104 protein-coding genes, 1 rRNA gene and 1 riboswitch (1 of these 106 cut by a window edge) are annotated in these 102,027 nt (G+C 36.5%); of the genes, 32 read left to right on the forward strand and 73 right to left on the reverse strand.

Features of this window, described 5'->3' with window-relative positions:
- Positions 1 to 230 carry the 3' portion of a hypothetical protein gene (locus F7888_RS01650; RefSeq protein ID WP_191776586.1) on the forward strand. It extends 79 nt beyond the left edge of the window, so the window shows 230 of its 309 coding nt (coding positions 80-309); its start codon lies off the left edge, out of view; the stop codon is at positions 228 to 230.
- 41 nt (positions 231 to 271) lie between these two features.
- Here the strand turns inward: F7888_RS01650 and F7888_RS01655 are convergent, their stop codons facing one another.
- Positions 272 to 1,075 carry an RDD family protein gene (locus tag F7888_RS01655; RefSeq protein ID WP_191776588.1) on the reverse strand — a complete coding sequence of 268 codons (804 nt, stop codon included), beginning with the start codon at positions 1,073 to 1,075 and terminating at the stop codon, positions 272 to 274.
- A gap of 121 nt (positions 1,076 to 1,196) precedes the next feature.
- Here F7888_RS01655 and F7888_RS01660 point away from each other — a divergent pair, with 121 nt between their 5' ends.
- Positions 1,197 to 2,174 carry a stage II sporulation protein M gene (locus F7888_RS01660; RefSeq protein WP_191776590.1) on the forward strand — a complete coding sequence of 326 codons (978 nt, stop codon included), beginning with the start codon at positions 1,197 to 1,199 and terminating at the stop codon, positions 2,172 to 2,174.
- Here the strand turns inward: F7888_RS01660 and F7888_RS01665 are convergent.
- The 6 genes from F7888_RS01665 to F7888_RS01690 all read right to left on the reverse strand — a co-directional run bounded on the left by F7888_RS01665 (position 2,152) and on the right by F7888_RS01690 (position 7,865).
- On the reverse strand, positions 2,152 to 3,510 hold the full coding sequence (locus F7888_RS01665; protein WP_225228534.1) for a DUF58 domain-containing protein: 1,359 nt from the start codon (positions 3,508 to 3,510) through the stop codon (positions 2,152 to 2,154). The two genes, F7888_RS01660 and F7888_RS01665, sit on opposite strands and share 23 nt — an antisense overlap.
- Positions 3,461 to 4,390, reverse strand: a complete 930-nt coding sequence (locus tag F7888_RS01670; RefSeq protein WP_191776592.1) for an AAA family ATPase — start codon at positions 4,388 to 4,390, stop codon at positions 3,461 to 3,463. Before F7888_RS01670 ends, F7888_RS01665 begins: the two co-directional genes overlap by 50 nt.
- Positions 4,353 to 5,531, reverse strand: a complete 1,179-nt coding sequence (locus tag F7888_RS01675) for a DUF4350 domain-containing protein (RefSeq protein WP_191776594.1) — start codon at positions 5,529 to 5,531, stop codon at positions 4,353 to 4,355. Before F7888_RS01675 ends, F7888_RS01670 begins: the two co-directional genes overlap by 38 nt.
- An 8-nt stretch (positions 5,532 to 5,539) precedes the next feature.
- Complete coding sequence (locus F7888_RS01680) at positions 5,540 to 6,202, reverse strand: DUF4129 domain-containing protein (RefSeq protein ID WP_191776596.1); 663 nt, start codon at positions 6,200 to 6,202, stop codon at positions 5,540 to 5,542.
- 15 nt (positions 6,203 to 6,217) lie between these two features.
- Positions 6,218 to 7,135 carry a glycerophosphoryl diester phosphodiesterase membrane domain-containing protein gene (locus F7888_RS01685; RefSeq protein WP_191776598.1) on the reverse strand — a complete coding sequence of 306 codons (918 nt, stop codon included), beginning with the start codon at positions 7,133 to 7,135 and terminating at the stop codon, positions 6,218 to 6,220.
- Positions 7,136 to 7,343: 208 nt separating this feature from the next.
- Positions 7,344 to 7,865 carry a type 1 glutamine amidotransferase domain-containing protein gene (locus tag F7888_RS01690; RefSeq protein ID WP_191776600.1) on the reverse strand — a complete coding sequence of 174 codons (522 nt, stop codon included), beginning with the start codon at positions 7,863 to 7,865 and terminating at the stop codon, positions 7,344 to 7,346.
- 310 nt (positions 7,866 to 8,175) lie between these two features.
- Between F7888_RS01690 and F7888_RS01695 the strand changes: the two genes are divergently transcribed.
- Entirely contained in the window at positions 8,176 to 9,159 is a 984-nt protein-coding gene (locus tag F7888_RS01695; RefSeq protein ID WP_191776602.1) for a hypothetical protein, read from the forward strand.
- A 56-nt stretch (positions 9,160 to 9,215) separates the two neighbouring features.
- On the opposite strand, the gene F7888_RS01700 is transcribed toward F7888_RS01695, so the two are convergent.
- Positions 9,216 to 10,187 (reverse strand): ring-cleaving dioxygenase, encoded by a 972-nt coding sequence (locus F7888_RS01700; RefSeq protein ID WP_191776604.1) that lies wholly within the window; start codon positions 10,185 to 10,187, stop codon positions 9,216 to 9,218.
- Between the two features lie 221 nt (positions 10,188 to 10,408).
- Between F7888_RS01700 and rluF the strand changes: the two genes are divergently transcribed.
- On the forward strand, positions 10,409 to 11,119 hold the full coding sequence (gene rluF / locus F7888_RS01705) for a 23S rRNA pseudouridine(2604) synthase RluF (protein ID WP_191776606.1): 711 nt from the start codon (positions 10,409 to 10,411) through the stop codon (positions 11,117 to 11,119).
- Between the two features lie 41 nt (positions 11,120 to 11,160).
- Here the strand turns inward: rluF and wrbA are convergent, their stop codons facing one another.
- Both wrbA and F7888_RS01715 read right to left on the reverse strand, forming a co-directional pair.
- Positions 11,161 to 11,772 carry an NAD(P)H:quinone oxidoreductase gene (wrbA, locus tag F7888_RS01710; protein WP_191776608.1) on the reverse strand — a complete coding sequence of 204 codons (612 nt, stop codon included), beginning with the start codon at positions 11,770 to 11,772 and terminating at the stop codon, positions 11,161 to 11,163.
- 47 nt (positions 11,773 to 11,819) lie between these two features.
- Positions 11,820 to 13,082, reverse strand: coding sequence for a SpoIID/LytB domain-containing protein (locus F7888_RS01715; protein WP_225228536.1), 1,263 nt, complete (start codon positions 13,080 to 13,082; stop codon positions 11,820 to 11,822).
- 177 nt (positions 13,083 to 13,259) lie between these two features.
- Between F7888_RS01715 and F7888_RS01720 the strand changes: the two genes are divergently transcribed.
- A complete protein-coding gene (locus F7888_RS01720) occupies positions 13,260 to 15,341 on the forward strand; it encodes a PBP1A family penicillin-binding protein (RefSeq protein WP_191776612.1) in 2,082 nt (693 codons plus the stop codon).
- Between the two features lie 50 nt (positions 15,342 to 15,391).
- Here F7888_RS01720 and thiM read toward each other — a convergent pair whose 3' ends face one another.
- Positions 15,392 to 16,198 (reverse strand): hydroxyethylthiazole kinase, encoded by an 807-nt coding sequence (gene thiM / locus F7888_RS01725; RefSeq protein WP_191776614.1) that lies wholly within the window; start codon positions 16,196 to 16,198, stop codon positions 15,392 to 15,394.
- 474 nt (positions 16,199 to 16,672) lie between these two features.
- Between thiM and F7888_RS01730 the strand changes: the two genes are divergently transcribed.
- A complete protein-coding gene (locus F7888_RS01730) occupies positions 16,673 to 16,858 on the forward strand; it encodes a hypothetical protein (protein WP_191776616.1) in 186 nt (61 codons plus the stop codon).
- Positions 16,859 to 17,118: 260 nt separating this feature from the next.
- Here the strand turns inward: F7888_RS01730 and F7888_RS01735 are convergent, their stop codons facing one another.
- From F7888_RS01735 to F7888_RS01745, 3 genes are all read right to left on the reverse strand, one after another.
- Positions 17,119 to 17,910: a divergent polysaccharide deacetylase family protein gene (locus F7888_RS01735; RefSeq protein ID WP_191776618.1), complete on the reverse strand. Its 792-nt coding sequence runs from the start codon at positions 17,908 to 17,910 to the stop codon at positions 17,119 to 17,121.
- A gap of 105 nt (positions 17,911 to 18,015) precedes the next feature.
- On the reverse strand, positions 18,016 to 19,887 hold the full coding sequence (locus F7888_RS01740; RefSeq protein WP_191776620.1) for a PTS fructose transporter subunit IIABC: 1,872 nt from the start codon (positions 19,885 to 19,887) through the stop codon (positions 18,016 to 18,018).
- A 55-nt stretch (positions 19,888 to 19,942) separates the two neighbouring features.
- Positions 19,943 to 20,689, reverse strand: a complete 747-nt coding sequence (locus tag F7888_RS01745; RefSeq protein ID WP_191776621.1) for a DeoR/GlpR family DNA-binding transcription regulator — start codon at positions 20,687 to 20,689, stop codon at positions 19,943 to 19,945.
- 354 nt (positions 20,690 to 21,043) lie between these two features.
- On the opposite strand from F7888_RS01745, the gene F7888_RS01750 reads away from it, so the two are divergent.
- Positions 21,044 to 21,682, forward strand: coding sequence for an HD domain-containing protein (locus tag F7888_RS01750; protein ID WP_191776623.1), 639 nt, complete (start codon positions 21,044 to 21,046; stop codon positions 21,680 to 21,682).
- A 200-nt stretch (positions 21,683 to 21,882) separates the two neighbouring features.
- Here the strand turns inward: F7888_RS01750 and F7888_RS01755 are convergent, their stop codons facing one another.
- A complete protein-coding gene (locus F7888_RS01755; protein ID WP_191776791.1) occupies positions 21,883 to 22,209 on the reverse strand; it encodes a MerR family transcriptional regulator in 327 nt (108 codons plus the stop codon).
- Between the two features lie 246 nt (positions 22,210 to 22,455).
- On the opposite strand from F7888_RS01755, the gene F7888_RS01760 reads away from it, so the two are divergent.
- Positions 22,456 to 22,593 (forward strand): hypothetical protein, encoded by a 138-nt coding sequence (locus F7888_RS01760; RefSeq protein ID WP_191776625.1) that lies wholly within the window; start codon positions 22,456 to 22,458, stop codon positions 22,591 to 22,593.
- Between the two features lie 111 nt (positions 22,594 to 22,704).
- Positions 22,705 to 22,869 (forward strand): Fur-regulated basic protein FbpA, encoded by a 165-nt coding sequence (locus tag F7888_RS01765; RefSeq protein WP_191776627.1) that lies wholly within the window; start codon positions 22,705 to 22,707, stop codon positions 22,867 to 22,869.
- Positions 22,870 to 23,315: 446 nt separating this feature from the next.
- Here the strand turns inward: F7888_RS01765 and F7888_RS01770 are convergent, their stop codons facing one another.
- Positions 23,316 to 24,728: a S1C family serine protease gene (locus tag F7888_RS01770; RefSeq protein ID WP_225228537.1), complete on the reverse strand. Its 1,413-nt coding sequence runs from the start codon at positions 24,726 to 24,728 to the stop codon at positions 23,316 to 23,318.
- 266 nt (positions 24,729 to 24,994) lie between these two features.
- Here F7888_RS01770 and F7888_RS01775 point away from each other — a divergent pair, with 266 nt between their 5' ends.
- On the forward strand, positions 24,995 to 26,446 hold the full coding sequence (locus F7888_RS01775; RefSeq protein ID WP_191776629.1) for an ABC transporter permease: 1,452 nt from the start codon (positions 24,995 to 24,997) through the stop codon (positions 26,444 to 26,446).
- A gap of 12 nt (positions 26,447 to 26,458) precedes the next feature.
- Positions 26,459 to 27,130, forward strand: coding sequence for an ABC transporter ATP-binding protein (locus F7888_RS01780; RefSeq protein WP_191776631.1), 672 nt, complete (start codon positions 26,459 to 26,461; stop codon positions 27,128 to 27,130).
- 27 nt (positions 27,131 to 27,157) lie between these two features.
- On the opposite strand, the gene F7888_RS01785 is transcribed toward F7888_RS01780, so the two are convergent.
- The 5 genes from F7888_RS01785 to F7888_RS01805 all read right to left on the reverse strand — a co-directional run bounded on the left by F7888_RS01785 (position 27,158) and on the right by F7888_RS01805 (position 31,967).
- A complete protein-coding gene (locus tag F7888_RS01785; RefSeq protein ID WP_191776633.1) occupies positions 27,158 to 28,567 on the reverse strand; it encodes a sensor histidine kinase in 1,410 nt (469 codons plus the stop codon).
- The gene (locus tag F7888_RS01790) at positions 28,557 to 29,258 is read right to left on the reverse strand and encodes a response regulator transcription factor (RefSeq protein WP_191776635.1); all 702 of its coding nucleotides are present in this window, start codon (positions 29,256 to 29,258) and stop codon (positions 28,557 to 28,559) included. Before F7888_RS01790 ends, F7888_RS01785 begins: the two co-directional genes overlap by 11 nt.
- 201 nt (positions 29,259 to 29,459) lie before the next feature.
- Positions 29,460 to 30,611 (reverse strand): acyl-CoA dehydrogenase family protein, encoded by a 1,152-nt coding sequence (locus F7888_RS01795; RefSeq protein WP_191776637.1) that lies wholly within the window; start codon positions 30,609 to 30,611, stop codon positions 29,460 to 29,462.
- A gap of 118 nt (positions 30,612 to 30,729) precedes the next feature.
- A complete protein-coding gene (locus F7888_RS01800; RefSeq protein WP_191776639.1) occupies positions 30,730 to 31,665 on the reverse strand; it encodes an ATP-grasp domain-containing protein in 936 nt (311 codons plus the stop codon).
- 158 nt (positions 31,666 to 31,823) lie between these two features.
- Positions 31,824 to 31,967, reverse strand: coding sequence for a hypothetical protein (locus F7888_RS01805; protein WP_191776640.1), 144 nt, complete (start codon positions 31,965 to 31,967; stop codon positions 31,824 to 31,826).
- A gap of 194 nt (positions 31,968 to 32,161) precedes the next feature.
- On the opposite strand from F7888_RS01805, the gene F7888_RS01810 reads away from it, so the two are divergent.
- On the forward strand, positions 32,162 to 32,371 hold the full coding sequence (locus F7888_RS01810; protein ID WP_191776641.1) for a YppG family protein: 210 nt from the start codon (positions 32,162 to 32,164) through the stop codon (positions 32,369 to 32,371).
- A gap of 87 nt (positions 32,372 to 32,458) precedes the next feature.
- On the opposite strand, the gene F7888_RS01815 is transcribed toward F7888_RS01810, so the two are convergent.
- A complete protein-coding gene (locus tag F7888_RS01815; protein WP_191776642.1) occupies positions 32,459 to 32,620 on the reverse strand; it encodes a YjcZ family sporulation protein in 162 nt (53 codons plus the stop codon).
- 55 nt (positions 32,621 to 32,675) lie between these two features.
- Positions 32,676 to 32,777, reverse strand: coding sequence for a YjcZ family sporulation protein (locus F7888_RS01820; RefSeq protein WP_090854540.1), 102 nt, complete (start codon positions 32,775 to 32,777; stop codon positions 32,676 to 32,678).
- Between the two features lie 240 nt (positions 32,778 to 33,017).
- On the opposite strand from F7888_RS01820, the gene F7888_RS01825 reads away from it, so the two are divergent.
- Positions 33,018 to 35,147 carry a GDYXXLXY domain-containing protein gene (locus F7888_RS01825; RefSeq protein WP_191776643.1) on the forward strand — a complete coding sequence of 710 codons (2,130 nt, stop codon included), beginning with the start codon at positions 33,018 to 33,020 and terminating at the stop codon, positions 35,145 to 35,147.
- A 52-nt stretch (positions 35,148 to 35,199) separates the two neighbouring features.
- Here the strand turns inward: F7888_RS01825 and F7888_RS22890 are convergent, their stop codons facing one another.
- On the reverse strand, positions 35,200 to 35,865 hold the full coding sequence (locus F7888_RS22890; RefSeq protein WP_191776644.1) for a phosphatase PAP2 family protein: 666 nt from the start codon (positions 35,863 to 35,865) through the stop codon (positions 35,200 to 35,202).
- 285 nt (positions 35,866 to 36,150) lie between these two features.
- Between F7888_RS22890 and F7888_RS01835 the strand changes: the two genes are divergently transcribed.
- Positions 36,151 to 37,356, forward strand: a complete 1,206-nt coding sequence (locus F7888_RS01835; RefSeq protein ID WP_191776645.1) for a M20 family metallopeptidase — start codon at positions 36,151 to 36,153, stop codon at positions 37,354 to 37,356.
- A gap of 42 nt (positions 37,357 to 37,398) precedes the next feature.
- Here F7888_RS01835 and F7888_RS01840 read toward each other — a convergent pair whose 3' ends face one another.
- The 3 genes from F7888_RS01840 to F7888_RS01850 are packed head-to-tail and all read right to left on the reverse strand — an operon-like array spanning position 37,399 to position 40,141.
- Complete coding sequence (locus F7888_RS01840) at positions 37,399 to 38,133, reverse strand: EcsC family protein (RefSeq protein ID WP_191776793.1); 735 nt, start codon at positions 38,131 to 38,133, stop codon at positions 37,399 to 37,401.
- Between the two features lie 57 nt (positions 38,134 to 38,190).
- Positions 38,191 to 39,408 carry an ABC transporter permease gene (locus tag F7888_RS01845; RefSeq protein ID WP_191776646.1) on the reverse strand — a complete coding sequence of 406 codons (1,218 nt, stop codon included), beginning with the start codon at positions 39,406 to 39,408 and terminating at the stop codon, positions 38,191 to 38,193.
- On the reverse strand, positions 39,401 to 40,141 hold the full coding sequence (locus tag F7888_RS01850) for an ABC transporter ATP-binding protein (protein WP_191776648.1): 741 nt from the start codon (positions 40,139 to 40,141) through the stop codon (positions 39,401 to 39,403). Before F7888_RS01850 ends, F7888_RS01845 begins: the two co-directional genes overlap by 8 nt.
- Positions 40,142 to 41,012: 871 nt before the next feature.
- On the opposite strand from F7888_RS01850, the gene F7888_RS01855 reads away from it, so the two are divergent.
- The 3 genes from F7888_RS01855 to F7888_RS01865 all read left to right on the forward strand — a co-directional run bounded on the left by F7888_RS01855 (position 41,013) and on the right by F7888_RS01865 (position 43,371).
- Positions 41,013 to 41,435, forward strand: a complete 423-nt coding sequence (locus F7888_RS01855; protein WP_191776650.1) for an HIT family protein — start codon at positions 41,013 to 41,015, stop codon at positions 41,433 to 41,435.
- 208 nt (positions 41,436 to 41,643) lie between these two features.
- Positions 41,644 to 42,726, forward strand: coding sequence for a 3-phosphoserine/phosphohydroxythreonine transaminase (gene serC, locus F7888_RS01860; RefSeq protein ID WP_191776652.1), 1,083 nt, complete (start codon positions 41,644 to 41,646; stop codon positions 42,724 to 42,726).
- Between the two features lie 120 nt (positions 42,727 to 42,846).
- Positions 42,847 to 43,371 carry a tryptophan transporter gene (locus F7888_RS01865; protein ID WP_191776654.1) on the forward strand — a complete coding sequence of 175 codons (525 nt, stop codon included), beginning with the start codon at positions 42,847 to 42,849 and terminating at the stop codon, positions 43,369 to 43,371.
- A 60-nt stretch (positions 43,372 to 43,431) separates the two neighbouring features.
- On the opposite strand, the gene F7888_RS01870 is transcribed toward F7888_RS01865, so the two are convergent.
- A complete protein-coding gene (locus F7888_RS01870) occupies positions 43,432 to 43,626 on the reverse strand; it encodes a hypothetical protein (protein ID WP_191776656.1) in 195 nt (64 codons plus the stop codon).
- 223 nt (positions 43,627 to 43,849) lie between these two features.
- Here F7888_RS01870 and F7888_RS01875 point away from each other — a divergent pair, with 223 nt between their 5' ends.
- The gene (locus F7888_RS01875; RefSeq protein WP_191776658.1) at positions 43,850 to 44,446 is read left to right on the forward strand and encodes an HTH-type transcriptional regulator Hpr; all 597 of its coding nucleotides are present in this window, start codon (positions 43,850 to 43,852) and stop codon (positions 44,444 to 44,446) included.
- Here F7888_RS01875 and F7888_RS01880 read toward each other — a convergent pair whose 3' ends face one another.
- Positions 44,447 to 44,788 carry a DUF1878 family protein gene (locus F7888_RS01880; protein ID WP_191776659.1) on the reverse strand — a complete coding sequence of 114 codons (342 nt, stop codon included), beginning with the start codon at positions 44,786 to 44,788 and terminating at the stop codon, positions 44,447 to 44,449.
- A 217-nt stretch (positions 44,789 to 45,005) separates the two neighbouring features.
- Between F7888_RS01880 and F7888_RS01885 the strand changes: the two genes are divergently transcribed.
- Both F7888_RS01885 and F7888_RS01890 read left to right on the forward strand, forming a co-directional pair.
- Positions 45,006 to 45,545: a DUF3267 domain-containing protein gene (locus tag F7888_RS01885; protein ID WP_191776661.1), complete on the forward strand. Its 540-nt coding sequence runs from the start codon at positions 45,006 to 45,008 to the stop codon at positions 45,543 to 45,545.
- A 98-nt stretch (positions 45,546 to 45,643) separates the two neighbouring features.
- Complete coding sequence (locus F7888_RS01890; protein ID WP_191776663.1) at positions 45,644 to 45,823, forward strand: hypothetical protein; 180 nt, start codon at positions 45,644 to 45,646, stop codon at positions 45,821 to 45,823.
- A gap of 58 nt (positions 45,824 to 45,881) precedes the next feature.
- On the opposite strand, the gene F7888_RS01895 is transcribed toward F7888_RS01890, so the two are convergent.
- Positions 45,882 to 45,971 carry a YjcZ family sporulation protein gene (locus F7888_RS01895; RefSeq protein ID WP_191776665.1) on the reverse strand — a complete coding sequence of 30 codons (90 nt, stop codon included), beginning with the start codon at positions 45,969 to 45,971 and terminating at the stop codon, positions 45,882 to 45,884.
- 38 nt (positions 45,972 to 46,009) lie between these two features.
- The gene (locus tag F7888_RS01900; protein ID WP_191776794.1) at positions 46,010 to 46,096 is read right to left on the reverse strand and encodes a YjcZ family sporulation protein; all 87 of its coding nucleotides are present in this window, start codon (positions 46,094 to 46,096) and stop codon (positions 46,010 to 46,012) included.
- A gap of 235 nt (positions 46,097 to 46,331) precedes the next feature.
- On the opposite strand from F7888_RS01900, the gene F7888_RS01905 reads away from it, so the two are divergent.
- Complete coding sequence (locus F7888_RS01905) at positions 46,332 to 47,132, forward strand: peptidylprolyl isomerase (protein WP_191776667.1); 801 nt, start codon at positions 46,332 to 46,334, stop codon at positions 47,130 to 47,132.
- 61 nt (positions 47,133 to 47,193) lie between these two features.
- Here the strand turns inward: F7888_RS01905 and F7888_RS01910 are convergent, their stop codons facing one another.
- From F7888_RS01910 to F7888_RS01955, 10 genes are all read right to left on the reverse strand, one after another.
- The gene (locus F7888_RS01910; RefSeq protein WP_191776669.1) at positions 47,194 to 47,394 is read right to left on the reverse strand and encodes a sporulation YhaL family protein; all 201 of its coding nucleotides are present in this window, start codon (positions 47,392 to 47,394) and stop codon (positions 47,194 to 47,196) included.
- Positions 47,395 to 47,654: 260 nt separating this feature from the next.
- On the reverse strand, positions 47,655 to 50,645 hold the full coding sequence (locus tag F7888_RS01915) for an ATP-binding protein (protein ID WP_191776671.1): 2,991 nt from the start codon (positions 50,643 to 50,645) through the stop codon (positions 47,655 to 47,657).
- A complete protein-coding gene (locus F7888_RS01920; protein ID WP_191776673.1) occupies positions 50,642 to 51,886 on the reverse strand; it encodes a metallophosphoesterase family protein in 1,245 nt (414 codons plus the stop codon). Before F7888_RS01920 ends, F7888_RS01915 begins: the two co-directional genes overlap by 4 nt.
- A 135-nt stretch (positions 51,887 to 52,021) precedes the next feature.
- Complete coding sequence (locus F7888_RS01925; RefSeq protein WP_191776675.1) at positions 52,022 to 53,275, reverse strand: ABC transporter permease; 1,254 nt, start codon at positions 53,273 to 53,275, stop codon at positions 52,022 to 52,024.
- Positions 53,268 to 54,167: an ABC transporter ATP-binding protein gene (locus F7888_RS01930; RefSeq protein ID WP_191776682.1), complete on the reverse strand. Its 900-nt coding sequence runs from the start codon at positions 54,165 to 54,167 to the stop codon at positions 53,268 to 53,270. Before F7888_RS01930 ends, F7888_RS01925 begins: the two co-directional genes overlap by 8 nt.
- 150 nt (positions 54,168 to 54,317) lie before the next feature.
- On the reverse strand, positions 54,318 to 55,361 hold the full coding sequence (locus F7888_RS01935; RefSeq protein WP_191776684.1) for an aldose epimerase family protein: 1,044 nt from the start codon (positions 55,359 to 55,361) through the stop codon (positions 54,318 to 54,320).
- Between the two features lie 193 nt (positions 55,362 to 55,554).
- Complete coding sequence (locus F7888_RS01940) at positions 55,555 to 57,066, reverse strand: coproporphyrinogen III oxidase (RefSeq protein ID WP_191776686.1); 1,512 nt, start codon at positions 57,064 to 57,066, stop codon at positions 55,555 to 55,557.
- A 139-nt stretch (positions 57,067 to 57,205) separates the two neighbouring features.
- Positions 57,206 to 58,072, reverse strand: a complete 867-nt coding sequence (locus F7888_RS01945) for a Cof-type HAD-IIB family hydrolase (RefSeq protein ID WP_191776688.1) — start codon at positions 58,070 to 58,072, stop codon at positions 57,206 to 57,208.
- Between the two features lie 122 nt (positions 58,073 to 58,194).
- Positions 58,195 to 58,548, reverse strand: a complete 354-nt coding sequence (locus tag F7888_RS01950; RefSeq protein WP_191776690.1) for a YlbF/YmcA family competence regulator — start codon at positions 58,546 to 58,548, stop codon at positions 58,195 to 58,197.
- Between the two features lie 142 nt (positions 58,549 to 58,690).
- Entirely contained in the window at positions 58,691 to 59,824 is a 1,134-nt protein-coding gene (locus F7888_RS01955) for a DUF445 domain-containing protein (RefSeq protein WP_225228540.1), read from the reverse strand.
- Between the two features lie 127 nt (positions 59,825 to 59,951).
- Here F7888_RS01955 and F7888_RS01960 point away from each other — a divergent pair, with 127 nt between their 5' ends.
- From F7888_RS01960 to F7888_RS01990, 7 genes are all read left to right on the forward strand, one after another.
- Positions 59,952 to 61,307 (forward strand): YheC/YheD family endospore coat-associated protein, encoded by a 1,356-nt coding sequence (locus F7888_RS01960; RefSeq protein ID WP_191776692.1) that lies wholly within the window; start codon positions 59,952 to 59,954, stop codon positions 61,305 to 61,307.
- A 12-nt stretch (positions 61,308 to 61,319) separates the two neighbouring features.
- Positions 61,320 to 62,402, forward strand: a complete 1,083-nt coding sequence (locus F7888_RS01965) for a YheC/YheD family endospore coat-associated protein (RefSeq protein ID WP_191776694.1) — start codon at positions 61,320 to 61,322, stop codon at positions 62,400 to 62,402.
- A gap of 6 nt (positions 62,403 to 62,408) precedes the next feature.
- Positions 62,409 to 63,773 (forward strand): YheC/YheD family endospore coat-associated protein, encoded by a 1,365-nt coding sequence (locus F7888_RS01970; RefSeq protein ID WP_191776696.1) that lies wholly within the window; start codon positions 62,409 to 62,411, stop codon positions 63,771 to 63,773.
- Positions 63,770 to 64,966, forward strand: coding sequence for a YheC/YheD family endospore coat-associated protein (locus tag F7888_RS01975; RefSeq protein WP_191776698.1), 1,197 nt, complete (start codon positions 63,770 to 63,772; stop codon positions 64,964 to 64,966). Before F7888_RS01970 ends, F7888_RS01975 begins: the two co-directional genes overlap by 4 nt.
- A 47-nt stretch (positions 64,967 to 65,013) precedes the next feature.
- Positions 65,014 to 65,199 carry a hypothetical protein gene (locus F7888_RS01980; protein WP_191776700.1) on the forward strand — a complete coding sequence of 62 codons (186 nt, stop codon included), beginning with the start codon at positions 65,014 to 65,016 and terminating at the stop codon, positions 65,197 to 65,199.
- A 95-nt stretch (positions 65,200 to 65,294) separates the two neighbouring features.
- Positions 65,295 to 66,206: a PucR family transcriptional regulator gene (locus tag F7888_RS01985; RefSeq protein WP_191776702.1), complete on the forward strand. Its 912-nt coding sequence runs from the start codon at positions 65,295 to 65,297 to the stop codon at positions 66,204 to 66,206.
- A 122-nt stretch (positions 66,207 to 66,328) separates the two neighbouring features.
- Positions 66,329 to 67,426, forward strand: a complete 1,098-nt coding sequence (locus F7888_RS01990; RefSeq protein ID WP_191776703.1) for an ABC transporter ATP-binding protein — start codon at positions 66,329 to 66,331, stop codon at positions 67,424 to 67,426.
- 40 nt (positions 67,427 to 67,466) lie between these two features.
- Here the strand turns inward: F7888_RS01990 and F7888_RS01995 are convergent, their stop codons facing one another.
- A complete protein-coding gene (locus tag F7888_RS01995; protein WP_191776704.1) occupies positions 67,467 to 67,709 on the reverse strand; it encodes a hypothetical protein in 243 nt (80 codons plus the stop codon).
- Between the two features lie 329 nt (positions 67,710 to 68,038).
- Here F7888_RS01995 and F7888_RS02000 point away from each other — a divergent pair, with 329 nt between their 5' ends.
- Both F7888_RS02000 and F7888_RS02005 read left to right on the forward strand, forming a co-directional pair.
- Entirely contained in the window at positions 68,039 to 68,251 is a 213-nt protein-coding gene (locus F7888_RS02000) for an alpha/beta-type small acid-soluble spore protein (protein WP_078549022.1), read from the forward strand.
- A gap of 348 nt (positions 68,252 to 68,599) precedes the next feature.
- Positions 68,600 to 68,980 carry a hypothetical protein gene (locus tag F7888_RS02005; RefSeq protein ID WP_191776705.1) on the forward strand — a complete coding sequence of 127 codons (381 nt, stop codon included), beginning with the start codon at positions 68,600 to 68,602 and terminating at the stop codon, positions 68,978 to 68,980.
- Positions 68,981 to 69,026: 46 nt separating this feature from the next.
- Here the strand turns inward: F7888_RS02005 and F7888_RS02010 are convergent, their stop codons facing one another.
- The 17 genes from F7888_RS02010 to F7888_RS02090 form a co-directional block, all read right to left on the reverse strand.
- Positions 69,027 to 70,289, reverse strand: a complete 1,263-nt coding sequence (locus tag F7888_RS02010) for a hemolysin family protein (protein ID WP_191776706.1) — start codon at positions 70,287 to 70,289, stop codon at positions 69,027 to 69,029.
- Positions 70,290 to 70,702: 413 nt separating this feature from the next.
- Positions 70,703 to 72,718 carry an ABC transporter ATP-binding protein gene (locus F7888_RS02015; RefSeq protein WP_191776707.1) on the reverse strand — a complete coding sequence of 672 codons (2,016 nt, stop codon included), beginning with the start codon at positions 72,716 to 72,718 and terminating at the stop codon, positions 70,703 to 70,705.
- The gene (locus tag F7888_RS02020) at positions 72,715 to 74,472 is read right to left on the reverse strand and encodes an ABC transporter ATP-binding protein (protein WP_191776708.1); all 1,758 of its coding nucleotides are present in this window, start codon (positions 74,470 to 74,472) and stop codon (positions 72,715 to 72,717) included. Before F7888_RS02020 ends, F7888_RS02015 begins: the two co-directional genes overlap by 4 nt.
- Positions 74,473 to 74,977: 505 nt before the next feature.
- A complete protein-coding gene (gene thiE, locus F7888_RS02025) occupies positions 74,978 to 75,619 on the reverse strand; it encodes a thiamine phosphate synthase (protein WP_191776709.1) in 642 nt (213 codons plus the stop codon).
- On the reverse strand, positions 75,619 to 76,422 hold the full coding sequence (thiD, locus tag F7888_RS02030) for a bifunctional hydroxymethylpyrimidine kinase/phosphomethylpyrimidine kinase (RefSeq protein ID WP_191776710.1): 804 nt from the start codon (positions 76,420 to 76,422) through the stop codon (positions 75,619 to 75,621). Before thiD ends, thiE begins: the two co-directional genes overlap by 1 nt.
- Before the next feature lie 46 nt (positions 76,423 to 76,468).
- Positions 76,469 to 77,488 (reverse strand): thiazole biosynthesis adenylyltransferase ThiF, encoded by a 1,020-nt coding sequence (locus F7888_RS02035; RefSeq protein ID WP_191776711.1) that lies wholly within the window; start codon positions 77,486 to 77,488, stop codon positions 76,469 to 76,471.
- A complete protein-coding gene (locus F7888_RS02040; RefSeq protein WP_191776713.1) occupies positions 77,485 to 78,252 on the reverse strand; it encodes a thiazole synthase in 768 nt (255 codons plus the stop codon). Before F7888_RS02040 ends, F7888_RS02035 begins: the two co-directional genes overlap by 4 nt.
- 1 nt (position 78,253) lies before the next feature.
- The gene (gene thiS / locus F7888_RS02045) at positions 78,254 to 78,457 is read right to left on the reverse strand and encodes a sulfur carrier protein ThiS (RefSeq protein ID WP_191776714.1); all 204 of its coding nucleotides are present in this window, start codon (positions 78,455 to 78,457) and stop codon (positions 78,254 to 78,256) included.
- Positions 78,448 to 79,596: a glycine oxidase ThiO gene (gene thiO / locus F7888_RS02050; RefSeq protein ID WP_191776716.1), complete on the reverse strand. Its 1,149-nt coding sequence runs from the start codon at positions 79,594 to 79,596 to the stop codon at positions 78,448 to 78,450. The genes thiS and thiO overlap by 10 nt, the downstream gene beginning before the upstream one ends.
- Positions 79,596 to 80,213 (reverse strand): thiazole tautomerase TenI, encoded by a 618-nt coding sequence (tenI, locus tag F7888_RS02055; protein ID WP_191776718.1) that lies wholly within the window; start codon positions 80,211 to 80,213, stop codon positions 79,596 to 79,598. The genes thiO and tenI overlap by 1 nt, the downstream gene beginning before the upstream one ends.
- 19 nt (positions 80,214 to 80,232) lie before the next feature.
- On the reverse strand, positions 80,233 to 81,030 hold the full coding sequence (locus F7888_RS02060) for an energy-coupling factor transporter transmembrane component T family protein (RefSeq protein WP_191776720.1): 798 nt from the start codon (positions 81,028 to 81,030) through the stop codon (positions 80,233 to 80,235).
- Between the two features lie 14 nt (positions 81,031 to 81,044).
- The gene (locus F7888_RS02065) at positions 81,045 to 82,508 is read right to left on the reverse strand and encodes an ABC transporter ATP-binding protein (protein ID WP_191776722.1); all 1,464 of its coding nucleotides are present in this window, start codon (positions 82,506 to 82,508) and stop codon (positions 81,045 to 81,047) included.
- Between the two features lie 11 nt (positions 82,509 to 82,519).
- On the reverse strand, positions 82,520 to 83,101 hold the full coding sequence (locus F7888_RS02070) for an ECF transporter S component (RefSeq protein ID WP_191776724.1): 582 nt from the start codon (positions 83,099 to 83,101) through the stop codon (positions 82,520 to 82,522).
- Between the two features lie 18 nt (positions 83,102 to 83,119).
- Positions 83,120 to 83,803 (reverse strand): thiaminase II, encoded by a 684-nt coding sequence (gene tenA / locus F7888_RS02075; RefSeq protein ID WP_191776726.1) that lies wholly within the window; start codon positions 83,801 to 83,803, stop codon positions 83,120 to 83,122.
- 104 nt (positions 83,804 to 83,907) lie between these two features.
- A riboswitch (TPP riboswitch) is annotated at positions 83,908 to 84,016 on the reverse strand.
- An 82-nt stretch (positions 84,017 to 84,098) separates the two neighbouring features.
- Positions 84,099 to 84,413, reverse strand: coding sequence for a YbjQ family protein (locus F7888_RS02080; protein ID WP_191776728.1), 315 nt, complete (start codon positions 84,411 to 84,413; stop codon positions 84,099 to 84,101).
- Positions 84,394 to 84,600 (reverse strand): hypothetical protein, encoded by a 207-nt coding sequence (locus tag F7888_RS02085; protein ID WP_191776730.1) that lies wholly within the window; start codon positions 84,598 to 84,600, stop codon positions 84,394 to 84,396. The genes F7888_RS02080 and F7888_RS02085 overlap by 20 nt, the downstream gene beginning before the upstream one ends.
- A 121-nt stretch (positions 84,601 to 84,721) precedes the next feature.
- Positions 84,722 to 85,720: a DoxX family membrane protein gene (locus F7888_RS02090; protein ID WP_191776732.1), complete on the reverse strand. Its 999-nt coding sequence runs from the start codon at positions 85,718 to 85,720 to the stop codon at positions 84,722 to 84,724.
- 207 nt (positions 85,721 to 85,927) lie between these two features.
- On the opposite strand from F7888_RS02090, the gene F7888_RS02095 reads away from it, so the two are divergent.
- Entirely contained in the window at positions 85,928 to 87,028 is a 1,101-nt protein-coding gene (locus F7888_RS02095; RefSeq protein ID WP_225228541.1) for a radical SAM/SPASM domain-containing protein, read from the forward strand.
- Between the two features lie 54 nt (positions 87,029 to 87,082).
- Here the strand turns inward: F7888_RS02095 and F7888_RS02100 are convergent, their stop codons facing one another.
- The 8 genes from F7888_RS02100 to F7888_RS02135 all read right to left on the reverse strand — a co-directional run bounded on the left by F7888_RS02100 (position 87,083) and on the right by F7888_RS02135 (position 96,726).
- The gene (locus tag F7888_RS02100) at positions 87,083 to 88,615 is read right to left on the reverse strand and encodes a flotillin family protein (protein ID WP_191776735.1); all 1,533 of its coding nucleotides are present in this window, start codon (positions 88,613 to 88,615) and stop codon (positions 87,083 to 87,085) included.
- Positions 88,616 to 88,627: 12 nt separating this feature from the next.
- Positions 88,628 to 89,167 carry an NfeD family protein gene (locus tag F7888_RS02105; protein ID WP_191776737.1) on the reverse strand — a complete coding sequence of 180 codons (540 nt, stop codon included), beginning with the start codon at positions 89,165 to 89,167 and terminating at the stop codon, positions 88,628 to 88,630.
- A 215-nt stretch (positions 89,168 to 89,382) separates the two neighbouring features.
- On the reverse strand, positions 89,383 to 91,416 hold the full coding sequence (locus tag F7888_RS02110) for a transglycosylase domain-containing protein (RefSeq protein ID WP_191776738.1): 2,034 nt from the start codon (positions 91,414 to 91,416) through the stop codon (positions 89,383 to 89,385).
- A gap of 208 nt (positions 91,417 to 91,624) precedes the next feature.
- A complete protein-coding gene (locus F7888_RS02115; RefSeq protein WP_191776740.1) occupies positions 91,625 to 92,140 on the reverse strand; it encodes a hypothetical protein in 516 nt (171 codons plus the stop codon).
- Positions 92,141 to 92,810: 670 nt separating this feature from the next.
- Positions 92,811 to 94,253 (reverse strand): 4-hydroxyphenylacetate 3-monooxygenase, oxygenase component, encoded by a 1,443-nt coding sequence (hpaB, locus tag F7888_RS02120; protein ID WP_191776742.1) that lies wholly within the window; start codon positions 94,251 to 94,253, stop codon positions 92,811 to 92,813.
- 214 nt (positions 94,254 to 94,467) lie between these two features.
- Positions 94,468 to 95,190: an amino acid ABC transporter ATP-binding protein gene (locus F7888_RS02125; protein WP_191776744.1), complete on the reverse strand. Its 723-nt coding sequence runs from the start codon at positions 95,188 to 95,190 to the stop codon at positions 94,468 to 94,470.
- Positions 95,187 to 95,843, reverse strand: coding sequence for an amino acid ABC transporter permease (locus F7888_RS02130; protein ID WP_191776746.1), 657 nt, complete (start codon positions 95,841 to 95,843; stop codon positions 95,187 to 95,189). Before F7888_RS02130 ends, F7888_RS02125 begins: the two co-directional genes overlap by 4 nt.
- 88 nt (positions 95,844 to 95,931) lie before the next feature.
- On the reverse strand, positions 95,932 to 96,726 hold the full coding sequence (locus tag F7888_RS02135) for a basic amino acid ABC transporter substrate-binding protein (RefSeq protein WP_191776748.1): 795 nt from the start codon (positions 96,724 to 96,726) through the stop codon (positions 95,932 to 95,934).
- A 327-nt stretch (positions 96,727 to 97,053) separates the two neighbouring features.
- On the opposite strand from F7888_RS02135, the gene F7888_RS02140 reads away from it, so the two are divergent.
- Complete coding sequence (locus F7888_RS02140) at positions 97,054 to 97,938, forward strand: YitT family protein (protein WP_225228542.1); 885 nt, start codon at positions 97,054 to 97,056, stop codon at positions 97,936 to 97,938.
- 62 nt (positions 97,939 to 98,000) lie between these two features.
- Here the strand turns inward: F7888_RS02140 and F7888_RS02145 are convergent, their stop codons facing one another.
- The 6 genes from F7888_RS02145 to rrf form a co-directional block, all read right to left on the reverse strand.
- Positions 98,001 to 98,606 carry an alpha/beta hydrolase gene (locus F7888_RS02145; protein ID WP_191776750.1) on the reverse strand — a complete coding sequence of 202 codons (606 nt, stop codon included), beginning with the start codon at positions 98,604 to 98,606 and terminating at the stop codon, positions 98,001 to 98,003.
- Positions 98,607 to 98,654: 48 nt separating this feature from the next.
- On the reverse strand, positions 98,655 to 99,113 hold the full coding sequence (locus F7888_RS02150) for a MarR family winged helix-turn-helix transcriptional regulator (RefSeq protein WP_191776752.1): 459 nt from the start codon (positions 99,111 to 99,113) through the stop codon (positions 98,655 to 98,657).
- A 121-nt stretch (positions 99,114 to 99,234) separates the two neighbouring features.
- Positions 99,235 to 99,570, reverse strand: coding sequence for a YckD family protein (locus F7888_RS02155; RefSeq protein ID WP_191776754.1), 336 nt, complete (start codon positions 99,568 to 99,570; stop codon positions 99,235 to 99,237).
- A 123-nt stretch (positions 99,571 to 99,693) separates the two neighbouring features.
- Positions 99,694 to 100,224 (reverse strand): YceI family protein, encoded by a 531-nt coding sequence (locus F7888_RS02160; RefSeq protein ID WP_191776756.1) that lies wholly within the window; start codon positions 100,222 to 100,224, stop codon positions 99,694 to 99,696.
- Between the two features lie 163 nt (positions 100,225 to 100,387).
- Positions 100,388 to 100,891, reverse strand: a complete 504-nt coding sequence (locus tag F7888_RS02165; RefSeq protein ID WP_191776757.1) for a DoxX family protein — start codon at positions 100,889 to 100,891, stop codon at positions 100,388 to 100,390.
- A 1,050-nt stretch (positions 100,892 to 101,941) separates the two neighbouring features.
- Positions 101,942 to 102,027 (reverse strand): 5S ribosomal RNA (gene rrf, locus F7888_RS02170); the annotation flags it as partial.

Below are 102,027 nucleotides of genomic sequence, written 5' to 3' on the forward strand. Positions count from 1 at the left end.
AAGGGTATAGACCCATCTATCGAATGACACTAAAAGGTGAATCTCATGAAGATTGTTTACAATCAGTCTTCAGTACATTCAATGTCCCAGATCGCATGCCCTCAGATTTTAATGGCAGATTTATTACTACTGGAGATATTGTCTATATTGACGAGGGGTTAAGAGGGCAGAACTATTATCAATTATTACCTGGTGGTTGGAAATTAATAAACCGAATTCATATTAGGTAAGACTCATCAAAGAAAGAGGCAAATATGCTTGCCTCTTTTTCTTATAGTTCAAACTCCCACTCTTCCTTCAGATACAAATAGAGTGCCAGCAGGATATTTTCAAGTTCAACATCCTTCCTTCCGTCTATCTCTAATCCAATTTTCGGAAACATGATGTCTGCAACCTGTTTTGTTAATTGTTTTCTGTCAAAAGGAGCCAATTGCAGCATCCGATGACAATATGTATTAACTAGATTCCATTCTTTTGCACTTAAGCTTTTTATCACCCAGTCCTCTAAGAGCAAACTATCTTTAGACAATCCTCTTAATTCGATTTCTTTTTCAAGTGGTGTTCTCTTTCTTTTCTGTTTTTCCTTACGCTCATGAACAACAATAGTACCAGCTACCAGATCTCCAATTCGTTTATGCTTTGAGTGAAAGAAAATCATCAGCATACCAAGTAAATGTCCAGTTGGTAGAGAATCTACTATTCTCAAAAAATTGCGGATAAAGCTTGAGAGCAAAGTAATACTATGACCATTTTCTTGAATCACCCGGATTCCAATCATCTTCTTACCAGGTGTTCTTCCCCCATAGAAATACTCAAATGCAAAGTAATATCCCCAATTAAGAAGAAACACAAGAATGATGGCAATAGCAATTGAGCCAGAAGAAATATCTCCCAGAAAAAAAAGACTTTCTTGGCTTAAAAAAACAAAAAACAGGAGGACAACGATTAATAGATTCACAATGAATAAGATAAGCTGGTCAATTATAAATGCTGACGCTCTACTCCCTAACCCAGCTGATTGGAATTGAATCGATACATATTCTGGTGTTTTAATATCTATTTTTTCTTGATCCATAAAAAAATTACCTCATTTCACATTGATTGTTCTAGAGTTGTTTCTATTTTCATCTAAAATAATTATAATCATAGTAGAGGATACTTTTTCCAGTAAATAATTATGAGACGAAGGTGATTACATGAATATCAAACAATTTGTTAAACAACACCGAGAAGAATGGAAACAACTAGAACAACTAATCACGTCATTACATAAAAACCGCAGACATTTAAAGGAAGCAGATATTGATAACTTCCACAGGTATTACCAAAAAGCTGCACAGCATCTTTCTTACAGTCAAACATATTACCCCAATGATGATGTCACTTCATACTTAAATGGACTAGTTTCTAAGTCTCATAATCTATTATATAAAGACCAAATGTCTAGCCTTAAACAAATTCGTCACTTTTTTAGTACGACCTTTATCCGTTTGTTTCTGGAACAATGGAAATTTATTTTGGTTGCCATGCTTCTTTTTGCAATTGGTGGCATCGGTAGTTTTATAGCAGTAAAAGCAGACCCTCTTCATTTATATTCGATATTGCCAAGTAATATTGCTCAAGGTGTTGATCCCGAACAGCTTGGTTCTAGTGATGGGGCAGTTAACTCTCCCCTTATGTCTGCGAGTATTATGACAAATAATATTCAAGTGGCGATTTTAGCCTTTGCTGGCGGTGTCACATTTGGATTATTAACTGTCTACATATTAATCTACAACGGAATCATTATTGGTGCTCTTGCAGCCTTATTCTGGCATTACGGAAAAACGTATGAGTTTTGGGCATATATCGTCCCACATGGAATGATTGAGCTGACTGCCATCTTCATCGCGGGTGGGGCAGGGTTACTTATGGGTTATAAATTATTTGTTCCAGGACTATATTCAAGAGGATATCAGTTAAAATATCAAGCAAAAAGATCAGTGCAGCTATTATTAGGGACCATTCCATTATTCATTATTGCAGGAGTGATTGAAGGCTTTATCACTCCTGCTGCCATCTCACTTGAAGCTAAATATATTATCGCTTTATTAACTGTGATTGGCTTAATTTTATACATTATGATTGGCAAGCTTGTTTTTATGAGAAAGACTATAATATACCACGGTTCATAATTTGGATATAGGAAGAGACAGCTGTAACTGCAAGATTCTCTTCCTCTGCCTCCACCATTTGGAGACCTTGTTGTTCCCATTTGCGTTTTTCTCGTTTTTTGTAAATCATTTGCTTTTGTGCCATGCTTTTGATCATCGCTGAATGTATTGATGCTGGCTCCTCCTGTATTCTTCTAACCAAAGCCTCGTCCTCAACACCAATCATTAGAAATAAATGCCTTTGTCTTAACCGCTTTAGATACAAGAGTGCACTTTCTTCATGAAGAAATGTCCGAACATCACTAAATAACAAGATCAAGCTACGCTTCTTTTGGACCGTTTGTAAATATTGAAGGACTTCCCCATAGTTTGATTCTGCAGCGTCCACTTCTAGATTGTAAATTGCATACAAAATCCTCTGTAGATGAGCCATACCTTTTGCTGGAGGAACATATATTTTTACATTTTTTGAAAATGCCAATACCGCCACATAATCTCCTTTTTGAAGAGCAGCAGCCGTGACCGTAATAGCAGCCTCCAACGCTTTTTCTAATCGGTTTCCTGCTGATAGCTCAGCCCCCATCATTCTTCCACAATCTATTAGAATCGTAATATACTTCCCATGCTCTGGCTCAAATTCATTCGTCATGACTTCATGTAATTTAGCGGTTTGGCGCCAGTTAATTTTTCGTGGATCATCGCCTACTACATAGTTTCTTATTTTTGAGAATTCACCAGTACCTTGCTGAAACTTTCGAATCTTTACTCCTTCGTACATTAAAAAACGTTGAGCATTCTCTAAATATCGCTTCGTTTCACTCAAATTCGGTATAACCTTTATTTTATTCTCTAGTTGTTCAGTCGCTTGCTTTTCCCATAAGCCAAAAATGCTCTGATAACGAACATATACTTTTTTAACTTGATATTCCCCTCTTATCGGCGCAGTCGTTTCATATAAGAGAATAGCCTTTGATTCCTTCCCAATCATACCCTTTAATGGAAAAGGACGAAGAAACGATTGAGGAATTCCATCAATCAAGCGATAGGTGATTGGATATTTAGATTTATTTGTGATTTCAAGCTTCACTTGATACTGGATTCCTCTCTCCATTTCATCTGGAATTACTCGTTTCAATGACAGTTGATTTTTCCTAGGTAAGAATAGAAAGTCAATTAACGTGATTGTAAGAAATCCTATGTTTGCAAGGATGACAACGACCCACGATATTCCCGCACTCATGAATATCGCTAAACCAATTGAAAAGATACAAAAGGATAGACATAATTTTGTCGTTGGCAGAAATCCTCTATCTAGGAACAGGAATCGATCCAACAAGCTCTTCAATGATCTGGTCAACCGTCACTCCCTCCAATTCTACATGTGGCGATAACTGAATTCGGTGCCTTAATGCTGGACGAGCAACTACTTTCACGTCATCTGGGGTAACATAGTCTCTTCCAGCTAAATAAGCCCAAGACCTACCTGCTTTTCCTATTGAAATGGCCGCTCTTGTACTCGCTCCATATCGGATGGATTCAGTCTCTCTCGTTTTTCTTACGATTTTCATAATATAATCTAGAACACTATCACTTATTGTAACATCCTCTATTTCTCGTCTCATTGAAAGGAAGCTTGTTAAATTGAGAGCTGGTGCTTCAGGTTGATGATTAACTTGTTGTTCCATTACATGCTTCAGTACCTTTGTTTCATCCTCCACCGAAGGAAAATCAATCATTAACTTAAACATGAAACGATCCTGCTGAGCCTCAGGTAGTGGATAAGTTCCCTCAAACTCAATTGGATTTTGTGTTGCAACGACGAAGAAAACATCAGAAAGAGGATATGTTTCCCCTTGTATGGTCACCTGTTGTTCAGCCATTGCTTCAAGTAGAGCAGCCTGTGTTTTGGCAGGAGTCCGATTAATTTCATCTGCTAACAAGATGTTCGTGAATATTGGTCCTTTTAATGTTTGGAAGGTGCTATCCTTCATATTGTAAATAGTACTTCCTGTAATATCACTTGGGAGTAAATCAGGTGTGAACTGGATTCGACTGAACTCTCCTTGAAGAAGATTTGCTAGCGTACGTACCATTTGCGTCTTTCCTGTACCTGGAACACCCTCAAGTAAAACATGTCCACCCGATAGAATAGCTGTCATTAACAGCTTTACATTTGTTTGCTGACCGATACTTTCATGTTCATATGTCTCTAGTAATCTTGCTATATCTTTGTTCATTGTCAACCTCCAGCTCTTTCCTTAATTGATCGATTTTCTTTGTCCACAAAAGATATTCTTGTTTTCTAAGTTTCGCTTTTTGTAATATCTCGGTCATCCCCTTTAAAAGCGAACTCACTTCTTGTGGGGATATATGCTTTACTCTTCTAGCAATTGTTTCTTCACAATCAATCCAATCCTTATTATATGGAACGCCCCACTTCTCTTGTAAAAGAAGCTTACAGTAATCGGCTTGAATGGTTAAAGCTTCCTTATACATTCGTCCTCTTGAATACCAGACAGCTAACGCCTTCAATCCTTCATCACTAAAGCGTACAGATTCCTCTCTTACGACATGGATATATCCGAAACGCTTGCCCAAAGCCCAAAGCCACAGAACTATTAATAGTATTGCTTGTAACATTAATACAAGAAACCATGAGGGATAAATGGTGAATACGGTTGAACGATTATGCTTCTCATGAACGTATTCATCAAACAATAAAGTTTGCTCGATTCCTGCTTCATATAAGATTGAAAAGACGATATCTAGATGATCAAGCTCGGTAACGGATTCATTGGTTAATAACTCTGGAGTCACAACACTAATCAAATTCCCCTTACCTATTTCTTGCTTCAATGCAATCGGCCCAACTTCATCTGACAGGAGCACGTCTTCACCATTTTCTGGTATCAACCTAACAAAACTGTTGAAAATTGCTCGATATTGATTTTCCTCAGCGTCAAAAACGGATATATATTCTCCTTGATCAACCGGTTCAACCTGAAATGTACTGAGATCAAACATTCCATGTGGATTTGTTTTGAACAGAATCAATGTATTGCCTCGTTCAATGAACGAGAGATAAGCTTCCATTTCCTCTGTGTCTGGAACAAATAGTGGCTCAACCATCATCAGAACTTTCAGATCATCATCACGACTTAGTAGTTCAGGAGAATGTGACCATCTATCTACTCTATCCACCTCTGACTCTAGATATGTATACAAAGCTTTCACACCCGATGGAGCAGGAGATTGAGACACGTAATCCAGATAATTCTTTGGTTTTTGTAAAAGAAGTACATAACTAATACTGATAAAAATAACTAGTAGAGCCACTAGCCAAATCCATGTACTTCTCCTAGAAGTTGAGATCTTCACTGACGTGTTCATTCCTCCTTTTCCCTCAATCCTACTGTCTTAAGTTCTTCCTCATTTTTCTCAATTAAAGTTACCACTTCGTCATGGTAAGTCATAAATTCCTGCTGTGAAATGTCTCTTTCACCATAAGCTACCTCATCAAATAATAGAGCAAGTTGATCGAATTTAGTTGCCTTAAACTGGTCAATCCTTCTTAATTCCTCATAATAATCCCAATTGGTTTTCCAAATTTTCGCAACCAACCACTCTTTTTCATGGAAATATAAGAGAAGGGCTAAGAACATGTGACGAGTCGCTAAATTGTATTCTTCTGCGTTCTCTTGATTCTTTGCCTCATTCATATGCTGTACATATGACCAATTCATCTCATTCATAGATTGAATTGGATTCATCGGTGTACCTTCTCTGCGATATCTACTACGAATAGCGCTAACAGCAAAAATCAGTAATCCGACTAGAATGATAAAAATGATAATTGTGAGAATCACAGTAGCTAGTTTACTAGTTGGTTCAATAGATGGAAACATATTGGATAATAGCTCAGCAAACCAATCTCTAACTTTATCCCATAAGGTTTCGAAGAGACCCTTTGGTGGATTCTGATACATCTGATATTCCTTCGTATCTAATATCTGTTCGATTTCTGATTTTGCTTTTTCTGAATTTAGCATCTATCTTCACCTAACTTATTTAACATCATTGTATTCTTCGATTAGATCTTTTAGGTCATCTCCATCATGTCTGGTTTTTAAATCAAGATACATTACTGTATACCCTACTGCGAAAATTACTGACGTAAATAATGATACAAGGTTAACAATAATCGTAAATAAAACACTGTTTCCTAGTGCCATTCCCAAAGTTAATTCCACTGCGACGCCAATACTGCTAATAATTAGGTAAATAATAATATATACAGCCATCAGCTTCCATGTTCTTCCTGTCGTTAATTTCCAACTACGGGAAAGTCCAGGTGATTCACGATCTAGAACAACAGAACCAAAATAAAAGCTCCAACGTGTTACTAGAAAACCAATACCCACTGCTCCACCGATGAAGAGAAGAATCCCAATCAACACCGCCAAAATGGGATTAATGGCTGATATGATAAAGCTACCAATTCCAATTGCAATTAGTGGTACAATGACTAATCCAAAAACAATGAGTCCAAACAGAATACTACTACCAAGAATTGGCCAAAAGCGAGAAAATGCGTGCTTCAATACTTGACCAATTGTGTATTGCTCGTTTTTTCTAATATGATTGATGGCAATCATAATCCCTGCTTGTGCAACTGGTAAAAAAATTATAGTAAGTAAGCCTATCAGGATTAATCCAAGATCTGCCCCGAGGTTAGTCGGAGTTTCAATATAGGTAGATTCATCAAAGCTCGAGATAATTTGTTCATACCAAGCATCTCCTCCTCCTACTTGCCTAAAGAAACTTGTTCCTGTCGCTAATTGTACAATAGCCTGAATAATATAAAGTGGACCACCAAATATCAACATTATAAGAAATAAATGTTTGAAATGATTTTTACTTAACCGAAAGGTTTGATCCAAAATTTCCCCAATTGCTTTTGAAGTCGTAACCTCTGTGTTCATCTAATTCCCCCTAAAATACTTAAGATTTAACTATGTATATGGCTTATTTTAACATTATTTCGATGTATTAAAAGAAAAATATGTCAATTATTCCACTCATGTACCAATCCTTCCTATTCACTACATATGTAAAGAAAAAAAAGTGCTTGTCACCTCCTGAATTTTGGTGACAAACACTTATGAAAAATACAACTAAGATAAATCTTCCTTATCTTGCAAATACTTTTATAAATTCTCTCATATAGTCTGGTAGGTCCGGTGGACGGCGACTTGATACAAGATGTCCATCGACCACAACTGGCTCATCTAACCAGGTTGCACCAGCATTTGTCATATCATCTTTAATCCCTGGGGTACTTGTTACTTTTTTCCCTTCAAGGATCTTTGCTGAGATTAATACCCAACCCGCATGACAGATTTGACCTATTGGTTTTTGTTGTTCATCCATTACCTTAACCATATTTAATACTTCTTCATATCTTCTTAATTTATCAGGTGACCAACCACCCGGAACCAAAATTGCATCATACTCATTAGGGTTCACTTCTTGAAAGGATAAATCAGAAACAATCGGTACCCCATACTTTCCTATGTATTGCTGACCTGCTTTTTCACCAACAATGTGAACAGTTGCGCCTTCTTCTCTTAATCGTAAAACTGGGTACCAAAGCTCAAGATCTTCAAATTCATCACTAACTAATTGAATAATTTTTTTATTTTGTAATTGCATAGTTCTCCTCCTTCTTTTCTTTCTTATATTTTGTATGAAGTGATAGCTAATTGCAAATATCTCAAATAACTTATTTTCCCACTTGTGATTCTATAATAGAAATGGTATATTAGTTGAGCGATGAGCTGAATTGTGTAAGTCGTTTGACACGCCAACTGGCAATGCACTATGTGGAGTGCAGTCTAACGCCTCAATACGCAAGAACCAGAGAGATTTTCTCTCTGGTTCTTTTTTTTGCCCACAATGGAAATAGGATACTAGATATCTTTCATTATACTCATGCTAGAATGTTGATAAGGATGTGAGTATGATGAGAAAGACTTTGAAGATTGCGATACTTATCGTATTTCTACCTATTCTATTAAGTTTAGATACTATGACTTATGATTCTACCTATTTTGCAAAATATACATCACCTGAAAACATCCATTTTCTAAGTTATACAGAAAACTGGGACGAGCAAAAACTACAAGAACTTTATCAAGAACTGATTTTAAATACACATGGTGAAGAAATAAACCTTTTACAAGAAGTTCGAGTTAGAGGAGACGCAAAACCATCAGATTCGAACACACGAGGACAATATCATTCGTTAACAAATACGATTACACTCTTTCATGGAGATATGTATTTAGAGCCCACTGACTTTCGTGAGACCTTGTCCCATGAATATGGACATCATTTTTCATATCATTATTTTCCAGAGCAGCATTTTCCAACTTCAAACTGGGCGAACTTAAGAGGACTTGGCGACATGCCCGTTCGTTGGGATGCGTTTTGGAATTATTCAACGACTTCACATAAATGGTATCCTCAAGAAATCATGGCTGATGATTATGTACTATTATATGGTGCAACGAAGTCTGTTGAAATAAAAGATGTATACAGCAATGAAGCATTTTATCGAAAGACTGTTCATGATAATGATTATATTTCAAATGTATTAGAAAATACATCCCTGCATCACTTATTTGAAGATGTAACGGGTTTTGCAATTGACTCCAATCGTTATCTAGAAACACCCACATTTGAGAACTTTCATGAAGGAATCGCTTCATTTAAGATCATGAAGAAAGCAAATATCGCTTACCGATTAAATGTCAATTACATCAAAGAAGATCAAGAAAAATACGAAGAATTACTCTTCATAACCGAAGATGATATTCTAGATGAAATTAGCTTTTTATTAAATAAAATTGATCATTCAACCAGAATAATAGAACTATCATTAGACGTTCTCGATTTATCAACCTCTCTAGGACTTCAAACAAAAAAAATCACCATACAATTATAATATCAGCCTGAATACGTAGAGTGTATTCAGGCTGATACTTTAAAAGACTCTTTTATTTAGAACTCAAAATCTAAAGGACGAAGCCTTGCTTCAATCTCTTCACGTTTGGTTTCCAAAAACGGCGGCAGAGCAAGCGATTCTCCTAATGTTTCAAGTGGTTCATCCGCAGCAAAGCCTGGCGTATCAGTTGATAATTCAAATAAGATATGATTTGGCTCTCTAAAATATAAAGCTTTGAAATAGTAACGCTCAACCTCCCCAGAATTGATTAAACCACTTTCTTTAATTCGCTTTACCCAATATTTAAACTCCTCTTCATTAGGTATTCGAAATGCGACGTGGTGGATGCTTCCTCTTCCTGGTCGTTCTCTTGGAAGGTCAGGTCTTGACTCAATATGAACCTCAGCACCAGCTCCTCCTTCACCTGTTGCAAGCACTTCAACATCGGGAAACTCTCCTGCCAGAGATGGATAAGAGCCAACATGTCTAAATCCCATAATCTCCGTAAGTACTTGGATTGTTGGTGCTGCAGAAGTGACGGTTAACATGACTGGCCCCAATCCAATAATGGCATGTTCAACTGGGATATCAGTTTTATCCCAAGGAACTCCCGCTGCTACACCTTCCTCACCATTATCTGCAACTAAGATCACATTTGTGCCATCATAATCTTGGAAAGCTAATGTATCACGATTCGCTCGTTTGACCATTCCTTCATGATTTATATTGAAATCATCTAATCGATCCATCCAATAACGAAGTGAATCTGTATTCTTCACTCTTAATGAGGTAGAAGAAATACTTCGTACACCTGGATAAGTTCTTCCAAGACTAGGAATATCAAAAAACGTTATTTCAGTACCCGGATTTCCTTTCGCATCCCCATAAAACAAGTGATAAGATTGTGTATTATCCTGATTGACCGTTTTCTTTACCAATCTCATTCCTAATACCTTTGTATAAAATTGAAAGTTCTTCTCAGCATTTCCAGTTAATATCGAAACATGATGTAAGCCTAATAAATGCATCTTCATCATCCTTTTTTTCTTAGTATTTACATGCATTTCTATCTTCACTCAAGAAAATATCTCGAATTCAAGATAATTTTACGAGATAAGATTCACCTTGTCAACAGCAACGCATTTTTCCGAGCAAAACATGGAGATATTTTCTTTTCATTTTAAAATAAGGTATACTTTTCAAGTACTTTCATCGGTCTAGAAGATTAACTACTTAGGTGGTGTTTTTATTGAGAATAAATAAATTTATCAGTGAAACGGGGATTTGTTCCCGAAGAGAAGCAGATAAATGGGTTGCAGCAAATCGAGTGACCATTAATGGAAAGCTAGCAGAGCCCGGTAGTCAAGCAGAACCCGGTGATGATGTTCGTGTAGATGGAAAGCCAATCAAATCAAAACCAAAATTAGTCTATATTGCCCTCAACAAGCCAAGAGGGATTACTTCGACCACTGAACGTCATGTTAAAGGGAATATTATTGATTATGTAAACCATCCTGTTCGGATTTTTCCAATTGGAAGATTAGATAAAGATTCAGATGGTTTAATTTTATTAACGAATGACGGAGATATAGTAAACCCAGTACTGAGGTCAGAGGGAAAGCATGAAAAAGAATATATTGTGACTGTGGACAAGCCAATCACCCCTTCATTCTTACAAAAAATGTCCGAGGGTGTAGAGATCCTTGACACTGTAACACTTCCTTGTAAAATCACAAAAGAATCCAAATATGTATTCAGAATCATATTGACACAGGGCTTAAACCGCCAAATTCGGCGAATGTGTGCTGCTCTAGGCTATAATGTACGCAAGCTACAGAGAATCCGAATTATGAACATACACTTAAAATCACTTGAAATCGGTAAATGGCGTGACCTAACTGAAACAGAACTACAGCAACTATTCAAAAGCTTAAACTACGAACCAAATCGACACAGTTAATTGGTCCATAAAAAAGAACCATCACTGGTTCTTTTTTATGTTTATTGATTCCCTTTTTTGATATACTCAGCAAATGTAACAGTACGTTTTGCCTGGTGCTTAACAGCTGCTTCCACATCTTCAACAATTTTCCCATCTTGTCCTACAGTAACACTTGTTCCATAAGGGTTACCACCAGCGGCAAATGTAACTGGATCTGTATAACCAGGTGGGACAATAATAGAACCCCAATGATACATCGTATTATATAAAGCTAAAATGGTTGCTTCTTGGCCACCGTGAGGGTTTTGCGCTGAACTCATAGCACTCACTGCTTTATTCGCAAGCTTACCATTGAACCATAGACCACCAGTTGTATCTAAGAATTGCTTCATTTGTCCTGGCATGTTACCAAATCGAGTTGGGACACTAAAGATAATTGCGTCAGCCCATTCAAGGTCATCAAGTGACACCACCGGCACATCCTTTGTCGCTTCAACATGAGCCTTCCATCCTGGGTTTGAGTCAATTGCAGCTTGTGGTGCAAGCTCTGGAACCTTCAATACCTTCACTTCGGCTCCAGCTTCTTTTCCACCTTCTTCAGCCCATTTTGAAAGCTGATAGTTTGTGCCTGTTGAACTGTAATAAATAATCGCTAAATTAACGTTCGACATTCTTTACTCCTCCTTTTTTTCACATAAAATTACTCTTAAATACTCAACTATTCTTTCCCATTCACCATTGCATTAATCTGACTTATTGAAGTCCTTGGAAAATAATATTGAATAATTTCTTTGTAATTCTTCCCATTATCTCCCATAACACTTGCTCCCCATTGACTCATTCCTACACCATGACCATAGCCTCTTCCGCTCATCGTATAATGACCATCTTCAAAAGTTAGGGAATCAATTAAATAACTTCTAAAAATATCCCCACCAATTAGTGGTCGAATTTTATTTATATTTCCATTTCTTATCTCTAGCTGTTCCAGCATAATTGTTCCATCAAATAAACGATGAAGGAAGGACACCTCGATTGACCCTGTCATCGTTCTCCCTGATGGATTTTTGTCTTTTGCGATTTCAAAGGTTGGGACCGAGATAATTTTTATATCACCTAAATAACCCACTCTTTTCAAATAGCTCTTCATCGTTGCAGCAATCTTACTATCAACTTCAATCAAATCGTCCCAGGCTGAAGAGTCGTACCAATCAATTTCTTCTAAATTTAATTGGTCTTTGTGCAAAGTGAATTTCCATGGTTCAATCGGATCGTATTCATCTTTTTTTATCGGATAGATTGGTATTTGCTGTCCTCCCCAAACATGCTTATTATTTTCGGTGACTCCACCATTACTTGCTGAATAAAATGCCGTAATTGGCTTCCCTTGATAAGTAATAATCTCCCCTTTTGTTTCTTCAACTGCTTGTGTTGTCTTCGGGTCCCACGTAAACCCTCCGTACACTTGATATTGAATCGTATCATTCATTTCTTTACTTCTTTGAGTAATCGCATAAGTTCTTGCTGCTAGCGCCTGTGCTTTTAACGTTTCAAGACTCCAAGTTGAAAATACCTCGAACGGAACGACTCCTTTTAGATAGTCTTCAAGTGGTAGCTGATTAACAGGACGAATGTATTTCCCTTTTTCTTCAGTAAATTCAATTGCACCTAGATATGGCTTCCCATTAATTTCTATGTAATGGTTCGTATCATACTCATGAGGAACTAACATAAATGATCCATTAATTTGAAGTTTCTCCTTCTTACTCATTAACGAAAAGAGACCACGCTTCTTTTTCTTTAATGTATACTCCACTCCTTCTCTTAATTGTAAGCTAGGATCAAGTGTTAAATACGTTCCATGAAACCTAAATGTAAGTTCATTCGTATGTCCAATATCCTTTACTAATTTAACGTTCACCATCTCTTCTGCTTTCGTTTCAGTTGGTAGTAACAAAACCATGATTATACTAAAGAACATCATTAAATATCTCATATCGCTATTTTGCTCAAGTAAGCTGTAATCTATGTCAATTATCAAGGACTTATGTATGTGTAATATATGAATTAGATAGCAGTTTTTATCGTTTCATGGTAAAAATGAAGTATTAGTTTTAAAAAAATATATTGGTATAGTTCATTATAGATAGGAGTCACTATGGAATATTTGAAGTTAATTAGAAGTACTGTTGTTCGATTTTGGAAGGAAAAGCATATGACCAAGATTATGCTTCTATTATTTTTCACTGTAGTCTTAGGCTTTTTATTATTTTTTGCATATATGGCGAGTACTGCAAATGTACAATCTTTAAAAGATGGGATAAATCAAGCAACTGTCATTTATGACAAAGATGGGGATGTTGCAACAACTTTATCGACAAACCGAACTGAAGGTGTCCAGGTTGATAAACTTCCTTCTCATGTTCCAGATGCCGTTGTTGCCATTGAGGATCACCGATTCTATGACCACAACGGTTTCGATGTCATTGGGATTACCCGAGTATTCTTCAAAAACCTTTTCTCAGGAAGAATTACAGGGGGAGGGAGCACAATCACACAACAATTAACAAAAAATGCTCTTCTGTCACCAGAGAAAACCTACAAGCGAAAAATTGAAGAATTATTTCTAGCTGTTGAAATTGAAAAAAATTATTCTAAAGATGATATTTTAGAAATGTACTTAAATCAAGTTTACTTTGGTAAAGGGGCATGGGGAATTAATCACGCAGCAAAAAAGTATTTTGACAAAGATATTTCAACTGTTTCAATTAGTGAGGCAGCCCTTCTCGCAGGATTGCTTCAAGCTCCATCAGCTCTTGATCCTTTTAATCATTACGAACGAGCGATGAACAGACGTGATCTTGTGTTAGCGAAAATGCATGAGACAGGTAAAATCACTGAAGAAGAGTACAAACTAGCTCTATCTGAGGAGATTATTCTAAAAGAAGGTGGAGGGAGCTTCATTGAAAGAAGTTTCCCATATTACGTCGATGCTGCACTGGATGAAGCGATAAATGAATACGGATTGACACAGGAAGAAATCTTCACTCGTGGCTACCGAATATATACAGAAATGGATCAAAATCTTCAATTCACATTAGAAAAAATCTATAAACAGGATTCACGATTCCCAAGTGGTAGAGGAAATACATTAGTTCAAAGTGGTGCAGTATTACTTGACCCTCATTCTGGTGGAGTAAGAGGGCTTGTTGGTGGTCGTGGTGACTATGTATTCCGCGGCTTTAATCGCGCAACACATATGAAAGCACAGCCTGGTTCAACCTTAAAGCCAATTACAGTCTATACACCTGCTTTGGAGTCAGGGTTTAACAGTAGTTCTATCTTAATAGACGAACCAAAAACATTTAATGACTATACACCTAAGAACTCAACCAATACGTATCGTGGTGAAGTACCTATGTATGAGGCTGTTCAAGATTCATTAAACCTTCCTGCGGTAAGATTGTTAGATGAAATAGGGTTAGAAAAAGGACTTAAGTCTTTGAAACGTTTTGGCATTTCATATACTCCTGAGGATGAACACCTAGCCATTGCACTTGGTGGAATGAACAGAGGAATCTCTCCTCTACAATTAGCAGAGAGCTATGCAGCATTCCCAAATGGCGGAACAAGACACGAAAGCCATTTGATCACAAAAATCGTTGGTCCAACAGGAAATGTCATCGCAGAACATGAGTCTAAGTCGGTTAGAGTGACATCAAAGAAAGTCGCAAACGAGATGACTTCTATGCTTTTAAATGTAGTGGAATCTGGAACAGGCAAAGGAACAAGCATACAAGGAATTCCGATTGCTGGTAAAACTGGATCGACTCAAGTACCTTTTGAAGACATTAATGGTACGAAAGACCAATGGTTTGTTGGATACACTCCAAACTTAGTTGGAGCTGTTTGGTTAGGTTATGACAAAACCGATCGCGAGCATTATTTAAGGGGGACTAGTTCTGATAGTGTTGTACCACTTTTTAGAGCGATTTTCGAAGAAGCCTTTCAGTACACTGCACCAGGAGAATTCGAGGTTGTATCAATAAATAAACAACTCGCTGGCACAGAGAACAAACCACCAACGATTGATCGAGAAAAAATGAAGGAAAAAGCAGAACAAATTGAACAGAAGCTAAAAGAAGAAAGTTCGAAATGGAAGCAAGTATTAGATGAAGCCAAAAAGGATATCAACACAGTTGGAGATAAAATCTCTAATTTTATAGATAAGTTTAAGTAAACAAGGCTGTTCCCATCAGTGCCAAGCACAAGTGGGGCAGCCTTTCTACGTTATTGTTTAGTAACCTTTGCAAAAGAACGAATGGATTCCTCTGAAAGCTGATACAATTGATTTAGTAATTCAATCTGGAAGCTTCCTGGCCCCTCTTGTCCTTTATTCTCTGCAGCTAGTTCAGCTGCAATACCGTAGCAAGCTAAAGCTGCTGCTGCTGCTTTCACACTATTTTTTTCAACAGCTGAGAATGCACCAATCACTGAAGTTAGTAAACAACCAGTTCCAGTCACCTTCGTTAATAATGGATGACCATTAGCAATAACTAATGTTTCTTCAACACTCGCAACCACATCCTCTTTACCTGTGATTACGACAGTTGTATGTAGATTCCGGGCTGCTTTTTGAGCCAGGCTTACAACATCACCTGCCCCCTCACCCACATCAACACCTTTGATTGCCCATTCTTCTCCAACGATATTAGCAACCTCTGCTGCATTCCCTCTAACAATAGATACTTGTACTTCAGATAGGATTTTTCTAGCCGTATCAGTTCGATATGGAGTTGCTCCAGCTCCAACTGGATCAAAGATAACTGGCGTCCCTAGCTTGTTCGCAGCTTTACCAGCAACAATCATTGATTCAACTGTATCTGCAGTCAGTGTACCTATATTTAGAACTAGTGCACCTGCAATTTTCACCATATCTGCAACCTCTTCAATGGCATTTGCCATGACAGGTGAAGCCCCTATCGCCAATAAACCATTTGCTGTAAAGTTAGTAACAACAACATTCGTTATATTATGTACAAGCGGTGTTTCTTTCCTAAGCTTTGTAAAAGATTCACTTATAAAATCAAGATTCATCTAATTTCCTCCGTCATTTGATGGGTTTTATACCATTGTACTTTATCAAATCACCTTTCATTATACAACCTATCATACCGATCTTGTTTTGTTTATCTTGAATTAATTATGTATATTAATAGTTTGAGTGAATATTCGATTAAGGGCTATTGGTTGATTAATATCATCTAATTGAAGTATAATCATCACAAGTTACAATCTTAAAAAAATTTAGGCTGTTTTCTCAAAGTTTGTTGTTTTTTGAGATAAATAGTTGAAAATAGATTTCTAGCAGCCTGAATATACTCAAGACTCCCGTGGGATGCGTTGGCTCCCACAGGACGCGGAGTGTATTCAGGCTGGTATTCAAAGCAACTATATACGAAAACAGCTGAAAATAATTAACAAAAATATACAAATTATATTTACAAATTCAGAATATTTAGATAAAATAATATAAAATATTTTTATCGAAGGGAGAAAAGGAAACCATTTATGGACCCCAGTGATAAAGAAACCTCAAAGATATACCGTAAGTTGATTACTTCTGATGATTTTAAAGCTTACATTCTGTATGAAAAATTAAATGACCAAATGCGTATGAAGATCATCTCAAAATTAAATCAAAACGGTTCTACAAGAGCAAATCTTTTACTTAAGAAACTAGAAAAATTCCAATAATAACTTTAGGCTAATTCAAAATCTGAATTAGCCTTTTTATTGTTAATGAAGGCTGTTTTCCCAAAGTTTGTTGTTTAGCTGTACATTATTTAAAAGAGATAATTCTAGCAGACTGAATACGCTCAAAACTCCCGTGGGATGCGTGAGCCAAAGTGAGACCCCACAGGAGCCAGCGACGAGGAGGCTCACCGCTCACCCCACAGGACGCGGAGTGTATTCAGGCTACGACTTTAAAAGCAACAATTTATACGAAAACAGCCTTAATGAATAAACTCAAAGTACTTTTCTTGTATTTCTTCATTTAACAATTCAGATACTGGAACAATTTCAATATTTCTTTTTTTGAACTCTGGCATCGATTCAAAGATACCAGTTGAACACACTTTTCCCGTAACCCCTACATGCCCAATCGCAATCCCTTTCTTATGCTTCTCAGTAATTTTAGCTAATCTCTTCATTTGTTTTTTCACATAATGAACTGACGAAACATCATCAAGAAAGACATCTCTCATCACAATTGGTACACCAAGCTCTTTTGCTACCTTAGGAAATTTTGTTTTTCCACTTGTTCCACTATCAACAATGTACATTTGATGTTTCTTAGCAACCTCCACAATGGCCCTTACAATTCGTTCATCTTCAACGACAAGTGAACCCATATGATTATTAAGCCCTTTCGCATAAGGAACACTTTCAATCGCCTTCTCTACTCGTTCCTTCACTTCTTCAGTTGAGAGGGTTTTGGTGATTGGATTGGGACCTAACCATGATATCTTCCCTTTTTTCGGCTGCATTGGTAAATGAACCATAACTTCAAACCCTCTATTATGGGCTTTGATTGCATGATCTTTCGAATGCTCTGAAAATGGCATTACTGCAGCGGTAATCGGAACAGCTCCATTCAAGAAGTCACCCACTCCACCTATTCCACCACCAAAATCATCAATGATAATGGCTGCTTGTAAGTCCTCTTCTTTGTTTTTCGCTTGTACATGATAAGTCGATGCTGCAATAAAAAGGATTATGATAATGAAAATAGAAGAATATTTCATTTTATCCTCCTTCACGAATAGTATCCTTAATTTTCCCTATTCATATCTTTTCATACAAAAAAAGCTGTCCATATAAGAACAGCTTTATGTTTTACAATATGAAACTTATTCAACTGGTTTTTTCAAGAAGCCAAGCATTAAAGCTGTTACAATAGCTCCAATAACAATTGCTACTAGATATAGTAATGGATTACCTTCAACTAATAGGATAACAAATGCACCACCGTGTGGAGCTGGTAATCCAATTCCAAACATCATCGTTAACGCACCGGCAACCGCTGATCCTACTACGGATGCAGGAATCACTCGACCTGGGTCTGCAGCTGCGAAGGGAATCGCACCTTCAGTGATGAATGATGCACCCATAATATAATTTGTTTTCCCAGCTTCTTTTTCAGCTTTCGTAAATTTATTCTTAAACAGCGTTGTTGCAAGAGCAATGCCAAGTGGAGGAACCATACCACCAGCCATAATCGCCGCATGTGGTGCTAAGTTTCCTGCATCAATCATGGCAATACCAAATGTGAAAGCGGCTTTGTTGATTGGGCCACCCATATCGATTGCCATCATTCCACCTAATAGTAATCCAAGGAAGACTAGGTTTCCTGTACCTAAACCTGCTAACCAATTCGTTAATCCTGTATTTAATGCACTTACAGGCTCAATGACCAGGAACATCATAATTAGTCCAGAAATGAGAATTCCAAATACAGGATAAAGTAATACCGGCTTAATTCCTTCTAGAGATTGTGGTAATCCGTTGAATAGCTTTTTAAGGCCAACAACAATGTAACCTGCTAAGAAACCTGCAATTAATCCACCAAGGAAACCTGCTCCACCTGTTGCTGCCATTAATCCAGCAACTGCACCTGGTGCGAAACCTGGACGATCTGCTATACTCATTGCAATAAATCCAGCCAAAATAGGAATCATTAATCCAAATGCATTTCCACCACCAATTGTCATTAATGCACCAGCAATTGGATGATATGTTGGATCATTTGGGTCATTGGCATTAATACCAAAAATAAATGAAAGGGCAATTAATATCCCTCCACCAACAACAAATGGAAGCATGTTTGAAACACCATTCATTAAATGCTTATAGAAACCGGATTTTTTACCTACTTCAGTGTCATTCGTGTCTTGCGTTTTACTTCCACCTTGATATGTTGGTCCTTGTTGCTTGAGTGCCTTGTCAATTAATTCCTGTGGCTTACGAATAGCAGCAGCAACTGGAACTTCAATAACAACTTTCCCTTTAAATCGATCCATTTCTATTTTCGTATCTGCAGCAACAATAATCGCTGTAGCTTCTTCAATTTCTTTCGATGTTAATTTATTTTTGACACCGCCTGAACCATTTGTTTCAACTTTAATATCTACACCAAGCTCATTTGCTTTATTCTTTAAGGCATCAGCAGCCATATACGTGTGTGCAATTCCTGTCGGGCAACCAGTAACTGCTAAGATACTCCCTTTTGCCGCTTCCTTTGTTACTTTGTTTTGATCAGTTTCTTCTGCTGCCTCTTTTTCGTCAATTGCAGTTAGTACCTCGTCCACCGATGACGCAGTTGATAACTTGTCACGAAAACCAGTATCCATTAAGAACGATGATAAGCGTGAAAGAGTTTCAAGATGTGTATTATTCGCCCCTTCACTTGCCGCAATCATAAAGAACAAATGACTTGGCTGACCATCTAACGAATTGTAATCAATTCCGTTGATTGATCTACCGAAACAAATGGCAGGTGTTTTAACCGCATTTGTTTTCGCATGAGGAATCGCAATTCCTTCACCAATTCCAGTTGTACTTTGTGCCTCTCGAGCTAAAATCGCTTCTTTAAATTTATCCTTATCAGCTAACCTTCCTGCTTGGTTCAGCTGATCTACTAATTCGTCAATAACCGATTCTTTTGAAGTTGCTTGTAAATCTAACAGAATCGTATCCCTTTTAAGAAGGTCTGTAATCTTCATTGCTTATAACCTCATTTCTTCTTAGTAAACTCGTAAGTATAGACTTCCAGCTACTTTATACTGTAATAATATCTGTCTTATTGTTAAAATCTATCAATAATTCATCATCAGTTTTATTAGTGATAATCACTGCCTGATGAACATCTGCAATTTTTGCGAATGTGACTTCATGAAACTTTGTATGATCTGCGAGGACATATTTGCTTTGTGAAAGCTGTAGGGCTAAGCTTTTAACTGCTGCTTCCTCTGGATCAGGCGTTGTGAATCCATAATCAGGATGTATGCCGTTAATCCCAAGAAAACATTTATCAAAACGATATCTTCTTAATCCTTCTAAAGCACCACTACCAATTAACGCTTTCGTTTTATGTTTGATTAACCCACCAATTAAATATGTTTCTATTTGATGATCAATTAACGTTTCAAGCAACATAATATCATTTGTAACCACCGTGACATCACGGGCAACAATCGAACGAACTAATTTATTCGTTGTCGTCCCAGCATCTAAATAGATGCAATCCCCGTCACGAATTAACCCAGCTGCATATTTAGCAATGGCCTCTTTCTCCTCGTGATTTTTAGTGGATTTTTCAGTATAACTTAGCTCATTTCTTTTCTGAATTAGTAGTGAGGCACCACCATGCACACGCTTTAATTTCCCTTCTTCCTCTAGTTGACTTAAGTCTCTCCTGATGGTTGATTCAGATGAAGAAGTTGCATCAACAAAATCTTGTATTTTTGCTACTTCATGCTGTGATAATACTTCTAATATAATGCGATGGCGCTCAGGTGTTAGCATACTAAGGAACCTCCTACCTCGAAATTTGTCGTCTACAAAATAAATAATATCGAAAGCCTTTTCACAAGTCAATCATAATCTTTTAAAAATTATCAATAACAGTCAAATAAATGGATGTATTGTTCAAAAACAACCAAAAACTATTATTATCATAAATTTAACTTATAACACTTGCTCATTTTTATAATATTCAGAATTAACAATTGATAAGACAAGCCTGATTCATGTATAATTATTCGAAATACCTCAAAATTGGAAAATAACAGTTAACTTCTATCTCAATAAAATTTTTCATACCTATTATTAAATAGCTTGTCGTATCCAATTCTTACTATTTGAAAAGGAGGAAAACCCATGGGGATACACATATATTTCAAGAGTCTTTCAAATTTAGAAGGAATCATTCGTTGTCCTGGTAAATTTAAATATCAAGAACATTCCGTTGCAAGTCATTCTTTTAAAGTAACGAAAATTGCTCAATTTCTAGCAACAGTCGAAGAAATGCATGGAACACCGATCAATTGGAAATTAGTCTATGAAAAAGCGATTAATCATGACTACTCTGAATTATTTACTGGTGATATTATGACCCCTGTTAAATATGCGCTTCCAAAATTAAAGGAGCTTTTTACTCAAGTTGAGGAATCAATGATTCGTGATTTCATCGGTCGTGAATTTCCAGAAGAATTCCAGAAAATATATGAGGAGAGGTTTTGCGAAGGAAAGGATGATTCAATTGAAGGAAGAATCCTTGCAATTGCTGATAAAATCGATCTCTTATATGAATCATTTGGTGAAATCATTAAAGGGAATCCGGAGCCACTTTTTATTCAAATCTATCAAGAAGCCCTCGAGACGATTCTGCAATACAAAGATATGAGTTGTGTTCAATATTTCATCGATAATATTCTTCAGGAGATTATTGATGAAGAAACTGCGCTATGCTCCACAGTTCAAAAAGTAACGAAAGAAACATTACAAAATGCCACCTAATCCCTCTTTATCTAATTGACCACCTTCAGATATCTTCCTTGTTCATAACTAAGTGTAGCTATATACTGTTATTCCCTTTTGGATAATCTCGGAAATACACCTCATATTTCCGGTATTATCCTAGTCTGATTGCTTAATTTCACGTTAAAAGAGACAACTCTTTTTCAGAGCTGCCTCCTTATACTTATAATGAAATGTTGTTATTCTCTTCGTTTAAAATAGGCATTTAACTGACCACGAATCATTTGTTCATTCACTTCTGATTTTTTCTCCCCTAAACGCTTATTAGATATTTCTTTTTTTAAATCAGATGTTTGCAAGCCATCTTCCATTTTATTTGCAATATCCATCAGAGTTTCAACATCTGAGAAGGAATATTTACGATTTCCTTTATTGGATCTTTTAGGGAATATTAATTCTCTTTCTTCGTAATACCTAATTTGGCGTTCACTTAACCCAGTCAATTCACAAACCGTACCGATTGAAATTACTTTCTTATAAATATAAGAATTATCACTAGAAGACAACACGCTCTCTCCCCCTTGTGTATAAATACCTCTATATTAAATATACACAAAATGATCAGACTTGTGGGAAAGATTGTTAGATTTCCTTACATTATTTTTAAAAAACTAACAATATTATGTCAGTTTTCCTTACAACATTGTAGAAATGCAGAAGAAATGTGATTATAATTATTTTTAATCATTCATTGTAAAACTAATAAACTTTAGCAAAGTTTAAATCATACATTCTTTAAGGAGGTAAGTTTCGTGAACAAAGAAAAGGCAATTTCCATAGCTAATGAGATCATCCAATTAGATTTGCTACGAGACGAACTATATGAAGAATTAGTAGCTTTAATCGGAAATAAAGCTGCTGAAGTATTAAGAATCATTCAAAATTCATAATATTTCCTCACTTTATTTCTATTATAACATATTTTAACTTATATTTATGTAAACACACTTCTCTTAGTTACACCTATGGAAAAATGACACAAAAGAGGCAGGGGGAATAGCATGACAAAACATCTCCGGAATGCAGTGGAGAAGATGAGACACCATTATATTCAGAAATTAATCGAATCAGGGGCTTATTCAAATAATGAAGAACAGCTCTATGACTATACTTTAAGCGAGTTGATTGAAGAATATAACAAAACGTTAGTGAAGACAAAAAGTTAATGCAAATCATTCCACGGGCCAAAAAGTTATAACTACTTTGAAACCACCTTAAGGCTCTCATTATTTTTACTATTCAATAAAAGGATTTTGGGACCACAGTCGCATAGCTTTGAATGTTTTAATTGGCGAATTGTTTTTTGACATATAGGACATCGGTTCTCTTTCAATATGTACACCCCTTTTAATTAAGTTGTTTTCTCAAAATTAGTTGTATTAGACATTCATAGATTTAAAATTATTTCTAGCAGCATGAATATACGAAGACTCCCGCAGGACTCGGAGTATATTCATGCTGCGTCTTTAAAAGCAAACTAATACAATAATACTCTTTAATTGTTTATTTATTTCTATTATACTCACCAACAAATTAAAATCAATACTAAATTATAATAATTATAATTAAAATAAAAAAAGAGTAGTCATTCTAGACTACCCCGTAACTTCATTTATTGATTATTACTCTTATTACTAGTCAAGGTTAAAGAAACCTTCATTAACTCCTCACCACGATAAATCTCAAATTCAACCTCATCACCTATTTTGAAATCAGTATAAAGATATTTTCTCAGTTCGCTTGAATTTTTGACTTCCTTCCCATTAATCGCTACAATCACATCCTGTAGCTTTAATCCAGCAGCTGCAGCAGCAGAGTTAGGATCTACATTGGAAATCATCACTCCACCATTTAAATCTTCCGGTAATGCCTGTAAATAAAAATGAGGAATCTCCTCTAAGCTTGTTAAACCTACTCCAATATATGGACGTTCTATATACCCCTGTTTAATGATTTCATTCACTATTGGTAGGACATCGTTACTTGGGATTGCGAACCCTAATCCTTCCACACCACTATTTGATATTTTCAAGCTATTAATTCCTATCACCTGTCCTGATGTATTAATTAGCGCTCCACCACTATTCCCTGGATTTATTGCAGCATCTGTTTGAATGACATCAAGATTCCAAGCACCAGCAGATGTTGTTACATCAATTGTACGTTCGGTTGCACTAACGATCCCTTGAGTAACAGTTCTCGATAAATCAAGCCCTAGTGGATTACCAATGGCAAGCACCTGTTCACCTGGTCTTAATTGAGAAGAGTCACCAAAATCAATTGTTGCCTCTACATGCTCTGATGAAATCTTCAAAACAGCTAGATCAGTTAAAGCATCTGCTCCAATCAACTCTGCTTGTACTTTTTCCCCATTATATAGAGATACCTCTATTTCGTTTGCCCCCTCAACAACGTGATTATTTGTAACGATATAAGCTGTTTTATCATTTTTTTCAAAAATAACCCCTGAACCTGTACCAGATTCTACAGTTTCGGATAGATTGGAGAATCGATTGTTTTGCTGTTTCATGTTAACAATCCCGACAATCGCTGGTGATGCCTTCTCCACAATATCCGCAATTGATCCTGTTGTTGCTTGTGCTGAAGTTGGCGTTGCTTTGACTAGTGAGTCTGAACTATTTTGTGTGGAATTTGTAGTAGTCTCTGAATTGATACTCACATCACGATCCTTTACATTAACAACATACTCCCCATAAAAATCTGTAAAAGGGACTAATATTAACGTTAAAAGTGATCCTACAACTCCTGCACTTACTGTTGTGACTATGTTTTTAAGCTTTCCTTTTTTATGGTAGTCCTCTCTTCTCTCCTGCTTGGCTTCACTCTTGGGTTCATCCATTATTTCATACAGAACCTCTTCTTCAGCAAGTGGCTCCGTATCCTTATCCCGCATTTCATTCATTTCTTCATTTATATAGGATTCAATTGGAAGAGTTTCGTTCAATCTTGCTTCATTTACTGTTTCATCTTCTTGATAAGATTTGAATTCATTTTCTTTTGTCATGTTAATAACCTCCATAATTATAATTTCTTCTATTTAAAGCAGTTCTTGAATTTTCTTTCATGACAACATCTTATCCAGAAAATATGACAAAAGTATGAACAAATCCGTAAGAGTGTAAGAAGAAACTGATACAAATTAAGTCGATGTATTTCCTATATTTATTACACAATAAGTCCAAATTTGGTCATATTTTATTCATATTCTTTGGATAAGCTTGCTTTAACCAATTAATACAATTGTGTAATAAAATGAAAAGGGGAACTGAAATGAACTTTATTAAAAGAGCATTATTAAGTGTAAGTGCACGGAAAGGTAAGACCATATTACAAATTTTTATTTTTACCGTCATTTGTGTATTAGTGTTATCTGGTATTACCATTCATTCTGCTGCTGAAACATCAAGCGAATTAGCACGGCTAAAATTAGGTGGAGAAGTTACTTTACAAATCAATATGGAAAAGGTGAGAGAACAGCAACAGGCACAAGGAGCTAGAACAAGATTTCAATCTGTTCCGATTGAAAAAGAAATGGCCGAGGAGCTACTTTCATACTCTCAGGTGAAAGCTTATAACTTCTTTTCCTCAACAAATGCATTAGCCACTGATTTTGATCCGATTGAAAATGAAACAAGTGAAGCGTCAACTGAAGAGGCATCGAATGAAACAAACGGACCTGGAGGAAATCGAATGCCAGGAGGGTTTAATGCAGATGTAAGCATTCAGGGCGTAGCATTTACTGATTCTGTTGATGATTTCTTAAATGAGACTTCGCTCCTTATTGAAGGTAGACATCTTACTGAGGATGACGCAAATCAAAATGTCACTTTAATTGAGCGGTCACTTGCTACAGAAAATGAATTAGCCATCGGTGACATCATTACAGTTACATCTCCAAATGATGAGGCAATATCAACAGAACTTGAAATTGTTGGGATTTACGAAACCACTTCAACAGGCTTAGATATAGGAGTGAACCTTTCATTTATGAATCCATATAACCTGCTTTATGTACCATATACAACCTCAGCTTTACTTAAAGGTGAAGATTACAACGGGATGATTGATAGTGCAATCTACTATATGAATGATCCAGCTGAAATTGAGCAATTTGTCACCCAAGCAGAGACTGAAAGCTCAATAGACTTTAATACATTTATGTTAGATACAAATGATGCCCTATATCAACAAATGGTCGGACCTATCAAAAATGTTGCTTCTTTTTCAAAAAATGTTGTCTACCTAGTCAGTATTGCAGGTGCAATTATTTTAGGATTAATCGTCATGATGTCAATTAGAGAACGAAAATATGAAATGGGTGTTTTACTTGCGATTGGTGAAAATCGTTGGAAGCTAATGGGGCAGTTTATTACTGAAATCATTTTCGTCGCGGTTATAGCACTAGGTATTTCGTCTATAAGTGGGAACCTTGTTGCATCAAAAATTAGTGATCAACTTTTAAATCAAGAATTAACCCAACTACAAGAGAATGTAAATGAACCAGCTTCATTTGGTGGTCGCGGGATGGGCTTTGGTATAGGACGAGGAATCATGCCATTGGAGCAGGTCGATACAATTGACGAACTACAAATTGCTGTTACTCCAAATGATTTAGGTATCCTTGCAGGCATCGGCTTATTAATCGCCATTCTATCAGCATTAATCCCATCTTTAACAGTGATTCGATTACAACCTAAAACCATTTTAACTAAACAAGATTAAGGAGTGATAGAAATGAGTGCATTATTAGAATTCAACTCAATCAATTATTGGTATAAACATGAGAGTAATAAGAACAATATTTTAACTGATGTGAATATTAGCTTTGACAAAGGCAAGTTTTATACCATTGTAGGTCCTTCTGGTTCAGGCAAAACAACCTTTCTTGCGCTAGCAAGTGGCTTAGATCTTCCCAAAAGTGGTTCAATTTTATATGAGGGAAAAGAGATCAATGATATTGGATTAGCAAGATTTAGAAATAAATATGTTTCTATCATATTTCAATCATATAATCTACTTCCATATATGTCCGCCTTACAAAATGTAATTACAGCTATGGAGATTACAAAATCTCCTCAACAGAACAAAAAACAACATGCCTTAGAAACCCTACAAAAAGTTGGAATAACTGAAAAACAAGCACGACAAAAAGTCTTAACTTTAAGTGGCGGGCAGCAACAACGTGTTTCAATTGCACGAGCATTAAGCTGTGAGTCAGACTTAATTATCGCTGATGAACCCACAGGTAATTTGGATGAAGATACTGCTAAAGATGTGATTCATCTTTTTCAAGAACTAGCCCATACAGAAAACAAATGTGTTATTGTCGTCACTCATGATCAAAGTATAGCAACCATTTCAGATGTGAATGTAAAACTGTCAAAAGGAAAAATGAAAACATTATGAAAGAAAACCAGAGGGAATCCCTCTGGTTCATTGTTTTTCAGGTATTCGAATTACAAATTTCGTTCCTTTGTTCTTCTCACTTGTTACTTTAATTTCTCCATCATGGAGTTCCACTAATTTCTTTACGATTGAAAGACCAAGTCCTGACTGACCGTATGGATTATTCGTTCTTGATATATCTGCTTTGTAGAATCGATGCCAAATCGATTCTATTTCGTTGGCATCAATCCCAATCCCGGTATCCTCAATTTCAATAATCGTTTCTCTATAGCCAGCTTTGCCTCGCAGCCATATTTTTCCTTCAGATGTAAATTGAATACTATTCTTCGTGATATTAATCAAGATCTGTATTAAACGATCATAGTCCGCGTAAATCGATAGCTGCTCTGGCACTTCAACAATTAGCTCGTTGTTCTTTTCTTCTGCTTGAATACTTAATTGTTCTTGGATAATTTCTAGTGCTTCACTTAATTCAATGACTTCCTTTTGTAAAAACACTTGATTTGATCTTATTTTTTCATAATCCAAATTCTCATTAACCAGCCGTATTAGTCTTTTAGTTTCTTGATTGATTAAGTGTACCGCTCGTTGCTTCTCATTCTCAGGAATCATATCATCCCTAATCCCTTCGACCATTCCACTAATCGTTGTTAGAGGTGTTCTAAGCTCATGAGAAACATCAGCAAAGAATTGTCTTCTCCGATTCTCAAGACTCTCAATTTCTAGTTGGGATTTACTCAACTTATCAACCATTGAATTAAAATCATTTGCAAGCTCACCGATTTCATCAAAGCTTGATGATGGAACATATACCTGGTAATTTCCAGCAGAAATCAATGAGGTTGCATCACGTATTTTTTGAATTCTCTTCACATGTATTCTTGAAAGGATCAAACTAAGCAACACAGCAATAGATAGCGCAATAAGAACGGTAATAAATAAATATTTATTTATTTGGCTAATCATTTCCCGCGAACCACCAATAGGAGACGTTAATAGCACTCCTCCTAAAAATTGATCATTATGAATATATGGAACAGCTACAAAGGAAACTGCTTGGGAAAATCGTTCAAAATCGCGCCTAACAACAATCGTTTGACCTTGAGTTAATTTAGTTAACTCTTCTGTTTCAAATCTTGGCATAAGCATCCTTGCCTGCAAGGGATAGTTGATATTGAAATTTTCATCAAAAACGAGATATTGAATCTTCCTACCAATAAGCACCTGACTGTATTGGTCTGCTATTACACCTTGCCTATTTGGATTTTTTTGCAAATCCGATAATATACTATTCCCATATGCAGACAGCTCTTCAGCTTTATTTTGGTAGACCAAATTCTCTACATAATGAGCAAAGAGAATGCTCAAAATGGAAAAAGCGACAAGTAATATACTAAGATGACTAGCTAATAGCTGATAAATATATTTAATGCGCATTTACATCCACCGATTCATCAAACTTATACCCCACTCCCCAAACCGTGTGGAAAAATGGTTGTGAATCTGACCCTACTTTTTTTCTTAACCTCTTAATATGAACATCAACGGTTCTCTCATCACCATAGAATTGATACCCCCACACTCGTTCAAGTAACTGTTCTCTTGAAAACACCTGACGAGGATGCTGTGCAAAATAATAAAGTAAATCAAATTCCTTTGGAGTTAAATTAGTAATAGGAACATTATTAAGAAATACCTCTCGTGTTTCCTTGCTAATTTTAAAAAACTGAGTTTCAAGATATTTGGTCTCCACTTCTCCATTTATCTTCCCATATCTTCTTGTAACAGCTTTTATTCTAGCCATTAATGCTAGTGGACTAAAGGGCTTTGTCACATAATCATCTGCCCCCATCTCAAGCCCCAATACTTGATCTGACTCACTGTCCTTTGCAGTTAACATAATGATAGGTACTGTACTTTGATCAGCTCTTATCTTTCTACAAATAGTCACTCCATCCATTCCTGGTAGCATCCAATCTACTATCACTACATCAAATGTACCGTTTTTGTAGGTTTGATAGCCTTCAAGTCCATCATGAACAAATTGACCGTTAATTCCTTCCTTCACAAAAAACATCTCAAGCATTGAACAAACACTTTCATTGTCTTCAATGACGAGAATATTCATATAATCATTCCTCCTGCACCATAGGGTACCGTCTATCTATTTATCTTTTTCTTCTTCAAAAATAAGTTGAAATCACAATAATAGCAATTGTTTTCTGCTTTGTATTACAAATGTTAATAATTGAGAAATAGTTTGTTCATAGTTTGTTCATACTCACATAAGAAAAAACCCTCTACCATCGCATAGGGTCTTCTTACCTGCTTAATTTAGAGATTTAAAAGCAGAAAGAGCTAATGTTGAAATCGTCATATCATCCATTGGTGGATTATGTAAGCCCGCTCGCACGTCTCTGTAATATCGTTGTAGTGGATTAGAGCGCTGAAGGCTTCGTGCACCGACAATTCTCATCGCTTTATCTACAACTGAAAGAGCTGTATTGGTTGCCACATATTTAACCACACCAAGTTCAGGGCCAAAATTCGCTTTGTCCGTCGCTTCATCCCATTTCTGAGCAACTGAATACATAAAATGTCGTGCTTGAATTAATTCTGCTTCCATTTCCCCAACTAAACGTTGAACATTCGGCAAATCCTTAATTGTACCTTGAATACTATTTGGAGAGTATTCAGTCGCAAATTGAACAGCAACATTTCTTGCTGCCATTGCGATTCCTAAATAACAAGCAGGAATATGTAATAACCATCCATTTGGTGCAAAGCTTCTCTTATCCATGACATGAACTAGATTTTCCGGGGTTACTGAAACATTCTCCAATATGAGATCATGACTTGCCGTTCCTCTCATTGAAATCATATCCCATGTTTCTTGGACTGTTACGCCTGGTGAATCCTTATGAATCGCAAATTCACCAACCTGTACTGTTCCCTCAATGGATGCAATAACTAGAAAATAATCAAGCGCAGGTGACATTGTTGTAAATGTTTTGCGTCCATTCACTACCCATTGTCCATCCCCTCTTTTAGCACTCGTTTGGGGCTTTCCCCCTCTTGTTGGACTACCAGTTTGTGGCTCTGTTGCTGCCCGATTGATTAGCGCACCTTTTAATACCTCAGATGCCAATGATGCGATTCGCTCATCCTTCCAATCCTTCTTCTCCTCAATGTCCATCATGATTCCAAGATGCCAGCCAATAGCTAAAGCAGTTGATCCATCCCCTTGTGCCAATCGTTCTTGAAATAAAAGCATCTCATATAGTGAAATTCCTTCACCACCAAATCGTTTTGGAACTGTTAATGCCGTGTAACCTATCTTCTTTAAATCTTCTATATTTTCAAAAGGAAAAAGTCCCTCTTCATCATTTTTTTCAGATCGTTTACTAAAGGTATCTGCCAGGCTAGCTATTTGTGCATAAATCTCCTGCTGTCTAGTTGTTTTGATGAACGATAACGTCATTTGTGACTCCTCCTTCGATTCAATAAATTCCATGTTGATTTTCTCACATATATCCAATTTAATCCATTCATTTGCAAAAAGGGAGCTATCATAGTGACAGCCCCTTGTGATTTATAATTTAGATTTTCTTTAATTCTTCACCTAGAAACTTAGCTAATTCAAGCATGCCATATTTCCCAGCTTTCGCTTCAGCGTCCGAATTATAATTTGTATTTGTGTTGATATCATATGTGAAGATTTCGCCTGCTTCATTGCGAATAAATTCGATTCCAGCTACTTGTATATCATTTGCTGCTAATACTTGGGCATAGTTCTCTAAGATTGGGTCATAGAAGTCTGGGATAATTTCGAACTTAGGCTTCTCCTCAACCTCTTCGCCAACTGGACAGAACAAATCTCCGATTGAACATGCATCAGCTGGACATAGTTCAAACCCTTCTGACGTATCTACTTTCACTGCATAGACAAATTTCCCACCAACAAACTCACAGCGAGTAATAAAGGATTCTGGAGAATAGATATACTCTTGGATCAGAGTAATTCCATCGACTGGCTCCTCGAACGCTTCACTTTGGACATATGCCTTCAATGTTTCAATTGATTGAAACAGTTGAACCCCTAATCCTTTTCCAGCTCGATTATGCTTTGTGATAAATGATTGTCCTTCAAACACTTTAGCAGCTTCAATAATTTGGTCACTGCCAGCTGCCGCAATTGTTTTTGGTGTTTTCACGCCAACCTTGGTTAATTCTAAATATTGAAGGACTTTGCTTACTTCCAATTGAAGTGCTTTTGAGCCATTGATAACTGTTCTTCCATGAAACTCCAACCACGCTAATACTTGTGCTGTAAGTTCAGCAGCAAATCGATGGTCACGTGTATGAGAAGAAGCACTCATTCGGCTATAAAATACGCCTTCTGGGGGCTCTTCCAATAAATTTATCATTCCTTTATCTAAATGCCATTCTTCATATGGCAAACCAAGCTCTTCTAAGCGTCTTGTTAAATGGACAGTCCACTCACTATTCTCATGAATTACATATATTTTTTTCATATAATCTAACCCCTTACCCCTTATGCAATTTTTAGCTTATCATTCTATTTCATCACCAAAGAATATAATTTATCTTAACACAAAAAAACTCTCTAATCTAAAAGAGAGCTTCAAAAAACTGGTTTTTCAACTAATTCGGGCTGTGGCGTTACAACAACCTACCCTTTAATTCCTTCTAGCCATTCAGAATAGCATTCTTTGCACAGGATTTCTTCCTGATGTTCGTTGTCTTTATGAAAAGAGACATGATAAACACTTGCTTCTTCTACATCATAGTCACAATAAAAACATTTTGAAGACATATTGTACTCCTCCTTATATCAATAGTCTTTCAAGATATTTTTTATTGTTTCTATGTAATTTTATCCTGTTCATTTGCATAGACAAAATGTCATTTTTTAGGTACTTGTCTTAAACATTTTTCCATTTGACTACGTACTTTATAGTAAAGGAGAAATAAATACTCCTTTGAAATAAATCTTAAGGAGGGAAAATCATGTTTCCACCAAATCGCTTCGGCCCACCAAGACCACCATTTCCACCTAACAATCAAGGGCCTCAACAAAAACCATCAAATTATTTCAAGACACCTGACGGCCACTGGGATTTCGATAAAATCAACGGCTCGATCAATCAAATGAATAAATTGGTTGGTCAAGTTAGTCCCATCATTAAACAATTAAATGGATTCATGAAGAAATTCTAGAGATGAAAATGCTACAGTTTCTGTTTTCTCCAAAGGAAAAAGGGTTGCTGAGTCGCAACCCTTTTTTCCTTGATATCTTCATTTATATTAGCACCATGCTGCTCCTACAATAATTAGGAGAATGAATAAAACTACGATTAACGCGAATCCTCGACCAGCACCGTATCCAGCACCAGCAACAACAGGAGCGCCGTAACCATATCCATAAGCACCTGCAACTTGATCACCACAACCATATCCAAATCCCATACTTTTCCCCTCCTTCTAAAAAAGAAATCAAATTTCGTTTTTAGTTAACTCATTTTTAGTATCCGTAACCAACGTAAGAAGCACCAATAATAATAAGGAGAATAAACAACACAACAACTAAAGCAAATCCTCCGCCATAACCTGCAGTTGCACCCATAATTTAACACCTCCATATGTGTTTGTTATACTGTATGTAGCTACCACCAATTTCGATATAGGTAAACCCCCAACTTCATATTTTTGGGCGCTTAATCATGTATGATTATAATCAACATTCAGTCCAAACAGTCTTTCAACGTTGCCATTTTTACGCTTTCTTTTTTTGCATAAAAAAGGAGTTTCTCAACTCTTTCTAGAAATTTCTTCATATACATATAAATAGAATGGAGGGGATCGATTGAAGAAGCTATTACCGTTAGGTTATCTCGGTTCAATCATCTTATTTTTATCAAGTATTATTTATTTCTTCGCAGGAAATTGGGCCACCTTTACAAGATTTGAGAAATTAGCATTGTCCATAAGTGCGATGCTATTCTTCTATCTCTTGTCTGTCTTGGCTACAAGATTCATTACACATCATGAGTTTTTAGGAAAGTGGCTCGTTGTTGCAGGGGCAATTACATTTGGAGTAAGCGTGGCATTAGTCGGGCAAATTTATAACTCTCACGCAGATAGCTTCATGCTGTTTTTGGTTTGGCTCATACCCACTTTATTATTGGCTCTAATTACTCATTATTTACCATTTTGGATGTTAAGTTATATCTTATTTCATTTAACCTATTGGTTTTATTTGAATCCTTCCTCCTATCATATCGTAAGGTCTGACTTCCAAGAATGGTTATCGTATTTTATCTTGGCATTAATAAATATGATTATTTTTGGATTAACCTTTACACGTACATTTAGTGATAAATACATTCGCTATTTGAGCTACATTGCGACACATGCCTTTTTAATTGGTGTAAGCTTCGTTCAATTGTTTGAGCCCTTTAGTGGCTGGACCAATTTGATTTACATTGGATTTGTGGTATTCTCTTACCACTATTTCTCTGCTAATAAAACAGACAGAGGATTAACCATCATTCTTTTTGTGATGGGAAGTATATATGTATATGTAAAGCTAATTGAACTTCCATTTCTGTTTGAGTTAGAGTTTCTAGCCATTCAATTAAGTGGCATCATTATCTCAATTAGTCTTATTGTTGGCGGAATCTTTCTTGCTAAGAAAATCACTGATAAAAACAAATCTAACCCGGTGAATCAGGTTTTAAAAAGGATTCTCATTGTTATTGTCACATTGTTTGGTTCTAGTATGTTTGTAGTAAGCTTTGGTGGCATATTATTCATGATTACCGAGAATGAATACGCTACAGTCTTTGTTAGCTTATTATTTATTACAAGCGGTCTTACACTTACTAAGCTAGACCCAGCTGCTCGTCATACATTATTATTCATTGGATTTTTCTCGGGGTTATTGGAGGCTATCTTCCTTTCCATACCTATTACGATTCTTTTTATCATCATTAGTGTAATCGTTACTTTTCTTATCAAGGATGGGGTTGTCCGATTTATCAGTTATACCACTGCACTAGGCTGCAGTCTTTCACTCGTCTTACAGGAAATGAACGTTGGTGACAATTATGACCTTGTATTTCTTTTCTTTTTAGCAGTTAATATCATTCTTTGGTATCTTTGTAGATCAGTTACAAATCTACGTAAAATAAGTTATTTCTACTCATTATTATTTTTATTTGCATTAACCTTCTTAAACAAAGGGCTCGTTCTAGAAGTAATCTATAGCCTATTATTCTTTGTCACTACAACCTTGTTAATTATCTTTTTTACAAGAAACGAAGATAAATACGCAAACAGACTAACATCCATCTTCTGGTTTGCATTTCTTGTATTCACCTATTATGATTTCGTTTGGTCTCTTGTCCATAAATCTATTTCATTATTGATCATCGGGATCATTATCCTTATGATTACTCGCATTGTAGATCGACACTCTACTCAGTCGGTCGAAGAATCACGTTTGATGCCGTTTGGTAAACGGTGGATTTCAATAGGGATAATTGTCATTCTACAATTAGGAATTCTTGGCTACCAAGTGAGTTCCAATGAAATCCTACTACGCGATGGAACGGAAATCACACTCCAATTGGCACCCATTGATCCACGGTCTATGCTACAAGGAGATTATGTACGACTTGCTTATGAGATTGGTGAAGCAGAGAATCTAGATGTACAATCAGGGAACCGCGTATATGTCATTCTTGAAAAAAATGAGCAAGGAATATACGAGAGAAAGCAGCTGGTTACCGAGCAAATCGATCCGTCTGATTATCCATTGAATGAAAATGAAGTCTTAATCACTGGAAAATACAACGGCTATAATGCGATAATCTTCGGTATTGAAAGCTATTTTGTTGAAGAAGGAACTGGACTTGCGGTAGAGCGAAATGCAACACTTGCAAAAGTTGCTGTTTCCAAGAAAGGAGACGCGCTTCTCCTTTCCGTCCAATAACTACAAAAGGATGACCATTTGGTGAATATACACCATATAGTCATCCTTTTTGTTATTTTTTGAGAGCTTTTGCAATACCTTCATAGGCGAATAGTAAAATAATTAGTAGAATAAGCCCTATCCCAAAACCACCAAAAACATCTGTTGGATAATGAGCATTTAAGACGATTCGACTAATCCCTATTAAGAAAATAATGATCGCCATCATCCAACCTATTAAATGCTTCTGCTGCTTAGTTTGTAGTTTTGTTATGAGATAATAGGCAATAAATCCATAAAACATGATTCCAACCATTGCATGTCCACTTGGAAAGCTATATCCTTCTGCATAAATTGTAGGGTCTAATAAAGGTCTTTCTCTAGCAATTAACCCTTTTAAGAATTTATTTAGCTGATCTCCCCCTGCAGCAACGACAACAATCGTAACCATTGCTAAATAATCACGATATTTCCACCACATGAATACAAGCATCCCAATTAGAACAGCGATTACTCCCCATTTTGAACCGAGATCTGTTAATAATGTGAATATTGTTATAACAAATTCGATTGAAATCCCCGATAATAGATTTCTAACCACCTCATCAACAGAAATAACATCTCCATTTTTTAATTGAACTAGAAAAAACCAAGTATATATACCGACTATTGCTGTTAGCAGCAATAGAAAGATAAGATACTTATTTACTTGCTTTTTCCGATCTTTTTTAACCTCCACCGACCATTCTCCTTTTTAGAAATTTTTTAGGCTGTTTTCTCAAAGTTTGTTTTTCTAAACATAAAAATATTGAAAATGATTTCTAGCCGCTGAATACACGGAGACTCCAGTGGGATGCGTGAGTCCCCACAGGACACGGAGTGTGTTCAGGCGGCTTTATAATACTTCTACAATATAGCCTTAATTTATAAATCTATTTTACAATAAATGTCCAACTTTTTTAACTACATCGTGCTATAATTGAAAATTATAGAAATAATTTGAAAATTACAAGGAGGAAAGCATATGCAAATCGAGTTGTTTGAATCACTAGAAAACTATTATGACGAAATGGTGAGTATCAGAAGGTATTTGCATCAGCATCCTGAGCTATCGTTTCAAGAATATGAAACAGCTGCCTATATCGCTAATTACTATGAGAAGCTAGGTATTGAAGTGCGAAAAAATGTAGGTGGAAATGGGGTTGTTGCTAAGATTATTGGTGGAAAGCCCGGCCCAACTGTTGCATTACGTGCTGATTTTGATGCATTACCAATACAAGATGAAAAAGACGTGGAATACAAATCAAAAGTGCCTGGAGTAATGCATGCATGTGGACATGATGGACATACCGCTGCATTACTAGTGCTAGGAAAAGTATTAAATGAACTGAAAGCAGACATTGAAGGAAGTATTGTTCTCATTCATCAGCATGCTGAAGAATATGGTCCAGGTGGTGCAATTGCCATGATCGAGGATGGATGCTTAGAAGGTGTTGATGCGATTTTCGGCACTCATTTATGGGCTACTGTACCAACTGGAACGGTCCAATATCGAGTTGGACCCATCATGGCAGCTGCTGATCGCTTTGACATCCACATTCAAGGTTCAGGTGGACATGGTGCACAGCCACATAAAACAAAGGATTCTATTGTTACTGCTTCACAGCTTGTCGTTAATTTACAGCAAATTGTTAGCCGAAAGGTCGATCCTACAAAATCTGCTGTTGTCACTGTTGCTTCTTTCTCTGCAGAGAATGCGTTCAATGTAATCGCTGATACAGCTGAATTAGGAGGAACTGTACGTACTTTTGATGAAGATGTTCGGAGCCAAGTTGAAGCTGAGTTAGAAAGAGTGATCAAAGGAACTTGTATCACATCAGATTCTGACTATACATATAACTACAAGAGAGGTTATCCTGCAGTGATCAATCATAAAGAAGAAACAGAGCTATTAAAACAAGTAGCTGAAAATGTACCTGGTGTAACAATTGTTGAAGAAACAGACCCACAAATGGGTGGAGAGGATTTTGCATATTATCTTCAGCATGTTAAGGGGAGCTTCTTCTTTACTGGGGCAGCACCTGAGGGAGTAGAACATCCAATTCCTCATCATCACCCAAAATTCGATTTCAATGAAAAGGCATTACTTATCTCGTCTAAAACTCTTGGTTCTGCCGCTTTATCTTTTTTAAAAAATCATAAAGTCAATTGCGAAACCATCAAGCAATAACGACGACAGCTTACTCCAATAAAAAGGACTTCCTCTTGCATTCTATTGGAGGAAGTCCTTTTTATGATTTTGGCTATTAAGTGTTCGGAGCCTGTAGCAATTCATCGCTGTAGACCCTAAATGATCAAGCAAATTATAATTGGCATATGCCCCGACAATTGCACCTAATCCTGGAACCAATTGAAGCATTTTTATAAGATCGATATAATCTCGATATTCTTGCTGAAATACTTGCCAATCGATTTCGACTAACTCTTCCTTCCTTTGCTCCCACTCCTCGATCACCTTTAATGTCTCGATCCGATGCTTATCCCCTGAGAAAGCCAATTGGAATATATAGAGAATAAATATTCGTTCCTCATATTTCTTAGTGTCATATCCATAGATAGACGCTACTTCAAATAGAAACTTCATTTTAATAGAAAGTAACAACGGAAAGTCAGCGATTCCTAAAAGAATACCTCCTGCCCCAGTACCTGCTCCTTCCACAGCCGCAGTACGTTTATACGTATTAATTGTCTGTTCAACAAGTTGATCTTTCTTTTCTAATGAATCTTGAACCTCTTTTACTTTTGTTGTATATTCGGAGCCTATCAACGTTGCTTGAACCATTTTTTTAATACTTTCTGTGATGATGTCGTGAATTTTCGCCGGAATCTTTTCATTTACTTTCGTTTGTACTTGCTTTGACAATCGATTTACCATTGATGGCTTTGCAGTCAGCTTTCTTCTCCAATGGTATAAGTCTTCATGTACCTTTTCCTCATAATTCACGATGTACTTCCTTCCTCCCTTTTCAGAAATGTTCGTCAGGATTTCCATAATATATGATGACTAGCTTAGTTTTATTAATCGCAATTTGACATAATGATACACAAACAAATAGACAAAAGCTGCTCCAGCACCTAAAAAGAACAGTGCAAATGTTAGTTGACCGGTAAAAATGATAAACAAGCAGAACAGTAACATTTGTACGAATAGGATTGACATCATTAAATGTAAGAATGATCTAGTTCGTTTTGCCAACGAAATTGGATATAAATCCAACCATATCTTAAGATGATGATGTCGCCAAAGTGTAATCAACTGATACCCTGTTAAATAAAGGAATAGAATGCCAATCGCAATCTTTCCATACCCCATTGGTAAAAAGGTTAACGCCACCCCTCCAATAAGTGTCAACCGAATAAACATTCCTAAATAATCACTTGACCGAAGAAATGTCCGTAAATATAAATACGTAAATGTTCGATCCTGCTCATATTTAGTAAATGAAGTAAGCCAGTTTAACCAAGAACGTCTTTTAATTTGTTCTTTTAGTTTTGGTACATCAGTAAACAGGTTCGCTAACCGATAAAATGTCATCATTCGTTTTGATTCAAGCTCTATTAGCATATCCCATTTAAGCCCTTTTTCTGTTCTCGCCTTATAAAAATACATAAGCAAACAGAGCATAATCACTATTACCGCAATAGTGAAATAGATAGGAGCATGACTAAATAAGAAATAACATAACGCGAGATTAAGAAAGAAACGAATGAGCAAATCAACAAATTTAGAAATTGTATCTTGTAAAAAATGAAGATTCCAACTCATCGTTAGATTCCATACTTTATTTAGTACAACAATCAAAAAGATCACTGCTAAATGAGCAAAGCTCTGGTTTGTTGCACTTAAATAAAGTGGAGTAATGATCGCAAATATGAGAAGTAAGATATACCCTTGAAAAATAGCACTCCATATAAACGCTTTTTGAAAATATTGGCCTAACTTCTTTTCAATTGGCAATAAAAACACTAAATCTGGGTCTTTTAGTAATGTTTGAACTGATCCTGACGTCAAAAACAATGCCAAGATCAATGAAATAATAAATAAATATGGGATATTAGGTGGAAGATCAGCTAACCATTGATTATAGTAATAAGCTGCACCACCAGTAAAAAAGATTAGCGCAATGAGCAGATGATCATTCAGCATATAACGTAAATATCTTTTTACTTCAGTCGTAAACTGAGTAAATCTTTTTTTCCATAAGTCCTGTGTGTTAACCATGATTCTCTTCCTTTGTTAACTCAAGATATAAATCATCTAAGGTCGCATTTGCCATCCCAAAATCTGCTCTTAAATCCTCTAATGTTCCTTTTGCCTTTACTTGACCATTATGTAAGATAATAAATGAATCACAATATCGTTCAGCAGTTGCCAATATATGAGTAGACATTAAGATGCCTGCCCCATTTTGTTTCATTTTGTTCATTAAATCAAGAAGTGACTGTATTCCCAGTGGATCTAATCCAACAAAAGGTTCGTCAATGATATAAAGGGAAGGTTCAACTAAAAATGCACACATGATCATCACCTTTTGCTTCATCCCTTTTGAGAAATGGGCAGGGAAGAATTTCAACTTTTTCTCCATCCGAAATTCCTTTAGCAATGGTTCTAAACGTTGTTCAAAATCTTTCTTAGGGATTCCATAGGCCATTGCTGTTAATTCTAAATGCTCATATAATGTTAGCTCATCATATAGAATCGGCGTTTCTGGAATGAAGCTATACTGTGAGCGATAAAGCTCCAAATCCTCTTTTATGCTTTTACCATTAATTTTGATTGTTCCTTTTCTTGGTTCCATAAGTCCAATAATATGTTTAATGGTTGTACTTTTTCCAGCTCCATTCAAGCCAATTAAACCAACAAGTTCATTCTTATTTACACTGAAGGAAACATCCTTTAAGACAGGATTTCGAGTATACCCTCCGGTAATAGCTTCGATTTCTAAAAGTCTCATGTCAATTTTTCCTCTCTATTTAACATTGTCTATTTTATATAATGAATTGAAAAGTAGATCTAGCCGCCTGAATAAATGGAGACTCCCGTGGGACTCGTGGCCAAAGTGAGACGTGAGCAGGAGTTTGCGACGCGGAGGCTCACCAGACACCCCACAGGACGCGGAGTGTATTCAGGCTGCGGTTTTATAAACTACAATTTATGTGTAAACAGCCTTAACATTAGTGACGGGATTTATTCCCAGTAACTCTCTTTATGATAACAAATATTATAATAATTACATAGTCAAAGATTTGTCTTTAAAATCATGAATACGAACCAGCAATTTGGGTATTCTAAACTTTGAAGAGGGAAAGGATTAAGCAATACCTTCTTTACAAACGTTGAAATGAGGTGTCTGTCAAAGACAATTTCCTTATTACAATCACTTAAAGAATGGTATAGGGGATGATTCGATTGAATAATTTAGCTGTGAGTGACTATTAACAGAAATAATCAAGCATTACACTTATTAACGAAATGAGGTGTCTACGGGCCATTATTTAGTGGAACCCGCATAGATTTCATTTAACGTCATTTTGTGAATGAGGTGTTTGTTAAAGACTATTTTCTGTAGTAATTAAGTTGTGAAACTTATGATTCCTTTTCGTAGGAGATGGTCATATTGGACAATTGTTCAAACTCACGTTGTAAAAACATTCATTTTTAATTAAACCTAAAAATGAGGTGTTTGCAAAAGATTATTCTATGATTTAATCCAACCTTTACCCATCTTCATTGAACAGGGTGCAACAATCGTTTGCACCTTGTTCTTTTTTATTGTTTTTATGCTAAAATAAGGTAAATATCGTATAAGTTAGGAGAGAAAAGTAATGAGTGATTGCATTTTTTGTAAAATAATCAATGGAGACATCCCAGCAGCAAAAGTGTATGAAGACGATCATGTATTAGCCTTTCTAGATATCAGTCAAGTAACAAAAGGTCATACACTTGTCATTCCAAAGGTACACAAGAAGGATATTTTCGAGTTAACACCTGAAATATCTAGTCATGTATTTTCTGTTGTCCCAAAAATTGCAGAAGCGATCAAGAGTGAATTTGATCCAATTGGATTGAACCTTTTGAACAATAATGGTGAGGATGCTGGCCAATCTGTGTTTCATTATCACGTCCACATCATCCCACGGTATGGGAAAGGTGATGGCTTCGGTGCTGTTTGGAAATCCCATGCCGAGGAGTATACTTCAGAACAATTAAAATCCATTTCTAGCTCAATTGCAGCAGCATTAAATTAATACAATAAATACATAACTGACGATAAGGATGTTTCATCACAAATGGACATCCTGTTTTTATATTTCAAAAAATAATTAGAAACTTTCCTAAATTCACTCTTTCATCTAACACTATTCATGTTAAAATAAATCAAACTTCATTAAATGAAAGTCATTTATTTTTTTATGTGTGTCTTTACTCATTTAACGTATCACAGGAGGTAATGAAATGAAGCGAGTTTATAATTTTAATGCAGGTCCCGCTGCGCTTCCATTTGCTGTATTACAAAGAGCTCAAGAAGAATTCTTAAATTTCAAAGACTCTGGAATGGCATTAATGGAATTAAGTCATCGTAGCAAGGAATATGATCAAGTTCATGAAAAAGCCATTTCTGATTTAAAAGAGCTATACCACATTCCAGATGATTACGAGGTGCTCTTTCTACAAGGCGGTGCAAGCTTACAATTTGCAATGATTCCCATGAATTTTCTCCCAGAAAATAAAATTGCTAACTACAGTCTAACCGGAACCTGGTCTGAAAAAGCACTAGCAGAAGCTGAGAAATTTGGGAAAACAGCCATTATCTCATCAAGTAAAGAGTCAAAATATAACCATATCCCAGATTCAAGTGAACTTATTCCAACAGATGATGCTGCCTATGTCCACATTACTTCGAATAACACCATCTATGGAACACAATGGTCTGATTATCCAGACCTAGGAAATATACCGTTAATTGCAGATATGTCTAGTGATATTCTAAGTAAAGAAATTGATATTCGTAAGTTTGATATGATTTATGCTGGTGCACAAAAGAATTTAGGTCCTTCAGGTGTGACTGTTGTCATACTAAAAAAAGACCTGCTAAAAAATATACCAAGTGAGATCCCAACTCTATTAAACTATCAAACACATGTAAAAAATAATTCACTCTATAATACTCCACCAACATTTTCTATTTATATTCTTTCACTTGTACTAGATTGGGTCAGAGAACAAGGTGGCGTGTCAGCAATTGAAAGAATAAATAATGAAAAGGCAGAACTGCTTTATAACTGCATTGATCAATCAAATGGATTTTACAAAGCACATGCCCAAGTAGGAAGCCGTTCAAAGATGAATGTTACCTTCACATTACCAACCGAACAATTAACAAAGGATTTTCTTGCACAATCTAAAGAATTAGGCTTTGTAGGACTTGGTGGACATCGTTCCATAGGTGGTTGTCGCGCATCAATTTATAACGCTGTTCCCTTAGAGTCATGCGTTGCACTTGTCAACTTCATGAAAGATTTCAGATATAGGAATTAACAGAAAATTTCGCTATATTTTCTGTTCACAATTTGTTATACTTATATTGTAATTTTCTTGCTGTAGGTCACAGGGCACTATAGGAGAAAAAAAGCATAGACAGATGAGGAGAGATGAGAAATGAATACAAAGGTACTAGTTTTACTATCATTATTAATTGGGATGGGGGCAGTATTACATTCAGTTATTCCAGGAATTTTCGGCGGAATGAAGCCAGATTTAATGCTAACAATGATGTTTTTAGGGATTCTCTTATTCCCTGAGAAGAAGAATGTTCTTTTACTTTCTATTGTTGCAGGGTTAATAGCTGCTTTAACGACACAATTCCCAGGTGGCCAACTCCCTAATATAATTGATAAACTAGTTTCAGCTTTTGTTTTTTATGGATTAATTTTAGTAGTTGGAAAGTTAGCGAAGTCAACTGTCGGAGCAACTGTACTTGCAGCCATTGGAACGATGATCTCAGGGGTTATTTTTCTATTAGCTGTACTTCTAACTGCTAATTTACCAACAGGAACAACTCTAGGGTTCTTGTTTGTCACAGTTGTGTTACCTACAACAGCTCTTAGTGCAGCTGTCATGTTAATTATTTACCCAGTTGCACAGCAATTAATTAGAAGAGCAAACATATCAATTCAAGCCTAACCTTTTACCTTAGGGGACTATCCCAGCGGTGCACAGCACGTGAGTTGGGATAGTCCCCTTTCAGTTGGAAAATAGACTAAGCAGAATCGCTATAACTAATATTCCTGTCCCAACAATTGCAAATCCCATTGCCTTTTGCATAAGGGTACGTTTCGGAGGATAAGCTCCTCCCCTTTGTGATAATAAAAAATAATTAAATGCTCCCAGAAATAATAATAAGCTAATGACAAAAAAACCGAAAATCACACCAACCAAGTCGCTCACCCCTTTCTTATCTTTATGCGTCTTCTCGTACTACTATGAAAAGACGAACAAATATGTGATAAATAAACAATAAACTCCTAAGAAAAATACGATTTTAATGTAAAAATAGTGTAATTTATTTTTTTATTTAAAAATTTAGTAAATTTAATCTTTATTAATTTTTATTTTATTGGCATAATAGTAATAATAGAATGATATAAAAGAAGGTGTAATGATGAAGCAGGATGAAAAATACTACTCTATTAAAGAGGCCATGCTTTTCAGTCAACGAATGGCACAATTAAGTAAAGCACTTTGGAAGTCCATTGAAAAAGATTGGCAGCAATGGATAAAGCCCTTTGACTTGAATATTAATGAACATCATATTTTGTGGATCGCTTATCATTTACAAGGGGCTTCCATCTCTGAGATTGCTAAATTCGGAGTCATGCATGTATCAACAGCATTTAATTTTTCGAAAAAATTAGAAGAAAGAGAACTTTTGCAATTTTCAAAGAAGGAAAATGATAAGAGAAACACGTATATTGAACTGACTCCAAAAGGCGAGGCTATCCTCTTAGAACTCATGGAAAACTACGACCCTAGCAAAAACGCAATCTTTAATGGCGCACTTCCTCTTCACAATTTATATGGAAAATTCCCTGATATTATGGAGATGATGTGCATCATTCGTAATATTTATGGTGAAGACTTCATGGATATATTTGAGAGGTCATTTAATAATATTGAAGAAGAATTTATTGAAATTGACGGAAGATTATATAAACGCGTGGATGACAACGACCCAGTGAAAGAAGTTGCAAACAAATAATCACTTGCTCTTCTTTAATAGTGAATCAAACTCTGTCATAAGTGGTATATACAAACCTTGTTTCAGTAAAGCTTCCACTGTTTTTTCAACCTTCAAGTTAGGATGAAGTAAATTGATGAATTGTGTAAGAAGCGGAGTGAAGATAACCAGACCTTCCGCTTTTTGCTTTTTATATTCCTTGCTCAACAATTCACAAGTTTTAAATAAGTCGTCTACTTCCCATTCCTGTAAATTAGATTCAACGATCAATTTATAGAAACGAATTTTGTCTTCATCTAATAATTGAAATAATAATCGTTGATAATATTCCAATCGACTTATTCTTGTTTCAAATGATTCCATTTCTTTTTTCCCCTTCTAAATTCAATTTCTCTGCATATAAAATATTCTAACGTACCTTTTTTACACCTGCAACAATATATGGGAATCCTTCTTCTACTCTTTTTGGAAGCGATAACCTAATTATTTACCTTATTATCTATTGATTTTTAACTGGAATAATCGTAAAGTAGGTAAATGAGTTTTATTATACCATTAACTTTTCTCGGAAGGTGATTATATGACTTGCTGGAAAACCATTAACCTCTCAAGAGAATATGGATTCCATCGAATTGTTATCGTCTCTTTATTAGCGACATTAATGACATTTATTTTACTTTACTTACCCTTAAACTTATTATACTCCAATACATCATTGAATGAGGACGGTCTTTTACTATTTATTCTATCTTTGTTCATTATCTTTCCAATTCATAAGCTTTTACATTCAGTTCCATTGCTTCTGTTTAGAAAGAAAGTAAAGTTTTCTATAGAACGGTCTGTTTTCTCACTACCACTTTTGTCAGTACGTCCTAATTGTTCGCTATCAAAACCATTGATGATCACAGTATTATTAACTCCCTTTGTATGTGTGACTGGCTTGATGCTTTATAGCTGTGCACTATTTCCAGAATACATTCATTACTTTTCAATTATTACTGCTGTCCATCTTGGAGTTTGTGTGACGGATTTTATCCTGTTAAAGCAGTTTATTAAAGCACCGCGTTCGTGTATTGTTGAAGAAATTGAAAATGGATATGATATTTTAATAAATAACTAGAAAAATAGGTCCTTTGACCTTATTGGATTTTGCATACACCTTTCATAAAATCTTAGTTAATGTTAATATAATAAGTATAGCTTAGGAGGGATCTCATAATGATGGTTTTGTATATTCCATTTGCTGTTTTTATTCTATTTAAAATTAATGATATGACTAATAAACTCTGCATTCAAAAAGAGATTCCTGAAGAACGTCAACATAAAGTCTTTCGCACTATTAATATCTTAATTACAATACTGCTCATTTCTTCATATGTAGAGATTTTATTTGCTTAGACACAGGAAAAAAGTGGCAATTTCAATTGCCACTTTTTTTATTTCATGGACATCTAAATTAATATGCCCAAGATGCACCGATGATAATTAATAAAATAAACAACACAACCACTAACGCAAATCCGCTTCCATGTGTAAATGTTGACATGAACATTTCCCCCTTTATTTATACTTCACCTTATTTGTTTATGCCCAAGAAGCACCAACAATAATTAATAAAATAAACAACACAACGATTAACGCGAACCCACCAGTAAATCCAGTGTGACTCATAGTAACACCTCCTCTTCGAGTTGTTACTTTATCCTATGCAGAGAAAACCAAAGGGCATGGGCACTTGTCATTACCTCCTGAAAATTAGGCTTGACTTTGACATCATTTATTCCATTGCTACAGAAGAAATACACCTTTTACACTTTAGATTAGCTTTCATTATATTTGGAAAAATGATATAGTATTTCATGTGGCTTTTTTCCAATAAACTTACATAGTAGGAGAGGTATCTATCATGAAAAAATTCGTAATTGCGCTTACAACGACAGCCAGTCTAATTGCACTTAGTGCATGTAGTGCTGATAATTCTGATGTTATTGCTGAAACAAGTGCTGGTAATATCAGTAAGGATGAATTCTACACTTCCATGAAGACTCAGGTAGGAAGTGAAATATTAAGAGATATGATCTATGTGAAAGCATTAGATGAAAAGTACGAAGTATCAAAAGAAGAGTTAGATAAGCAATATGAAACAATTAAAAGTAGCTATGGTGAATCATTTAATGCAATTGTTGAGCAGCGAGGAGAAGAAACCATTCGTGAATTAATTCGTTCAGACATTCTCAAACAAAAAGCTGTGAAAGACTCAATTGAAGATATAATTAAAGCACGTCATATTTTAGTTGCTGATGAAGATACTGCTAAGGAAGTAGTAGCAAAGCTTGAAGATGGTGAAGCATTTGAAGACCTTGCTGGGGAATATTCAACGGATGGTTCTGCTGCAAACGGTGGAGACTTAGGATGGTTCCCAAAAGGACAAATGGTACCTGAATTTGAAGAAGCTGCATTTGCTTTAGGAAAAGACGAAGTAAGTGAGCCTGTTCAATCACAATTTGGATTCCATATCATCAAGGTAACAGAAACGAAAGAAGACTTTGATAAGCTAAGTGAAGAAGAAAAGGATGCTGCAATTGCACCACTTCTACAACAAAATCCAACACTATTACAAAATGCATTAGATAAAGCAGTCTCTGATGTAGACATTGATATTAAAGATAAAGACCTTCAAAATATCTTTAGTACGGATACTGAATAATAATAAAAAGAGGCGTCTCTCTCCAAATGCTTTTGCGCTTGGAGAGAAGACCCTCTTTTTTTCACATTGGTTCAGCTTTATTGATTTTTCCCTTTCTTAATTCCTTTTCACTATTTATACGGTCAATATAGACTTGTCCTTCTTGCTCGATATAAGAATCCTCTACCTGCTTTTCCTCTTTTGATGTTCTTACAATCATATAAGCACTAAATACGATTCCTACAAGAGCTAAGTAAATCCACCATGGAGTTGCAAATAACATCTGGCAACTACCTCCTTGTCCCACTTGTTTTTACTACTATATGAGAGAGTATTGATGGTTAGCACTATTTTTTAGGCTGTTTTCGTATATATTGTTGATATTAATACCGCAGCCTGAATACACTCCGCGTTCTGTGGGAACCCACGGTCCCACGGGAGTCCCCCGTGTATTCAGGCTGCTAGAAATCTCATTCTCAATTATTCATCTCAAAACAACAACAAACTTTGAGAAAACAACCATTTTTTATGACCCTCTACTATTTAGCTGAGTATGAGACATGCTTCTTGATGAAATTGAGACAGCACATGTTCATGGCATGTGAAGAATAGGACTTGATGTTCTTTAGCGATTTCATTTATAAGCATGACGACATTTTGCAATCGTTCTGCGTCAAAATTGACAAAGCTATCATCAATGATAAAAGGATAGTTATGCTCTCGTTGCATGTTTTTTGCTAAAGCAAAACGGACAGCTACATAGATTTGTTCAGCTGTTGCTTGACTTAATTCACTTGGGCTAAATCGTAATCCATCTTTTCTCTCGACCGTGAATCCAGCTTTCCCTTCTTCAGCGTATAATCTTACATACATGCCATTTGTTAAGATTTCTAAATAACGCTCAGCGGTCTTCAACAATTGTGGAAGGCGTACATCACGATATTGTTGTATCGTTCTTGCAAGCAAATCCTTCGCAACCGCATAGATAGCCCATCCTTTTGCCTGTTCTTGAAAATTAGACTTTGCTAGCTGATACTCATGAAAGACTTCTGAATATAAGCCACCTTCTTCAATTTCTTCCATTCTAATGTTGATATCTGATAAACGCCGCTGTAATTCTTTAAGCTTTTGTTGTTCCTGTTTGGCCTGCTGCTCAAGCTCTAGTTTCTTTAACTCATAATCATCAAATTCATCAAAGAGTTCTGTATTGAATAGATCACTTGGAATTTGTGCTTCGACTAAAAGCAACCGTTCTTTCATACGATTAGCACTTTCTTCAGCTCTACCCTTTTTCCTAAATTCCTCTTCTGTTTCAACATTCGCTTCGTTCATTAGCGCTTCAATCTCTTTTGTTAATACATTTACTTCAATTTGAAGCTGCAAATAATCTTCTCCTATTTCTTTAAGCTTATCAGTGGTACTATTTAATATCTCCTGATTGATCTCTTCCTGCTCCCACAGGCGATTGATCTTTTCTAAAGTAATTATGGGCTCTGACAGATTAATTTCAACCTGAGTGGCTTCACCTACTACTTGAAGAACCTTATGAAACTCCTCAACTTGATTTTTTATGATGTTCATTTCTTTACTGATTGCTTTCTTATCTCGAAAGCATCTTTTTAGTCTTACAATACAATCGAATAATTCCATAAGATGATCACTATTTGATTGAACTAAGTATTTTTCACAAAGCTGCTTCATTGTATCGTTTACCTGATAATACTCTTTTTCCCAGCCTTCAAATTGAGTGATGACTCGATTATAAGAGCGTTCCAGCTGACGCTGCTTTGCTAGCTCAACCTCTAGTAACTGGCGGATCCCAGCGTCTTTTGATCGCTTCATTTCAGCTCTCTCATAGTCAGATATAGATAAACTGGTGGAATCATGTACTTGGTGAATCTCATTAAGCTGCTTTATGCGGCTATTCTTGTCCTCGATTAGATGAGAGAGTATGCCATTTGTTGAGCTTTTAGAGATGTTCTGATATAAGATAGGGATCAAAATGGTGGATCCAATCGTAATAATTGCCAAACCCCATTCTTGGGTATTAATGAAATAAATAGCTACAACAAGTAATACAAGTACAAGGGGAATATAAAACCCTAATGCTTTTTTTGATTGTTTTTTCTGCTTTAGTTTTTGTTTTGTTAACTTTTGATCAATTTGTTCAATCTCTTTAACTAAGCGTTCCTTATCACTTGCTATATGATGACGACTTTTATAGGATTGTAATTGTTCTTCAAGAGTCCTTCTTTCCTCCTCAGAGAGTAGCTCTTGTTTGTAACTTTTTATTGTTAAGTCACATTCTTCCAAAGCCTCTTTCACTTCATTGAAGCTTTGATCTAATAGTTTTTTCTGGTGACGTAAAGCTTCTATATTTGTTGTTGCTTGTTTGATCGATTCCTTTGCGGCTAGACCTGTATCAAAGGACATCAATTGAACTTCATCTACATAGATTTGTCCCAATTCTCGCTCTCGCTCAATTTCCTCTAGTAGCTTTTGATAACTATTTGTCAGTTGGATAAGCTTTTGCTGATTTTCTTCATAGCTTTTTCTTAAACGATTAAGCGTAAGAATCTCTCTTTCGCATGATAATACATGCTCGTCTAATTGAATGTCTTTGAGTCGTTGCTCCCATTCTAGCTTTCTCTCTGTAAGACTGGACAATTGTACTTTATATGGCTGAAGCTGAGATAAAAGTGTATCTAACCTTTTTAACCCATCAACTGGGAATGGCTTATGAGTGGGTAGTGCCTCTAAACCCTCTATTAATTTATATTTTTCAAGTTGCAATGGTTTGATTGACTGCATCATTTCTAACGTATTTAGATTTTTTTGATACTGAAATATACGTTGCTCGATGGTTTGTAGCTCTTTTTGCAAAAACTCTTTTTGTTCGACAAAGGTATAATATGTATCATTTTTATCCTGCAGCTTTTTTACTTTTTGTTGCAGCTCCTTTAAATGGAGCAGCTCTGCATTTAATAGAGGTCTCCGACCATTTGGTTTAAATAAACCTTCGAGTTCCTTCTCTAATTTGTATTGTATTGAAACAAGTGCATCTGTTCCAATCGCACCAGATGATATGAGATACCTTCCTAAATCATCTGCTCCAACCTGTTGAATTTCTTGCAGTCCATGGACATTGAACGAATAGATACTTTGATAATCATTTCGATCCATATTCGATAACAATTCCTGTAGCATCTCCTCGCCATGAATAGAACCATCTTTCAACAGCACTGTCACATCCCCAGCAGCTTTCCCTGGAAGCCTTTCTATCATGATTTCACCATATATATCTGTATCGATAATCACCTTCCCACCATAGCTTTGAGACGTCTTTGGCTCATATCTTTGTTCACTTTGCTGCTTCGTTGGAAAGCCAAATAAGATACTTAGAATATAAGACATCAATGTAGATTTCCCAGCTTCATTTTTGCCGAAGAATACTTGAATGGATGGTGATAGATTCTTGAACTCTTTATTTTCAAATTTGCCATAACCATAAATTTGCAAACCGATTACTTTCATGTATTCCCTCCGTTCGATGGTTGCTTGAACAATGAATACAATAAGTATTCCTCTGCCTGCTGAATGATCTCTTGCTCTTCATCCACTGTAAGCTCCTCCAAAAATCTACGGGCTGTAGGATGAGCGTACAAGCTATTTAGTGCTTCCTTTGTTTGATCATAGGTGTCAATTAAATGCAAGAGATCACCGACAAATGAAGCTTCATTCTTCATATCCTCCCTATCTCGTTTCAGCTGACTGCTCACCTTAAGCGAGATCACATAGACAAAAGCATTATTTTCCTCTTCTCCTTCAAGCAGGGTACTAAGGATATCCTCTATGACACTTGAATCCATTAATATTGAATGTAAAGGGCCATGCCCAGTTAATTCTAATGAAAGAAGAACTCCTTCTTGATCTTTGCGTGCACTATTTATCACCTGGAATAGCTTATCAATTAATTCGGAAAGAGTCGTTAACTCATTAATTGGTACACTTTCAGTCTCCCAGATAATATCTGCAGTCGGATGAAATGTTGTAAGAGTCTCGCGTTCAGTTAAACGAATCACGAATCCCCCTTTTTCACCACTTTCTTTTCGATGCCTTCCTTGAACATTCCCAGGGTACATGATTTTCGGTTGTTCATTCAGAATTTGACTCTTATGTATATGTCCTAGAGCCCAATAATCAAAATCCTTTTCTAGCAACTGCTCCACTCTGAAAGGTGCATACTGATTGTGTCCCTCATTTCCTTCTACACTTCCATGTAGAATACCAATATGATAGTCTGCTGTACCTTCTTTTTGATAGTACTTAGTCATATTCTCTGTTACTGCCCGCTTAGGATAACTAAATCCATATAATTGTACGAGACTTGTTCCCTTCTTAAATGTCTTAACTTCCACGGTCTGACTTGAGAAGGTATGGACATTTTCTGGCCAACTCATATCATGCCAAACTGCTCCGATATGATCATGATTCCCATGGACAATATATACGTGAATATGATGATTATTCAATCGCTCAAGCTCTTTACGAAAAAGGGTTTGTGCCCGAATGCTTCGATTTGCTTGGTCAAATATATCTCCTGCAATAATTACAAAATCAACCTTTTCCTTTATCGCAATGGCCATAAGCCTTTTGAATGACTGAAAAGTACTCTCCCTCACTCTTCTATAAATACTTTCTGGAAGCTTTTTTAATCCAGCAAACGGACTATCTAAATGCACATCTGCTATATGTAAAAACGTAATTGAGTTCATGATTGCTCTCCCTTTGACTCGTATATCATTCAATCTAGTATCGTTCCCCTTATTCTACCACCTCAAAAACACGAATGCACGTTCTGTGAGAATAAAATAAAAAAACATACCTCGGGTGAGATATGTTTTTTTGGTTTAGTTTGATTTCGATAGTTGAATCGCTTTGATGATATCTTTGAAGGATGTGCTTTTTCCATACATTAATACCCCACCGCGATAAACACTTGCACCAAAGATTGCTAATAGAGTAATAGTTAGAATCAATAAACCAAAACTTAAGCCAATCTCCCATATTGGAATGTTAAGCATCCCCACTCTAAGAAACATGATCATTGGTGAGAAGAATGGAATAAATGACGTAATCGTTACAAATGTAGATTCAGGATTTGTTAGTCCATACATAGAAATCATGAATGCAGCGACTATTAATAAGGTCATCGGTGTAATCATTTGCTGCACATCTTCAATTCTACTAACAAGTGAACCAAGGAATGCTGCTAGTGTAGCAAATAATAAATAGCCTAATAGGAAGAAGATGATTGCATAGATAAATGTTGCAGCCGGTATTTGCCCGAATCCAAAGAACTCAAACATTCCGCCTCCTAAGCTGTCCATACTTTGTCTCAGTGATGTATACCCAATTAAAAGAATAACACCAAATTGAGTTAAACTTAACAAACCAATCCCTAGAATCTTCCCAAACATTTGCTTAACTGGTGACACGCTTGAAATTAAAATTTCCATCACGCGTGAAGATTTTTCTGTTGCAACCTCCATCGCAATCATGCTTGCATACATGATCACAGCCATATAAATGACAAATAAAAGAATGTAGACAAGACCACGTGCTTGATTCAGTTCTTCTGCCGTTTTGGCATTTTGCTCTAAAGCTTCTTGTTCCATCGTTACTGGGGAAAATAAGACCTCTAATTGCTCAGAACTCATTCCTAATTTCTCTGTAGCAATTGCTACTTTTAGTGACTGTAATCCCTGTTGAAGCTGAGAATACACAGTGGAATCCGTAATAGTCATTGCTTTATATAATCCTTGTGGAAGCTGTTCTTGATCATAAGTTATTGTAAGGAGGCCTGTATACTCACCATCAATTACTTTTCCCTCTAAATCCTGTTCGCTTCCATCCACCTGCTCGATGTTCAGCTCATTGTTGATCATCGATAACTGCTGCTCAAATGCAGGGTATAATTCACCTGTGTCATCGATCACTGCAATGGATTCTTTTTTATCATTTTTATTTATCATTTCGATAATTGATTCGATATTTGTGACACCTACAACAAGCAATGCAGTGATAATTGTCGTAATAATAAATGACTTGCTTCTTAACTTCGTCCAATATGTGTGCCATAATATGATCCAGAACTTATTCATAGGATGCACCAACCTTTTCAATGAAAATATCATTTAAGGATGGTTCTTCAAGGACAAATTTACGAACAAAACCTTTATTTGAAATCGCCTCAAACAAATCCTTAGCGATTTCTTCTCTTTCGATTTGAAGAATCATTCCTTCTGCTGTCTGTTTCGACTTAGTCACCCCTCGGATTGATTTAAGATCAGACAAATCAAAATCAGCATGAATACTTACATTTTTTCTTCCAAATGAACGTTTGATTTCTTTAAGCGAACCATGAACAATCGGACTACCATGATGCATAATGCAAAGATGGTCACATAATTCTTCAACATGCTCCATTCGATGACTAGAGAACACAATTGAGGTACCTTCGTTTTTCAATTTAAGAACGGCATCCTTCAGTAATTCAACATTTACTGGATCTAGTCCACTAAACGGCTCGTCTAGAATCAATAGCTTTGGCTTGTGAATAACCGAAGCGATAAATTGAATTTTTTGTTGATTTCCTTTTGATAGCTCTTCTACCTTCTTATTCGCATATTCAGGTACATTGAATCGGTCGAGCCATTCATTCATTTCCTTAAGAATTGAAGACTTATCCATTCCTCTTAATCTAGCTAAATAGACAAGCTGATCTGCCACCTTCAGCTTCGGATAGAGTCCTCGTTCTTCCGGAAGATATCCGACAAGGTGGCTTGTCTGATAATTAATAGGATTTCCCTGCCATGTGATTTCACCCTGTGAAGGATTAAGTAAACCCAGTATCATTCGAAAGGTTGTCGTCTTCCCTGCTCCATTAGCACCTAGGAAGCCAAACATCTCTTTTTCCGGTATTTCAATCGATAATTGATTAACCGCTGTGAAATGACCGAACTTTTTAGTTACTTCTTTGATCTGCAACGTCAAAACTCTTCTCCCCCTTTTTATTCCTCTAATAAATACGTATTTCCCACTGAAAAGATTCATTATTTATCAACTTCCTCACCCTAGCAGCAAAGTGGGGCTTTTACATTATAATTAAAAAGAACTACCGTAGTTTGGTAGTCCTTCTATTAGTTATACTGAGAACGTAAATTTTGTTTGTGTACGGTATTCCTTGCCTTTTTCTAGGACACATGAAGCAAATTCAGGTTGATGAATTGAATCTGGTGGTCCTTGAGTTTCTAGACAGAGTCCATAGTGGTTTGTTGATGAAACTCCAGTGAGTTTATAATTATCTTCTAAGAAATTCCCTGTATATAATACCACACAAGGCTCATCTGTTTCTACGGTAAGTCTTCTTCCACTTTTTTCATCCTCTAATACGATCTCTTTGTCATGATTGCTTGATAGTAATAAAGGATGATCATACCCATGGCCAACTAGAACATTTTGCGGATGAGTTGAGTCGATGCCATCCTTAATCTTCCTGCCCTGACGGAAATCAAACGGTGTATCTCCTACATCAATCAACTGACCTGTCGGAATTAAATCATCCCTTAACTCAATCAACTGATCACTTTTCATTGTTAGCACATGATCAGCTATACTTCGTTTACTATTCCCACTCAAATTGAAATAGGTATGATTTGTTAAGTTCACTAGTGTTGTTTCGTCAGACTGGCCATGGTACGAAATAAGTAGTTCATTCTTATTCGTTAACGTATAGACTACCTTTAAGGTTAAGTTACCTGGATATCCTTCTTCCTTGTCAGGGCTTGTATAGAAGAATTCCACCCCCACTTCTTCAGCGCTTTCAAACACAGCCGATTCCCATAGAACATGGCTATAGCCTTGCTCTCCACCATGCAAATGATTTTCTCCATTATTTTTGGCTAATGTATATTTCTTTCCCTCTAATTCAAATTCAGCACCATTTATCCGACCCGCAACACGCCCACAAACAGCACCGAAATATGGTAAATTCTTCTTATACTCTTCGAATGTATTATATGACAGTACCACATTCTCAATAACACCATCTTTATCAGGTGTTCTGATACTCGTAATAACACAGCCGAAGTTAATACAGGTTATCTCCATCCCGTTATTATTCTTTAATGAGTATTCAAACACTGTTTGACCATTGAATTCACCATATACCTTGCTAGATACTTCCATTTCATACCAACCTTTCTACTCTAATTATTAGAAATCAATCTATCGGTAAGCGTTTACCATTCTATTACTCATACTCACCCGCTAAAGAGATTAATTGTCTTTCCTTTGACTCTATTCTACCTACTTTCTTTTGTAAAGGAAACCTAAAAAAAAGAGTAATAGACATATTTTGTCTACTACCCGTTTTTTGAAATTAGTTATTTACTGTGTTTGAATTGAAAAGATGATTCAAAATCTTTATTTTCTCATTCGTATAATGAACATAATTATCATTATATGCTTTTGGTTCCTTTGGATTAGCAAATTGAGTAATCTTTCCTGTCACAGGATCAACAAATTTACTTGCTGCACCACAGCCTAGCCCAATAATTGATTGCTGCTCTTCCATAATCATAATATTATAGATGCTTTCTTGTCCTGGTAATGAGTAACCGACATTTTCTAGATTGCCCAAAATATTCTTCATACGATATAAATAGTATGGGACATAGCCATGATCTTCTGTCCATTTCGTCGCGTTGTTCATCATTTCTGTAATTTCATCACGATCAGCAACTTTGTACTTCTGCTTATTTCTCGTCATTTCTGATGCACGTTTGAATGATAATGTATGCACGGTTAATGATTCTGGCATGAGCTTCTCGGTCTCAGAAAGGGTGTAATTGAATTCTTTCACTCCTTCACCAGGTAAGCCTATAATTAAATCCATATTAATATTATTCATCCCCATACTTCTAGCAAGATGAAATTTCTCAATCGTCTCCTCTACTGTATGATGACGACCAATTGCTTTTAAGGTTTCTTGAATATAGGATTGGGGATTTATACTAATCCGATCAATCTTCCATTTGTTTAGCACGTCTAGCTTTTCAGGTGTAATAGTATCAGGGCGACCGGCTTCCACCGTGATTTCTCGAATGGACTCTACGTCAGGGAATGAGTGTACCATCTCTTCATACAGCATGTCCATCTCACTAGCTGTAATGCTTGTTGGCGTACCTCCACCATAATATACTGTTGTTATCTTAATCCCCTTCTCCTTCAACCATTGTCCAATTTCTCTCATCTCATAATGAAGACCACCTAAGAATGAATCAACTGAGCCTTGTTTTCCATTAATCGCATAGGCAGGAAAGGTGCAATACGCACATTTTGTTGGACAGAAAGGAATCCCAATATAGATACTTACCTCATTCTTCAACTCATATAAATCCGGAATCATTGTTAACTGTCGATCGACTATATGCTGCATCAGTTCAATCTTATCAGGGCTAATTAAATATTGATCTCGAAGCTTCTGATGAGCGACTTCTTTTGAATCACCGTCACGAAGCATTTTATGAAGAAGCTTTGTTGGCCTAATCCCTGTTAAGAATCCCCATTGTTGGATAATCCCTGTTTGTTTTTGTAGGATCGACACATAGACATGGGATACCGCTCTTTTTTCTTGGGTAAATAGTTCTTTATCAGTCGCGTAGGTTAGTAGCTCTCGTTCAATTTGTTCCTCGATTACTTGTTCATCATGTATTATTCTTGCAAATGCCTTTATTGATCGATCCCCAACTGTATAATCAATCTTGATCGTCAAATCACCTTCACTAGATGAATCAAACGTTGTTTCACTTTCTTCATAGAATAAATTGGTTATTGCACTTAGTGGTCTTAGAAAACGTTCATCCTGCAGACCCTTTACAATGATTTTCACATAATCACCTTTTCTTCAAATTTGCTCTTTATAGTGTACTGAATTTAATAATGATTATCAATGGAAAGAAAAACATCAAAGGAGACAACCCCATTCTGACCTACGCTTAGTCATGGGACTGTCTCCTTTTTGGTTCTCACTATTTTTCAATTTTAATTTTTCGTAGAAATTCTAGTCTTTGTTGTTTTCTGAAATGCTCTTTAATCATATATGACACGCCATGCTGATTATTCGATCTTGTTACCCAATCAGCTGACCTTTTCAACTCATTTGGTGCATTCCACATCGCAACACCAAGTCCGACAGATTCGATCATTTCCATATCATCAAGTGAGTCACCAATCGCAACCGTCTTATCAAGTGAAATTCCAACATGATTGCATAGCTTCTTCAATCCATTCCCCTTCGAAACACCCTTTGGTACAATTTCAAGCTTGCGTTTGTCAATTTTCACTAAACTCAATTCTTCGAAATTTGTTTCTAATAGTTGACTTACTTCCTCTTGCTCTCCCTCTGATCCAAAATACACTTCAATTTTCTGTGGTGCTAACGGATTATCAGTTAAGTAATCACCCAATGAAGTAACAAATTGGATTGGGTAAAATAATGAATCACCTGACCCAAATACTGCCCTAGAAATTAAATTTCTTGGCATTCTTAGACGGTTCCCTACAGAGAAACGTTCATGAACTAGACGAATATTGCATTCATAATTCTCTAGGATTTGAACCAAATTAAAGGTTTTTTCCTCCGATAATCGTTTATCAACAATAGGATGATCTAATGTTGAACTAATAAAAGCCCCGCTATGTGTAATCAATAATGAATCAATCTTCAATGCTTTTGCAACCTTCTTTGCAGATAGAAAGTTTCGATTGGTCACAAGGGTAACATATACCCCTTTTCGCTGAACAAACTCAATCGCTTCCTTCGTTCCGGTCTGAATACGCCCATTTGGACGTAATAAGGTTCCATCAATATTAATTGCAAGTAATTGATAACTCATCCGAAGTCCCCCTTATCTGTGATGTAGCTTGCCCTTAACTATGGATATGAGCAAATATACATCATTAGAACAATGGACGTAAAAAAACCCCACAACATTTGTAGGGTTAGTAGTTCCGAAGGCTATTGTTGCATACTTCCGTATAATTCTTCTAATGGCTTCATAATGATTTTGTTTAATTCACCAATGAGCATGCTCATACGTTGTTCTGCTTCCATTAACTTTGAAATGGATGGGTGCTGTTGAACTTGTCCAACTAGCTGCTGTGCACTCTCAACTTCTTCCTGTGAGATTTCTTCCCCCATCATTTGCTTCTGTTGAAGCTGCATTTGCACATCACGGAAGCTTTCAAATAGTGTTTTTGCAGCTGGATCTGCATTTACTTCATTATAACTTTGTTGAAGAGTCTTATACTCATCACTTTCACGAATTGCTTTCTCAAGGTCATAGGCTACATCATATAAATTAACTGACATTGTATCTTCCTCCTTACATTTCTTTCCATCCTTAAACAGATACTCCCCAACTATAACAGACTCTCCAAAATAATTCAGCTAATGTCCTTTATTTATAGCCTATTTTTTATTAATGATTGCTCAGGCAGCTATAGAACAAAACTTATTTTATGATAAGAACCATAATTCCTTGAATGATACCAATGAATCCACCAAGGAAGGCGCCTAGAAAGGTGATCATCTTAAATTCACGTCTGGAAATGGAAAGGACCATTTCCTCTAGACGTTCTACTGAAAAGGATTCAACCTGTTGCTTTACGATTTCTTCCACGTGCAGTACTTTCATCATGTCATTTATTCGTCCAGCTACAGCTTTTAATGACCAATCAATTAATTTAGGCACACTCCCAATCATTGACTCCTTAAATGGCGCAAGTAATTCATTAATAGGCTTATTTGTATACTCCTTTATTGGGATTACCTTCGTTATAGAAGACTTGATGGTGTTAACAATAAGCTCTCTTCCAATCTTCTCCTCTAATTCTCCGACTGACCAGTCTTTGATTTTGTCCCATTCCTTAGTAAGAAGTGCCGTTAATAGTTCTGTTGTCCCAGGACTATTGATAAACTTCAAGATTTCAGGTTGAAGCTTGTCTACTAAACTTTGTTGCCCTAGAAACATTTGAACCATATTTCCGAGCATACGCCGACTTGCAAAGAAATCATCGATCATGATGCCAAGTCTTTGCTTGCCTTCAGGACTATCGAAATAAGCCTCTCCCTTTTTCGTGATATAAGCTGCAAAAGCAGGTATATTTGAAGAAATTCTCTCCTGAAGTTCTACTGGTAGGATACTACCTAACTTGTGATGCTCAAGCTCCTCCAACCACTTCGCATACTTTGCCTCAACATATTGTATAAGCTTGTCCTCTGTTTTTTCATCTATATGTTGCAGTCCGAATTTACTCACCCATTGATTAATTGAATCATTCGTCTCAAGAAACTTTTCTAATTCGTCATTTGCCCATTGTTCAAGGGCTTTCTTAAAGCTTGGATCTAATAACTTATTTTTAATACTTTCAGGTGTTAATAAATGTTCTACCACCATTTTACCAAGCTGATTTGCTAGTTCATCACGTCTTTTGGGAATCAACCCTGGAGTAAAAGGAAGCTTCTTTCCAAAAAGATAAATCGCCTTATAGGGTCTAAATAACATTTTGATTGCTAATGAATTGGTAAATCCTCCGATGATGGCTCCAATTGCTGCCATAAATAATATTACAAGTAAAGCATCCATAATTATCAACCTTCCAAATTTCTAAATATATTCTCACAGTTTACTGCGAATGGCATACGATATATCAGCATTCGCCTATTTACCAATTATAATGATTCTTTAACTTGTCAGCAAATGAGGGTTACTAATGACTAAAAAAATTCACATTGAAATAAAACCCGTTTCAGATGAACAGATCTCTACAAATACCATTCAAATCAGTGAACCAATCTCAAAACGATTTCAGCTTGAAGATGGGCAGCATCTTAATCTTCACTGTGGGAGGAATAGTCAGGAGGTTCAGACCGTATGTATTAAAGAAAGTGACCCTATTCTATATTGTAGCAAGTCACTTCTTGAGAAACTTTCCCTGCCAGAAGGAACATTATCCATTACCTTCTCTCAAATAAACAACCATTCTTTTTCTCTTGGACCTGTCATTTGTTTACTAACAGAAATTCGTGAAATAAGCGACTCTATTTCCCTTGGAACGATTGAAGAATACTGTGAGGAGTTAGCAGTCTATTGTGAGCGCTTAGGGATTTTATTTTACCTAACAGGCCTAAAGCTATTTCAAGAAAACCTTGGCTATATTTTTCAAGATGGGTCATGGAAAAAGTCGACAGTACCCGTTCCTCATGTCGTTCATAATCGAATTCATTCTAGGAAAAGAGAAAAATCAGAGCTATTTAAACAGTTTTCAAATACATTAGGTGAGCTCGGAATCCCTTATTATAATGATCACTTTATCGATAAATGGGAAGTGTATGAGGCTCTTGTGAAGGAAGAACATTTATCACCCTTTCTACCTGAAACACAATTACTTCTAAATAAACAAGTTCTAGAAGAAATGCTTGCGAAACATCCAATCGTGTTCTTAAAGCCCATTCATGGGAGTCAGGGTAGGAAAATCTTCAAAATCAACAATCAAGAAGATGGGCACTATGAACTTGATTATACAACCTTTGCTAAAGAAATGGAGAGCAACTATGATTCTTTTCAGTCACTTTTCCTTTCATTAAAATCAAGACTCCATCAAGGTTACATTATTCAACAAGGAATTCCTTTATATTCTTATCAAAATAGGCCTCTAGATTTCCGTTTTCTTTGCCAAAAAGTCGATAATGATGACTGGAAGATTACCTCCATTGTTGCGAGAGTCTCTGCAAAGGATGATTTCGTTTCAAACCTCTCTAGAGGCGGAGAGCTTAAGAAAATTGACGAAGTCTTAGCTACATCCTTTGAGTCGAAGGAAATAAAGCAAATCAAAAAATTAATGAATGAATTGGCCGTTGAAATTGCTTCTTTGATTGACACATCTATACCAGGAATCTTCGGTGAACTTGGAATTGATTTGGCTCTTGACGAAGAAGGTAAGCCTTGGCTAATTGAAGTCAATACAAAGCCTTCAAAAAATCAAGATCAACATAAATTATCGTCAAAAATTAGACCTAGTGCAAAAGCCGTTATCAAGCATTGCCTGTATCTGGCAAATTACCCTTGAGGAGTGAGAATTTTGGTTTCATTTGGATTTATTACAGTCCATCTTGGACAAGAAAATCTATACAGTACTGAGATTGCAAAGCGCGCAAAAAAATATGGGATTCAAGTTTATCGTTTTACTCCCACAAGTATTGAACCTACTACTGAACAAATTCAAGGTCAACGATTTGACCCTATCAATGAAACCTGGAAAAAAGAATCTTTCTCTCTTCCAAGGTTCTTATATGATCGCTGCTTTTATGGCAATGATGAGGCTTCAAAAAAAGCACAGCCAATCATGAATTGGTTAAAAAAGAATCCTAATACAACCTTTATCGGCCACGGTTTACCTGATAAGTGGAAAATCTATCATACGCTGAAACAAGATAAGGATCTAACCTTCTACCTACCAAAGACAACACTTGTGACCTCCGTTGAAAAAATCTTAAATGATTTAATGAAAGAAAAGAAATTACTCCTTAAGCCTGTTAGTGGTTCCATGGGCAAAGGAATTATTGGCTTATTTATAGAAAGCAATGGGATCAAGCTAGTGACACATCAACGCAAAAATCTAATCACAAAAACATTCATCCATAAACAATCCTTTTACGATTATCTAGAGGTACTCTTAAAGAAACAAACCTATTTATGCCAGCCTTATCTTCCAATTCAAGATAACAATCAACTTCCCTTCGATATTCGAATTCTTCTTCAAAAAGATAAAAATGGCAAATGGAATGAGCTAGGTCGTGGAATCAGAAAAGGGTCTAAGAACTTTTTGATTTCTAATATAGGAAGTGGTGGAGAGGTCATTTCCTTTGAAGAATGGTCAACACACTTATCTCCACACGATCTTTACCTGTTAAATGAAAATATCAATACCATTACCGCTAGGCTTCCACAGGTTCTTGAATCATCCTTCCATCGTTTGTTTGAACTCGGACTTGATCTCGGTCTAGCAAGTGATGGTTCAATGTGGATTCTTGATACAAATTCAAAGCCCGGTCGAAAAGTCATTGTCTCTACCTCACCTGATAAATTAGATGATATCTATAGCGCACCACTTAGATATTGCAACTACCTTTTGAAACAGTTTACTAAAACAAAAAGGAGCTAAAACGTGATGAACACTCTACCTCTTAATGTAATAAAAGGGTCTGAATCAATCATCTATCTACCTAAAGCTTTGAAACACTTAAAAAGAATCGAACAGCTATCTTTTGGAACCATTTCTTGTTCCTGTACAGTGAAAATAAGAGAAGATGAAGAACAAGTTCTTTCTATCTCAGAAGATCTATTTACTACATTAAAAATCCCTTATACAAGTACAACTTACTTAATCGAACACGAGGATACACTTTATCTTGGTCCACTCGTTGGAATTTTCACAGCAGGATTTACTGATTCAATGCTAAGACCGATAGGTGAGAGATCAATATTCTTTTCAAAGCTACTTTCTGCTGAGAAAGCCGTTGGGGCATTTGCCTTCGTATTTGGAGCACACCATATTGACTGGGACAATGGGTTAATTACTGGATTGTTTTACTTGAAAAACGGTTGGAAGAAGATCCAAGTCCCTTTCCCAAATGTAATTTATGATCGCTTACCTAACCGAAAAGTTGAAAATCACAGTGCCTTAAAAAAGGTCAAACATAAATTATCTAAGGAATACTTGATTCCTTGGTTTAACCCAGGCTTCTTCAACAAGTGGGAAATTCATAAATTGCTAGTAAATGACCAGACTGTTGCAAATTATTTACCAGAAACACATAAGAATCCAAGCTTCACCCTTATTGAAACCATGCTCGCACAATATCAACATGTCTATTTAAAGCCAGCAAATGGAAGCCTTGGACTCGGTGTATATCAAATCATTTATTCAAGGGAAGAAGAGTCTTATTATTGCCGATTTAAAGATGTAGAAACTCAAAAAAATCGACTTCAAAAATACTCCTCATTAGAAGCGCTGATTAATCACTTATTTAGAGATAAAGAACTGAAGAGTTATATTGTTCAGCAAGGAATTACACTTATCAGGAAGAATCACAAGACCATCGACTTCAGAGTTCATACGAATAAGAATAAGGACGGTCGTTGGCAACTAAGTGTGATTGCTGCAAAAATAGCTGGGAGAGGTAGTGTTACTACCCATATTAATAGTGGAGGGGTTGTGAAAACCTTAGATGAACTTTTTACAGATAAAGAAGAAGCTTTAGCCATATCCAGAAAACTAAAGGAAGCCTCCCTCTTATTAAGCAAAGCCATTGATTCAAAAATAGATGGTCCACTTGGTGAAATTGGGTTTGATTTAGGAATTGATAAGAATGGTGACATATGGGTATTTGAAGCGAATTCAAAGCCAGGACGCTCGATCTTCTCTCATCCTAAGTTACGAAACTATGATCTGCTAACTCGTAAATTATTCTTACAATATGCCATTCATCTAACAGAAACGATGATTAAGATGCCAGAGGAAATCCATCAATGATACCTCTATACTATGATCCCAATCATCAAACCTGGATTCATCAACAATCCAACCAACATCTTACTTGGGGGAAGAATAAGCAAGTCATTTCCTATTCAGGGGGCAATGTGAAAACAATGCTCCCTTTCCTTGTATCCTTTTCTCCAAATGGTCAATTAAGCCCAATCATAGGAATCCTGGCAGGAGAATCCAAAAAGAATTCAAGCTTTATTGGAAACCAACAGACATTTATACGATTACAAAAGGAATTAGCAAAGCGAGGCTGTATTTCCATTGTGTTCACGCCCTCTTCTCTTAAAAATGAGGAAATGAATGGTTTCTATTATTCAACAACATTAAAAAAATGGGTCAGAATCAAATCTCCTTTACCTAATATTGTCTATAATCGGATTCCTTACCGGAGAATGGAGCAGGAAAAACCATTTACTCTACTACTTACAAAGCTTAAGCAGCTAAATATTCCTTATTTTAACGCCTCATTTTTTTCAAAATATGAGGTTTATCAATCCTTACGTCAACATCCGATACTCACGTCTCACCTCCCAGATACAACACTTTATTCAACCACTAACCTCATTAGTATGCTAAATCAACACCAAAGCCTTTATCTAAAATTAGATAAGGGCTACAAAGGTAAAGGACTATATCGTATCACAAAACATGCCAAGCATTATTCCATACACAGTGTAAAAAATATTGAACAGTGCAATTCCTTAGTAGAACTCACGACATACATCGATTCAATTGTCGGTCTGGAACCTTTTTTATTACAAGAAGCAATTCAAACGGATACAATTGATTCTAGACGTTATGATATTCGTGTACTTGCTCATCAGGACTTAGATAACCAATTTATATTAAGTGGTATTGGAATACGAATGGCTGGACAGCAAAATGTGACAACACATGTCCCAAACGGTGGGTCGGTCCTAAATTATTCAATGATCGAGCATCAAATTAACGAAGATCTGCTTGCATTACTGATCAATTCAATCGGGCAACAGCTTACGGAAGACTTTCAACAATTCATTGGAGAATTTTCTGTTGATATTGGGAAAACAACGAAGGATGAGTATTATATTTTTGAAGTGAACTCCAAACCCATGGTTTTTGATGAGCCTAATATTAAAAGCGCTGGCTTAACAAATCTATCTGACTTACTTATCGCACAAGCGAACAAATTTTACCATTAATGAATTAGACCTTTCATCAAACACTAGAAAGGAATGGAGGGATATTCATGACTGACCATAAAAACAAAGAAAAAGAAGATCTTCAATACGAAGGAAGAGAAAAAGTATTATTAGATGTTGATCGTTTTATTGATGAAGGATTAGCTGGTGGGACTGTTCATCGCTATCATGGGGCAACAAACATCGAAGAAGCTCGAGATTTACCATACGAAGATCCACCCAATCAAGGATAAGGAAGAGACTAAAACTCGAGTCTCTCCTTATTTTTTTTGTTATACTATAGATAATGTTCATGCTTAGTATACGAATTATGGAGGAGCATTCATTTATGTTAGATAAATTAAAGACCCATTACAAAGACGCTCTTATGATTGGGTTCACCCCCCATTTAAAAGAGCAGTATTACTGGTATTTATCAGAAGATGGAACAACCTTTGGCATTGATAAAAAGAAGCTTACTGATGATCAGGCCTCTCTTTTATCAACACTTTTCAGACACATGGAAAATCAGTCAACTCCTATGAATGAAGAGCAAAAGGCTTGGTTTAACTATCTTTATAAACCACAACACCCATCATTAACCGTTAATAAGACGATTCAATCAGTCCGATTTATCCACTTCCAAACCAATAAACCAATCTCAGAACCCAATGAGTTTAGTGAAGCAATTCATGCGATGTTTCCTTATGATATGATTCTTCTTTGGGAAAATGATTCACAAGGGGTAATAATCGACACTCATATTGATCAAAAGGAAGAGTTTCCAATCAATTTTGAAGAAATGTCTGATACGATTACAACTGACTTTTATGTCACGATTCGTTTTTTTATTGGACAGGTTTACTCATTTCACAAAGAAATCCAAGCGGACTTTCATTGGGAGAAATTATGCTTCAATAAGTCTCTTCGATTTTTATCCAACAGAATCATATTCAAACTGCATGAAATTCTCCCATACATGATTCTTGAAGAAGTCGATCCAGCCTTGAAGAAGAAGCTAACTGATTCAATTCTACAGGAATTACAGCAGGACAAAGAGCTTCTCAGTACGGTAAAAGTCTTTTTAGAAAGTAACTTAAATGTTAGCCTCGCAGCTAAAAAACTATATATGCACCGCAATAGCTTACAATATCGTATCGACAAGTTTATCGAAAAAACAGGGGTGGATATAAAGCATTTTCAAGGGGCTATTACTACATACCTAGCAATTATTAATCATGAGCAATTTTTAGATTCGTAGACATGCACGAAAGCACTTTCATTTTTTTGTGCAACGTTTACATATACGTTTCTAGGCCATATGCGCTACACTATGTTTAGAAAGAAAACGATTTCAAAAACAAATCATAGGAGGCTTTTAAAATGGCTGAACTTAAATTACAAAATATTTATAAAATCTATGACAAAAACGTAACTGCTGTAACAGACTTTAACCTTCACATTCAAGATAAAGAATTTATCGTATTCGTTGGTCCATCTGGTTGTGGTAAATCTACAACTTTACGTATGATCGCTGGTTTAGAAGAAATTTCAAAAGGAGATTTCTACATTGACGATAAGCGTGTAAATGATGTTGCACCAAAAGATCGTGATATCGCGATGGTATTCCAGAACTACGCGTTATACCCACATATGAACGTATATGATAACATGGCATTTGGTCTTAAATTACGTAAATTCCCTAAAGCTGAAATTGAAGAGCGTGTAAGAAATGCAGCTAAGATTCTTGGTCTTGAAGAATACTTAGATCGTAAGCCAAAAGCATTATCTGGTGGTCAGCGTCAGCGTGTTGCACTTGGACGTGCTATCGTTCGTGATGCAAAAGTATTCTTAATGGATGAGCCATTATCAAACCTTGATGCTAAGCTTCGTGTAGCGATGCGTGCTGAAATCTCTAAGCTTCACCAACGTCTACAAACAACAACTATCTACGTAACACATGACCAAACAGAAGCTATGACAATGGCTACTCGTCTTGTTGTTATGAAAGATGGTATCATTCAACAGGTTGGAGCTCCGAAAGAAGTGTATGATAACCCAGAGAACGTATTCGTTGCTGGCTTCATCGGTTCACCTGCTATGAACTTCTTTACTGGTAAGTTAAAAGAAAACACATTTGATATCAATGGTGTATCAGTAGCTATTCCTGAAGGAAAAATGAAAGTATTACGTGATCGTGGATATGCGAACAAAGATGTAATCCTTGGAATTCGTCCTGAGGATATCCATGATGAGCCTGTATTCATTGATGCTTCTAAAAACACAACTGTTACTGCTAAAATTGAAGTAGCTGAGCTTATGGGTGCTGAAACAATGTTATATTCTCAAGTTGCAGGTCAAGAGTTCGTTGCTCGCGTTGATTCTCGTACAGATATCAAGCCTGGTCAAGAATTAGCATTAGCATTTGATATGAACAAAGTTCACTTCTTCGATGCTGAAACAGAAGAAAGAATTCGCTAATATACTAAGAGGGACTGTCTACAAGACAGTCCCTTTTGTTTTATTCTTGTATTAACTTAACCTCTTGAGAAGAGCAGTTGTTACAGTAAAACAAATGAGCACATTTATGTTCACTTAACGTTTGCTTTAGACCATCAATTTGCTTCATCCCATCGATTTCCATATAAGCACTATAATCATCAAAATAATCAATCACTCGACCACCATCATTCATCAACTGACCACAACTAGAACAATTGAAATGAGCCGTTTCAAAGCCATTGCAAAGAGGACAAATATACATAATGGCTACCATCCTTCTTATCTTAATTAGTACAATACTATTTTAAGACGTAGAGCAAACACTATGTATAAATGTTAATGGAATCATTTACCACTCTTTTTTTGAATAGTTCATCTTGATCCATGCCATAATATCAGTAAACAAAGCAGCAACCAATTAATCAAAAAAAATTTCTTTCAAAAAGATGAATAAAAAAAACAAAATTACACAATCTAATAAACGTAAAGCAATACATGACAGTGGGTTCGCCAAGTGGCAATGGATTTACTCCATCGTTGGTGCGATACCAGCAAACCCAACCAAAAAATTTTAGAGGAGCTGAAAAGAACATGGCAAACAACAACAGTGGAAACAGCAACCAATTACTAGTTCAAGGAGCTCAGCAAGCAATCGATCAAATGAAGTACGAAATTGCTTCAGAATTCGGTGTAAACTTAGGTGCAGATACTACTTCTCGTGCTAACGGTTCAGTTGGTGGAGAAATCACTAAGCGTCTAGTTTCTATGGCTCAACAATCTATGAGCGGTTTTAACGGACAATAATAAAATTTAATAAAATGGCTTAGGTCCCAAGGATAACTTGGGGCCTTTTTATTTTGTATCAGACATCCAGTGATTCCCATATAGTAATATATACACTTATAAGTAGAAAGGGGTCATATGTATGTTTGAATCAGTTGATTGGAAACTTATCACGTTTGTTACCTACACCCTCTTTCATGAATATGTCGTCCACATTCGATTCCCTCAGATTTATTATATGGAGCAACTAAAAAAGAAATAAAGTTCCTTAAATTGGCCCACTTACTTATTTCAATATAGGCAAAGATATAGATACAGTTCCATACCACTAAATAGATTGACCATTGAAATAAGTAAAGGAGTTTTCTAATGAATACTTTCTTAAAATCAATCCTTGATAAAACATGGGAATCAGTTGAACATACAACACAAGCCATCACTCAAAAAATCGAAGCCATGCTAAAGGAACCATCCTTCTCAATTGAAGAACTTGCGTCATTCGTTGCAGCACATGAATATACAAACTTTAATCAAAGATCACTACTTGGAATCACCTTTCATTTCTACGAACTAAAACTAAATGATCTAACTTTTTATTTAGAAACCAAAGGTGAATCAGGTTCATACATTCTAGAATTATTAATCACAAACAGCACAAATACATTAGTTCAATATTACTCTTATCAACACAAATCAAACCCAACCAAAGCCGTCAAGCTAACTGATCAAATTACACAAATGATGAAATAATGAGCGCGCAAAAAAGGAGCCATACGTATATGGCTCCTTTCGTTTCTTAACTCTCCTCAATAGGCTCGTTAATCTTCACTCCGACTTTTCGGATTCTTCGATTTTCTACTTCAAGTACCGTAATTTCAACATTCTCATATGCAAAATGCTCTCCAACTTTAGGAATACGCTCAAGTGATTCAGAAATCCAACCACCTAACGTATAGTACGACGTATCTGGTTCATTAATATCAACTAATTTAACGAAGTCATCAAGCGATAATTCAGCATTAAATTCATATGTGCTTTCATCAATTTGATTGATGTTCTTTACCTTTTCATCATGCTCATCCCAAATTTCCCCTACTATTTCTTCAAGGATGTCCTCTAACGTAATAAGACCTGATGTCCCACCAAATTCATCAATAACAATCGCCATATGCGTTTTCGCTTTTTGAAGCTCAGGTAATAACGTAGAAATTTTCATTGATCGAACAACAAAGAATGGATCACGAATTAAATCTCTTATCGAAATTTCCTTATTTTGAACAAGATTACTTAAGAATTCACGCTCTGATAGCACCCCAATAATATTATCAATATTATCTTCATAGACAGGAACTCTAGAATAACGTTCCTCTAAGAACATATCTCTAATTTCATCAATGGACTGTGATACCTCAACAGCCACCATATCAATTCTAGGAGTTAGAATTTCCCCCACTAATATATCATTAAAGTCCAAAGAACGATGGACTAGCTCTTTTTCTTGATTATCAATGACTCCCTCTTCTTCACTTAAATCAATCATCACTTTAAGTTCTTCTTCAGTTACAGATGGTGAGTCATCCTTTTGTTTAATAAGCTTTGATGCAGCTACTTTAAGTAGTACGAATAAGTACGTAACTGGTGCTAATACCTTCATCAGGAAAAACAAGATTCCTGAGATATTTAATGAGAATGCTTCTGCATTTTCCTTAGCAAATGACTTTGGTAAGATTTCTCCAAAGACCAAAATAAGAATTGTCATTACAAATGTACTAATCACAAGACCTGTATTTCCAGGTACAAGATCTCCTGCAACCTTTGCAGAGATAGACGCAGCAGCGATATTTACAATATTATTTCCGACTAATATCGTAGATAATGCCTTATCAAAGTTCTCTGTAATATACAGTGCCTTTTTACTCCCTCTTCTGTTTTCATCACTGTAATTTTTCAGTCTAATCCTGTTAACACTTGAAAAAGCAGTTTCTGTTGCAGAAAAGAATGCAGATAAAAAAATTAAAAAAACTAATAAAGAAATTGTACTCAGCGGCAAATCGCCCAAGAAAGTTCACACTCCTAATTTTTTGTTTACCTAAACCTTATTCTATAGAACTTTTATTTAAACATACTTTTTTCCTTCATTAATATCTGGAGAAAAATATGCTAATTCTATAATAGCAAATTAACGTCAATAATAAAATAAATAATATTACCACTTAAAAAGTGCCTAACACCAAAAGGTGCCAGGCACTATACAGGTACTCAAGATTCCAATAAATTATAACCAATGAAAAGCGTAAGAATAATCACTGAAGCAATGTTTAATGTGACCGAGAACATTTCCATCGTGAGTCCCCCTTATAAAGTTTTATCTATTATAAGGGTATCACCTATGACAATAATGTTTATTGAAAATCTATGGCTAAATTTTGTAGATTTTAATAACCTTTTGTGAACTCAGTCATCACTTCAACATTAGGCAATATCCGTTGCCTTTCCTTGCTGTAATTCATACATTTGATAGTACTTTCCACGTTGCTCCATGAGTTCATCATGGTTTCCTTTTTCGACAATTATGCCTCGATCAAGTACAAGGATTTGATCAGCATTCTTAATAGTCGATAAGCGATGAGCAATAATAAAGGTTGTTCTCCCCTTCTTCAGAACCTCTAATGCATTTTGAATGATCGCTTCGGTTTCTGTATCAATACTTGCCGTTGCTTCATCTAAGATCAGAATTGCTGGATCAAACGCCAAGGCACGAGCAAAGGATATAAGCTGGCGTTGACCAGAAGATAGTGTGCTTCCCTTCTCAATCACAGGTTCATCATATCCTTTTGGGAGACTTTTTAATAATTGGTATGCTCCAACATCATTCAATGCCTTCTCTACTGTTTCACGAGTGATGGATGGATCATCTAAGCTCACATTGCTTGCAATCGTTCCAGTGAAAAGGTAAGGGTCCTGTAAGACGATCCCCATATGTTTTCTAAGCACCTGTTTCGGAATATCATTAATGTTCATTCCATCAATTGTTATTTTCCCTTCTTTAATGTCATAGAAACGGAATAATAAATTCATGATAGAGCTCTTTCCAGAGCCAGTATGGCCAACTAAGGCAACCGTCTCTCCCTGCTTTGCTTCAAAATGAATATCCTTTAAGACATGCTCGCCTTCCTTATAGCCAAAGTAGACATGATCAAAGGAAACATTTCCTTGATAACGAGGAATTTCATCGGTGCTTACATCAACACCGTCTAAATCAATAAGCTCAAATACTCGTTCAGAAGCCACCAATGATTGCTCTAAAATTGCAAGCTGATTCACCATTCCAGTAATCGGTTGGAATAAACGATTTAAATAATCAACAAATGCGTATAGGACACCTAATGAAATCACACTATCAAGACCTAAAGAACCCCCACCAAAATACCAAATTAAAGCGACAAATGAGATGTTTCTCAGGACCCCCACTAGATTATGGGAGGTTAGAGCATTTAGATTCAGAAGTTTATTTTGATAAGCGAAATGCTCCTCATTTAGTGATTCAAATTCCTTCTTCGCTACCTTTTGTCGTCGAAACGCTTGAATGATGGACATCCCTTGGATTGATTCATTAATCATCCCATTAATATCACTTAATCTCGAACGAATTTTGTGATTATACTTGGACGCATACTTCCGATATATTTTGATCCATAGAAATAGAATCGGTACAATAACCATACAAATTAAGGCAAGAGTTGGATCTAATAAGAACAGGGCAACAAAGATTCCAGTCATATAGATAATTCCTGTGAAGAAATTCGCGAGCACTGTGACATATAAATCACGAATCGCTTCTGTATCATTTGTTACTCTTGACACAACCTTCCCAGCAGGTAGGTTATCAAAGTAATTAATCGGTAAACGTTGGATCTGAGCAAATACATCTTCTCTCATCTTCTGAATAATCCTGTTTGCAGATGTCTGTAAGAGATAGCGTTGTCCGAATGTGAAAATGGAAGATATAACAAGCAGCCCAAAATATAGGGCAATCAGCTTAATTAACATCGGAATTTCTGGTTTGTAAAATTGAAAGAGTTCATCAGTCGATAATTTTTCAACTTCATAGCTCATGGTTCTATCATTTCTTGAGATGGTCAGTACGTTATTCTCAACGACTCTTTCTCCATCAAATTCTATCTGTTCATCTGCAAAGTAATAGGAACGTCCCACCTGTAGGACTCTTGCTTCATTTAGCTTTTCTTCATTGTTAGCCAATCGGTCTTCCCGCTTATACCATTGACCATTAAATGAAACTGCGTCTTTGCTCTCATTTGTTTCATACCATACATTTTCAATCCCAAGAATATGATCATCAATCATTGTCTTAGCTATAAACGGGCCAGTTAATTCAGTTGCGACCGCAATCGTGAGCATAATAAGTGCAAGGATAATCGTTTTCTTAAACAGAAGGGCGTAGTTAAATAGTCGTTTTCCTACTTTCATGCTGACACCCCACTTTCTTGCTTTTGTGCAATTTGTTGTCTGTCGAATTGTTCTTTGTACCAACCATTCATCGCAAGGAGTTCTTCATGAGTCCCTTCCTCAATAACTTTGCCTTCATCAAGAACAAGAATCCAATCAGCATGCTCAATCGCTGATAAACGATGTGTTGTGATAATCGTGGTCTTATCAGATCGTTCTCTACGAATATTCTCAATAATAGCTGATTCCGTTTTTGCATCAACAGCTGAAAGTGAGTCATCTAGGATTAAGATTTCCGGGTTGACCGCTAATGCTCTAGCAATAGAAATCCGTTGCTTTTGACCGCCTGATAATGACACCCCTTTTTCTCCCACTAAAGTATTTAACCCATCAGAGAGCATCGTTAAATCCTTCGTAAAGGCAGCTAATTCAATTGCTTTTTGGAGCTCCTCTTCTGTTGCATCCTTTTTCCCAAATAAGATATTCTCTCTTACTGTTCTTGAGAATAAGATATGATCCTGTGGGACATAGCCTACCCAGCCTTGAATTTCTTCAATGTCGATTCGTTCGATTGGGATATTAGAGATGGTAATTTCTCCTTCTCCTAATGGATATTCCCTTAATAGTTGTTTAACAAGAGTTGTTTTTCCACTACCGGTTTTACCAACCACCCCAAGTGTTTGACCTCTTTCAAGTGAGAATGAGACATCCTTTAAATTGATCACAGATGATGTTGGATATTTGAATGTCACATCCTTGAATTGAATGCCATTTGGTTTACCAACAGGGATAAGTTCATGATGATTTTTCACATCTGCTTCATATGAAAGAGTTTCAGTAACACGGTCTAATGAGGCATTACCTCGTTGCATAATATTAATGAGTTCACCGATAGCAAACATTGGCCAAATCATCATTCCTAAATACACATTAAATGATACTAGCTCACCTAATGTGATCGTGTTATGGAATACTAGATATGCTCCGTATCCAAGTCCAATCAGATAACTAATTCCAACCAAGATCTTCATTGTTGGTTCGAATAGAGCATCAATTTTGGCAACCTTTACGTTTTTTTCATATACATCTTCGGTTAATTTATGAAAACGTGATTGGTCTGCCTGCTCTTGGACATAGGCTCTGATTACACGAACTCCTGCAATAGACTCTAATACTTGATCATTCATATCTCCAAAGGAATCTTGTGCCTCCATGAAACGTTGATGAATCTTCTTTCCATAAATTTGCATCACAATTGCCATAATTGGTAACGGAATTAACGCAGCAAATGTCAATGGCCAACTGATTAGAAATCCCATTGTAAGTAAGATCGTTAACATAAATACACTTGAATCAATTAATGTTAGTATTCCAAATCCAGCCGTTTGTGAGATTGCTTTTAAATCATTTGTCGCACGGGCCATAAGATCACCCGTCCGGTTTTTCTCATAAAATGGTGGTGTCATCTTTAATAAATGCTTCATGAATCGACCACGCATAATTCGTTCTACCAGAAATGCACCGCCGAACAGCTTATACATCCATACATAGGTGATTCCATAAATGACAACTGCCAAGCAGGTTAAGAACACTATATACTGAAGCAACTTCTCCTTTGATAAGCTTCCCGCTTGAATTTCATCAATCGCAACCCCAATTAGCTTTGGTGGGATAATCTCTAAGATCCCAACCAGAATTAATAAGATTATCGCAACCGTATATCTCTTCCAATATTGTTTAAAAAACCACCCTAATTTTACTAATACTGATAACATTGTTGTTTTTCCTCCTCATTATCCATCGGCAACTAACCACCTTCAAGATCTCCTGTATACATCATTCCAATTCCTACAACAACACTCATAAAAGTTCCTCCTCATGTTTTTAAATTATATAAACACTCCATTCCTATGAATGGTAGGTTTAACCATAAATAAGAGGCATACGCTTCTAGTGCGATATGCCTCACAATCAGAAATACATCCTTACACAGGAATGAATTTCTCACATAATAAAAGCACACATCACGACACCCGTGACCTGTGCTACTTTTGAATTAGTTCGTAGATCATCCTAAAAGAATGATTTATTGCTCAATCAAAGGTAGGGTCACATTGGTTTTATGTAATTGATGTTGACGTACATCGATTAATCTTCTCATGTTAATACCCTCCTTTTCCATTTTAATGTAGTGTTTCCTTTGTTAGGATATCACCAGTGTCATAATTTTGTCAATTATTACTTTTTCCAAAAAATTCGATAAAAAAAGAAGCTAGTTTTTTAGCTTCTTTTCATTTCTTCAATTAATTCATTTGCAGCCTCAGTTGCTGATGGAGCTAGGCTAATAGCTGATACGACAGCAACACCATCTGCACCTGCTTCGATCACTTCCTTCGCATTATCTTGAGTAATCCCTCCAATTCCTACAATCGGGATCTCAATTCCTTCTTCACGCATTTTTTTAACCATAAGTGGTCCCATGACATCTCTTGCATCTGCCTTTGTCTTTGTTTCGTACATAGGACCTACACCAAGATAATCAGCACCCTTTTCAATCGCTACTATTGCTTCTTCAATATTATGGGCTGATACACCAAGTAGCATTGAACCAATCTTCTTCTTCACAGATCCAATTGGCTCGTCCTCTTGACCAATATGAACACCATCTGCTTGAAGCTCAATTGCTAAGTCAACATCATCATTGATAATAAAAGGAACATTTTTTTCCTTACAAATTAGCTGAAGCTCCATCGCTAATTGACGTTTTTCTTCTCCTTGCAGGGCTCCATTTCCTTTTTCTCGAAACTGAAAAAGGGTTACTCCACCATCCAAAGATTCTCTTAACACCTGACGTGGATCACGAGCACAGTTAGGACTTCCCATAACAAAGTATAATGAGAGCATGTCTTTGATCTTGTTCATCACTTTGCACCTCGTTTTCGATATGCCCAATGATTTGTTGGTCCATGACCAGAGCCAATCCCTAATGTATCCTCGATTGCTGCCTGAATAAATGACTTGGCTGTTCCAACTGCCTCAACCACAGTTTTTCCTTTAGCTAGTTCAGCTGTAATCGCAGCAGCAAAGGTACAGCCTGTACCATGTGTATGCTTTGTATCTGTTCTCTTGCTTGATAACATGTGAAATTCTGTTCCATCAAAAAGCAAGTCTGTCACTTCATCACCTTCACCATGTCCACCTTTAACAACAACATTCTTTGCTCCCATTTGGTAGATAGCTTTTGCAGCATCTTTTCTTTTCTCAAGTGTATCAATAGAAAATCCTACAATCACTTCCGCCTCTGGAATGTTAGGTGTTATCACATTTGCTAATGGAATTAAGCGGCGCTTCAAAGAATCCACTGCTTGCTCTTGTAATAATGGGGCACCACCTTTAGCGACCATAACTGGGTCAACTACTAAATTTGTCCAACCAGTCGATTGGATTTCACCTGCAACTGCATCAATTAATTCACTACTAAATAACATTCCCGTCTTCAGAGCATCTGGAGTTAAATCCTCAGCAATTGATCTCATTTGTTGAACTACGGCTTCAATGGAGAGAGGGTGTACACCTTGAACTCCTAACGTATTTTGTGCCGTAATCGCTGTTATCGCGGACATTCCATATACATCTAACTCTTGAAATGTCTTTAAATCAGCTTGTATTCCTGCACCACCACCGCTATCTGAGCCGGCAATGGTTAATGCCTTTGCAACTTGCATTTGATTATTCCTCCTAATGGATCAAAGCAGATCCTTTTAAAAAAATTTAACCAATAAAACGATGATATAATGTCTTTGCTTCTGCAATATCCTTTGTGCCATGAACAAGAACACGACCATCTTTAAAAATGACTAATCGATGGTCTTTTAACGTTAATGACAGTAGATATGGATTTTTTTCAATTAATCCACCCTGTGCCTGAAGAATGGTAGCAAGCTGCTCTAAATCCCGCTCCATCTTTTGAGGTGGTCTGATTTGAACGGTATCTCTTCCACATAATACGGCTGTCTTTGTTTGATTACTCAATGATAAGAAAGGATATGTAGGTTGAGCACCACAAGAAGGACAATACTCCTTCTTTATTTTGTCCACATTAATAAATGTATGCTGATTTTTCCATAAATCAAAGGATACAAGCTTTCTTCGTAATGCTCCAAAATCTTCTACGAGGATTTTGAGTGCTTCCGTTAATTGAAAAGAGACGACCATTTGAACGGCTGGACTGATAATTCCAGCCGTATCGCATGTTAGGCCACCCATTGGAACAGTTTCTAATAAGCAATGTAAACAAGGGGTGTCCTTCGGAATAATTGTATAGCTAATCCCATAGCTACCTACACATGCTCCATAGATCCAAGGAATATTGAATTTTTGAGAGACATCATTAATAAGCATTCTTGTATCAAAATTATCAGTGGCATCCATGATTAAATCAACATCTTTAGTAAGAGATTCCAGCTCTTCGATCGATGCATCCATCACTAATGAAATGATCTCTACATCGGAATTGATTTGCTTCAAACGAATTGCAGCTGCTACTGCTTTCGGTGTTCGCTTTCTAGCATCATCCTCTGTATAGAGGTTTTGACGCTGGAGATTACTCCAGTCAACGTAATCTCGGTCAACAATCGTTACTTTTCCAATTCCAGCTCGAACTAGTCCTTCTGCACTCCCTGTACCAAGAGCTCCTGCACCAATAATGAGGACATGCTTATGACGAATCAGCTCCTGCCCTTTGTTTCCAATTGGCCCAAAGAGCTCTTGACGTGAATACCTTTCACTCAAACTGTGCTCATTCCTTCCAGTGGACTACTTGCTGTTGCATAACGTTTCTTTGGAATACGTCCTGCTTCAAACCCTAAGCGTCCTGCTTCAATCGCTAATTTCATCGCATGTGCCATTTTGACAGGATCCTGCGCTCCTGAAACAGCTGTATTTAACAGCACACCATCAGCTCCCATTTCCATGGCAATCGCAGCATCTGAAGGTGTCCCAATTCCAGCATCAACAATGACAGGAACCTTCGCCTGTTCAATAATGAAACTTAGGTTTAATGGATTAATAATCCCCTGCCCTGAACCAATCGGTGAAGCACCTGGCATAATTGCATGACAGCCTAATTCTTCTAAACGTTTAGCAAGGAGAACATCATCTGACGTATATGGTAACACAATAAATCCTTCTTTTAATAATTCCTCTGACGCCTTTAAGGTTTCTACAGGGTCAGGAAGTAATGTTTTTTGACAACCAATCACTTCAACCTTTATCATATCACAAAGTCCTGATGCCTTTGCTAATTTTGCAATTCGAACCGCCTCTTCCGCAGTTTTCGCACCAGCTGTATTTGGCAATAACGTGTATCTCTCTAAATCTAGCTTCTCAAGGAAATTAGGCTGACTTTCTTCAAAGATATTCATTCTTCTCACTGCAAACGTTAATATCTCAGCTTCTGAAACCGCCACTGCTTCCTTTTGAATATCAAAATTAGGATATTTACCGGTTCCCAATAATAATCTTGATGAAAATTCATAATGACCAATCTTTAACATATTATCCGCCTCCTACAAAATGAACGATTTCAATTCGATCTCTATCAACAAGTCTTGTTTCTTGATGCTCACTTTTTTCTAAAATGGTTTCGTTTAATTCAACAATAACAACCTTCTCGGCTAATCCGAAATGCTCTAATAAACTAGACACAGTTTCAATCTGATCTGGTAGGCTAACTGTATCACCGTTAATCACTAACTCCATGTTGTTTCCCTCTTTTCAGTGGATTCTACAAAATGACGATCAATTTTAAAAGGTGAGAGGTCTATTATTTCTTGCCTTCCTTCTATTAAATTAGCGATGATTTCACCAGTAATTGGTGCTAACAAGATGCCATTTCGATAATGACCTGTTGCAATAAAAAGGTCTTGATATTCAGGGTGTTCTCCTAAATAAGGCAAGCCATCACTAGTTTGTGGTCTTATTCCTGCCCATGACTTCTCCCATTCTGCTTCTTCCAATGAAGGGAGGATACGAATAGCTCTCTCCATTAATGTAGAAATGCCCTTAATAGAAACAGACTGTGAGAATGTATTTGGCTTCTCCGTTGCCCCAACAATGATACGTCCACCTTTTTTTGGAACAAGGTAACACCCATGAGAAAAGATGGTCTTCGTAATTAATGGTAGATGTGTCGTAACAGAGAAGCATTCCCCTTTCACTGGATAAGTTTCTATTCTTTTGGATGATTGTTCAAGCACTTTAGCACTCCATGCCCCACCCGCTAAAATCACTTGATCCGAATAAAAAGGACCTTCTGATGTAACAACTCCCTTAGTCATTCCACCTTCAATAATTAGTGAAGTAACCTCAACAAATTCCTTAATCGTTGCACCAAGCTTTGCCGCTGATTTTAAATAGCCCAGAGCCAATTCAGGAGCTGAAACATGGCCATCTTGTGGGAGGTACAATGCACCTTTTATATCTGAAGACAGCTTCGACTCTTGAATCATTAATTCATTTGGCGATATCCAAGAAATTTCTTCTCCCTCTTTATGTTGAAATTCTAGAACTCTACTATATTCCAATACCTCTTCATCAGTCATAGCAATTTTGAACATTCCCTTATTAATTAACTCAATATCAATATGACTCAATTCTTTTAATTCCTCAGCAATTCTAGGAAACATAGAACGACTTCTTCTAGCTAATTCAAAGAGTGGTCCAACTTCTTCAAATTCACCACCAGCAGCTAGCATACCTGCCGCTGCATTTGAAGCTTTGCTAACCAAGCGATCCTTTTCTACTAAAAGGACATGCTTCCCTCTTTTTGCTAGATTGTAAGCAATGGAACCACCATTTACTCCACCACCAATGACGATACAATCAAAAAAAGCACTCATCAAGCTTCAGCTCCCTCTTCAAATTGAACAACATATTCATGCATAGCCTGTAATGGATCCTTTGCTTCTAACACTCCAGACATCACGGCAATCCCACTTGCACCTGTCTCAAGAATATCTTTCACATGAAGTGGCTTAATTCCACCAATTGCAATAACAGGTATACTTGACTGATTTACTATCCTTCTTAGCTCACTTACTCCTTTAGCAAGTAGCCCTGGCTTTGAGTGAGTCTCATAGATATGCCCAAATAAGACATAATCAGCCCCGTCGAGTTGCGCTTTCGTTAATTCCGCAAGAGAATGAACAGAACAACCAATTCTTAAATGGGGAAATCTCTTTTTAACAGAAGCAGCGCTCAAACTATGGTAAGCTAACTGAACCCCGGAAACTCCTGTAACATCCGCTACATCCACTCGATCGTTCAGGATAATCTTTGATAAAGGGACGTTTGCTTCGTTGAGGAGCATCACCATGTCAAATAACTGTCTTGCAGTATAGGTCTTTTCTCTAATATGAATATATGTAACATTATGATGTATTAAACTTGCAATCTCGCAAAACTCTTCAGGTCCTTGTTTTCCAGTTGAAATAATATGAATTTCTTTCTGATTCATAACGTCCCCCTAAAGAAAATTAAAAGCGAATATCGGTAATTGAAAAGTATGGATAGATAATAGCAATATAGTAGCCAACAAACAGCATAATCACAAAATAACTAAGAAAGAGAATATCGATACGTGAAAACGCAATCGCATAATAATACGTACGCTTCTTGACTTGAGAGAATCTTTTCGCTTCCATCGCAACTGCAATTCGATGGGCTCTACGAATGCTTTGTGAAAGCAATGGAATGGAATAAGTAATAAATTTCTGAAAGAAGGCTTTGATTCCTTTTCTACTTTCTACGCCTCTAACCTTCATCGCCTGACGAATCGTCTGAAACTCTTCCATCATGATTGGGATTAATCGCATGCCTGCCATAAAGCTATAAGCATATTTCGGAGGGAGCTTAAGCTGCTGCATTAATGAATAGAACAAGAACACCGGTCTAGTTGTTAATGCAAACGTAAGACCTAATGCTGCAAAAATAATCGCACGAAAACCGATATGCATCCCTCTAAAAAAGCTTTCTTCCGTAATATGGATAAGCCCCCATTTAAACCAAGTGATCTCGCCCTTTCCAAACAATATCATGGTAGATGCCGTTGAAATAAATACGAGAAGAAAAGGCAAGCTCAAAAGCATAATTCTCTTAACTGGATGTCCTGTGAATGCAATAAAAAGAATGAACGTAACAATCGTGAAATTAATAATGAAATTAATATTGTGAATGAGAAGGACAGCCACAAATAAAAGAATCATGACGATGAGCTTCAAGCTAGGATTAATTTGATGAAGCCATGTCTCCTTAAATGAAAATTCACTTTGCAAAACCAGTTCCCCCTCTATACATGTAACATCGGTGCTGTGATTGTTTGTTTTCGAGTATTCAATTCATCGCTTATTAATTTTCCTGCTTCAATTGTCCAAAGTCGTGTCGCAAAATGGTTCATAATATACTCATCATGAGTGACCATAATAATCGTTGAACCTTTTGATCGATAATCTTCAATCAGTTCAAGCAGTGAGAATGTATTCTTTGAATCCTGCCCAAATGTTGGTTCATCTAATAGCATGATTTCTTGCTCCATCACAATGGAAGCAGCTACACTTAATCTTCTTTTTTGCCCCATAGATAATTGATATGGATGGTGATTGCGGTGTTTGCTTAGTTGGAATCGTTCCAAAAGTTCTTCCACCTTTACCTCAATTTCTGCTTCCTTCCATTTATTCAGTCTGAGCGAAAAAGCGATTTCCTCATAGACAGAATTGGTTACAAACTGAAATTCTGGATTTTGAAACACAAATGTCATTTCATCATTTAATTTCTTTACTTTTTTTATTGGAACTTGTTTGATTGCATATTCACCTGAGGTTTTAATAAATTGCATCAAGGAATGAAGCAATGTGCTTTTTCCTGCCCCATTTTCTCCTTTGACAACAATCCATTCACCAGGTGTAACCTCCAACTGGTCGACTACTATTTTCTCAAGCTTTCCTCGGTAGCCCTTAAAATCATTCAGAGATAGAATCTGCTCTGTTTGTTTCGCTGTATCCTCACTTTGAATGTGATTTTGCTTCAAATAATCTTCCCACACCCCTGGATACCAAATACCATGTTCCTTCATTTGCTCTCGGTACTCTTCTATCACCTGTTCCTTCTTCCCATCTGCAATAATCTCTCCGTCTGCATTAAACAAGATGATTCGATCTACAAAGTCAAGGACACGATCAATTTTGTGCTCGACAATTAACAATGTCTTGTCTTCTCCAATCTGCTTAATCGTTTCCCAAATATCAACTGTTCCTTGTGGATCCAGCATCGCAGTTGGTTCATCTAGAAACAATACCTCTGGATCTAAGGCAAGAACTGAGGCAATTGCTAGTCTTTGTTTCATTCCACCTGAAAGAGTCCCAATATTTGTATGAATATCCTCAAACTGAAGCCCTACTTGAGTTAGTAAATCAAGAATACGTCCTTTCATTTCAGCTCTTGGCACCTCAAGATTCTCTAACACAAAAGCAATTTCTTCATCTACAAATGGCATACAAAACTGGGTATCAGGGTCTTGAAAGACATACCCCCAAGATGCCGGAGTCATTAGCTTCTCTGCCTTCATCGGTACTTCAATCGAATTCGGAATTATTCCTGATAACACCTGTAACAATGTTGATTTCCCACAGCCAGATGGACCAAGAAGGAGAACTTTCTCCCCTTTATAAAAAGAAGAGGACAAATCCTTGAATAACAAGGATTCGCCTCCTGAAAATTTCAAACGAAGCTGTTCTACTTCAGCAATTGTATTCATCACTTTCACCTCTATTTATCTAATGCGTCATAATCCTCTTTCGATGCAGGTCGAACTAGATTTGTTACCCCAGTAGCCTCTAGCACCTTCACAAGATAATAAGGAAGTACCCCAGCAAATACAATTCCTCCTAAGAAACGCATCACGATATAGAGGGTAAGGTTCCATGCTGCTAAATCATCAATTTCACCATAAGCAAAATCCATAATAACAGAGCCAAGAGTCGCAGCAAGACCACCAAATATTATTACCGCTAAATTGTATTTCTTATATTTCACAGCCATGATGACTAATTCAAAGAATAGTCCTTGGACGACTCCGTATAGCAATACTGTCAGCCCCCATGGTGAACCCAAAAGGAATTCACCAGAAGCGGCAGCTATTTCAGCCAGTAACGCGACACCAGGTTTACGAATGATTAAGTATGCGACTGGTGCTGCAATGAACCACATCGCATAAACAAATTGATCTAAATGTAATCCAAGTGGCTTAATTGCATAATAGATGGAGCCCCAGAGAATATAAACGATACCTAGTGCAATCGCAATGACGATCGTGACTAAGATATCAGTAAGTTTTAATCCCTTTTTCATGTAAGTTAACCCCTTTTATTAAATTCGTTCCTTCGTTTGAACAACAGGCCAGCTTTCTAAGCGATAAGCCATATCCCAGAATGAATACTCATATTGACTACTGATGATGAAATGTTCCTTCATTCGTTCACGATCTTCTTCTGTCACAGTTTCTGCAATCTCATCAAGACGATTGATTTGTTCTTCGACTAATGTCTTGAACCAGTCGCCACCATAAGCTGCAATCCATTCCTGATAAATTGGTTCATCTGGTGTACATTCTTTCAAGTTTTCACCAATTTCGTAATATAACCAATAACAAGGTAGGATCGCTGCAATAATATCTCCAAGATGACCGTTATGTGCTGCACGGTACATATGAGAAGTATAAGCATAAGCTGTTGGAGCAGGCTTAAAGTTCAATTGCTCTTCTTCGGTAATATTTAGACGTTTTGAGAAATTCTCATGTAATGATAATTCAGCCTCGTACGTTCCTTGTGCATGAATCGCCATTCGATTTGTTGTTTCAAGGTCCTTTGCTTTTGCAGCCCCAATTGATTGAACCTTTGCAAAATGACTCAAATAATACGCATCCTGCATTACATAATAACGAAAACACTCTAATGGCAAGGTTCCGTTCCCAATCCCCTGAACGAATGGATGGTTAAAGCTTGCTTCCCAAATAAAATCTGCTTCTTTTCTGATCATTTCAGAAAATTTCATTGTAACTCCTCCTTATTTTATGTAGTAAGAAAATGGCCATAAAAAAACCACCTTCTTTACCAACATAAAGAAAGTGGTTGTATTAGATAATTAATAATAGACATTATCCCGCAACTCCACTTCCCTACGCTGGTGTGAACCAGATCAGGTTCTAAGGGTCTTAAAGCAACACTCTAATCTCAGCCTTCAATTAAGGCACCCCTAGTGGACAACAAACAATATTAATTTATACTACGTGTCTAATGGTATCATGTTTCATCTAATTGTCAAACTATTTTTATTTATTTTTACGTTTTTAATCTACATAGACCGCAGTACCATATGCAATGATCTCAGAAGCATTTGTCATGACACTAGAGGTTTCAAGCCTCATACAAATGATCGCATTAGCTCCTTTATTTTTTGCATCATCAACCATTCTCCCAATCGCCTGCTTTCTCGCTTGCTCCATCATATCTGTATATTCCTTGATTTCTCCTCCGACAATGGTTTTCAATCCAGCCATTAGGTCACGACCAATATTTTTTGATTGAACCGTACTTCCTCTTACAAAACCCTTTAGTTCTTGAATTTCTTTGCCTGGAACAAACTCAGTAGTCACGATAATCATTTTCCTCGTCCTCCTTCTTCTCTTTCAAACGTTCTTTAATTAATAACCAAAATAATAAAATCAGCGCAATTCCATAAATGATATAGAATATGACCGCAAGCACAACATGAACAAATAACAAAATAGCACCAATGACTTGCCCTAGAATGACAACTGCTAGAAGGAAGAGCTTTAACTTATCCCTCATCCTACATTCTCCTCCTTGCCCTGAAGTGAATCTTTTCTTCTCTATGTATTACGAATGAAGAATTGAAAAGGTCTCATTATTGTCTATGATTTTTCATAGGAAAAAACTCTCCGTAGAGAGCCTAAGCAAAACGATAATAAATTAGAATGAACGTCGCAAGGACAAACAAGAAATTCAAAAATACGAAAACCATTTGATCCACAACCGTTTTATGAATTCGAATTGGTGGTTTGTAGAATGAAACACCTTCAATAATGAAAATAACGAGCACAACATGAATCATAAAATGCCCAATAATCTCAGTTGTTCCAAATAACATTGTCGTTGAAATAAAGATTAAGGTTAACACTACCGATAAAATTCTATTTAAGATACCCACCACTAATAGGTATCCAACAATAAATTCGATAAAAGCTGCCATAACAATAAATGCAGTTGGTGAGAACCCAAAAGTTGGAACGCCATGATTTTGAATAATATCAGCTGACATTGCTGGATATACCCATTTTTCTACAGCAACCCAACATAAGGACAATCCGGTTCCTAAATAAAGAAATGGAAATCCCCAATTCTCTAATCTTGTCTTCCCAATTAATAACACAAAAATTATCGCTAAATAAAAACCATAATCAAGCATATGGAATAATCCTACTTTACTTAATACATAGAAGAATAGAATCGCTAAAATACCCGATCCAAGCTTTGTCGCATAATGATTTGGGACACATAATAATATGATGGCAATCCAAATCGCAATCGTTTCCCATAATCCATCAAGGACAAATTCTGGAGCAAATATAGTGCCCGAAAACACTTGAATTATCAAGGCCAACGCTGTGCCATATTTTAATATATGTCTTGAATAATGACGGTACTCGTCCAATTTCAGATCAATCTTACTGGCAAATGGAATCTTCATTAATTTTGGTAATAGCTGTGGCAAAACTGAGAGAACTAATGCTGCTAATAGTGCTAATGACATAAATAATGGTGAAAGAATATTTTCGATTGATTCCTTTTGTGGTGGAACATCGGTAAACCATTTCACATGGGCATTGGTTAATACTGGTGAAAACATGATGCCAATCATAATTACATACAACCATATATTCTTTTTCATAGCTGCCTCCTACAATATCTTCCCGTATTACTTATATTCCTTCCTACCCACAATTCCTATTCAAATTTGTGAAAGTAAATGTAAGCTCTAGTTTTAATTATGTAGTTTTTAGGAACACTTTATTAACACTTTGTGAAGTTAGACACATACTTTGGGAATATTGCTACAATTTAGCTAACAAAACTATTCATAGATGAGGTGGACTTTTTGCTTCAAACACAAATGAAAGCCCCACTTGCTAGAGCTGAAACAGCAAAACAACAACTAAAGCCTTCAATTATCTTTTGGGAGCTAACGGAAGCATGTAACCTGAAGTGTATCCATTGTCGAGCAAGTGCAAAGCCAGAACGGTCTTTTGATGAATTATCAACGATGCAAGCATTTGATGTGATTGACAGTATTTCCACTTTTGCTAAGCCACTTCTGATCTTGACTGGTGGAGAACCGTTATATCGACCAGACTTCTTTGAGATTGCTCATTATGCTGTAAGCAAAGGTCTCAGAGTTGCAATGGCCTCCAATGGCACACTGATTAACAGAGAAATAGCAGAAAAGATTAAGAAGGTAGGAATTAAACGAGTGGCGATCAGTCTAGATGGTCCTACTGCTGAGGTGCATGATCAATTTCGGGGGTTAACAGGAAGCTTTAACTCGTCTTTACAGGGAGCCACACATCTTCGAAACTTAGGTGTAGAGGTTCAATTTAATACAACCGTAACAAAGCATAATGTCGACTTTTTACAAGAAATGATGGACCTTGCTTATCTTCAAAAAATAAAAGCGCTTCATTTATTTATGCTTGTTCCTGTTGGCTGTGGGATTCAAATTACTGAAAGTAACATGCTCGATGCAGAACGTTATGAGGAAGTATTAGAATGGTTCTATGAGCATTCAAAGCATGCACCATTTGAATTCCGAGCAACCTGTGCACCCCATTACTATCGAATTATCAGACAAAAAGCAAAACAAGTTGGTGAACGAATCGTCTCAAAGCCTCACGGTATGAATGCAATGACAAAAGGGTGTTTAGCAGGTACAGGTGTTTGTTTTATTTCTCATAAGGGGCAAGTCCAACCATGTGGCTATTTACCACTGAAGGCTGGAAATGTATTTGAGAATTCCTTTTCATCCATTTGGAATGATTCTCTGCTTTTTCAGGAGTTAAGAGATACCTCAAAGCTCCATGGAAAATGTGGTGCTTGTGAATTTGTAAATGTATGCTCAGGCTGTAGGGCTAGAGCCTATTATGAGCATCACCATTATATGGCCGAAGAACCATACTGTGTCTATCAGCCTTCAAACATATGAAGAGGCAGCTCCAACAATGTATTACATCATTGTTGGACTGCCTCTTTTCATCCTCTATTCCTGTGAATCAACTTTTTTCGTACTAGAAATTTCTCTTGTTAAATCTTCGATACTATTTTTTACATTGGCTTTTCCAGAAAGGTTTTCAATGATTTCCTTCACATCAATACCTGAAGATGCTTTTAATGATTCTTGAAGTGTTGACATCAGATTTGTTGCATAACCTGTTACTTTGTTAGCCCCACCGTTCTCACCACTGCTACCAGTATCAACAACCGTAATCTTATCAATATTAGAAAGCGGACTTGCCACTTGCTTCGCATACTCAGGAAGCATTTTGATGATCATGTCTAGAATTGCCGCTTGACCAAATTGTTCGAATGCTTCTGCAATCTTTTGCTTCGCTTCTGCTTCTGCAAGACCCTTTAAGCGAATAATATCTGCTTCTGTTTCCCCTTTTGCTCTTTCTGCTTCCGCTTTTGCTAGACCATCGATTCGAACTTTTTCAGCTTCTGCCTTTGCCATTGCTTCGATACGATATTTGTTTGCATCAGCTTCTGCAAATTGTTTTGCCTTCTCCGCTGCTGCTGCTTGCTCAACTGCATAACGGTCAGCATCGGCTTTCTTTTTGACCTCTGAATCGTACTGTCTTTCACGACGCATGATTTCTTTTTCTTCTAACTCAATTTGTTTCTGTCTTTCAATGATTTGAATTTGCATTTGTTGCTCTGTTACTTCTTGACGAGATCTTGCTTCTTCAAGATGATATGCTTGGTCAGCACGAGCTTTTGCCACATCTTGCTCTCTTCTGTATTCTGCAACCTTTAATTGGTTTGTTTTTTCAGCTTCAGCTACTTCAGTTGCACGTTCTAATTCTGACTTTTTCGCTTCTTTATCAGCTTCTGCACGCTTAATTCTTGTCTCTTTGTCTGCTTCAGCTGTCGCAATGTCAGCATCTCTCTTAACTTGCGCAATACGTGGCTTTCCTAGTGATTCAAGATAGCCATTTTTGTCACGGACATCCTTAATTGTAAATGAAACAATGATTAATCCCATTTTCGCTAAGTCTTGAGAAGCAACACGTTGAACCTCTTGAGAGAACTTTTCACGATTCTTATAGATTTCCTCTACAGTCATCGAACCTAAGATTGAACGAAGATGACCTTCAAGTACTTCTCTCGCTTCATTTTCACGATCTTCCTTTGACTTTCCTAGGAATTGTTCTGCTGCTGTTGCAATTTGATTAATTGAACCACCAATTTTAATAATGGCAGTCCCATCAGCCATAACTGGAACACCTTGCTCCGTATATACCTCTGGAGTGGATACATCTAATTTACTAGATAATAGACTAAGAGGCTCTGCTTGCTGGAAGACTGGAAGGACAAATGTACCTCCACCTCTTACAATCTTAATTCGATTTCCAGCTTCATCAATATGAACATTCTTTCCACCTAAATAACTACCTGTTACGATTAATGCTTCATCTGGCCCAGCTGTACGATATTTCGTAACGAAAACTGCAATTAGAGCTAATACTAAAAACACTGCAATACCAATAATTATTGTAACTGACGGCATTTCCATTCCTCCTCTGTTTTATGTGAAATCTAGGTCTTGTTGTGGTAAAACATATAAGACACTATCCTGCACATCGATCACCAATACTTTTGTATCATAGGGAATCGCCTTTTCTTCAAAACTCTTTGCTGACATCCCTATATTTCCACCATTTCCTTCAATAATCACTTCTCCGAAGCCATCCTCTGGAATCGAAACAATGACTCTTCCAATTCTCCCCTTCAAATCTTCGTCCCGATAGGCTAATGATTCCTCTGCTGATGAAAGAGGGATAAGGACAAAGACATTCAACAATGTCACCAGTAAAAGCGATACAATGACTGAAATAATTAAAATAATACCACTGTGTATAGAAGTTAGTTTCTCAAAAATATAGCCTGTTGCACTTGTAAAAGTAATAAACGATAAAACCAATGTTGGGCTAATGAACCCATCTGGCAAAATCTCAAACAATCCTTCTAACAAATCTCCAAATAAAATATAAAGGAATGTAAGAACTCCACCAATCACTAATGCGAATAAATAAATGGTTTGTATTGAATAACCGAAAATTTCCATGTTATCGTTCCTTTTTTTGAATTAGTCTTATACTACTATAAGTAATACTCCCCTCCTCCTCTTTTAGCTATATTCATGGATCATTTCCATCTTCATTCCACTTTCAATGGTAAACCTTTGTTCTAGATGGAACAACCTAATTTAGGAAATTTTTCTTACTATTATTTACGAGGGTGGAGTCAAAAGGTTTCAATAATTTCTTTGAATATTTCCAATTAATGATTTCTTCCTTTGTTATTTTCTTTTCCTTTTCCTCTTCCTCTGTTTTTCTCTTTATCTTTTTCTTTTTTATGATGCTGATTGCTGATCTCGGTATGACGAGCTGGTTCCTTCCTCTCCTGATTTACTGTTTTATTAACTGGTTGCTGCTTATATGAAGAAGACAGTGAAAACGAAGTTGGTGGCAAATCAATTAATGCTTGATCCATCATTGCTTTAAAAATAACAGTCGCAGTCGTACTGCTAGTTGTCGTTAGATAATGATGTTCATCGGTTTTGTCATATCCTAACCATAACGCTCCTACGACATCTGGCGTATAGCCAACAAACCATTGATCCTTTGACCCATTCACTCCTTCTATTGGTACCTGAGTCGATCCTGTTTTCCCTGCTAATTCATGATTTGCTAACTTGGCATTTCGTCCCGTGCCTTGTTCAACCACTTGTCTTAACATATAGGTCATTTTCTCTGCGACATCTGCAGTTGTAACCTCTATTTGTTCTTCTTCCCACTCTGCAACGACTTCTCCCTCTACATCTACTATTCTAGTAATCGCATGTGCTTCAGACCTTACTCCTTCATTTGCAAAAGCAGCATACGCCTCTGCCATATCAATTGGTGCTAGCCCTTTGTCTAGGCCACCTAATGCAACAGAAAGATTCCGATCTCTTTCTGTCAATTCAATGCCAAAACGCCTAATACTATCCATGCCCATATTTAATCCAATTTCATTTAATAACCAAACGGCTGGAACATTATCTGAGCTTTTAAGTGCATCAATCATGGTGACACTTCCCTTGTAGCCACCGTTATAATTTAAAGGCTGATAATCACCAAATTTTACTGGTTGATCAGGTAGAATGTCATACATGTTGTAACCAGACTCAAGAGCTGGCGTATATACAGCTAATGGCTTCATTGTAGAGCCTGGTTGGCGCTTAAGGTGAGTTGCTCGATTAAATCCACGAAATACCCTTTCACCTCTTCCACCAACAAGAGCATGGATCCCACCATCCTTCGCGTTAAGAAGAATCGTTCCACTTTCAATAAGCTGATCCTCAGCACTCTCAGGGAAGATAGAATCATCTTTGAATACTTCTTCAACAGCTGTTTGCATTGTTTGATCTAGTTCTGTATAGATATGAAGACCACCTGCAAGGATTTCATTCTGTGTTAAGCCATATTTTTCAATGGCTTCATCGATAATATGGTCAACATAGTATGGATATTTCCCTTCATATGGGTCTACCTTTTTTTCATGTAAAGCGATTTCAGAGGTAATCGCCTCATCGTATTCCTTATTAGTGAGCACTTCATTTCGTTTCATAGCACTTAATACCACATTACGTCTCTCTATAGATTGATCGTAATTTTTCACTGGAGATAATCGAGACGGAGCTTTTAGAAGCCCCGCTAGAGTTGCCGATTCACTGATAGTAAGCTCATCTACCTCTTTTCCGAAATAGGTTGCCGCTGCATTGCGAATCCCCCAAGCTCCCTCTCCGAAATAGACCGTATTCAGATACATTTCAATTATTTCATCCTTTGAAAAGGTTCGTTCGATTTTTTGCGCAATAAAGAACTCTTCAAGCTTACGTTCAAAGCTTTGTTCATGTGTTAAGAAGACATTTTTGGTTAATTGCTGAGTAATCGTACTCCCACCCTCGACCACTGCACGAGCCTTTAGATTTTTCACTACTGCTCGTGTTATTCCTATATAATCCACACCAGGATGTTTATAAAAACGATGATCCTCAATGGAAATTACTGCATCAATTAAATGCTGTGGCATCTCGTCTAATCCGATCCCATTTATTTTCGATGAGGAGATCTTACTCGCTACTTCCCCATCCTTATCATAAATAATCGTTGGTTGTGGATAGACGTTTGATAACCCACTAATATCTATTGAATTAATATAATGATTGATTGCAAAAATGATAATTAAGACACAGATTAATCCAACTAGCAATAATACCTTTACGATTCCAACCTCTTTTAGAAGATTGACTTTCTTTGTTTGACTCATATTAATCCTCCCGCTATCCTAAATCCTATAAACATACCTATATGTATACGTGGAAAATTAAAATTTATGGGGAGTTTGAGCAAATTTCACAAAATAACGGTTGTTTATCTAACTATTCACAATACTTATTTAGCGAAATATTGTAAATGTAAAAACGCCAACACATTTAGGTTGACGTTTTTGTTGAGCATTATAAACATATTAGATTTTATTGAATTTCTTCTAGTGCTTTTTTCATTTGTTCTTCATTATTTTTTACAGATTCACTGTCTACAGCATCCACTCCACGATAGGTATATTTAGTATTTTGCACGAAGTCAAATGCAAATGAATCCAATGGATATTGCCCCGAATCATCATAATATTTTTCGACTACTCCAGCTTTAAATAAGTTCGTTAACATATACTCATGATTTGTAATGTCGCTTAGGTAGTTCCCGTTTTGAAATTCACTTATCAGATACTTTTCAAAGTCTTCGATATCTTCATCCTTCGGTTCAAAATTTTTAACCAACTTTAGCATGACTTCGTCATGTTTTTCTGTTTCTGATTTATCAGAGGAAGCAATCTGTTTTATTTGTTCTTCCCAATCTGATATCTGATTTTCTTCCTTACTTCCGTCCTCTTGCGTATTATTTTCCTCTATAGGTCCTTCCTCGTCTCCACTACATGCTGTAAGAAGGAAATATGTTGCAAGTATATTCAAAAGCATCCTTTTCTTCATAATAATCAACCCCATTTTTATGATTTTACTATCATTATCAAATCAACCTTTCTTATTTTTTCCAAATACAAAGTACTTTAACCTAAAAATCAAGGGTTGAACTTTTTCTAATCTAATTTATACTGGTTCTTGATTTGCGATCCCCTAGAAAATATTATCCTCAAAGTGAATACAGTGCCTGCTGTAAAATTGAAAATTCACTTTCTTGTAAGACATTTTCTTGTGATGGAACTTTTCCACACTCTTTCCTAGTAATTATTAACCACTTCTATTCTATATTTAACTCAAATTTCATTAAAAGTTCCTTTAGGAAATATAAAACATACTTTCTCCCCTTCCATGAGTTATATCTTCTTTACACTTGTAGCAAAAAGTGCAAATAAAAAACACCAATTCCTATCAAATTGATGTTTCTTTCCCCTATTGAGATTTTTAAACATTTTCAATAAATAATGGTAGTCTAAAACTGACATACACCTCAAACATCAAAGGCACTAATTCTCAAGAAATACTTTCTTCTTCAAATTTTCTTTATTAATAATGGAATACTCCATATCCAAATCTACTACTGTACTTCAACATTCGGGATCATTCAGTGCTATACTATTTAAATTATTATTTCAGCTATTTTTACTGATATTAATTAAATATGTTCGTCTTATAAATGTAATTATTTCGTTTCCAGAAAATCTTTTATTCTTTCTACAAATCCTTTACGATCATAGCCTCGGTATTGGTTAGATGCAAGTCGAACTGGGTCGCCAAAGAAAAAGCGTTCATACAATGTTTGTCTCCCTGCAAAGGCACTTGTACTTAAATCCCAAGCAAGTCGAAATAATTTCACACGATCCTCAGAGTTAGAGGCTGCTGCCTGCAAATAGGCATCCAACTCCGGTCTAATCACAGATTCAAAATCTTTCTCAGTGGGAATCGTGATTATCCCGCTTGCTCCTAGAAGCTGAAGGATTTCAACATACCTTGGATACAATGTAGGGAATAGAGTTGCAGATGCATACAGTGGTTGAAGAGCTGGTGCCATTGTCCCCCATTTATCCTGTTTTGCCTGTAATTCTGCCGAAAACAAAAGACCTTTCAATGACTCGTATCCAGTAATCATTTCACTAATTTTGTCCTGTACATGCTGATATTCACTAATATTGATCGTATCAATAATGGCTTGTGCAACGCCTATTAATGTTTCTACTTTCGTGATTCGTCTTGTGAGGATTTGATGTAAGATAAGTGGATAGAAGCTTGTTCCTGCGTACAATAATTTAGCACAATCTGGATTATCATAGAAAAACACGCGCTCCCAAGGTACCAGAACATGATCAAATACAATCACGGTATCCATTTCTTCAAATCTAGACCCAAGCGGATGATCAAAATGAGATGATTGATATGAAAACGACTCTCTACAAATAAATGTCAATCCCTTTGTATTACTTGGAATCGAGAACGCGAATGCAAATTCGTTAGTTAAGTCTCCTCCAGATGGAAAAACAATTAACTCATCCGTCATTCCACCTTGTGTCGCTAGCAATCTAGCACCATGGACGATAATCCCTTCTTCATTTTGGTCAATTACCTGAGCTGAGATAATTTCTTCATTTAATTCCTCTAAATAGAACTGCGCTCTATTCACCTGTGGATGAATAAATGTGTGTGTAAAGGAATAATCATTCTCCCGTGCTTCTTCATAAAATCGGACTAAATTCTCTTTGGAAGCACCTTGTAATTTATCAAACACATTTGCACCTGCTGCTAAAGCCGTAAGGGCTGTGTTCATATAATCAGGAGAACGGCCCATCATCCCTAAACTAGATGTTGCCCATTCCTGTATCATGTTCCGTCTTTTTTCAAGATCACTTTTTAAAGTCGGAATTAGAAATGATGTTCCTATTCTTGAATTTGTCCGAGGTGAAATGAATGTCATATACTCTGATTTTTCCTTATCAAGTTGAATATCATATAAACTAGCCTGACTTTCCATTACCCCTTTAAATGCTGGATGTTCAGATATGTTTCCCTTTACTTGGCTACCATGAATCCATACATTAGACTTTAATTGATTAATTCTCTCAATATATTCCTTGCCAGAAATAGCAGGCATGAAGTACACCTCATCTCAACTAACTTATAAGCCAACTTATGCGAGTATAAAAACAAAGGTGTCTTGACGATAACAAGATAGATAATTTGACATGCGAAGAGTCCTAGATTGCGACAAATAATTTGGATATTTCCAAGGAAATGACATGATACTACGATAATATTAAAAAAAGCCCAGAGGATATCAATAGATACCCACTGGGCTTACTCCTATTTCACAGAACTTTACTTAAGAAGGTTTGTGTTCGTTCATGTTGAGGATGATCAAACAATTGGCTTGGAACATTCTCTTCAACAATATAGCCACCGTCCATGAAAATCACTCGATCGCCAACCTCGCGCGCAAAACCCATCTCATGTGTGACAACAACCATTGTCATTCCTTCTTTTGCTAACTGCTTCATCACTTCGAGTACTTCTCCAACCATTTCCGGATCTAGAGCAGATGTAGGTTCATCAAACAACATGATTTTCGGTTCCATTGCCAAAGCTCTAGCAATCGCTACACGTTGCTTTTGTCCACCAGATAATGAATCGGGATAAGCATCGGCCTTTTCCTCTAATCCGACTTTTTGTAACAGTTCTAACCCTTTTTTCCGTGCTTGCTCCTTGTCTTGTTTTTTAACAATCAATGGAGACAGCATAATATTTTGAATCACTGTTTTATGTGGGAATAAATTAAATTGCTGAAACACCATCCCTACATCCGTTCTAATCTGATTAATATCAGTTTGCTTATCAGTTATATCAACACCTTCAATTTCCACCTGACCATCTGTAATCGTCTCAAGTAAATTAATACAGCGAAGAAAAGTAGATTTACCAGATCCCGAAGGACCAATAACCACTACTACCTCTTGTGGCTTAATCTCAACATTGATATCCTTTAAAACCTCATTTGAACCAAACGATTTCTTCAAATTCTTTATTTTTATCATTCAGTAGCTAACCTTCTTTCAATCCGATTTAAGACAAGGCTCAATGTAAACGTTAGAATCAAATAGATAAATGCCGCGGTTAAATAAGGCTCCCATGCTTTAAAATACGCTCCTTGCATCGCTCTTGCCCAATACATAATCTCAGGAGCTGCAATAAATGCAATTAAGGAGGAATCTTTAATTAGAATAACAAATTCGTTCCCTAATGGAGGAATCATTCGCTTAAATGCTTGGGGTAAGATGATATACCTCATCGCTTGAACATGATTCATCCCTAGTGACCTAGCGGCTTCCATTTGCCCGCGATCAATTGATTGTATTCCAGCTCGAAATATTTCAGCGATATACGCTGCTGCATTTAAGGATAATGCTAGAATACCAGCAAAAATCGGATTCGTTTTTCCAATAAGAAATGGAACAAGACCAAAATGAATTAAAAAGATTTGCACCAATAGGGGTGTCCCTCTGAAAAAAGTAATATAGCATTGAAAAGGAAATGCTATTAGCCGATTCCGAGAAATTTTCCCTAATCCGATGAATAACCCAAGAATAGTCCCGAAGAAGATTCCGGCTAAAGAAAGTCCAACAGTTAAGATTGTTCCCTCGAGAAAATATGGTGCATACTCCCATATCAAATCAAATCGAAAATTCATAAAACCTCTCCTAAGCCCAAAAATTGCGTAACTCATTTAAGGTTACGCAATTAATGTTAATTTATCATTATACGTATTGAGTTAATTGTTACTTAAGTACATCGACGTTTGGCTCATTACCAAACCACTCTTCATAGATCTTTGCATATGTTCCATTTTCAATAATTGTTTTTAGAGCTGCATCAAAGTCATCTCTGTATTCGCTTCCTTTTGGAAACATAAACCCATAGAATTCAGGCTCGAAATAGTCCGCATCCTCAATCACAACTAATCCTTGGTCTGGATTATTCTCTACGTAAGCTTCAATCACTGTGTCATCCGCCACTACAGCTTCTGCTCCACCATTTATTAATTCCATAATTGCTAGATTGTTATTATCGAATTTTTTAATATTAGGACTGTTTTCACCTAATAACCCCTCAACAGCTAGTGCCCCAGTTGTAGCATTTTGAACAGCAACAATAACACCCTCTAAATCATCAGCTGATTGAATGTTACTACCCTCTTTTACGAGAATCTTATTGTTTGATAAAAAGTAAGGTGACGTAAAATCATAGGTTTCTTTTCTTTTATCATTTATTGTAATTGCAGAAACACCGATATCTGCAGTACCTTGTTCAACCTCAATAAGCATTGGATCCCAACCAACATTGACTATATTAATCTCATACCCAGCTTCATCCGCAACAGCATTAACAATATCTACATCAAACCCAACAATTTTATCTCCTTCTAAATACTCAAACGGAGCATACGCAGCATCTGTTGCTACCTTTAACACCTTGCCCCCATCTTCTTCACCACTGCTTTTACTACTGTTACCACATGCAGCAAGGACAAAAATTAGCATCGTTGTTAAAGCTACTAAAATCGTTTTTTTCATTAAACTATCTTCCCTTCAAATTATTAAAATATTTCTGATAATTATAACCTTATACAAGTAATATGTGAAGTAAAAATTTTCAAAAATATTATTCTAATGTATATAAATTATAAAATTATCACTTATTATGCTTATTTCTTGCATACAACCTCTTCTATAAATACAACAAATTGAATAAATAAACATTCATTGCCCGAATTACTCAATTCTTTAGTAATATAATTTTATTATGTATTTGCTCTTAAATTAAATGTAAAATAGGTGATTTGCTATGCTGCATGATACAATGAAAAATAAACGTTATATTGGAGAGAGGCGAGAATTACATTGGTATCTTTAGAAAATCAAGTCATTAATCACCGAAAATTATCAAAAGCTACCGTAATTAAAAGAGCGATTCTTATTTTTATTGGTGCTGCTCTAATGGCAGTAGGTTTAGAGATATTTCTTGTTCCAAACCGTGTTATTGATGGAGGGATCGTTGGAATCTCTATTATCTTATCTCATTTAAGTGGATGGAAATTAGGATTATTTCTGTTCTTTCTAAATGTCCCCTTTTTCTACATAGGATATAAGCAAATTGGGAAAACCTTTGCGATTTCGACCCTGTATGGAGTGACGATTCTAGCTATTAGTACTACCCTCCTGCATCCTGTTCCAGTATTAACTCATGACCCATTACTTGCTTCAGTCTTTGGCGGCATGATTCTTGGCATCGGTGTCGGGATCGTGATCAGATATGGGGGCTCATTAGATGGAACTGAAGTATTAGCAATTCTCTTTGAAAAGAAGCTTCCTTTTTCAGTAGGAGAAATCATCATGTTTTTTAACATCTTTATACTTGGAAGTGCAGGTTTTGTTTTTGGATGGGACCGAGCGATGTATTCTTTAATTGCTTATTTCGTTGCATTTAAAACCATTGATATTGTTATTCAAGGAATTGATGAATCTAAATCCGCATGGATTATTAGTGATAATTATGACATCCTTGGAGAAACCATTATTGCTCGCTTAGGACGTGGCGTAACCTATCTCAAAGGAGAAGGTGCCTTTACAGGTGATAATAAGAAAGTTATTTTCTGTGTTATCACTAGACTTGAAGAAGCAAAGTTAAAATCCATCGTAGAAGAAATAGACCCCTCCGCCTTTTTAGCCGTATCAAATATTGCAGAAGTACGTGGAGGGCGTTTCAAAAAACGCGATATTCATTAATGTAAAAAAGAGGCTGTCCCAGAAACCTAGCAAAATTGCTTTTGGGACAACCTCTTTTCTATTTATTTAATCATATTGTACCAATTTGCAGCAGCTTCCACTTCTGTACGTGTGAGAGAGTGGCCATTGCTTTCCCAATGCAATTGCACCTTCGCACCAGCTTGTTCCAATAATGATTGCAATTCAGTTGATTCTTCTGGTAAACACAGTGGATCGTTTTTCCCAGCTCCAATAAATACATGTGTATCATCAAGATTTGGTAATTCAATCCCTCTTCTTGGAACCATTGGGTGATGCAGCATAGCACCTTTTAATGAATGCTCATAATGAAACAACAGGCTACCTGCAATATTGGCACCATTTGAATAGCCAATCGCATATACATTATTTCGATCAAATCCATATTGTTCAGATGCTTCACTAAGAAAGTCATTTAATTCCTTTGTTCGAAAAATTAAATCCTCTTCATCAAATATTCCCTCTGCTAGTCGACGGAAGAATCTCGGCATTCCGTTCTCTGAGACATTCCCACGAACACTTAATACAGCAGCATCAGGATCAATCATCCCTGCTAAAGGGAGTAAGTCTTGCTCAGTCCCACCTGTACCATGTAATAAAAGAAGAACTGGTGAGTTATCACTTTTCCCTTTTTGAAAAATATGTTTCATCTTCTACTCATCCTCTCTACGTTGTCTGCCATACCTATAGAACATTACTTAGTTTAATTCTTGTAGTCCCAGTTTCTTCAACATTCTAATCATGACTTGTTTTTCATCTTGGTCAAGAGCACTAAATATCCGTTTAATTTCTTCCTCATGCTTTGGAAAAACTTCCTTCATCAGATTGGTACCACTTTCAGTTAATGATGCATAAGTGACTCTACGGTCCTTCGGGCAATTAACTCGTTGAATTAATTGCTTTTTTTCTAATTTATCCACTACATAGGTAATGCTTCCACTTGCTAAAAGTACTTTTTTTCCGATATGCTGAATGGGCTGATCACCCTTATGAAATAAAAGCTCTAATACTGCAAACTCTGTTGGATTTAAATTATATCTTTTGATGTCTTGTTCCACGAGGTCAGCAATTGTTCTATTAGCTCGTGACAAGACAATAAACAACTTAAGTGCTAAACTTGTTTCATCAAAGACTTTTTCTTGTTCCACGACAATCATTCCTTTTTGATATTATCTCGAATTCGAGATAATTGTATACAATTCAACTACATATGTCAACCTTTTAAACGGTTCTTAGCAGAAAATAAATAAGGAATAGCCCCGTACTGGGGCCATTTACTTAGTGCTCATGATGATGTTTATGTTTGTGATGCTCCCATTTTGGGATATAGTTATTTTCCTTTAGCTTTTTGTAAAATTTGTCAAGATGCTCTCGTTTTTTATCCGCTTTTTCCTTTGAAAGCACACCATACTCCACATATTTATCAATGATCTCTTTGCGTTTCTCAAACAAGTCTTGATACAGAGCATCCAATTCTGACTTTTGTTCTTCAGAAAGTTTCACTTCAGGTGTTGCATTATCATTCTCATTTGCGTGTGTCGGCGACTCAGTTAACCAAGAGTTAACAAAGAATAACGGTACTGCCAAACCTAACACAATAAAAAGCTTTTTCATTACAAAACACTCCTTCAAAAAATTAATACACTTAGTGTTTTATAATGAAAGTGAAAATATACCATTTATTTTTTCTTATAATGAAAGAGGATGTCTTATTCAGACATCCCTCGTTAAAATTATTTAAGCTGGGTTTGCTTCAATTTGTAATGAAATTTTGATTTGATCGCCAACTAGTACTCCACCAGTTTCTAATGCAGCATTCCAAGTTAACCCATAGTCGCTACGCTTGATCTTACCTTCACCACTGAAACCAACTACATCAACACCCCAAGGATTTTTCCCTTGACCTTCGTAAGTTACAGCAAATGTTTCAGTATTAGTAATTCCATTGATTGTTAATTCACCAGTTACATCATACTCATTCTCATCAGTTTTTGTAACACTAGTAGATTTGAAAGTCATTTTCGGATGATTTTCTACATCAAAGAAATCAGCTGAACGAAGGTGATTATCACGATCTTCATTACGAGTATCAACACTAGCAACATCTACATCGAAAGAAATATCAGCTGTAGTTAAATCTGTTGGATCTGCTTCAACTACTGCTTCAAATTTATGAAATGCCCCTTTAACTGTTGCAAACATCATATGCTTTACTGAGAAGTCAATTCCACTGTGTGTTACATCTACGTTCCATTTTGTTTTTGCCATTTTTAATATCCCCCATCAATTAATTTAGTTTTAATTCATTTATCTTGATTTCAAGATAACTTAATTCAAGCTAAATTATATTCGATTGCTCACCTACTGTCAACAAATATAATTTTATTTTTCTGAAACCACAAAAAAACCAGGATTTCTCCTGGTATTTTACCTACTGTTGTCCAACCGGATCATTTTCTCTATATCTTGATTTGTTCAAGTACGGCATAACAAATCGGTCTAGCCCAAATCTGCCTGCATTGTAGCCACCAACCAGGACAAATATTGTTAACAACACCATTTGTGGATTTACACTTAATGTACCACTAAAAAGGAAGGCGAAATTCATGATAATTCCCATCAATGCTGCAAATGTTGTAAAAATCCCTAGAATAAGTGCTATTCCAACTAAAACTTCTCCCCACATCACTAAGTACGTAAACAAACCTGCATTTGGAATAGCTACACCTTCAAGAAAAGAGGCCCACCAAGCATGTACAGTTGGATTTTCACCAGTTGAATTGGCAATTGCTCCATGAAGGAAACCACCTGCATCAAAGGTACCACCAGTTACTTTTCCCCAGCCACTTGTAAGCCACTTATACCCCAAATATAACCTTATAACTAATAAGATACCTGCAGCCACTTTACTTTCTCTTAAGAATTTAACAAACATAAAAATAGGTCTCCTTTCGTTTTTTTAGTAACCGAGCTTTTGAAAATGTTACTTTTATAGCATGTGTACTACATTTTAATAAATACAGGTAAAATAAGCCTATAACAAGTAAATTTTGGTATTTTAAGAAGGCATTTTGGGTTTGCTGGCAAGTTGGGGACGGTTCTGATGCATCTATCCGAAATGAGGCAAAGCTCAAGTATTAACACCATGGAGGACATTTGAGGCGTTGGCTGGGCTTTGTTTGTCCTGTTTGATCCCCTAGCAGGGCACTTTGATTGGGATTTACTCTTGTTTTGTCCTATTGGATGTGCCAACAAGACAATTTGTTCAGGAGTTGCTCTTTTTTTGTCCTATTGGATGCACCAACAGAACAGTTCACTCGGGATTTACACCTGTTTTGTCCTATTGGATGCGCCAACAGAACAGTTCGCTCTGGATTGGCTCCTGTTTTGTCCTATTGGGTGCTGCCATAAGACAATTAGCTCGAGATTTGATCTTGTTTTGTCCTATTGGATGCTCCAACAAGACAGTTCGAGCGGGATTTACTCCTGTTTTGTCCTATTGGCTGCTCCAACAAGACAGTTCGAGCGGGATTTACTCCTGTTTTGTCCTATTGGCGCTCCAACAGAACAGTTCGCTCGGGGTTTGCTCCTGTTTTGTCCTATTGGGTGCTGCCATAAGACACTTAGCTCGAGATTTGATCTTGTTTTGTCCTATTGGATGACCCTACAGAACAGTTCGCTCTGGATTTTCTCCTGTTTTGTCCTATTGGGTGCTGCCATAAGACACTTAGCTCGAGATTTGATCTTGTTTTGTCCTATTGGATGCTCCAACAAGACAGTTCGAGCGGGATTTACTCCAGTTTTGTCCTATTGGATGCTCCAACAAGACAGTTCGAGCGGGATTTGCTCCTGTTTTGTCCTATTGGATACACCAACAGGACACTTCAATCTGGCTTTATTCTTATTTCATCCTTTAATATGCTAAAAAAACAATAAATTAAAACACAAAAAAGACCAGCCCCAAAAGGAACTGATCTTTTGTCTTGCCTAGCGACGTCCTACTCTCACAGGGGGAGTCCCCCAACTACCATCGGCGCTGAAGAGCTTAACTTCCGTGTTCGGTATGGGAAC

Source organism: Litchfieldia stipae (assembly GCF_014837155.1).
GTDB lineage: Bacteria > Bacillota > Bacilli > Bacillales > Bacillaceae_L > Litchfieldia.

Excerpts from the sequence above, each read along its gene's own strand:
- F7888_RS01655 (WP_191776588.1), bottom strand. The coding sequence starts at position 1,075 with ATGGATCAAGAAAAAATAGATATTAAAACACCAGAATATGTATCGATT.
- F7888_RS01660 (WP_191776590.1), top strand. The coding sequence starts at position 1,197 with ATGAATATCAAACAATTTGTTAAACAACACCGAGAAGAATGGAAACAA.
- F7888_RS01670 (WP_191776592.1), bottom strand. The coding sequence starts at position 4,390 with ATGAACAAAGATATAGCAAGATTACTAGAGACATATGAACATGAAAGT.
- F7888_RS01680 (WP_191776596.1), bottom strand. The coding sequence starts at position 6,202 with ATGCTAAATTCAGAAAAAGCAAAATCAGAAATCGAACAGATATTAGAT.
- F7888_RS01685 (WP_191776598.1), bottom strand. The coding sequence starts at position 7,135 with ATGAACACAGAGGTTACGACTTCAAAAGCAATTGGGGAAATTTTGGAT.
- F7888_RS01690 (WP_191776600.1), bottom strand. The coding sequence starts at position 7,865 with ATGCAATTACAAAATAAAAAAATTATTCAATTAGTTAGTGATGAATTT.
- F7888_RS01695 (WP_191776602.1), top strand. The coding sequence starts at position 8,176 with ATGAGAAAGACTTTGAAGATTGCGATACTTATCGTATTTCTACCTATT.
- F7888_RS01700 (WP_191776604.1), bottom strand. The coding sequence starts at position 10,187 with ATGCATTTATTAGGCTTACATCATGTTTCGATATTAACTGGAAATGCT.
- wrbA (WP_191776608.1), bottom strand. The coding sequence starts at position 11,772 with ATGTCGAACGTTAATTTAGCGATTATTTATTACAGTTCAACAGGCACA.
- F7888_RS01715 (WP_225228536.1), bottom strand. The coding sequence starts at position 13,082 with ATGTTCTTTAGTATAATCATGGTTTTGTTACTACCAACTGAAACGAAA.
- F7888_RS01720 (WP_191776612.1), top strand. The coding sequence starts at position 13,260 with ATGGAATATTTGAAGTTAATTAGAAGTACTGTTGTTCGATTTTGGAAG.
- thiM (WP_191776614.1), bottom strand. The coding sequence starts at position 16,198 with ATGAATCTTGATTTTATAAGTGAATCTTTTACAAAGCTTAGGAAAGAA.
- F7888_RS01730 (WP_191776616.1), top strand. The coding sequence starts at position 16,673 with ATGGACCCCAGTGATAAAGAAACCTCAAAGATATACCGTAAGTTGATT.
- F7888_RS01735 (WP_191776618.1), bottom strand. The coding sequence starts at position 17,910 with ATGAAATATTCTTCTATTTTCATTATCATAATCCTTTTTATTGCAGCA.
- F7888_RS01740 (WP_191776620.1), bottom strand. The coding sequence starts at position 19,887 with ATGAAGATTACAGACCTTCTTAAAAGGGATACGATTCTGTTAGATTTA.
- F7888_RS01745 (WP_191776621.1), bottom strand. The coding sequence starts at position 20,689 with ATGCTAACACCTGAGCGCCATCGCATTATATTAGAAGTATTATCACAG.
- F7888_RS01750 (WP_191776623.1), top strand. The coding sequence starts at position 21,044 with ATGGGGATACACATATATTTCAAGAGTCTTTCAAATTTAGAAGGAATC.
- F7888_RS01765 (WP_191776627.1), top strand. The coding sequence starts at position 22,705 with ATGACAAAACATCTCCGGAATGCAGTGGAGAAGATGAGACACCATTAT.
- F7888_RS01770 (WP_225228537.1), bottom strand. The coding sequence starts at position 24,728 with ATGACAAAAGAAAATGAATTCAAATCTTATCAAGAAGATGAAACAGTA.
- F7888_RS01775 (WP_191776629.1), top strand. The coding sequence starts at position 24,995 with ATGAACTTTATTAAAAGAGCATTATTAAGTGTAAGTGCACGGAAAGGT.
- F7888_RS01780 (WP_191776631.1), top strand. The coding sequence starts at position 26,459 with ATGAGTGCATTATTAGAATTCAACTCAATCAATTATTGGTATAAACAT.
- F7888_RS01785 (WP_191776633.1), bottom strand. The coding sequence starts at position 28,567 with ATGCGCATTAAATATATTTATCAGCTATTAGCTAGTCATCTTAGTATA.
- F7888_RS01790 (WP_191776635.1), bottom strand. The coding sequence starts at position 29,258 with ATGAATATTCTCGTCATTGAAGACAATGAAAGTGTTTGTTCAATGCTT.
- F7888_RS01795 (WP_191776637.1), bottom strand. The coding sequence starts at position 30,611 with ATGACGTTATCGTTCATCAAAACAACTAGACAGCAGGAGATTTATGCA.
- F7888_RS01800 (WP_191776639.1), bottom strand. The coding sequence starts at position 31,665 with ATGAAAAAAATATATGTAATTCATGAGAATAGTGAGTGGACTGTCCAT.
- F7888_RS01805 (WP_191776640.1), bottom strand. The coding sequence starts at position 31,967 with ATGTCTTCAAAATGTTTTTATTGTGACTATGATGTAGAAGAAGCAAGT.
- F7888_RS01810 (WP_191776641.1), top strand. The coding sequence starts at position 32,162 with ATGTTTCCACCAAATCGCTTCGGCCCACCAAGACCACCATTTCCACCT.
- F7888_RS01815 (WP_191776642.1), bottom strand. The coding sequence starts at position 32,620 with ATGGGATTTGGATATGGTTGTGGTGATCAAGTTGCAGGTGCTTATGGA.
- F7888_RS01820 (WP_090854540.1), bottom strand. The coding sequence starts at position 32,777 with ATGGGTGCAACTGCAGGTTATGGCGGAGGATTTGCTTTAGTTGTTGTG.
- F7888_RS01835 (WP_191776645.1), top strand. The coding sequence starts at position 36,151 with ATGCAAATCGAGTTGTTTGAATCACTAGAAAACTATTATGACGAAATG.
- F7888_RS01845 (WP_191776646.1), bottom strand. The coding sequence starts at position 39,408 with ATGGTTAACACACAGGACTTATGGAAAAAAAGATTTACTCAGTTTACG.
- F7888_RS01850 (WP_191776648.1), bottom strand. The coding sequence starts at position 40,141 with ATGAGACTTTTAGAAATCGAAGCTATTACCGGAGGGTATACTCGAAAT.
- F7888_RS01855 (WP_191776650.1), top strand. The coding sequence starts at position 41,013 with ATGAGTGATTGCATTTTTTGTAAAATAATCAATGGAGACATCCCAGCA.
- serC (WP_191776652.1), top strand. The coding sequence starts at position 41,644 with ATGAAGCGAGTTTATAATTTTAATGCAGGTCCCGCTGCGCTTCCATTT.
- F7888_RS01865 (WP_191776654.1), top strand. The coding sequence starts at position 42,847 with ATGAATACAAAGGTACTAGTTTTACTATCATTATTAATTGGGATGGGG.
- F7888_RS01875 (WP_191776658.1), top strand. The coding sequence starts at position 43,850 with ATGAAGCAGGATGAAAAATACTACTCTATTAAAGAGGCCATGCTTTTC.
- F7888_RS01880 (WP_191776659.1), bottom strand. The coding sequence starts at position 44,788 with ATGGAATCATTTGAAACAAGAATAAGTCGATTGGAATATTATCAACGA.
- F7888_RS01885 (WP_191776661.1), top strand. The coding sequence starts at position 45,006 with ATGACTTGCTGGAAAACCATTAACCTCTCAAGAGAATATGGATTCCAT.
- F7888_RS01890 (WP_191776663.1), top strand. The coding sequence starts at position 45,644 with ATGATGGTTTTGTATATTCCATTTGCTGTTTTTATTCTATTTAAAATT.
- F7888_RS01895 (WP_191776665.1), bottom strand. The coding sequence starts at position 45,971 with ATGTCAACATTTACACATGGAAGCGGATTTGCGTTAGTGGTTGTGTTG.
- F7888_RS01900 (WP_191776794.1), bottom strand. The coding sequence starts at position 46,096 with ATGAGTCACACTGGATTTACTGGTGGGTTCGCGTTAATCGTTGTGTTG.
- F7888_RS01905 (WP_191776667.1), top strand. The coding sequence starts at position 46,332 with ATGAAAAAATTCGTAATTGCGCTTACAACGACAGCCAGTCTAATTGCA.
- F7888_RS01910 (WP_191776669.1), bottom strand. The coding sequence starts at position 47,394 with ATGTTATTTGCAACTCCATGGTGGATTTACTTAGCTCTTGTAGGAATC.
- F7888_RS01915 (WP_191776671.1), bottom strand. The coding sequence starts at position 50,645 with ATGAAAGTAATCGGTTTGCAAATTTATGGTTATGGCAAATTTGAAAAT.
- F7888_RS01920 (WP_191776673.1), bottom strand. The coding sequence starts at position 51,886 with ATGAACTCAATTACGTTTTTACATATAGCAGATGTGCATTTAGATAGT.
- F7888_RS01925 (WP_191776675.1), bottom strand. The coding sequence starts at position 53,275 with ATGAATAAGTTCTGGATCATATTATGGCACACATATTGGACGAAGTTA.
- F7888_RS01935 (WP_191776684.1), bottom strand. The coding sequence starts at position 55,361 with ATGGAAGTATCTAGCAAGGTATATGGTGAATTCAATGGTCAAACAGTG.
- F7888_RS01945 (WP_191776688.1), bottom strand. The coding sequence starts at position 58,072 with ATGAGTTATCAATTACTTGCAATTAATATTGATGGAACCTTATTACGT.
- F7888_RS01950 (WP_191776690.1), bottom strand. The coding sequence starts at position 58,548 with ATGTCAGTTAATTTATATGATGTAGCCTATGACCTTGAGAAAGCAATT.
- F7888_RS01955 (WP_225228540.1), bottom strand. The coding sequence starts at position 59,824 with ATGGATGCTTTACTTGTAATATTATTTATGGCAGCAATTGGAGCCATC.
- F7888_RS01960 (WP_191776692.1), top strand. The coding sequence starts at position 59,952 with ATGACTAAAAAAATTCACATTGAAATAAAACCCGTTTCAGATGAACAG.
- F7888_RS01970 (WP_191776696.1), top strand. The coding sequence starts at position 62,409 with ATGAACACTCTACCTCTTAATGTAATAAAAGGGTCTGAATCAATCATC.
- F7888_RS01975 (WP_191776698.1), top strand. The coding sequence starts at position 63,770 with ATGATACCTCTATACTATGATCCCAATCATCAAACCTGGATTCATCAA.
- F7888_RS01980 (WP_191776700.1), top strand. The coding sequence starts at position 65,014 with ATGACTGACCATAAAAACAAAGAAAAAGAAGATCTTCAATACGAAGGA.
- F7888_RS01985 (WP_191776702.1), top strand. The coding sequence starts at position 65,295 with ATGTTAGATAAATTAAAGACCCATTACAAAGACGCTCTTATGATTGGG.
- F7888_RS01990 (WP_191776703.1), top strand. The coding sequence starts at position 66,329 with ATGGCTGAACTTAAATTACAAAATATTTATAAAATCTATGACAAAAAC.
- F7888_RS01995 (WP_191776704.1), bottom strand. The coding sequence starts at position 67,709 with ATGTATATTTGTCCTCTTTGCAATGGCTTTGAAACGGCTCATTTCAAT.
- F7888_RS02000 (WP_078549022.1), top strand. The coding sequence starts at position 68,039 with ATGGCAAACAACAACAGTGGAAACAGCAACCAATTACTAGTTCAAGGA.
- F7888_RS02005 (WP_191776705.1), top strand. The coding sequence starts at position 68,600 with ATGAATACTTTCTTAAAATCAATCCTTGATAAAACATGGGAATCAGTT.
- F7888_RS02015 (WP_191776707.1), bottom strand. The coding sequence starts at position 72,718 with ATGAAAGTAGGAAAACGACTATTTAACTACGCCCTTCTGTTTAAGAAA.
- F7888_RS02020 (WP_191776708.1), bottom strand. The coding sequence starts at position 74,472 with ATGTTATCAGTATTAGTAAAATTAGGGTGGTTTTTTAAACAATATTGG.
- thiE (WP_191776709.1), bottom strand. The coding sequence starts at position 75,619 with ATGAACAAGATCAAAGACATGCTCTCATTATACTTTGTTATGGGAAGT.
- thiD (WP_191776710.1), bottom strand. The coding sequence starts at position 76,422 with ATGCAAGTTGCAAAGGCATTAACCATTGCCGGCTCAGATAGCGGTGGT.
- F7888_RS02040 (WP_191776713.1), bottom strand. The coding sequence starts at position 78,252 with ATGTTAAAGATTGGTCATTATGAATTTTCATCAAGATTATTATTGGGA.
- thiS (WP_191776714.1), bottom strand. The coding sequence starts at position 78,457 with ATGGAGTTAGTGATTAACGGTGATACAGTTAGCCTACCAGATCAGATT.
- thiO (WP_191776716.1), bottom strand. The coding sequence starts at position 79,596 with ATGAGTGCTTTTTTTGATTGTATCGTCATTGGTGGTGGAGTAAATGGT.
- tenI (WP_191776718.1), bottom strand. The coding sequence starts at position 80,213 with ATGAATCAGAAAGAAATTCATATTATTTCAACTGGAAAACAAGGACCT.
- F7888_RS02065 (WP_191776722.1), bottom strand. The coding sequence starts at position 82,508 with ATGAATACAATTGCTGAAGTAGAACAGCTTCGTTTGAAATTTTCAGGA.
- F7888_RS02070 (WP_191776724.1), bottom strand. The coding sequence starts at position 83,101 with ATGAAAAAGGGATTAAAACTTACTGATATCTTAGTCACGATCGTCATT.
- tenA (WP_191776726.1), bottom strand. The coding sequence starts at position 83,803 with ATGAAATTTTCTGAAATGATCAGAAAAGAAGCAGATTTTATTTGGGAA.
- F7888_RS02080 (WP_191776728.1), bottom strand. The coding sequence starts at position 84,413 with ATGATTATCGTGACTACTGAGTTTGTTCCAGGCAAAGAAATTCAAGAA.
- F7888_RS02085 (WP_191776730.1), bottom strand. The coding sequence starts at position 84,600 with ATGAGGGATAAGTTAAAGCTCTTCCTTCTAGCAGTTGTCATTCTAGGG.
- F7888_RS02090 (WP_191776732.1), bottom strand. The coding sequence starts at position 85,720 with ATGAAAAAGAATATATGGTTGTATGTAATTATGATTGGCATCATGTTT.
- F7888_RS02100 (WP_191776735.1), bottom strand. The coding sequence starts at position 88,615 with ATGGAAATGCCGTCAGTTACAATAATTATTGGTATTGCAGTGTTTTTA.
- F7888_RS02105 (WP_191776737.1), bottom strand. The coding sequence starts at position 89,167 with ATGGAAATTTTCGGTTATTCAATACAAACCATTTATTTATTCGCATTA.
- F7888_RS02110 (WP_191776738.1), bottom strand. The coding sequence starts at position 91,416 with ATGAGTCAAACAAAGAAAGTCAATCTTCTAAAAGAGGTTGGAATCGTA.
- F7888_RS02115 (WP_191776740.1), bottom strand. The coding sequence starts at position 92,140 with ATGAAGAAAAGGATGCTTTTGAATATACTTGCAACATATTTCCTTCTT.
- hpaB (WP_191776742.1), bottom strand. The coding sequence starts at position 94,253 with ATGCCTGCTATTTCTGGCAAGGAATATATTGAGAGAATTAATCAATTA.
- F7888_RS02125 (WP_191776744.1), bottom strand. The coding sequence starts at position 95,190 with ATGATAAAAATAAAGAATTTGAAGAAATCGTTTGGTTCAAATGAGGTT.
- F7888_RS02130 (WP_191776746.1), bottom strand. The coding sequence starts at position 95,843 with ATGAATTTTCGATTTGATTTGATATGGGAGTATGCACCATATTTTCTC.
- F7888_RS02135 (WP_191776748.1), bottom strand. The coding sequence starts at position 96,726 with ATGAAAAAAACGATTTTAGTAGCTTTAACAACGATGCTAATTTTTGTC.
- F7888_RS02145 (WP_191776750.1), bottom strand. The coding sequence starts at position 98,606 with ATGAAACATATTTTTCAAAAAGGGAAAAGTGATAACTCACCAGTTCTT.
- F7888_RS02150 (WP_191776752.1), bottom strand. The coding sequence starts at position 99,113 with ATGATTGTCGTGGAACAAGAAAAAGTCTTTGATGAAACAAGTTTAGCA.
- F7888_RS02155 (WP_191776754.1), bottom strand. The coding sequence starts at position 99,570 with ATGAAAAAGCTTTTTATTGTGTTAGGTTTGGCAGTACCGTTATTCTTT.
- F7888_RS02160 (WP_191776756.1), bottom strand. The coding sequence starts at position 100,224 with ATGGCAAAAACAAAATGGAACGTAGATGTAACACACAGTGGAATTGAC.
- F7888_RS02165 (WP_191776757.1), bottom strand. The coding sequence starts at position 100,891 with ATGTTTGTTAAATTCTTAAGAGAAAGTAAAGTGGCTGCAGGTATCTTA.